Raw genomic sequence first — 93,814 nt, 5'->3', positions numbered from 1 at the left:
GCTGCCGCCGTGGCCGCGCCCGCGACCAACCTCGATGCGACTGGCCGCACGGGGCCTGGCGCGCGACACGGCGGCGCTGACCGCACTGGCCGGAGCTCTGCCGGCCGGGCGCGGCGACGCGTCCTGGCTTGCGCGACTGGCCGACCGGCTGGTGCCTGCGGGCGGCTGGGTCGAGCATCCGGCCACCTGGCTGGTGGCGGCGGATCTGAGCACCGGTGCACGGATCGCCTTCGGATCTCCGGGAGCGCCGCGGATCTCGCTCGGTGATGCTCTGCGGGCGTCCTGGGCCGTCCCCGGCTGGTTCCCGCCGGTGGTCACTGGCGGCCTTCGGCTGGCCGACGGCGGGATCGTCTCGACCGCCTCGGCCGACCTGTTGCTGCCGCGGCCGCCGCGAGAAGTCCTCGTGTTCGCCCCGATGGCATCGGCCCAGCCCGGCCGGCGAACCGGGCTCGGCCGCATCGAGCAGCAGTTGAGACGGGTCATGACCCGTGGCCTCGACGCCGAGGTGGACGCCCTGCGTGCCGCCGGCAGCCGTGTGATCAGGGTCGAGCCCGGTCCGGAAGACCTCGCCGCGATGGGTGCCTACCTGATGGACCGGCGCCGCCGGCGCCGCGTGCTCGACACCTCGCTGAGAACCAGTACCGCAACCCTGCGCCAGATCGTTGCTGCAAGCAACGATGGCACCGACGAAGGAGCCCTTGCATGACCGAGTACGACGTTGTGGTGATCGGGGCCGGCGTGTCCGGTATCGGCGCGGCCATCCGGCTCCGTCAGGCCGGCGTGACGAACTTCGCCGTCTTGGAGAAAGCGACCGAGCTCGGCGGCACGTGGCGCGACAACACCTACCCCGGCTGCGCGTGCGACGTACCGTCGGCGCTGTACTCGTACTCGTTCGCTCCCAACCCGGAGTGGACCCGCGCGTTCGCGGGGCAGGCAGAGATCCGCAGCTACCTGCACGACGTGGCCGAAAGGTTCGGCGTCGTTCCGCACCTGCAGTTAGGTGTCGAGGTCAAACGCGCGCAGTGGGACGGCAGCGTCTGGCGGCTCGACACCAGCGACGGCCCGTACCAGGCGCGGATCGTCGTGGCCGGGACCGGGCCCTGGCACGAGCCGCTGGTGCCCGACATCCCCGGCGGACCGGAGTTCGCGGGCGAGATGTTCCACTCCTCGCGCTGGAACCACGACTACGACCTGCGCGGCAAGCGCGTCGCGGTGATCGGCACCGGGGCATCAGCAGTACAGTTTCTCCCCAAGATCCAGCCACTCGTGTCGGAACTGCATCTGTTCCAGCGGACCGCGCAGTGGGTGCTGCCCAAGCCGGACCACTATGTCCCGCTCGTGGAGCGCTCGCTGATGCGCCGGGTGCCTGCGGCGCAGCGGGCGCTGCGGACGATCGAGTACGGCGCGATGGAGACGCTCGGTCTGGGCTTTCGTCACCCGTGGCTGCTGAAGCAGGTGCAACGCGTCGGCCGGTTGCACCTGCGGCGCGCGATCCAGGACCCGGAACTGCGGGCGGCGCTGACACCGGACTACACGCTGGGATGCAAACGGCTGCTGTTGTCGAACGACTACTACCCAGCACTCGCCCAACCCAACGTCACCGTCCACCCGGGCCTGCGCGCCATCGACGGCAACACCATGATGGGCGCCGACGGATCCACGGCCGAGGTGGATGCAGTCATTCTCGGCACCGGCTTCCACATCCAGGACATGCCGATCGCGCGCCACGTGTACGACCAGGCCGGGCACAACCTGGACGAGCACTGGAAAGGCAGCCCGCAGGCCTACCGCGGCACCACCGTGGCCGGGTTCCCGAACCTGTTCCTGCTGCTCGGACCCAGCCTCGGCACCGGCCACACCTCCGCGTTCATGATCCTCGAGGCCCAACTCGAGCACACGATCGCCGGCGTCCGTGCGGTACTCGACAACGGCTGGCACAGCATCGAGGTACGCCGCGACGTACAAGACGACTTCAACGCCGAAGTCCAACGCGCCCTGGCCGGCACGGTCTACGAGACCGGTGGCTGCGCGAGCTATTACCACGACGCGAACGGCCGGAACAGCTTCAGTTGGCCCTGGTCGTCGAGCCGGCTGCGCCGCGAAGTCGGCTCCTTCGACCCAACGGCGTACGACGTGACACCAGCACCGGCGCAGCTGGACGCATGATGCGCCGCAGGATCGACCTGGAACAGGCCGTCGTCGTGGTGACTGGCGGCGGCCGCGGCATCGGACTCGCGACCGCCCGAGCCTTCGCCGGACACGGCGCCACCGTGTGCATCGGCGACCTGGACAAGGACACCGCCACCGTGGCCGCGACCGAACTCGGTTGCATCGGCTCCAAACTCGACGTGACCGACCGAGCGTCCTACCAAGGCTTCGTCAACGAAGTGTTGCAGCGGTTCGGGCGGATCGACGTCCTCGTCAACAACGCAGGAATCATGCCGCTCGGATCGTTCCTGGACGAGCCGGACTCAATCAGCCGCGCCACCCTGGACGTGAACATCTGGGGCCTCATCCACGGCATGCGGCTGGTACTGCCCGACATGGTCGCCCGCGGCAGCGGACATGTCGTCAACGTTGCCTCGATGGCCGGCCGGATCCCCTTCCCCGGCATGGCCGTCTACAACGCCAGCAAATTCGCCGCCGTCGGACTGACCATGTCAGTCCGGCGCGAGCTACGAAGCACCGGCGTGACAGTCAGCGCCGTGCTGCCCAGCGCCGTACGCACCGAACTCGCCTCCGGCGTCCAACTCGGCGGGACACTACCGACGGTCAACCCAGAAGACGTCGCAGCGGCCGTGATCCGGACCTGCCACACCCAGAAGGCCGCCACCGTGGTGCCAGGATGGCTAGCGGGCTGGGACCTGCTGGCAGCAGTGGTACCCGAACCCCTGCTGGCTCTCGGGTTGCGGCTGGCTGGCGACGACCGCGGCGTTCACACCGATGCGGCCGCCCGTGCCGCCTACGAGCGCCGAGTCGCCCGCCAGGCCCGTTGAAGGGCTCGAAAAAGGTAGCCGAAGCACACCGCGACCTCGAGTCCCGCCACCAACCCGGGAAATACGTCATCGTCCTACCGACAACCTGAGGCCCGTCCATCAGATGCGCCACCACTGCGCGGCGCCTAGAGGCCCGGTGACTGGGCGGGTGGCGCGGCATCAGTCGTGATCGTCTGTGACTGAGACGTGACCGAGTGGCGATCGTCGCCCTGGGCAACTAGTGCCGGCGCCGAGAGCCGCACACACTGGCTGTGTGGGCGAACTGGCGCCCTATCTTCTCGGGCCAGCCGGATTGGAGCTTGCCCATGCGGTGGAGCTTCAGCGATTCCTCCAGCGCGGCCACCTCGCCGAGCCAGGCCCTGTCCTTGGCTTCGGTGAGGCGGGCTTCGGCGTTGCTGGTCATCTCCTCGATCCGTGGCGAGGGCTGGGTGTCCTGGCTGTAGGTGTCCGGCGGCGGTTTCTGGCTGGTTCCTGCTCCGTCTCTGCTCCGTGGGAGGCCGCTGAAGGGTGGCTGATGATGCGAAGCAATGAGCAGGATTGGCGGGTTGGTTGGCGGCTCGGATTGATGGAGCCGAGCCGCCGGGGTGAGCTGAAATGTGTCAGTTGGTGACTGCTTTGACCTTGTCTTTGTGCTCAGAGAGCCAGTCGCTGAAGGACTGGAGCTGGGGGTTGAGTTCGCGGACCAGGTTGAGGTCGCGGTCGCCGGTGAAGCGTTCCGAGTCTTCGGCGTAGTACTGGAACATGTTGGCGAACTCGACGGCCATCGGGAAGCCGAGGGCGCGGAACTCGTCCCAGGTGTAGGGCTGGTAGGTGACCTCTTCGCCGAGGGCGTCGGTCAGGGCGGCCGCGTACTCCTTGCCGGTCAGGTGGTCGCCGGCGATGCTCACGGTCTGGCCGATGAACTCGTCGCCGCGCTTGAAGACGCCGAGGGCGGTGCGGCCGATGTCGGCGGCGGCGATGCCGGACAGCGGCTGGTCGCCCATCGGCAGCGTGAGGATCAGCTTGCCGCTGCCGTCGCGGGCCGGTCCCATGCCCTGCAGCATCGCTTCGAAATAGAACGTGGTCTGCAGGAACGTGGTCGGTACGCCGTACTTCGTGAACAGCTCGTTCGCCTCGCCCTTGGCGTCGAAGTGCGGCACCTTGTAGTTGCCGTCGACGTCCGGCACCCGGTCGGTCTCGCCGAAGTGCTTGCGGGTGTCCTCCAGCGTCGACCAGATCACGTGCGCCACGCCGGCCTCCTTCGCCGCCCGGGCCGCGTTCTCCGCCTGGTCGAACTCCATCTGCCCACGGGTCCGCTCAGCCTCCTCGGCCGGCGTCCGCTCGACCCAGTAGTTCGTCACGACGTACGCGCCGTGCACTCCCTCGAACGCCTTCCGCAGGCCGGCCTCGTCGTCGAGATCGGCCTCGACCACCTCGGCGCCGGCCGCGGCCAGCTTCTGCGCGCCGGCCGACTGCGCGTTCCGGGTCAGCGCCCGTACGCCGAATGTCCCGTCGTCCAGGATCGCCTGGACCAGCCCGCCACCCTGCGAACCGGTGGCTCCGACTACGGCGATGAGCTTCTTGTCAGTCATCCGAATCTCCTGCTCGAAAATGTTGGTTGATGTGTCAACTCACTTCGAGCATAGCGCTCTGAGTTGATGTGTCAACCTCGTCCGCTACGATGGGTGCTGTGGCAGACGAACCGTGGCTCACCGACGAGGAGCAGAAGTCCTGGCGCAGCTATCTGCTGATGCGCCGGACGCTCGAGTCGCACCTGGAGCGGCACCTGCAGCGGGAGTTCGGGCTGTCCGGGTCCGACTTCGAGATCCTGGTCAACCTGTCCGAGTCCGAGACCGGCCGGATGCGCGCGTTCGAGCTGGGCGAGGCGACCCAGTGGGAGAAGAGCCGGATGTCGCACCACCTGAGCCGGATGGAGAAGCGCGGCCTGATCCGCAAGGAGGCGTGCGACGCGCGCTACCCGGAGATCGCGCTGACCGAGCAGGGCCGGGCCGCGATCGAGGCCTGCGCGCCGGCGCATGTCGGGCGGGTCCGCGAGTTGTTCGTCGATGTCTTCGGTCCCGACCGGATGGCGATGCTCGGAGCCGCCTCGGACGACGTGATCGCCGCCATCGGCAAGCACCAGCACACCAACTGCCCACCCGACGTGAGCGGTTGCTAACCCCACGTCCCGCGCCTTTTGCCTTTCCGTCAGCTGTAGCTGAGAGCTTCTTTCGGTAATTCTCAGGACAACTTGATGGTGGCTTGATGTTCTCTTGGCGTGCGGCTGAGGCCATCGCGGCGAGGCTTCAGGCATGGTCACCCAAGATGCCTTCGAACCCCATCTCCAGAGAGCCCGCTGGTTACGCCGGGCCGGTGCTGCGGCCTTCGCAACCGCCGTCGTCGGTATCGGCGGCACCGGCCTAGTCGTCGCTGTAGTAGCGGCCAAGCAACCAGCCGCCGGTACTACGGCCAGCACCGACTCCGGCAGCTCCGGCTCAAGCAGCGACGGCTCGGGCGACACCGGTAGCAGCAGCTCTGGCGGCTCGAGCAGTGACAACAACAGCAGCAGTGGACTCGGCACTACCCAGCAGGACGCTCCCACCCAAGGCGGGAGCCACGGCTCATGAGCACCCGCGAGCGGTTGAGTGTCTCGCGAACCTGGTCTGCCTGGAGTTGCACAGTGCGACTGACGGTCGACGACCCCGCAGTACTAGGCGCAGCGTGTGGGGCGCTCAAGGCGTTGATGGACCGCGTCGACAAGGCCGCCAGTAGGTTCCGCCCCGACTCGGAGCTCGCCGCGGTCAACAGGCGAGCCGGCTCCATGGTGCCGGTCTCGCGCCTGCTGGTCGACCTCGTAGACGTCAGCCTCGTCGCCGCATCCATCAGTGGCGGCGCAGTTGACCCCACTGTCGGCGCAGCAGTAGTTGCCGCCGGCTACGACCAGGACATCGCCGCAGTACGCAACCGCCTTCCACACACTGCGGCCAGTCCAGTCCCTGCCGCTGGCTGGCAGAACGTCCAGCTCAACCGCAAGCTGGCGCTAGTTGGCATCCCCAAAGGCACCATGCTCGACCTAGGAGCCACTGCAAAAGCCTGGACCGCAGACAGAGCCGCTCTTGTCCTCAGCAAGCGCCACGGATGCGCAGTACTAGTAGAGATCGGCGGCGACCTCAGAGCAGCCGGTACTCCGGCAGAGCCGTGGGTGATCGGAGTTGCCGAGCGAGAAGGCGACCCCGTCGCCAAGGTGACCCTGTCACACGGCGGACTCACCACATCAACCCGTACTGCGCGCAGGTGGGCCACGCACCAGGGCGAAGCGCACCACGTCATCGACCCGCGTACTGGTGCGCCGGCCGATGGTCCCTGGCGCACTGCCTCGGTCTGGGCGCCAACCGCAGTACGGGCGAACACCTTCAGTACTGCGCTCGTCGCGACCGGTGAAGCAGCGCTCGGGCGACTGACACTGGCAGGGCACCCTGCGCGGCTGGTCGCGGACGACGGCGAGATCACTGAGCTGGCCGGTTGGCCCGCTGCGAGCAGGGCGGCCTGATGACGCTGTGGTACCTCGCCCGGGCAGCCGGGGTGATGGCAATGGTCCTGTTCACTGTCGCTGCCTCCATCGGCGCACTCGGTGCGGGCAGTCGCAAACCAGAGCGGCGGTTCTGGCTCCAGTACGTTCACCGCTCAGCCGCAGTCACGGGCCTGGTTCTCCTTGCGGCACACGTAGCCGCAGTGATCGCTGACGCCTTTGTGGACATCAGTCTCTCTGTCCTGGTCTGGCCATTCGGTTCCGGCTATCGGCCATTCGCAGTGACCCTGGGCGTGCTCGCCATGTACGGCCTGGCGCTCGCCGCACTCGTCGGAGCTGCCAGGGGACGGCTAGCCAGATCGCAGGCATTCACCAAGCGCTGGCGTTCCATTCACATCGCCGCATCCGTCGGCTGGCTCCTGTCGGTCGGCCACGGCTTGTTGGCGGGCACTGATCGCAGTACGCCGTGGATGCTCGCCATCACCATCAGCTGCCTGGCCGCAGTCGCCGGCTCCGTCGCGGTACGAGCACGCAGCCACGCAGTACAGGCCCGTACGCCGCTCAGCCTCGCCAGAGCAGGGAGATTCCAATGACACTCGTGCAGGAGACCGCACCGCTGCTCCGGTCCATCGGGCAGCCGCGACTGCTCGCCGGACTCAAAGAGGGCCGCGCTGACCTTCAACATCACCTCTGGACCCATGGGGCGCAACCAGAGCTCACCAGGGCGGCGTACGCAGAGCTAGCCGAAGCTGTCGGGCTCAGGGGTCGCGGTGGTGCAGGCTTCCCGGTAGCACTCAAGCTGGCCGATCTCCCGGCCAAGGGCATCGAGGCGGTCGTCGTCAACGGCTCCGAGAGTGAGCCGCTGAGCCGCAAGGACCGCCTGCTCCTCACCCTCGCGCCACACCTGGTACTAGATGGCGCGACAGGGCTAGCTAGAGCACTGGCCGCCAAGGAAGTCCTGATAGCAGTCCACGATGCAGCAGCAGCCGTGTCGATCCGGGCAGCGATCCGGGAGCGTCAGGACCCGGTAGAGATCCAGGTGAGCGACAGTCCCGGGCGGTTCGTTGCCGGTGAGGCGCGGGCCGTGCTGAGCATCCTGGAAGGCGGCCCGGCCGTTCCGCCTGGGCGCAGGGTGCTGCCGACGAGGAAGGGCTACCACCAGCGCCCGACCTTCCTCTCGAACGTGGAGACCTTCGCCCAGCTCGCAGTGCTCGCTCGGCTCGGCTCCCGTGAGTTCAGCAGCACCGGCCTGATCAACGAGCCCGGCACGCAACTCCTCACCGTCGCTGGCGCAGTGCAGCGACCCGGGGTCATCGAGACGCCGACCGGAGTCCCGCTGGAGACCGTGCTCCAGTACGCCGGGGCGCCCGTCGCCGGGCCGGTCCTGATCGGCGGGTACCACGGCCAATGGCTGCCCAGGTCGGACGGGATCCGGATGAGTCGCCCGGAGGTCCCCGTCGGCGCCGGGATCGTGGTGGCACTCGGCTCCGGCACCTGCCCGCTAGGTGAGGTCTACCGGGTCGCACAGTGGCTGGCTAGTCAATCGGCCGGACAGTGCGGGCCGTGCGTGTTCGGGCTGGCTGCACTCGTCGACGACTTCGGCCGGCTGCTCAATGGGGATCCAGCCGGCTGGCACGACGCCCAGCGGCACCTTGGCCTGGTGCCGGGCAGAGGCGCTTGCGCTCACCCCGACGGCTCGGCCCGGTTCCTGGCGTCGGCGCTCGATGTCTTCGGTGAGGACGTCCGCAATCACCTGGCCGGCGGCTGCGACCGCGCCGTACTGGGTGTCCTGCCCGTCCCCGGAGGTACATGGTGAAGAAGCTGGAGATCGACTGGACCCGCTGCGACGGCCACGGCCTCTGCGCAACCCTCCTACCCGATGAGGTGACGCTCGACGAGTGGGGTTTCCCAGTACTGAACGGTAGTCCCGTCACCGCTGGTGAACTGACGAACGCACGCCGCGCAGTACTGGCTTGCCCGGCCCTTGCGCTCCGCTTGAACGAGGTGTGAAAAGTGATCTGTCAGGCATCGGAAAGGAGCGTCCCGGGATCACACCAGTGACAGAAGTGGACTAATCTCTGAGGGGGGCGCACAAGGGCGTGCGACCCGACGCTTGGAAGCGTCGACGCCACGTGGAGACGGTGGGGAATGCAGAGCAAGCTGGACGTCCAGAAGGCGGATGTTCTCGCCAAGGCAGTGTTCGCTGGAACGCACGGCAAGGACCAGTCGGTCGATGCCGGGAAGCTCCGGGGCTTCCTCGAGCGGTACTACCGCTACGTTGCGGCCGAAGACGTCGCCGAGCGGCAGCCGACGGACTGTCTGGGCGCTGCCCGGCACCACTACAAGTCCGCCTCGGTCCGCCCGCAGGGCACGGCCAAGGTGCACGTCTTCACGCCCACGGTGGAGGAGCACGGCTGGTCCGCCGACGGCCGGACGGTGGTCGAGATCGTGGTCGACGACATGCCCTTCCTGGTCGACAGCGCGTCGATGGTGATCACCGAGCACGGCCTGGAGCTGCAGCTGCTGGTGCACCCGCAGTTCGTGGTCCGGCGGGACATCACCGGCACCCTGCAGGAGGTGCTCGGCGACGACGCTTCGCCGGACGAGCACGACCTGGTGCGGGAGAGCTGGATGCACCTGGAGGTCGAGCGGATCGCCGACCCGGCCGAGCACCGCGAGCTGGAGAAGGCCCTGCAACTGGTCCTGAACGACGTTCGCGAGGCCGTCGAGGACTGGCCGAAGATGCACGAGAAGGCGGTCAGCATCGCCGCCGACCTGGACGCCTCGAAGTTGCCGGTGAGCGCAGCGGAGGTCGAGGACGCCCGGGAGCTGCTGGCCTGGCTCGCCGACGAGCACTTCACCTTCCTCGGCTACCGCGAGTACGCCTTCTCGATGCGCGGTGAGCAGGGCGTCCTGCGTGGCGTCCCGGGCACCGGCCTGGGCATCCTGCGCAAGGACCCGAACCAGGACGAGAACGCCGGTCTGCTGCCGCCCGAGGTGAGCGCCAAGGCCCGCGAGAAGAAGCTGCTGATCCTCACCAAGGCGAATTCGCGCTCCACCGTGCACCGTTCGTCGTACCTGGACTACGTCGGCATCAAGCAGTTCGACGAGAACGGTGAGCCGGTCGCGGAGCGGCGGTTCATCGGCCTGCTCTCGTCCACCGCCTACACCGAGAGCGTCATGCAGGTGCCGGTACTACGGCGCAAGGCGATCGAGCTGTTCAAGCAGACCGGCTTCGACCCGAACAGCCACAGCGGCAAGGGCCTGCTGGACGTGCTGGAGACCTACCCGCGCGACGAGCTGCTCCAGGCGCCGGTCGAGGACCTGCTGCCGATCGTGCAGTCCGTGCTGCACCTGCAGGAGCGCCGCGCGGTCAAGCTGTTCGTACGCCGTGACGTGTACAACCGCTATCTGTCCTGCCTCGTCTACCTGCCGCGTGATCGCTACACGACCGCGGTCAGGCTCAAGATGCAGCAGATCCTGGCAGAGGCGATCGGTGCCGAGTCGGTCGACTACGCGGCCTACGTGACCGAGTCGGTGCTCGCCCGCGTGCACTTCGTCGTACGGATGAAGCAGGGCGAGACCGTCGGGGAGTACGACGCCGACCTGCTCGAGCAGAAGGTCATCGAGGCGACCAGGGCCTGGCAGGACGACTTCACCGTCGCGCTGCACGCCGAGGGCGGCGACGGTGCCGTCACCAAGCTGAGCAGCCAGTACGCCGGTGCGTTCCCGGAGGCGTACAAGGAGGACTTCGACGCCAGGGTCGCCGTCAAGGACGCGATGATCCTCGACAAGCTGCCGGCCGAGGACGGCCTGGCGATGTCGCTCTACAGCCCGATCGACGAGGAGTGGGAGGGCGAGCGCCGCTTCAAGGTCTACCGGACCGGTACTGCGCTGTCGCTGTCGCAGGTGCTCCCGCACCTGACCCACATGGGCGTGGAGGTGATCGACGAGCGGCCGTACGAGATCCGGCGACCCGGCGGTACGGCGTACATCTACGACTTCGGTCTGCGCGCACCCCGTGACGTCGCGGAACGCGAGGAGAACCGGACGCTCTTCTCGGACACCTTCCAGGCCGTCTGGTCCGGCCGGGCCGAGTCCGACAAGCTGAACGCCCTGGTACTCCGTGGCAGCCTCAGCTGGCGGCAAGTGTCGATCCTGCGCGCCTACCAGAAGTACATCCGGCAGGGCGGTACGCCGTTCAGCCAGGACTACATCGAGAACACCTTCCTGCACCATGTGGACGTGGCGGGCCTGCTGGTCCGGCTGTTCGAGACCAGCTTCGACCCGGCGCTCGGTGCGGCCGACGACCCGAACCGGGAGAGCGCGGTCGAGCAGCTCCAGAAGGAGATCGTCGCCGCGCTCGACACTGTGCAGAGCCTGGACGAGGACCGGATCCTGCGGTCCTACCTGACCGTGATGAAGGCGACCCTGCGGACCAACTACTTCCAGCCGGGACCGGACGGGAAGCCGCGGGACTACATCTCCTTCAAGCTGGAGCCGAAGGCCATCCCGGAGCTGCCGCAGCCACGTCCGGCGTACGAGATCTTCGTGTACTCACCGCGGGTCGAAGGTGTGCACCTGCGGTTCGGTGCGGTCGCCCGCGGCGGGTTGCGCTGGTCGGACCGGCGGGAGGACTTCCGGACCGAGGTGCTCGGCCTGGTCAAGGCGCAGATGGTGAAGAACTCGGTGATCGTCCCGGTCGGCGCGAAGGGTGGCTTCTACGCCAAGCAGCTGCCCGACCCATCGGTGGACCGCGACGCCTGGCTGGCCGAGGGCATCGCGTCGTACAAGACCTTCATCTCGGGGCTGCTGGACATCACCGACAACATCGTGTCGGGTGCCGTCGTGCCGCCTCGCGAGGTCGTGCGGTACGACAGCGACGACGCGTATCTGGTGGTCGCGGCCGACAAGGGCACGGCGACCTTCTCCGACATCGCGAACGGGGTGGCGAAGGAGTACGGCTTCTGGCTCGGCGACGCGTTCGCCTCGGGCGGGTCGGTCGGCTACGACCACAAGGCGATGGGCATCACCGCCCGCGGCGCGTGGGAATCGGTCAAGCGGCACTTCCGCGAGATGGGCCACGACTGCCAGAACACCGACTTCACCGTGGTCGGCGTCGGCGACATGTCCGGTGACGTGTTCGGCAACGGGATGCTGCTGTCGGAGCACATCCGGCTGGTCGCGGCGTTCGACCACCGGCACATCTTCCTCGACCCGAACCCGGACGCCGCGACCTCGTTCGTGGAGCGCAAGCGACTGTTCGAGCTGCCGCGCTCGTCCTGGGCGGACTACGACAGCGCGCTGATCTCGGCCGGCGGCGGGATCTACCCGCGCACCGACAAGGCGATCCCGATCTCGGCCGAGGTCCGCGAGGTGCTCGGACTGGAGGGTACGCCGGCGACGCTGACGCCGGCCGAGCTGATGCAGGCGATCGTCAAGGCGCCGGTCGACCTGTTCTGGAACGGCGGTATCGGGACGTATGTGAAGGCCAGCACGGAGACGCACGCCGACGTCGGCGACAAGGCCAACGACGCGATCCGGATCAACGGCGCGGACCTGCGGGCCCGGGCGGTCGGCGAGGGCGGGAACCTCGGGTTCACCCAGCTGGGCCGGATCGAGTACGCCGCCAAGGGCGGCCGGATCAACACCGACTTCATCGACAACGTGGCCGGCGTGGACACGTCCGACCACGAGGTGAACATCAAGATCCTGCTCGACAAGGTGGTCGCCGACGGCGATCTGACCGAGAAGCAGCGCAACGACGTGATCGCCTCGATGACCGGCGAGGTCGCCGAGCTGGTGCTCAAGTCGAACTACCGGCAGAACATCGGGCTCGCCAACGCGACTGCGCAGGCTGCGGCCTTGCTGCACGTCCACGCCGACTGGGTCCGGCGGCTGGAGAAGCAGGGTCTGCTGGACCGGGAGCTGGAGTTCCTGCCGAGCGTCGCGGAGTTCAAGCGGCGCAAAGCGGACGGGCGTGGGCTGACCCCACCGGAGCTGTCGGTGCTGATCGCCTACACCAAGATCGTGCTCGAAGCGGAGCTGCTCAAAACGACGCTCCCCGACGACGCGTATCTGGAGTCCAAGCTCGCGTCGTACTTCCCGAAGGCGATCCAGGAACGCTTCGCCGAGCCGATGAAGTCGCACCAGCTGCGTCGCGAGATCATCACCACCCAGGTCGTCAACGAGTTCATCAACTCGTCCGGCATCACGGCGTACCACCGGCTCTCGCTGGAGACCGGCGGGTCGATCGAGGACGTCGTACGGGCCAACCTGGCCGCGTCGCGGATCTTCGGGCAGCCGGACCTGCTGGCCCGCAACGCCGATCTGGACAACGTGGTCCACGCCGACGTGCAGACCGCGATGCGGCTGGAGACCCGGACGCTGGTCGAGCGTGCGACCCGCTGGCTGGTCTCGAACCGGCGACCCCCGGTCGACATCGCCGACCTGGTCGACTTCTTCTCACCGGGTATCGCCAAGCTCAGTGCCGCACTTCCCGACGTACTACGGGGGCGCGAGCTGGCTCTGTTCGAGCACCGGCGCCAGGCGCTGATCGACGACGGGGTCGCGGAGGATTTCGCCACCCGGATCGCGGTGCTGCCGCCGGCGTACGCGGGGCTCGGCATCGTCGAGACGGCCGAGGCGGACGACCTGGACCTGCTCGAGGTCGCCAAGGTGCACTTCGCGCTCGGTGAGCGGCTGCAGCTCGGCCGCTTCCTCGAGCGCATCGTCGGGCTGCCGCGGACCGACCGTTGGCAGACGATGGCGCGCGCGGCGCTGCGCGACGATCTGCACGCCGTGCATGCCCGGCTGACCCGCCAGGTGCTGAGCCTGACCGACGCGGCGGCGGATCCGGAGGACCGGGTCGCGGCGTGGCAGGACATGAACGCGACCGCGCTGTCGCGGGCCGCCACGATGATGGACGAGATCGTCGAGACCGAGGGGCCCGAGCTGGCCCACCTGTCGGTCGGCCTACGGCTGGTCCGCACCCTGCTGGGCAGTCACGCCTGACTGGTTGCTGCCTCGCGTCGATGGTTTGTCGGCGCGAGGCATTAGGCTCGGCGCGTGGCGACCCTCGTGGATGTGGTGGGGAAATGTGAGTATCCGGGTCGTGGACTGGCGATCGGGCGGGACAGCGACGGGCTGCCGTTCGCGGCGTACTGGCTGACCGGGCGCTCACCTGCCTCCCAGCAGCGCGAACTCGTGGTCTCCGCGGAGGAGATCGTCGTCCAGGAGCTCGGTGGCGGCGGCGCTGACGAGTTGCGGCACTACACGGCCGCGATCCGCACCGAGGACTGGTTCATCGTCGGGAACGGCACCCACGTCAGTGAGCTCGCGGGCACCCACGCCGACTGCGTGGACCTGCAGGTGGCGCTGCGCAACATCGACTACGAGCCGGACCCACCGATCCGTACGCCGCGGATCTTCGCCGGCGCCGTCGTCGAAGGTCCCGAGTTGCTGGATGTCGTGGTCGGATCCGCCCGCTCGTACTCCGCGGACCAGGTGCAGCACCCGTCGCTCTTCCTGCGCCGCTCGGAAGAAGCCACCGCCGGCGTCGTCACCACGTACTCCGGAACCGCCGCGCAGGTCACCACCGACGGCTACCCGTCGGTCGTCTCGGTGAAGGTCGAGTGGGAGTCCCTCCCCGACCTCCTCTGGTCCCGCCTCGACCCGTCACTCCGGGTCGCCCTCGTCGTCATCCCGCTGCTCACCGACTCCTTCGAAGGCTCGATCCTCCGCGCCCGGTGAGCTTGAAGGTCGAGCCTCCGCGCCCGCTGAGCTTGAAGGTCGATCCTTCCGCGCCCGCCGACTGTGTGAGACGGCAGTTCAGCGGTCGGAGACGACCACTTCGACGGAGTACTGGTCGGCGCGGTAGCAGTGGTCGCCGAATTCGACCGGGGTCCCGTCCGCGTCGTACGCGCTGCGGGTCATCGTGACCAGGGGTTCGGCCTTGGTGAGGTGCAGGGTGCGGCGTTCCTCGGCGGTGGCGTTGCGGGCGCCGATGCGCTGCCGGGCGACGCTGGGGCGGATGCCGCGCGCCCGGAGCAGGGCGTAGAGCCCCTCCTTCTGGAGCGCCTCGGCAGTCAGGTCGTTCATTGCTGGTGGCAACCAGTTGCGCATGATCGCGAGCGGGACGTCACCGGCGTACCGGAGGCGGACGATCGCGACCACCGGCGTACTGGGGGGCAGTCCGAGCGCTTCGGCGGCGCGGGCGTCCTGGGCGTCGCACTGCAGCGAGAGTACGTCGGTGTGCGGTGTGCGGCCTTCGCGCTCGAGGTCGTCGTACAGGCTGGTCAGTTCGGCCTTGCGATGCACCATCTGGTTGGCGACGGTGGTGCCGATGCCGCGGCGGCGTACCAGCAGGCCTTTGTTCACCAGCTCGGAGATCGCCCGGCGGACCGTCGGCCTGGACAGGCTGAGCCGGTCCGACATCGCCTGCTCGTTCTCGAACGGGTCGCCCGGGCGCAGGGTGCCGTCGCTGATCGCGGCGATCAGCTGCTCGGCGAGCTGGTGATAGAGCGGCACCGGGCTCGCCCGATCGATCTGGATCGGGAGGGCGGCCATGGCCGGGATGTTACCTGAAGCACCTTTGTATGTCTCGACATGAAAATGTGCTTACAAACTATTGACAGTCCTCAGCGGGAGGACAAAGCTGGCGGCGGCCCGTTGGATGAATAGAGCTGACGGGGGCGTGCTGCGGGTTGTGGGCGCTGTCGGGCGAGGTTGTTCGGACTCAGGGAGGGCTCAGGATGCGGATCGGATTGGCCGGCGCGGGGCGGATCGGGGCGTTCCACGCCGCGACCCTGAAGGGGCTGGCGGCGGTGGATCAGGTGGTGGTCACCGATGTCGATGCGAGCCGGGCGGAAGTGGTCGCCAAGGAGCTCGGTCTGGAGTTCGCGCCCGACGTGGACCAGCTGCTGCGCAGCGACCTCGACGGCTTCGTGATCGCGGCGGCGACCTCGGCGCACGCCGACCTGATCGCGAAGGCGGTCGCGGCCGGGATCCCGACCTTCTGCGAGAAGCCGGTCGCGCTCGACCTGGCCGAGACCCAGCAGGTGGTCGCGCTGGTCGAAGCTTCCGGCGTACCGGTACATCTGGGTTTCCAGCGGCGGTTCGATCGCGGGTACCAGTTCGCGGCCGAGCAGGTCCGGTCCGGTGCGCTCGGGTTCGTCCACCACCTGCGGGCGAACACCAACGACGCGTTCCCGCCGCCGCAGGAGTACATCCCGACCAGCGGTGGATTTTTCCGCGATTGCCTGGTGCACGACTTCGACATCATCCGGTTCGTCACCGGGCGCGAGGTGGTCAGCGTTTTCGCGACCGGCGCGAACCGGGGCGAGGCATTCTTCGGCGAGTACGGCGACATTGATGCCGCCGCCGCCCTGCTCACTCTCGACGACGGCACCTTCGCGGCCGTCAGCGGGACCAGGTACAACGCGGCCGGCCACGACGTGCGGATGGAGGTGCTCGGTTCGCTCGGCTCGGTCGCGGTCGGCCTCGACGAGCACACCGCGCTGAAGTCCGCAGAGGCCGGCGTCACCTTTCCCGGTGGCGAACCGCACGCCACGTTCATGGACCGCTTCCGGCCGGCGTACATCGCTGAACTGGCCGCCTTCACCGAGGTCGTCGCCGGCACCCGCGAGGTCCCTTGCACCGTCCGCGACGCCCTACAAGCCTTCCGTACGGCTAACGCCTGCGAACTGTCCCGACGCGAAAACCGCGTCGTTCTCCTGGAGGAAATCGGCGCATGACCGCACTTACTGACCGGATTGCTGGAGCCCCGATCTCGTGGGGTGTCTGCGAAGTACCGGGGTGGGGTTACCAGTACGACTCGGAGACTGTGTTGGCGCAGATGCGGGAGGTGGGGATCGCGGCGACCGAGTTCGGGCCGGACGGGTTCCTGCCGGACGATCCGGCGGAGAAGGCGAAGACGCTGGCCGACTCGGGACTGCGTGCGGTCGGCGGATTCGTTCCCGTCGTACTGCATGATCCTGCGCACGACCCGGCGCCGGAGATCGCGGCCGCGTTGGAGGGATTTGTCGCGTCGGGGGCGAGCACGTTGGTGCTGGCCGCCGCGACCGGGCAGGAGGGGTACGACGACCGCCCGGTGCTGGACGACGATGGCTGGTCCGTTCTGCTCGCCAACCTCGATCGGCTGGCCGGAATCGCTGCAGCAGCAGGGATCCGGGCGACGATTCACCCGCACGTCGGCACCATGGTGGAGAACGCGGACGACGTACGCCGGGTGCTCGGCGGCTCCTCGATCGGTCTGACGCTCGACACCGGGCACCTGCTGATCGGTGGTGTCGACCCGGTCGCGCTCGCGCTGGAGCACACCGGCCGGATCCGGCACACGCATCTGAAGGATGTGGACGCCGCATGGGCCGCGAAGGTGCAGAGCGGCGAGGTCAGCTACACCGACGCCGTCCGGCAGGGGATGTACCGGCCGCTCGGGCAGGGCGACATTGACCTGGCCACGATCGTCGGCGCGCTGGAGAACGCCGGGTACGACGGGTGGTACGTGCTCGAGCAGGACACGATCCTGCCGTCACGGCCTTCGGATGAAGGTCCGGTGGTCGACGTACGGGCGAGTATCGAGCATCTGCGACGTATCGCCGAGGCGGTCTGATGGTTGACGACGTACTCACGATCGGGCGGATCGGGGTCGACCTGTATCCGTTGCAGACCGGCACGCACCTGGAGGACGTCGAGAGCTTCGGCAAGTTCCTCGGTGGCAGTGCCACGAATGTCGCTGTCGCTGCTGCTCGGCACGGGCGTAAGTCGGCGGTGATCTCGCGGACGGGGAACGATCCGTTCGGGAAGTTCATCCATCGCACGCTGCTGGAACTGGGCGTCGACGACCGGTTCGTCACCGGGGTGGACGGGTTGCCGACGCCGATCACGTTCTGCGAGATCTTCCCGCCGGACGACTTTCCCTTGTATTTCTACCGGTTCCCGAAGGCGCCGGATCTGGTGATCAATCCGTCCGAGCTGGACCTGCAGGCGATTCGCGATGCGCGGATCTACTGGTCGACGGTGACCGGATTGTCGGCCGAACCGAGCCGGTCGGCGCACTTCGCCGCTTGGGAGGCGCGCTCGCGGAAGGCGATCACGGTGCTGGACCTCGACTACCGGCCGATGTTCTGGGCGGATCCGTCCGAGGCGCACGAACAGGTCAGCCGGGCGCTGGCGCACTGCACCGTTGCCGTCGGCAACCGTGAGGAGTGCGAGGTGGCGGTCGGCGAGACGGATCCCGACAAGGCCGCGCAGGCGTTGCTGGATCGCGGACTCGACCTGGCGGTCGTGAAGCAGGGTCCGAAAGGCACGCTGGCCCGCACGCGCGACGAGCGGGTGGAGGTGCCGCCCTTCCCGGTCGAGGTGGTCAACGGTCTGGGTGCAGGCGACGGCTTCGGCGGTGCCCTCTGCCACGGCCTACTGGCCGGCTGGTCCCTAGAAAAGGTGATCCGCTTCGCCAACATCGCCGGCGCCATCGTCGCATCGCGGTTGGAGTGCTCTACCGCCATGCCGTCCGAATCCGAGGTCCTCGCCCTGATGGGTGATGGCGCGTGAACGGCGACAGGGCGAATGCCGTGATCCGTGGCCGGTTGCTGACGCAGGTGCCGGGCGGAAGCAGGGGTGTGGGTGCTCGGCAGCGGAATGCTCGCTGTACCACCGGATGGGTTGCAGCGTCGGAGGGTGATGACGCGTGAGTGGGGCTGAGACGACCAGGGTGGATCTGACTGAGTTGCGGGTTCGGTATCCGGAGCGGATTGCGGAGGCTTGGGCGCAGCGCCGTCAGCGGGAAGTGGTTGGTGAGGACGGGCGGCTGCTGATTGTGGCGGCGGATCATCCTGCTCGGGGTGCGCTCGGAGTGCGGGACGACGCGATGGCGATGGCTAGCCGGCCGGGGCTGATCGATCGGTTGGTGACCGCGTTGGAGCGACCGGGAGTCGACGGTGTGCTGGCGACTCCCGACGTACTGGAAGACTTGTTGTTGCTCGGGGCACTCGAAGGCAAGGTCGTCATCGGGTCGATGAACCGGGGCGGTCTGCAGGGCGCGTCGTTCGAGCTGGACGACCGGTTCACGGCCTACGGTACGGCCGATGACATCGCTGCGCGCAGGCTGGACGGCGGCAAGATGCTGACCCGGATCTGCCTCGACGATCCGGGCACGGTGACGACGCTGGAGAGCAGCGCGCGCGCCGTCACCGAACTGGCCGAGCGTAAGTTGCTCGCGATGGTGGAACCGTTCTGGTCGGTCCGTCGCGACGGGCGGGTGACGAACCTGCTCGACCCGGACTCGGTGATCAAGTCGATCCACATCGCCGCCGGGCTCGGCGCGACCAGCGCTTACACCTGGCTCAAACTCCCCGTCGTCGACGACCTGGCCCGCGTGATGGAAGCAACCACCTTGCCGACCCTCCTCCTCGGCGGCGACCCGACCGTCGCCCCGGAAGAGACCTACGCCTCCTGGGGCAAGGCGCTCAGCCTCCCATCGGTACGCGGTCTGGTAGTCGGCCGAGCCCTCCTCTTCCCACCCGATGGCGACGTAGCCGCCGCCGTAGACCAGGCCAGCGCCCTGGTCCACGGAGGCGCCGCGTGATGTTTGTCGGCAAAGACATCCTGTTCCTTTCCTGTCTGTTGACTGAAGGAGAGAGTTCGTGACTGCTTGGTATCGGCCTGCTGGGTCTACTGCGCGGGACGGGTTCGAGTTGTCGGTCAGTCCGGGGGAGCCCGACTGGCATCACACCGGGTTGTCTGTTGCGACGCTCCGGCCTGGGCAATCTGTTGAGTTCTCGACTGGGGACTGCGAATACCTGGTATTGCCGTTGAGCGGATCGGCGGAGGTGATTGTCGACGGTGAGACCGTGCCGCTCGGTGGGCGTGCCGACGTGTTCGCCGGCCCGACCGACCTCGCCTACGTTCCCCGCGGCTCGGAGGTCGCGGTCGTGAGCGCGGGTGGCGCACGGATCGCGTTCCCGCATGCGAAGGCTGCGTCGGACTACCCGTTCCGGCGGATCGGCGTCGAGCAGGGCGAGACCGAACTCCGCGGCGCCGGTGTCGCCTCCCGGCAGGTGCGGAACTTCGGCACTCCCGCGGTGCTCGAGGCGGACTCGATCATCGCGTGCGAAGTACTCACACCGGCCGGCAACTGGTCGTCGTACCCGCCGCACAAGCACGACGAGCACAAGCCTGGCAAGGAAAGTGAGCTCGAGGAGATCTACTACTTCGAGCTGCAGCTGTCCGAGGATGCCCCAGAAGGTGTCAAAGGCAACGACCCGATCGGTTACCAGCGGGTCTACGGCACCGACGACCGCCCGATCGACGTCCTCGCGGAAGTTCGCAGCGGGGATCTGGTGCTGGTACCTCATGGTTGGCATGGTCCTGCGATGGCGCCTCCTGGTTATGACATGTACTACCTGAACGTGATGGCCGGCCCCGGTACCGAGCGCGAATGGCTGATCAGCGACGACCCCCAGCACGGCTGGGTCCGCGAACTCTGGGAGACCCAGCAGATCGACCCCCGCCTCCCCTTCGGAGCAGAAAGATGAAGGCGCTGAGGCCCCCGGCTCCGACCGTGATGGGCTGGCGTGGAGTGGTGGGGTTGGTCGGGGGAGATGGGGTTGTGGTGGAGACGATGACTATGGGGTTCGGAGAGGTGCGATGACTGTTCGGCTGACTGTGGCGCAGGCGTTGGTGCGGTTCCTGAGCGTTCAGTACTCGGAGCGCGACGGCGAGCGGCAGAAGCTGTTCGCCGGCTGCTTCGGCATCTTCGGCCATGGCAACGTGGCCGGCCTCGGCCAGGCGTTGCTGCAGGCCGAGCTCGAGGACCCAGAGGCTCTGCCGTACATCCTGGCCCGCAACGAGCAGGCCATGGTGCACAGCGCCTCCGCCTTCGCCCGTACCCGCGACCGCCTGCAGACCTACGCCTGCACTGCAAGCATCGGTCCCGGCTCGACGAACATGGTCACTGGCGCCGCGCTGGCCACCGTCAACAGACTCCCGGTTCTTCTCCTTCCATCCGATGTCTTCGCAACCCGGGTGGCGACGCCCGCGCTGCAGGAGCTGGAGAGCTACAACGCCGGCGACGTCTCCGTCAACGACGCCTTCCGGCCGGTCTCGAAGTACTTCGACCGGATCTGGCGCCCGGAGCAGTTGCCCTCGGCGCTGCTGAACGCGATGCGGGTGCTGACCGATCCGGTCGAGACCGGCGCGGTGACGCTGGCCCTGCCGCAGGACGTCCAGGCCGAGGCACACGACTGGCCCGAGGAGCTCTTCACCGAGCGCACCTGGTACATCGCGAGGCCGTTGCCCGAGGCATCCATTGTCGACAAAGCGGTAGAGCTGCTACGGGCCTCGGAGCGACCGCTGATCGTGGCCGGCGGCGGCGTGGCGTACTCCCGGGCGCAGGACGCCCTTCGCGAGTTCGCCGAGGCGACCGGGATCCCGGTCGCCGAAAGTCAAGCAGGCAAGGGATCGCTGCGCTACGACCACCCGCGGTCGGTCGGCGCGGTCGGGTCCACGGGCACGACGGCGGCCAACGCCCTGGCGCGCGACGCCGACCTGGTGATCGGCATCGGCACGAGGTACGGCGACTTCACGACGGCCTCCCGGACCGCCTTCCAGAACCCGGACGTGCGGTTCGTGAACATCAACGTGGCGCGCTTCGACGGTGGCAAACATGCCGGCCTCCCTCTCGTCGCGGATGCCCGGGAAGCCCTTGTTTCCCTGCGATCCGCGATCGGTGATTGGTCTGTGCAAGAAAAGTACAAGGATCTGACCGCCGAACTCGCACGAGTTTGGGACCAGACCGTCGCTCAGGCGTACGACCCGCCTGCGGAGGTTGTGGACAACCTCGCCGAAGGACTGTTGACCCAGGGCCAGGTGCTCGGTGCCGTCAACGAATTGTCGGAGCCGCGTGATGTGGTGGTGTGTGCAGCCGGTTCGATGCCGGGCGACCTGCACAAACTGTGGCGGACACGCGATCCGAAGGGATACCACGTCGAATATGGCTACTCCTGCATGGGTTACGAGATCGCCGGCGGGCTGGGCGTCCGGCTCGGTGCACCGGACCGGGACGTCTTCGTCCTGGTCGGCGACGGGTCGTACCTGATGATGTCGTCCGAGCTGGTCACCGCGGTCCAGGAGAACGTCAAGATCATCGTCGTCCTGGTGCAGAACCACGGCTTCGCCTCGATCGGCGCACTCTCGGAATCCCTGGGCTCACAGCGTTTCGGTACGGCGTACCGGCGGCGCAGCGGCGACGGGCGGCTGGACGGGGACTACCTGCCGGTGGATCTCGCGATGAACGTGCGCAGCCTCGGCGTCGAGGTGATCGAGGTGAACAGCCGCGCCGAGCTGGAGAAGGCGATCGGTACGGCGAAGGCCGCGACCGGTCCGATCGCGATCCACGTCAAGACGGATCCGCTCATCGGCGCGCCGGACAGCGACTCCTGGTGGGACGTCCCGGTCAGCCAGGTCTCCGACCTGGAGTCCACGCAGACCGCGGCCACGGCGTACGAGCAGGCTAAGCAGGCCCAGCGGCCATACCTCGCACCAGTCGAGGGGAAGAGCTGATGGGGCAGATCAAGGTCGGTAGTGCGCCGGACTCCTGGGGAGTCTGGTTTGCCGATGACGAGAAGCAGACGCCGTGGGAGCGGTTCCTCGACGAGGTCGCCGGCGCTGGGTACACGCGGATCGAGCTTGGTCCCTACGGCTACCTTCCGACCGATCCGGCGAGGCTGAAGGACGAGCTGGACAAGCGCGGGCTCGAGGTGACTGCGGGCACGATCTTCGAGCACCTGCACCGGCCGGACTCGTGGGATTCGACCTGGCGTGACGTCTCGGCTGCCGCCGGGCTGGCAGCGGCGGTGGGAGCGAAGCACCTGGTCGTCATCCCGTCGATGTGGCGGGACAACGGCGAGATCGTCGAGCCGCGGCTGGATCACGAGGGCCAGGCACGGCACGCCCAGCAGCTGACCGAGCTCGGCCGGCGCATCGCCTCGGAGTACGGATTGAAGACGCAGTTCCATCCGCATGCGGACGGGCATGTCGACAACCAGGAGACCATCGAGCGGTTGCTGGCCGAGAGCGACGGTGAGCACGTCAACCTCTGCCTCGACACGGGACACGTCAGCTACTGCGGTGGCGACAACCTGAAACTGATCAAGGAGTATCCGGACCGGATCGGCTACGTGCACCTGAAGCAGGTCGACCCCAAGGTGCTGGCCGAGGTGGAGGCCGAGGGAGTGAGCCTGGACGACGCCGTCGCGCGGGGAGTGTTCTGCGAGCCGCCACTCGGCGTACCGGAGTTCCCTCCGCTGCTCGACGCGCTCGCGGCGCTGGATGTCGACCTGTTCGCGATCGTGGAGCAGGACATGTACCCCTGCGCGCCGGAAGTGCCGCTGCCGATCGCGGAGCGGACGCTGGCATACCTGAAGACCCACGGGGGTGGTGTTTCCGTTTGACGGCCGGGCAGGGTATGCCTTCCTGGTCACACCCGAACGCCGCGGCGTTACCGCGGGAACGTCTGAAAGGCTGGTTGTAGTGATGGTTCGGTGGCAGAAGAAGGCGGTGGCCACGGGGGCGGCGCTCGTGCTGATCGCGGCACTGGGTGCTTGTAGTTCCTCCGGCGGCAAGAAGGACGAAGAGAAGGCAGGCGGTTCGGGCGGCAACGTGGCGAACACGCCGCGGATGAAGGTTGCCCTGATCACCCACTCCAAGCCGGGTGACACCTTCTGGGACATCGTCCGCCGCGGGGCCGAGGCCGCCGCGCAGAAGGACAACATCGAACTGCAGTACTCCTCCGATCCCGACGGCGCCGGCCAGGCCAACCTGGTCCAGACGGCGATCGACGCGAAGGTCGACGGCATCGCGGTCACCCTGAACAAGCCCGACGCGGTGATCCCGAACGTCAAGAAGGCGGTCGCGGCCGGGATCCCGGTGACCGTGCTGAACGGCGGTCTGGACACCTGGAAGACCTCCGGCGCGATCGGGTACTTCGGCCAGGACGAGCGGATCGCCGGCCAGGCGACCGGTGAGAAGCTCAAGGCGCTCGGTGCCAAGAAGGTCATCTGCGTCATCCACGAGCAGGGCAACGTGAGCCTGGAGGCCCGCTGCCAGGGCATCAAGGACAAGTTCGGCGCGGTCGAGAACCTGAACGTCGACGGCGCCGACCAGCCCGGGACGCAGGCGACGATCACCTCGAAGCTGCAGCAGGACAAGGGCGCCGACTACGTGGTCGCGCTGAACGCCGGTGTCGCCCTGACCGCGGTCCAGGCGGCCAAGGACGCCGGGTCGTCGGCCAAGATCGGCAGCTTCGACATGAGCAAGGAGATGGCCAAGGCGGTCCAGGACGGCACCGTCGACTTCGCCGTCGACCAGCAGCCGTACCTGCAGGGCTACCTGGCCGTGGACGCGATCTGGCTGAACAAGACCAATGGCGACACGATCGGCGGCGGCGAGGCAACCCTCACCGGTCCGGCGTTCATCGACAAGTCGAACATCGAGGCTGTCGCGAAGTACGCCACGGCCGGAACCCGCTGAGGTCACGGCCATGGCATCGACCATCACGACACCCGCAGGTGTCGACGACCGGGTCACCTCCCGGTCCGTAGGGGCCCGGCTGCTGAGCCGGCCGGAGATCGGGTCGCTGGTCGGGGCGGTGGTGATCCTGATCTTCTTCGCGATCGCGGCCGAACCCTTCCGGGACATCAATCACGCCGGCACGATCCTGTACGGCGCCGCCCTGATCGGTGTCATGGCCGTTCCGGTCTCGCTGCTGATGATCGGCGGTGAGTTCGACCTGTCGGCCGGTGTCGCGGTGACGACCTCCGGCCTGACCGCCGGCATCTTCGCCTACCAGTTCAGCGTGAACGTCTGGGTCGCGATCGTCGTCTCGCTGGCGGTGGCGTTGCTGATCGGCGCCTTCAACGGGTGGCTGCTGATGCGGACCGGCCTGCCGAGCTTCCTGGTGACGCTCGGCACCTTCTTCATCCTGCAGGGCCTGAACATCGCGGTCACCCGGCTGACGTCCGGCGCGGTCGCCTCGAACTCGATCAGCGACATGGACGGGTTCTCCTCCGCGCATGCGCTGTTCGCGTCGCAGTTCAAACTCGGCGGCATCACGATCAAGATCATCATCATCTGGTGGATCGCCTTCGTCGCGATCGCCGCCTGGTTCCTGTTGCGGACCAAGGTCGGCAACTGGATCTTCGCCGTCGGTGGCGACGCGGCGGCGGCCCGGGCGGTCGGCGTACCGGTGAAGAAGGTCAAGATCGGCCTGTTCATGGCGGTCGGCTTCTTCGCGTGGTTCACCGGCATGCACCTGCTGTTCGCGCAGAACGGCGTCGTGCAGTCCGGTGAGGGCGTCGGCAAGGAGTTCCTCTACATCATCGCCGCGGTGGTCGGCGGCTGCCTGCTGACCGGTGGCTACGGCTCGGTCGTCGGTGGCGCGATCGGTGCGCTCATCTTCGGCATGGTGCAGCTCGGCGTCGTGTACGCCGGGTGGAACCCGGACTGGTTCAAGGCGTTCCTCGGCGTGATGTTGCTGCTGGCCACGATCGTGAACCTCGTCGTCAAGAAGAAGGCGGATGCGCGATGACCACCACGACCACCTTCGACAACGAAGCGGCCAGCAGCCCGACCATGCCGGTCGTCCAGCTCGACGACGTCGGCAAGAGCTACGGCAACGTCCAGGCACTCCGCGGCGTCTCCCTGTCGGTGCGGCAGGGCGAGATCACCTGTGTGCTCGGCGACAACGGCGCGGGCAAGTCGACGCTGATCAAGGTCATCGCCGGCCTGCACGAACACAGCGACGGCGTGCTGACGGTGAACGGCGAGGAACGCCGGTTCAAGTCACCGCGCGAGTCGCTGGACAGCGGGATCGCCACCGTCTACCAGGACCTGGCACTCGCCCCGCTGATGTCGGTCTGGCGGAACTTCTTCCTCGGCAACGAGATCACCAAGGCGTTCGGCCAGCTGGACATCCGCAAGATGCAGCAGATCGCGCACGAGGAGCTGACCAAGATGGGGATCTCGATCCCTAATCTCGAGCAGCCGGTCGGCATGCTGTCCGGCGGTCAGCGTCAATGTGTCGCGATCGCCCGGGCGATCTACTTCGGCGCCAAGGTACTGATCCTGGACGAGCCGACCGCCGCGCTCGGCGTGAAGCAGTCCGGGGTCGTCCTGAAGTACATCGTGAAGGCACGCGACGCGGGACTCGGCGTCGTCTTCATCACCCACAACCCGCACCACGCCTACCTCGTCGGCAACCACTTCGTCATCCTGAAATTGGGCCGGGTCGCGCTCGACACCCATCGCGCCGACATCACCGTCGAGCAACTGACGAACGAGATGGCCGGCGGGTCGGAACTGGAGGCGCTGAGCCACGAGCTCCGCGACATCGACGCCGGCGCGGTGGCGCGCCCGGCGGACCGGCCGGGCCGGATCCAGTCCCCGCTGGAGAGCACATGACCGCCGACCTCAGGATCGGCATCATCGGCGTCGGGGCGATGGGCGCCGACCACGCCGAGCGGGTCGTCCGCCGGACCTCCGGCGCGCGGCTGGTCGCGGTGTCCGATCCCGACGTGGCCAGGGCGACCGCATTGGCCACGGAGCTGGACGGTGTCCGGGTGATCGACGATCCGCTGGAGCTGGTCGCCGACGCCGAGGTCGACGCGGTGATCATCGCGTCACCCGGCTTCGCGCACGCTGAGCAGTTGATGGCTTGCCTCGAGCACGGCAAGCCGGTGCTCTGCGAGAAGCCGCTGACGATGGACACCGAATCGGCGCTGCGGGTCGTTGAGGCCGAGCACAAGACCGGTCGGCAGCTGATCCAGGTCGGTTTCATGCGGCGCTTCGACCCGGAGTACGCAGCCTTGAAGCAGTTGCTCGATTCCGGTGATCTCGGCCGGACGCTGCTGCTGCACAACGTGCACCGGAACAAGACCGTCGCAGAAACCTTCCGCAGCGAGATGATCGTGCGCGATTCCCTGGTGCACGAGGTCGATGTGGCGCGCTGGCTGTTCGGCGACGAGATCGCCCGGATCACCGTGCACGCCCCGAAGCCGACCGGCCTGGTCGCCGAGGGAGTGCTCGACCCGCAGTTCGCGGTGTTCGAGATGGCGAGTGGGGCGATCGCCGACGTGGAGGTGTTCGTGAACTTCCAGGTCGGGTACGAGGTGCGCTGCGAGGCGGTGGCGGAGAAGGGCAGCGCGACGATCGGCCTGGGGGTCGACGTACTGACCAAACGCGCCCGGACACTGGGGAGGGACGGTGCCGGACGACTTCCGGGTCCGCTTCGCAACGGCGTACGACATCGAGGTCCAGCGCTGGGTGAACGCCGCGGCGCGGGGCGGGATCGACGGGCCGACGGCCTGGGACGGATACGCGGCGGCCGCGGTCTGTACGGCGGGAATCCAGTCGCTGCAGGAAGGGCGGCCGGTGGCGGTCGAGCTGGCGAACCGCAGTGAGGTGCTGGCGTGAAGAACAACGACTTTGAGCAAGGGATGCAGCTGTGAGCATTGAGCGAATCACCCACCTGGTCGGCGGAACTCCCTGGACGGGGGTCGCCGAGCGCACCAGCAAGGTCTACAACCCGGCCACCGGTGAGGTGACCGGCGAGCTCGACCTGGCCTCGGCGGCGACCGTCGACGAGGTGGTCAAGGTCGCCAACGACGCCTCGAAGGGCTGGGGCCGGACGTCGCTCACCAAGCGCGCGCAGGTGCTCTTCGCCTTCCGTGAGCTGCTGAACGAGCGCAAGGAGGACATCGCCGCCCTGATCACCGCCGAGCACGGCAAGGTGCTGTCCGACGCGCTCGGTGAGGTGACCCGCGGGCTGGAGGTGGTCGAGTTCGCCTGCGGCATCCCGCACCTGATGAAGGGCGGCTTCAGCGAGAACGTGTCGACCAACGTCGACGTGTACTCGATCCGCCAGCCGCTCGGCACGGTCGCGGTGATCTCGCCGTTCAACTTCCCCGCGATGGTGCCGCTCTGGTTCGTCCCGATCGCGATCGCCTGCGGCAACAGCGTGGTGATCAAGCCGTCCGAGAAGGACCCGTCCGCGGTCAACGCGGTCGCGGCACTGTGGAAGGAAGCGGGCCTGCCCGACGGCGTGATGAACGTCGTGCACGGCGACAAGGAGGCCGTCGACCGGCTGCTCGAGCACCCGGACATCAAGTCCGTCTCGTTCGTCGGCTCGACCCCGATCGCTAAGTACGTCTACGAGAAGGGCACCGCGAACGGCAAGCGGGTGCAGGCGCTCGGCGGCGCGAAGAACCACATGGTCGTGCTGCCGGACGCGGATCTCGACCTCGCGGCCGACGCCGCGGTGAACGCCGGCTTCGGCTCGGCCGGGGAGCGCTGCATGGCGATCTCCGCGCTGATCGCCGTCGAGCCGGTCGCCGACGACCTGATCGGCAAGATCCGCGAGCGGATGGCGACCCTGAAGACCGGCGACGGGACCCGCGGCTGCGACATGGGCCCGCTGGTGACCGGCGAGCACCGCGACAAGGTCGTCGGGTACGTCGAGGCCGGGGTGAGCGCCGGCGCGGAGCTCGCGGTCGACGGCCGCGAGGGTCCGTTCGACGGAGCCGACGACGGCTTCTGGCTCGGCCCGACGCTGTTCGACAAGGTCACGCCGGACATGTCGATCTACACCGACGAGATCTTCGGCCCCGTGCTCTCGGTCGTCCGCGTCCCGTCGTACGACGAGGCACTGAACCTGGTGAACTCGAACCCGTACGGCAACGGCACGGCGATCTTCACCAACGACGGCGGGGCCGCCCGCCGGTACCAGACCGAGGTCGAGGTCGGCATGGTCGGCGTCAACGTGCCGATCCCGGTGCCGATGGCGTACTACTCCTTCGGCGGCTGGAAGAACTCGCTGTTCGGTGACACCCACGCTCACGGTACCGAAGGCGTGCACTTCTTCACCCGCGGCAAGGTGATCACGTCCCGCTGGCTCGACCCGTCCCACGGCGGCCTCAACCTGGGCTTCCCGACCCACGACTGACCGCGGCTGGGGTCGGCCGCCGACCCCAGCCCGGCTTTACCTCCGCAGTACGGCCGCGAGGGCTTCCGCCGTGGGCTGATCCGTGTAGCCGTGCAGCAGCTCGACCCGGTGCACCAGGCGCGGGCTCTGCAGTTCTACGGCGACGATCGAGTCGACGATGCGCGGGATCGAGGCAGGCAGTACGGCGAGGCCGTGGCCGGCGGCAACCAGGGATAGCAAGCTCAGGACGTCTGCTCCCGAGTAGCCGATCGAGGCACGAAGACCGTCGGACTCAGCCGCAAGACGTAGATCGCTCAAGGTCGCGGCGGTGTCCGGTGCGTCGATCCATCGCGCGTCCACGAGCTCGTCGAGTCCGATCCGTTTCCGGCCGGCCAACGGGTGCTCTCGGGGCAGGGCGACGACCAGCGGTTCGTGGCTGACCGCTGTGGTCGCCAGCGCCCCGAGGCCGAACAGCCGCAGCGGGTCACTCGGTGCGGCGATCCCGTCGATCATTCCGAGATCGAACTCGCCGGCCGCGACCCCCTTCGCGACAGCCTCGCGCCCAGTCACTTCCAACGTCACCTCGAGCCCCGGGTGCGATCGTCGCAACTGGCCCAGCGCATCGGCCAGATGTGCTGAGGCTGCCAGCGGAGATGCGCTGAGGATGAGCGATCCGGGTGGGTCACCGATCGCCCGCTGGACGTCGGCTCGCGCGGCGTCCAGCCGCAGCAGGATCGGACCGGCATGCTCGAGCAATCGCTCGCCCGGCCCGGTGGGAACCACCGGGCGCCGGTGGAGCAACGCCGTACCGAGGTCGTTCTCCAACGTGGCGATGTGCTGGGAGACCGCGGATTGGGTGTAGCCGAGCCGGGTCGCCGCGGCCGAGAACGAGCCGCAGTCGGCGACGGTCACGAAGGTGCGCAGCAGATGCGGATCCACGGCGATCAGTATTGCTTATGCCAGCTGCAGAGATCATCGTTGGCGCTGATCGGGGTCGCGGCGGCACGATGAAGGCATGAACCACGCATACTCCGGACGGATCGCCCTCGTCGCCGATCGATCGCCGCACGTCCGCTCGCACCAGCGAGTGCCGATCCTGCTGGACAGCCTGCGGGAACGTGACCAGCTCGACCTGGACGTGTATTGGATCCCCACCACCGAGGCCGGCGCGCTCGGCGGATTCGACGGGATCTGGCTGCTTCCCGGCAGCCCGTACCAGAGCGAGAGCGGCGCGATCGCCGCGGTCGGGGCGGCGAGGGAGAGCGGTACTCCGTTCCTCGGTACCTGTGGTGGGTTCCAGCACGCGATGCTCGAGTTCGCCCGCAACGTCTGCGGGGCTGCCGGAGTACAGCATGGCGAGAGCAACCCGGAGGCCGAGGATCAGCTCATCGTCGCGCTCGAGTGCTCACTCGACGGGCACGAAGGTCAGGTCCAGGTCAGCCCGGGGACGCTCGCAGCCGAGCTGCTCGGCGTTGAACGGTCCGTCGAGCGCTACCACTGTTCCTACGGTCTGGACTCCAGCCGGCTGGACCTGTTGCGCGAGCACGGCCTGGTCTTCAGCGGCTTCGACGACTCCGGTGATGTCCGGATCGCCGAGCTCCCGTCCCATCCGTTCTTCCTGGCCACGCTCTTCCAGCCCGAGCTGGCCGGGGACGGATCCAGACCGCATCCGGTGATTCGTGGATTCGCCCGCGCAGCAGCCGCGCACGCCGTCGCCGGGGTGTAGCGTCGAAGCAACCCCCGGGGCATCAAGGAGTACCGCGGCGAACACGGTTCGTTGAGCCGATTCAGCCCAATACCAGCCCTGGAGTGCGTGATGGCCAAGAACAAGGGTGGACGCGAAGTCCGCAAGCCGAAACAACCCAAACAGGCGAAGGCCAACCCGAGCGACAGCTCGATCGTGCCGCCGACGAAGCAGAGTCGTAAGTAGCAGAAGGGCTAGCTCGGTAGTAGTCGGCCGGGCAGGCGGGAGCCCGGTCGCCTGCAGCAGCAGAACGACCGGGTCCGCCCGTGCGGCCGTAGTACGGGTTAGATCGTGGTGACCGGGCGGGGCTGGAGGCCGGCGTCGCGGTAGCAGGCGTCGATGAGTTCCATCGTGGCAACCGCGTCATCGGCGTCGATCGGGAGTGGCGTGCCGTTGCGGAGGCGGGCGGTGAAGGCTTCGAGCTGGTAGGTGTACGACGACCTTCGGCCGAGCTGTTCGACCCAGGTGTCCTCCTTCGTCTTGACCATCACCCGGTCGTCCAGGTGCGGCAGGACGAAGCTCGGTGCGAACGCCTCCCCGCGGGCGCCGACGATCCGCAGACTGAAGTCGAGCTCTTCGGCCGCCATGCTGGTCCGCACCGCACCGGTAGCGCCGTTCGGGTAGACCAGATCGGCATTGAGCCATTCGTCGACACCGGGCAGCCGTTTGCGCTCACCGGCGCGCGCGTTCGCCAACGTCGGCGCACCACCAGCCCACGGCGCGAGCATCCGGGCAGCGTGCAGGGCGTAGCAACCGACATCCATCACGGCACCACCCGCGAGCGCCAGCGACCAGCGCGGATCGTCCTCGTCCGGTGGCGGCATCACCATGGTTGCCTCGACATGCTGCAGGTCGCCGAGCTCGCCCTTGGCAAGCAATTCGTGCAGTCGCCGCGTCACCGGGTGGAAGTGGTAGTGGAACCCTTCCATCACCACCACACCGGCATCGCGGGCCGCATCGCGAACCTCGGCGGCCTCGGCAGCGTTGCTCGCGGACGGCTTCTCGGTCAGCACATGCTTGCCTGCGGCAATGGCTCGCAGGTTCCACGGCCCGTGCAGCCCGTTCGCCAGCGGGTTGTAGATCGCCTCGACCTCGGGATCGTCGATCACGTCCTGGTACGACGTATGCACCCGTTCGACCCCGTGTTCCGCGGCGAAGGCAGCCGCCCGCTCGGGTTCCCGGGCAGCGACCGCGACCAGCCGGGCGCCGGTCAACCGGGCCGGTTCGGCGATCGCGCGGCCCGAGATCCGGGCGGCGCCGAGAATTCCGATGCGCAGCGGTTCCATACCTTCTCCTTCAGCTGTCGTACGGCGGCGTACGGCGTACTCGTCGAGGGCGGTCCGCAGACGATCCGGCGAGTCCTCCACGAGAGCCTGCCGGACCAGATCGGCCCACACAGTGTCCAGGTTCGCCGCGGGGAAGGCGCTGTTCTTATCCTGCGAAAAGCCGTCATTCTGCCGGAGATTCCCTACCTGCGGATAGAGGGTGACCGCCATCCGGACCCGGTCGACGCTCTGCACCGCCCCGGCTGACGGTCTTCCTTGCCGAAGGCCCCTTTCAGAAGGTCGAGCCCTTGACGACGCTGTCAACCGTGTGTTCGCTTGCTTGTGACTAGAGCGTTCGCTCGTCACAACGGGGACCAAGGAGATCGACCAGATGCAGACCGACCATGGACTCCACGTCGTTCGGATCGCGTTGATCGGGGCGGGCCGGATCGGGACCATGCACGCGGGCAACATCGCCCGGCGGGTGCCCGGGGCCGAACTCAAGACGGTGGCCGATCCGCGGCTGGACGCGGCGCAGCAGGTCGCCGAGAAGTACTACGCCACCGCCACCGCGAACGTCGATGACGCCTTCAAGGACCCCGACATCGACGCCGTCGTGGTCACCTCGATCGCGGCCGCGCACGCGGAGCTGATCGAGAAGGCGGCCGACGCGGGCAAGGCGGTCTTCTGCGAGAAGCCCGCGAGCCTCACGCTGCCGGAGATCGATCGCGCGATCGAGGTGACCCGGCGGGCCGGCGTACCGTTCCAGGTCGGTTTCAACCGCCGGTTCGCCAAGGACTTCGCCGCGGCGCGCCAGGCGGTCGCCGAGGGCGCGATCGGTACGCCGCAGTTGATGCGCTCCGTCACCCGGGACCCGGGCCTGCCGGGTGGCATGGTCCATGCGCGCAATATCAAGCCCTGGACGATCTTCCGCGAGACCTTGATCCACGACTTCGACACGCTGCTCTGGCTGAACGCGGGAGCCGAGCCGATCGAGGTCTACACCCGGGCGGACACGCTGGTTGCCCCGCAGTACAAGGACGATGGGCTGATCGACACCGCGGTGGTGATGATCGCCTTCGACAACGGCGCGATCGCGACCGCCGAGGCGAACTTCTCCTCGCTCTACGGGTACGACGTACGCGGCGAGGTGTTCGGCTCGAAAGGGATGGTGACGGCCGGGCGGCACGCGAGTTCGCCGATGCTGCACTACAACGAGCACGGGATCCAGCAGCAGACCCTGCGCAGCGACGAGGAGATGTTCGCTGACGCCTACGTGCAGGAGGTATCCGACTTCACCGAGGCTGTCCGGAACAACGGCACACCGCCGGTGACCGGTGAGGATGCCCGGCGCGCGCTACGGGTCGCGCTGGCCGCGATGAAGTCCCACGAGGAGCACCGCCCGGTCGCGCCGAGCGAGATCGGCTGAGGCCGTCTGAGCGTGTTCAGAAACGAAGAGATCTGATCAAATCCATCCCTCGACTCGACGATGCGCCTCTGACGCCCCAAGATGTGCCCATGAGCACCGTCCAGGTCAGCGTCGATCGCAGCAGCCGTACCCCGCTCCACGTCCAGCTTGCCCAGCAGCTGGAAGCAGCGATCCAGGGCGGTGAGCTGCCGGTCGGCTCCCGGCTCAGCAACGAGGTGGACCTCGCCGAGGCCTATGGGTTGAGCCGTCCCACCGTGCGCCAGGCCATCGCCCGCCTGGTCGACCAGGGCCTACTCGTCCGCAAGCGTGGCGTAGGCACCCAGGTAGTAGGCAATTCAGGTCAGGTACGCCGCTCGCTGGAGCTCACCAGCCTGTACGACGACCTCTCGGCCGCACACCGCAAGCCCGAGACCGAAGTGCTGCGCTTCGGTATCGCCCCAGCGAGCGCGGAGGTCGCCACTGCGCTGCAGTGCGAAATGGGAGATCGCGTACTACGCCTTGAGCGTCTCCGGCGAGCCGATGGCGAGCCCCTAGCCCTGATGCGCAACTGGCTGCCGCCGGAGATGCTGGACACCGACCCGGCGACGCTGGCTGAGCGTGGCCTCTACGAGCTCCTCAGGGCCGAAGGTGTACGCCTGAAGGTGGCGCACCAAACCATCTCGGCACTACCCGCTACACCGGACCAAGCCCGGCTCCTCTCCGAGGAACCGGGCTGTCCGCTGCTGGCGACTACGCGGATCACGTACGACGACCACGGGCGGGCCGTCGAGTACGGCTCCCACCTGTTCCGTGCGTCCCGCTACGCCTTCGAACACACCCTCGTCCACCGCTGACCGACCCCTCAGACGGCTCGCGATGGACGAGGGCGAGACCTACTTGGTGCCGCCGGGGAAGACCCAGAGCTTGCTGTCGGCCATCTTCGTCAACTGCTCGACCGTGTACGCCGGAGTTGCCCGCGTGTGCTTGACCTGGGGCTTCTCACCCAACCCGTTGAAGCTCGTCAGGTTGATGTTGCGTCCGTCGGGGAGGTACAGCTGCACGAAGTTCCCGACGATCCCGTACTTCTGCTGACGTGAGTCGCTGTAGGACGGGACATTCTTCTGCCAGGTGAGCACCGAACCGTCAGACCGGACCTTGCAGTGGGATAGACCCTCCTCCGGGCACTTCTTGACCGGATCGCCGGTTGTCAGCATCACGCTCACCGCCGAAGCGCCCTTGCCGTCGTTGGTGACATAGGAAGCCCCGTTGAAACCGTTCTTGCCGCCGCCCCACGTGTAGGGCTTGCTCAGCTGCGGATTGCCGGGGAGGACCTTCTTCAGGGTCGCCAGCGTTGCGGCCACAGGCGCCACCGGTGGCTTCGGTTCGGCAGCGGGAGGTTCGGTGAAGGTGCTCTTGGGCGGGTAGCCCCAGCTCTTGCTGGCGGCGAGTTTCGCCAGTTCCGGCAGCGAGAACAACGGTTGCTTCCGCGTGGCGTGGCTTCCCTCACCTGCGGCGCTCATGCTCGTCAGGTTGACCTGAGTTCCGTCGGGGTGAGTCAGCGTGACCGCATTTGACGACGCCTCCTTGATCTTGCCGTTGCTGACGATCTCGTCCCGGAACACTGCGACCAAGGCGCTTCCGTCTGCCTGCATCGTGCAGGTGTGCGGGAGGCTGTTGGAGCAGTCCCTCGGGTCGTAGCTATACCCCGTGGTGACCATCAGCCACGACGCACCCTGGCCGTCGTTGACGACGACCGAGGCGGAGTTCTGGCCGCCCGGTCCTCCGTCCATCGACGTCGGCTTGGAGACTTGGAGACCGGCGGGGAGAAGCTTCCGCAGGGTGGCCAGAGTGTCCTTTCCAGTCACCACCGGGGTCAACTTGGCCGGCGTGGTGACGGCTCTGGTCGGCGTACCGGCGACCGGTGCTTGCTTCTGGTCCGGGCTGCCGAAGACCTGGGTGCCGCCGACCACGATGCCGGCGGTGGCGAGGATTGCGCCGGCCGCGCTGAGGCTGAGCAACGCGGTGCGCCGACGGCGGAGTACGGCGCCGCGTTGCATGCCGCGTTCGACCAGGTCGGTGGAGGCGGGTTCGAGGTTTTCGGTTGCCCGGCGCATCAGGTCGGGCAGGGAATCGTTCAAGTTGTTCATCGGAGCTCCTGGTACGTCAGGTCAGAGGGCGATCAGGTGGACGGCGTCGTCGCCGAGGACGTCCCGGAGGCGGTCCAGCGCCCGGGAGGTCCTGGTCCTGATCGCGCCGGCGTTCTTGCCGAGATCGAGCGCGACCTGTTCGACACTGCGATCTTCGAAGAACCGCAGCACCAGTACGGCGCGATCGAGGGGAGCCAGTTCGGCCAGTGCTTCCTGCAGCGACAACCGCAGAGCGTGGTCGCCCGGTCGTTCGGCCCGGTCCGGCAGGTCGGCGGTCGGCTGTTCGGTCCAGCTCCGCCGGCGCCGCTGGGAGATGAAGGTCCGGGCGAGCACCGTCTGGGCGTAGGCGGGCGGATTGTCGATCCGTTGCACGCCACGCCAGGCCCGGAACATCTTGGCCAGAGTCTCCTGCACCAGGTCCTCCGCATGGTGCCGGTCACCGGCCAGTAGCCAGGCCGTCCGGTACAAATGCGGCGTACGCGCTCGAGCGAACTCCTCGAAGTCCTCCGCGTTCGGTCTCATCGCAACCTCTCCGTCGTGGTCTCACTCTCTACGACGCCCTGGGCCAACGCGCGCGTTACACCTCTGGGTTGATGCAGGAACTCGCTCGATTCCGAGTGCGCTCCGTGAGTGATCAGACACTTTCTGTGAACCTCTGGCGTGTGAGGGTTATCCACAGGCGCCGGTTGCGGGGTTGGCGCCGGTGGGCTCTGGCTTGAAAGAATGGTTGCGCAGCGTGATCAAGCGATCGCTGGACGAGACGCCACGGGGGACGGATGACAGCCGACAGACTTGCCGCGCGCCGGTCCGGCTGGACCGGCGCGGTCGAGCTGATCGACGCCCAGGTGCGCGACGTGGTCCGGCGCGAGGGCATCGACCCGCTCCGCAACCCGGCCGCGGTGAGCACCATCGTCGCGACCGTCCTCAAGGAGTACGACGAGCGCAGCCTGACCGGGATCGTGCCGCCGATCGGCGACCTGGAGGCGGTCAGCCGCGAGGTGCACGACCGGGTAGCGGGTTTCGGGCCACTCCAGCGATATCTGGACGATCCGGCGGTCGAGGAGATCTGGATCAACGAGCCGTCCCGGGTCTTCATCGCCCGGGAGGGGCGGCACGAGCTGACCACCACGGTGCTCACCGAGGAAGAAGTCGCCGACCTGGTCGAGCGGATGCTGAAGACGACCGGCCGACGGATCGACGTCTCCCAGCCGTTCACCGACGCGCGGTTGCCGGACGGTAGCCGGGTGCACATCGTGCTGGGCGGCATCACGCATCGCTATGCGGCGATCAATATCCGCAAATTCACGGTCCGGGCGACCCGGCTTGCGGATCTCGTTTCACTCGGGTCGCTGACTCCGCACAGCGCCGCCGTACTCGACGCCGCCGTTGCCTCCGGCCTCAACATCCTGGTCTCCGGCGGCACCCAGGCGGGCAAGACGACGATGCTGAACGCGCTGGCCGGATCGATCCCGGGCAGCGAGCGGGTGATCAGCTGCGAAGAGGTCTTCGAGATCAAGCTGCCGATCCCGGACTGGGTCTCGATGCAGACCCGGCAGGCCGGGCTCGAAGGCACCGGTGAGGTTCGGCTCCGCGACCTGGTCAAGGAATCGCTGCGGATGCGACCGTCCCGGATCATCGTCGGCGAGGTCCGTGGCGAGGAGTGCCTCGACCTGCTGCTGGCGTTGAACAGCGGCATCCCTGGAATGTGCACGGTCCATGCGAACTCGGCCCGCGAGGCGCTGACCAAGATGTGCACGCTACCGCTGCTGGCCGGCGAGAACATCGGGTCCCGCTCGTGCTGCCGACTGTGGCCGGCTGCGTCGATCTGGTCGTTCATCTCGGGATCGCGGCCGACGGGCAGCGGCGGGTGCGCGAGATCGTCTCGGTGAGCGGGCGGATCGAGGAGCAGGCAATCGAGACCGAGACACTGTTCGGCACCATCGACGGCGTACTGCGCCGGGCCGAGGGGCAGTTGCCGCATCCGGAGCGCTTCCAGCAAGCCGGGTACTCACCGGCCGGGCTGCTCACCGAGTTGCCGCGCGGGGTGAGCTGATGGGACTTCTGCTCGGACTCTTCTTCGGGATTGGCTTGCTGCTGATCATCTGGTCCTTCGTGGCGCCGCCCGACGCCACCTCCCGCGGTGAGGGACGGCTGATCGGGCGATGTCGCGATCTGCTGGCCGGCGCCGGGGTCGAGGGGGTGACGCCGGCCGCGTTCATCGGTGCCTGCCTGGTGACGGGGATGGTCGCGTTCGTGCTGATGTTCGTGGTGTCGGCCGCGTTGCCGATCGGGCTGGCGTTCGGCGTGATGGCAGGCGGGGTTCCCGTGGCTCTGTTGAAGAGCCGGGCGCGGAAACGGCTGGCGGAGTTCCGGGAGCTCTGGCCGGATGTGGTCGACAACATCGCGTCCGCCGTACGGGCCGGGTTGTCGTTGTCGGAGGCGTTGGCGCAGGTCGGGGAGCGCGGGCCGCTGCCGTTGCGGGATCCGTTCCGCCGGTTTGGGGCGGATTATGCGTCGACCGGGCGGTTCGCGGAGTCGCTGGATCGCTTGAAGGCGCGGCTTGCGGACCCGGTGGGCGATCGCGTGATCGAGGCGCTCCGGATCGCCCGCGAGGTCGGCGGCGGCGACCTCGGCCGGCTGCTGCGTTCCCTGTCGAGCTTCCTGCGCGACGATGGACGGACGCGATCCGAGCTGGAAGCCCGGCAGTCGTGGTCGGTGAACGGCGCCCGCGTCGCCGTCGCCGCCCCTTGGCTGGTGCTAGCCATGCTGTCGTTCCAGGGCGACGTGATCCAGCGCTACAACTCCCCGGTCGGGGCCTTGATCATCGGCGTCGGCGCCGCAATCTGCGTCCTCGCCTACCGCCTAATGCTCCGCATAGGCCGCCTCCCCGAACCAGACCGAGTCCTCCGATGACCCCCGCGAACTTGGGCCAGCCGGACGGAGCCTTTGGAGCCAGTGTGCTGCTTGAGTTCGGGTGGGGGCTGCCATGAGTTCGGTGGTGTTGGGAGCGTTGCTCGGCGGGGTGTTTGGGGCGGGGTTGCTGCTGACCATTCGGCGGTTGCCGTTTTTGCGGCGGCCTTTGGTGGATGATCGGATCGGGCCTTACCTGCGGGACCTCGGTGGCTCGGAGGTCTTCCTCGGGGTGGTCGATTCGAGTTCGCCGTTCTACGCGATCCTCCGGTTGTTCGGGCCGTCGCTGCGGGCGGGTGCCGTGCGCTTGGAGCGGATGCTGGGTGGCGCGACTTCCGTACGGCGTCGCCTGTCGCGCGCCGGGATCGACCGTACGGTTGAGGAATTCCGCATCGAGCAGGTGCTTTGGGGTGCTGCCGGATTCGGTCTTGGGCTGCTCATCGCGCTGGTCTCGCTGTCGCTCGGCTTCGGCAACCCGGTCGGGCTGCTGGTGCTCGCGGCATTCCTTGCCGTGATCGGCGTACTGTCCCGCGACACCTACCTCACCAGCCAGGTCCGTCGCCGCGAGCGTCGACTACTTGCCGAGCTTCCTACGGTCGCGGAGCTGCTGGCCTTGTCGGTGGCAGCCGGCGAGGGGCCGGCCGCCGCACTCGACCGGGTCGCGCGGTCGTGCCGTGGCGAGCTGGCGATCGAGCTGCAACGGGTGCTCGCAGAGACGCGTGCAGGCGAACCCTTGGTCCGTGCGCTCGACGCATTGGCCGACCGGACCGGCCTGGTCGCGTTGTCCCGGTTCGCGGATGGTCTTGCGGTAGCGCTCGAGCGCGGCACCCCGCTGGCCGACGTACTGCGGGCGCAGGCGGGCGATATCCGTGAGGCGAGTAGGCGCGAGTTGATCGAGTCCGGTGCGCGCCGCGAAGTGTCCATGATGATCCCGGTGGTGTTTCTCGTACTCCCGGTGACCATCGCTTTCGCCTTCTACCCAGGCGCTGTCGGCATCCGGCTGATCGCCGGATGAACTGAGGAGAACCCATGTCCCTACTGTTGACCAAGTTGTTCCTGACTCTGGTGCTGAAGCCACGACCGGCCCAGAAGGAGCGCGGCGACGTTCCTGGCTGGGTGCTGATCACGGTGATGACCGCAGGTCTGGTCGTCGCGATCTGGGCGCTGGCAGCAGACCAGCTCAAGTCCATGCTGGAAAAGGCCCTGGACTCCGTCACCAACAAGTGACGTCCCGGAATGAGCGCCAGTGATGTCCTGGAATGAGCGCGAGTGATGTCGAGGAACGAGCGCAACTGATGTCGAGGAACGAGCGGATCTGATGTCCCGGAACGAGCGTGGGTCGGCGGTGGTCGACTTCGTCATGGTGTCGACGCTTGTCGTGCCGTTGTTCCTGGGGATCCTGCAGGTCGGGTTGTTTCTCTATGTACGGAACACGGTGACGGCTGCGGCGTCCGAGGGCGCCCACTACGCGGCCGTGCTGAACCGCGAGCCGGCTGATGGTGAGGCGCGAACCAGGGAGTTGGTGGACGGCGTCGTACGCAACGAGCTGATCGACTCGGTGACCGCGGAAGCCACCGGCGTTGATGGTCAGCCTGGCGTGCAGGTCGTCGTCGAGGCGCACATGCCACCGCTCGGTCTATGGGGACCCGGGATCAAGTTCCACGTCGAGGGCCACGCAATCAAGGAGACCGGCCAATGATCCGGATGGGTGCGATGTTCCGGCTGAGGGCGCGGGATGAGCGGGGGAGTGCGGTGGTCGAGTTCTCCTGGTTGGCTTTGTTGCTGATGGTTCCGCTGGTTTACGTGATGCTCGGCGTCTTCGACGTCCAGCGCGCGTCGTACGGGGCGACTGCTGCGACGCGTGCCGCCGCGCGGGCGTTCATCATCGTGCCGGCGGGATTGACCGAGGACGATGCGCGGTCGAGGGCTTTCGAGGCAGCGCGGCTGGCGATGAAGGACCAGGGCGTTGAGCTGAGCTCGGAACAGTTGAAGATCACCTGCAACCCCGCCTGTCTCGAACCAGGGTCGACCGTCACCGTCGAACTGAACACCGAGATGCCACTCCCGCTGATCCCCGCCGCACTCGGCGGCGAACGGCCGGCGGTCCACATCAGCTCCGTCCACACCGAGCCGTACGGCGACTACCGAGAAGCCAAGGGCAACCGATGAAGGAGCGCAGGCGGGATGAGCGGGGGCAGATGAGTGTGTTGATCATTGGGTTCGTGGCGGTTGTGTTGTTGATGATTGTGGTGGTGACTGACATCTCGAAGGTGTTTCTGGTTCGGCGGGATCTAGATTCGACGGCTGATGGGGCAGTGCTCGCGGCGGCGAACGGGTTGGCGGCGATCTATGCCCAGGGCGGATCGGGTGAGAACGCGCAGATTGATGCGGACGAGGCTCGTCGGCTGACTGCGGAGTACTTGGAATCTGTTGACGCGAGCAACCGTTTCGACGGGCTCGACTGGACCGCCGACGTCGACGGCACTACCGTCACCGTCCACCTTTCCTCAGCAGTCGGCCTCCCCTTCCAACCACCAGGTTGGCAAGGCAGCGCCGACATCACTTCGGATGCAGCAGCCGTCGTGCCGATTCGTTGATCGCGTCAGGCTTCGGGAGTTCTGCGCTGTCGGTAGCGGGAGCGGAACTTCGAGTCGTACTCCAACTGGACGTAGCCCGAGGAGTGCACGCCCACCGCGATGCATCCCATGGCCAGGAACACGATCCCCGCGACGATGGAGATATGCCAGAAGGCAGCGGTCAGGCCGACGAATGCCGAGCCCTGGGCGACTGCTTTGGCGATGCTGACGAGCGCGGACCTGCTCGCGCGATGACGGAACTCCTCCTGCCGGTTCAGCACCAGTAGCGCGGCGAGCAACGGGATCGAGACAGCGAAGGCGATCACGGAGACCATCGCCGACGGATCGAGTGAGGACTCGGTCAGGAACGGCTGCACCACCACCAGCCCCGCGGCCGCCAACCCGCCGAAGACGAGGTTGGACTGACGGATCCATTCCGCCTGGGCGGCCGGGTCCGAGGCCGCGTCCTCGACCTCCTGCCGAATGCGCTCGGCTTCCACGGCCTGATCCTGCGCTGCCAGGAGGTCCTCGTCCTCAGTCATGCGCCCATCCTCACCAAGCCCTTCCACGGCAGCAACCACCGGGTGGGGGACGATGGGGAGATGCGGATCGACTTGATGGGGCGGCGGGCGTTGGTTTCGGGGTCTAGTCAGGGGATCGGGCTGGCGATCGCTACCGAACTGGCGCGGGCCGGAGCGACGGTGGTGGTGAACGGACGTGCGCAGGAGAAGACCGAGGCGGCTGCCGCGGCCGTGCGCGCGGAAGTACCGGAGGCTGAGGTGCAGGCTGTCGCGGCGGATCTTGCGTCGGCCGACGGAGCCGCGTCGCTCAAGGAAGAGGTCGGCGACCTCGACATCCTGGTGAACAACCTCGGCATCTTCGAGTCCCGGCCGGTGCTGGAGATCGACGACGACGAATGGCGCCGCTACTTCGAAGTCAACGTGCTCTCCGCCGTCCGGCTGATCCGGATGTACCTGCCCGGCATGATGGAACGCGGCTTCGGCCGGGTGATGAACATTGCCAGCGACTCCGCCGTCGTGACCCCGCTCGAGATGGTGCACTACGGGGTGACGAAGACGGCGCTGCTCGCGGTGACGCGCGGCTATGCGAAGGCGGCGGCCGGCACCGGGGTCACGGTCAACTCGGTGATGGCCGGTCCGACGCACACCCCCGGCGTGGAGGACTTCGTCGGTGAGCTGGTCGGGGACGACAAGCCGTGGGACGAGGCGCAGAGCCAATTCATGAAGGAGCACCGCCCGTACTCCCTGATCCAGCGACTCATCGAGCCGGCCGAGATCGGCAACCTGGTCGTCTATCTCAGCTCCACCCAGGCCTCCGCCACCACCGGCGGCGCCCTCCGGGTAGACGGCGGCTACATCGACTCGATCCTGCCTTAGAACAAGCCTGGGTGGTCGGTGACCTCAGAACAGGCCCGGGTGGTCGGCGAGCCAGGTGCGGAAGGTGCGGCCTGGGTGGGCGGTGAGGAGTTCTACGGTGGGCTCGATGGGGTGGGGCGAGCCGATGCGGCTGGCCCAGTAGGACATCAGGGACTCGAACTGGGCGGGGTTGCGCATGGTTGAGGCCATCTCGACGCGGGCCTGATCGGGGGTGAGGTCTACCGCCTCGATCGGTACGCCGGTGAGCTCGGTGATGAGTTCGATCTGGTGGCGCCGGGTCATCGATTCGGGCCCGGTCATCGGGTAGTGCTTGCCGTCGTGCTCGGCTCCGGGGCCGTCGAGGAGGACCTGGACGGCGACGTCGGCGATGTCCTGCTCGTGGATCGGGGCCTCTTCGGCGTCCAGGTAGGGCAGCCGGATCTGGCCGGTGGCGCGGACGGCGTACGACCAGTAGATGGCGTTCGTCATGAAGGTGCCGGGCTGCAGGAACGTCGTCGCATACGAGGCGGTGGCGAAGGCGCGCTCGGTTTGGGCGTGCGGGTCGGCGGCGGCCTTGCCGTTGTCGGCGTGCGACGAGAGCGATGAGAGCAGGACGACCTGCTTCACGCCGGCGGCTTCGGCGGCTTCGGCGTACGAGGTCGCGGACGACGGGTCGGCGTACAGGAAGAGCTGGGAGACGTCCTTCAGCGCGGCCGCGAGGGAGACGGGGTCGGTCGGGTCCAGTGCGATGGCGCCGGGGAGATCGGCCGGCTCGCGGCTGGCGACGCAGACGTCGAGGCCGGCGGCGGTGAGGCCTGCGCTGACGGCGCGGGCGATCTTGCCGCGACCGCCGGTGACGAGAATGGTCATGGAGTTGCTCCAAACATGTAGTGACTACAAGATTGGAAGAAGTAAAACATGAGCGGCTAGGATCTGTCGACATGACCCTGGAAGAAGGCAGCCGGCGGGAGCGGAAGAAGCTGCTCACCCGGCAGGCGATCTCGCATGTTGCGACCGACCTCTTCCTGCAGCGCGGGTTCGACGCGGTCACCGTCGTCGAGGTGGCCGCGGCGGCCGACGTCGCGGTCCAGACCGTCTTCAATCACTTTCCGACCAAGGAAGATCTGTTCTTCGACGAGACCGGCTGGTGGACCGGGCCGGCGACGGCGGTCCGGGAAGCGCCGGCCGACCTGTCGGTGATCGAGGCGCTCAAACAGCACTATCTCGCCGTGATCCGGGGCAGGCTCGAGGCCGGCCACCTCGCCACCTGGCGGCAGTTCAGCGCGACGATCGAGGCAAGCCCCGCGTTGCAGGCTCGGCGCCGGCGGGTCGCCGAGCAGATGGAGGAGCTGCTGGTCGAGGCGCTGCAGGAGCGCGATGCCAGCCTGTCAGGGCTGACGGCACGCCTGATCGCAGCCCAGTACGCCGCCGCGCAGAAGGTCCTGGAGGCCGAGCTGGCCCAGCTCCTTCCGGTCGATGCCACCGCTGAGCAGCTCGCCACTGCCAACGCGGAACTCGAGCGAGCGGTCGACGAGGTGTTCGCAGTACTGGCTCGGGGCTTCGGCAAGAAGTACTGATTCCCGGCCGGGGCACGAGAACGGGTACGCTCCTTGGTTGTGGCTGGACCTGATTTCGACGCTGACCTGAAGGCACTCGACGCGACCCTGACGTCCATCGAGAAAGTTCTCGACGTCCCCGCGATGAAGCGCGACATCGCCGACCTCGGCGAGCAGGTCGCCGCGCCGGACCTGTGGAACGACCAGGCCAACGCGCAGAAGGTGACGTCCCGGCTGTCCCGGCTGGAGGCCGACCTCGATCGGCTGACCGGTCTGCGGACCCGCGTCGACGACCTCGGCATCATGATCGAGCTGGCCCGCGACGAGAACGACGGTGACGCGCTGGCCGAGGCCGAGCGCGAGATCGCCTCGCTGACCAAGGCGATCCAGTCGCTCGAGGTCCGCACGCTGCTGTCCGGCGAGTACGACGAGCGCGAGGCCCTCGTCACGATCCGCTCCGGCGCCGGCGGCGTCGATGCCGCGGACTTCGCCGAGATGCTGCAGCGGATGTACCTGCGCTGGGCCGAGCGGCACGGTTACCCGACCGAGGTCTACGACACGTCGTACGCCGAGGAGGCGGGCCTCAAGTCGACCACGTTCGGCGTCAAGGCGCCGTACGCCTACGGGACGCTGAGCATCGAGACCGGCACCCACCGGCTGGTCCGGATCTCGCCGTTCGACAACCAGGGCCGCCGGCAGACCTCGTTCGCCGCGGTCGAGGTGGTCCCGGTGCTGGAGCAGACCGACGAGATCGACGTACCGGAAGAAGAGCTGCGGATCGACGTGTACCGGTCGTCCGGACCGGGTGGGCAGAGCGTCAACACGACCGACTCCGCCGTCCGGATCACGCACATCCCAACCGGCACCGTGGTCTCCTGCCAGAACGAGAAGTCGCAGCTGCAGAACAAGGCCAGCGCGATGGTGATCCTGAAGGCCAAGCTGCTCGCGCTGAAGAAGGCCGAGGAGCGGGCCGAGATCGACGCGCTGCGCGGTGACGTGCAGGGCTCCTGGGGTGACCAGATGCGCTCCTACGTGCTGCACCCGTACCAGATGGTCAAGGACCTGCGGACGTTGTACGAGTCGGGAAACACCAGCGGCGTGTTCGACGGTGAGATCGACGAGTTCATCGAGGCCGGCATCCGCTGGCGCCGTACCGGTCAGCAAGCCGGCCAAGACAGCTAGTGCAGCTCGACCTCCTACGTGCGGACTGTGGCAACTGCCACGGGCTTTGTTGTGTCGCGCTGACGTTTGCGAAGTCGGCTGACTTTGCGATCGACAAGGAGGCGGGCGAGCCGTGCCCGAATCTCCAGGACGACTTTCGCTGCGGGATCCACGCGAAGCTGCGGCCCGAGGGTTTCCCGGGCTGCACGGTCTATGACTGCTTCGGTGCTGGGCAGAAGGTCTCGCGCTTGGCGGGGCCGAGTTGGCGCGAGCAGCCTGGGCAGAAGATGTTCGAGGCGCTGCCGATCATGCGGCAGCTGCATGAGCTGCTCTGGTATCTGACCGAAGCGCTCGAGCTCAAGGAAACTCGCAGTATCCATGCGGAGTTGCAGAAGACACGCCACCAGGTCGAGGAACTCACGCTGCAGGATCTGGCGACAGTGGATCTGGCGGCCGAACGGCAGCAGGTCAACGAGTTGTTGCTGCAGACAAGCAAACTCGTCCGCGGCAAGCAACCGAAGAAGAAGGACCGCCGCGGAGCTGACCTGTTCGGGGCCAAACTCCGCGGTGCGGACCTGCGGGCTGCGAACCTGCGCGGTGCCTACCTGATCGCGGCCGACCTTCGCGAGGCCGACCTCCGCCAGGCCGACCTGATCGGCGCCGACCTGCGCGACGCCGACCTGCGCGGTGCCGATCTCACCGGCGCTCTCTTCCTCACCCAGTCTCAGGTGAACGCAGCCCGCGGCGACAGCAAGACCAAACTCCCTGATGCCGTACTACGACCAACCCACTGGGGCTAGCGCAGTTTGTGGGTGACCGGTGTCATCAGGAGTGAGATCCCTACGATGCCCAGGGCTACTGCGGCGAGTGCTCCGCCGCCATGACCCCATGAGGTTCCTTCCATCGACAAGTACGCCGTACCGACAGTTGCTGCTCCCAGTGCAAGACAGGTCTGCTGACTGGTCAGCAGGATGCCGCTGCCGAGACCTGCTTGCGCCGGCGGCACCTGACCGACGACTACGCCGATCAGCGGAACCATCACCAGTCCGCTGCCGAAGCCTGCGATCAGCATCGGGATCGCCAGGGTCCATGCAGTCACGTCGGGCCACACTGTGAGCGCTACGACCGCCAGTACGGCGTACCCGACTGACTGGATGATCCAGCCGCGGAGGATGGCTCCAGCGCCGTACCGCCGCTGCAAGCGAGGTCCGTAGATCGACGTGATCAGGAAGCCGACTGCCATCGGCAGCAGGCTCAGACCGCCTTCCAGTGGGGACATCCCGGCTTCACCCTGAGTCGCCAATGCGAAGACGAACATGAAGCCGCCGAACGTGGTGAAGAAGCCCACGGCCAGGAGTAGGCCGGTCTGCATCGCGCGCAGCCGCAGTACGGTCGGTGGGATCAGTGGAGCCTGGCCAGCCTTCTCCGACCTGTGCTGGTGGAGGCCGAGCAGTGCTACTGCAGGGATGGTTGCTGCGAGCGATACCCAGGTCCAGAGCGGCCAGCCGAGTGGTCGGCCTTCGGTGAGCGGCAGGAGCAGCAGCACGAGAGTCAGAGCGAGTAGGCCGGCTCCGACGAGGTCAACTCGTTGCGCGTTGGTCGCGCGCGTCTCCGGCAGCACGATGATCGCGGCGATCAGTGCTGCGATACCGACCGGCACGTTGACGAGGAAGACCGAGCGCCAGCCGAGGTCGAAGGGGTTGGCCTCGATCAGTACGCCGCCCAGGATCTGGCCGAGTGCCGCAGCGGCACCACCGGCGACGCCGAACATGGCCATCGCGCGGGCGCGGTGCTGCCCGGTCAGCAGGCTGCTGATCGACGCGAGTACCTGCGGCGTCATGGCGGCTGCGGCGGCGCCCTGGACGACGCGGGCGGCAAGCAGTACGCCGATGGTCGGTGCGATCGCGCAGATCAGCGACAACAGGGTGAAGCCGGTGAGCCCGATCATGAAGAGCCGCTTGCGGCCGAACCCGTCGCCGAGGCGGCCGCCGACGACGAGCAGGGTGGCGTTGGCGATGCCGTAGCTGCCGACGACCAGCTGGAGTTCGCCGGGGTTGGCGTGCAGGTCGGAGCCGATCGCGGGCAGCCCGACGTTGATGATGAAGAAGGAGAGCATCGGCAGGAAGGCGCCGAAGAGAAGAGTGATCAGCGCGACTTCGCTGAGCGGTGACGCCGCGCGAGGTTCGGCCTCGGCGGCCCGGACGGAAAGGACCTGGTCTGTCATGTCCTCCAGCCTGCGGCCAGATCGAGCCTGGTGGTGAGAGCCTGGTTATCCTGGTATTGACACCACCCGGAACCAGGCTGGTAAACACTGCCACCTGCACGCACGATGGGGAAGTGAGTCTGTTGACCAGCATCCCAGCCACCACCGACAAAATGCCGTCGGGCGCCGTTGCCAAGGGGGAGCGGCGGCGGGAGCTGGCGGTGTTCCTGCGGAGCCGGCGGGAGCGGATCCGGCCGGACGAAGTGGGATTCGCGCTAGGTGGCAGGCGCCGTACGCCGGGGCTTCGGCGGGAGGAAGTCGCGCAGCTCGCCGGCGTCGGGGTCACCTGGTACACCTGGCTCGAGCAAGGCCGCGACATCAACGTGTCCGCCCAGGTGCTCGAAGCCATCGCGCGCACGCTCCGGCTCGACCGGTTGGAACGCAACCATCTCTACACGCTGGCGGGGATCTCGCTCGGTCCGGCCAGGAGCGACTGCGCCGCCCTGCCCGACTCGATCCAGCGGATGCTCGACGCGGTCTCCCCGTATCCGGCGATCGTGCTCAACGCCCGGTACGACGTACTCGCCTTCAACGACGCCTATTGCAAGGTGATCGTCGACATCGGTTCGGTCCCGCTGGAGGAGCGCAACATCCTCTGGCTGATCTTCGTCTCCCAGGACTGGCGGTGCTCCTTCGTGGAGACGGAGACGATGCGGATGCACATGGTCGCGGGCTATCGTGCCGCCCTGGCCGATCATCTCGGCGAACCGGAATGGCAGGATCTGACCGATCGGCTGCTGGCCAGTTCGCCGGAGTTCGCGCGACTGTGGGAGCAGTATGAGGTGGCAGCGCCGAGTAACAAGATCAAGCTGCTGGACCACCCGAAGCTCGGCCTGCTGCGGGTCGAGCCGGCCAATCTGTGGCTCACTCAGCTCGGGCAGCATCGAGCGATCGTGTACACCGCGGTCGACGCGGCCACCGAGGAGAAGTTCCGGATCCTGATGGACAGCTAACGGTTGCCGGGGGCGTCCAAGGTGCCCCCGGCAACCGGGTCTTAGCCAACCGGCCTGCTTCAGCTGAACGGTCTCAGCTGATCGGGATGCCTGGGTTGGTCAGCCCGCGGCCGCCGGTGACCGTGTTGGAGCGATCGATCGTCACCTTGCACGAGTTCGCGTCGTAGTTGGTGATGTTGAACGCGTACCGCCCGGCGCCGGTCGCACCGGTCAGATCCGACTTGTTGTTCCGGAACACCGTCCCGCAACCCCAGCCGTCCTGCTGCTCATGCGTCTCGTACCCGTTGTTCGTGGTGTTCTTGCCGGTGTTGTTCTCGATCACGTAGTTGTTGCCTTTGACATCGACCCAGCTGTCGTCGTAGTTCGCGCCGGTCAGCCCACGGCCGTCGAAGCTGTTGCCGGCGACCCGACCGCCCTTGGTGCCTTCCTTCAGGTCGACCGCCTCGCCGCCGACGTCAGGCCCGATCGTGTTGTCGAGGATCTGCACATTGTCGGACTTGTCGTCCAGGCCGCCGGCGCTCCCGACGTACACGCCTTCGCCCATCCCGCGGCCGTCGTTGCCGGTGTCGTAGATCCTCGAGTTCCGGATCGTTCCGTAGGTGCTGCTGTTGCGGAAGTGCACGCCTTCCATGTCGAGGCCGTGCACGGTGACACCGTCGATCACGACCCGGGTCGCGGCGTCGATCATGATGCCTTTCTGGCCGCCGGTGACGGTGATTCCCTGCACCTGCCAGTAGCTCGCGCCGTTCAGGTGCAGACCGTAGCCGCCGCTCGCGGTGAGGACCGCGTTGGCGCTGCCGGTCAGTGTGATCGGCGCCGACGAGCTACCCGAGACGGTGGTCTTGAAGTTGCCGGTATAGGTGCCGTCGGCAAGTTTGATGATGTCGCCGGCACGGGCGTTGGTCAGCGCGGTCTTGAGTTGGGCCGCGGTGCTGACGTTCACCGTCGCCGCGTGGGCGGGCAGTACGGCGAAGGTCAGCAGGATCGGTAGAGCGGCTGCTGCACGGAGCAGTTTCATCAGGGTTGCCTTTCGGTGGACGACGGAAGGGGGCGTTGCGTCGTACCCAGGGGATGCGACCGGGGCCGGCGACGGGGCGGTGCCGCCGGCTCAGGACCTGACTCGCTCGATCACAATTAGGAAAGTTTCCTAATAGTTCACGGAAGGTAGCGGCGAGCGCTTTCCGCTGTCAACAGGTCGCCGTAGGTAAACGAACAAATTCCCGCCCTCTGGAACAAAGTCGAGCCGGTACGCCGTGCCGCGGGATGACCCGCCCGACAAAGGTGAGCGGCTACGCCGCGTCGCGAGGCGCCCAAGCCGCACAGGTTGAGCGGCTATGCGGTGTCGCGGGAAGTCCAGGCGGATTTGAGGGCGGCGAGGGTTGCTGTGATGGCGGGGCGGCGGGTGGTTGCGGTGCGCCAGATGGCGTAGAGGCGTCGGCTCGGGGCGGGAGTCAGCGGTACTACGGTGACGCCCGCCGGCACCGGGCCGCGGCCGAGTCGGGGGAGCAGGCCGATTCCGATGCCCTGGGCAAGCATTGCGAGCTGGGTCTGGTACTCCGCGACCGAGTACACCACTTCCGGCTCGACCCCCGTCTTGCGCATCGTCCGGACCAGCCAGTCGTGACAGATCGACCCTACCGGCTGACAGATCCAGCGCTCGCCGACCAGATCATCAGCGCGCACGAATTCCTTACCTGCCAGGCGATGCGACGTCGGCACCAGGATGTCCGCGGGATCCGACCCGAGCTTCACCCGGGACAGCTCCTCCGGCAGACTCAAGGGCGAGTTGTGCCAGTCATGCACCACCGCCACATGAATCTCGCCACGCGCCACGGCTGCAACAGCGTCGTAGGGATCAGTCTCCGCCACCCGCATGTCAAGCGCCGGGTGATCACGAAGAAGTCGAGGCAGCACCACCGGAAGCAAACCGCGCGCCGCTGTCGGAAATGCAGCGATCACCAGCGAGCCGATCGCCTCGCCGCGCTGCTCCTCCAGCGTCAGTTCCGCATCCTCGACCAGCTGCAGCACCTGTGCCGCGGTGGCGGCCAACTGCTGCGCCGCATCCGTCAGCACAATGCCGCGGCCGCGTCGTTCGAGCAGTGTCGTCCGGGTCTCACGCTCCAGCTTGGCCAACTGCTGCGAGATCGCCGACGGTGTGTAGCCCAGCGCCTCCGCCGCGCTACCGACCGAACCGTAGACCGCGACGGCATGCAGGGCGCGCAACCGGCCCAGATCGATCATGTAGCACTCCTACAGTGTCAGCCATAGCAATCTTCGCTGGTCCTTAACTGTAGTGCACCACAGACTGGTGCCCATGAACCCTCGTCACGTGCTGCTCGCGCTCGCCGTCGTGGTCGTCTGGGGCGTCAACTTCGTCGTCATCGAGGTCGGCCTGGAAGGCTTCCCGCCCCTGCTGTTCTCCGCCCTGCGCTTCTTCTTCGCGGCGGTACCGGCGATCTTCCTGCTCGGCAGACCTCGGGTCGCCTGGCGATACGTGATCGCGGTCGGCCTCGCCCTCGGCGTAGCGAAGTTCGGCTTGCTCTTCATCGCGATGGATCACGGCGTACCGGCCGGGCTGGCTTCGCTGGTCCTGCAGAGCCAGGTGATCTTCACGCTGCTGTTCGCAGTACTGGTTCTCCGGGAGCGGCCGCGCCGGACGCAGGTCGCGGGGATCGCGATCGCCTTCCTGGGTCTCGTTCTGATCATGCTCGACGGAGGACTGTCGGCACCGCTCGGCGCCCTCGCGTTGGTGATCGCGGCCGGCGTCTGCTGGGGTGTCTCGAACACCGTCACCCGGCACGCGAAACCCAAGGACACCTTGCGATTCATGGTCTGGGTCAGCGCGGTCGCCGTATTACCCCTGCTCTCACTCTCCCTGCTGACAGAAGGCGCCGGCCGCGATCTCGAGGCCTTGCGCAACATCAGCCTCACCGGAGTAGGAGCCATCGGCTACCTCTCCTTCGTGGCCACGTTGTTCGGCTTCGGCGTGTGGGGCTTCCTGCTGCGCACGTACGACGCGAGCACGGTCGCCCCGTTCTCCCTCCTGGTCCCGGTCGTCGGGATGGCAGCAGCCTGGGTACTCCGCGGCGAGGCGGTCGGCCTCCAACAGGCACTCGCGGCCGTCCTCATCATCGGCGGCATGGCCTGCACGGTGATCCGCCGGCGCACCCGCAACAAGGCACAATCCCCGGAGCGGATCCTCAGCAAGTCACCCGCCTGACCGCTCAGTGGACCGTGCCAGCGAGTTGCTGGCGAGCTTGCATGAGGGCGAAGCCGAGGAGGTTGAGGCCGCGCCACTGGGCCGGGTGCTCGGCGCGTTCGTCGGTGGCCGCTAGGCCGATGCCCCAGATGCGGTCGACCGGGCTGGCTTCGACCAGGACGCGGGAACCGGTGCCGAGCAGATAGTCCAGCAGCGGTTGGTTCTGGGAGAACTTCTGGATGTTGCCCTCGACAACCAGCTCGAATCGGTGCCGGTTCCAGACCTCGGTGTCGAAGCCGCGCACCTCCCGGCCGATCGCCTTCGCCTGCTGCGGATGCCCGGCCGCGATCGCGGCGGCTTCGGCGGCCGTGTCGCCGAAGAGGCGCGCCTTGCCAGCCATCATCCAGTGCTCGGCGGTGCTGTAGCGGACGCCGTCGACCGTGAACGGCGCAGAGAACCATTGACTGAGGCAACTGTTGTCGATGACCCCGTCGCGGCGTGGCGTGTCGCCCCAGAAGAACACGTACTTGTAGCGCTTCTTGGCGGCCAGCCCTTCGAGCAGGTCGGCCGTGGACAGTGGCGCCGTCACTCGTACTGGTTGGCCGGCGGTGTCACTGGCTGCACCCCGGTGATGGTCAGCGCGGCGACGTCGCCGTCCGCGCGTTTGGTCGGCTCGGCCCACTCGCCCGTCACGGTCACCCACTGGTTCTTCGGCGGCGCTGCCTGCCCGCGCGCCTCGACCATGAACGCGGTCCCGTCCGCCACGCAGCAGGTCAGGCCGATCCGCGACACGTACCACGTGCCGTTCTTCCCGGGCGTGACGAACCCGGTCAGCTGGAAATTCCGGCCCTTCATGCTCTCCTTCTCCCAGACCGCCCAGACGGCGTAATCCCGCACAGCCAACGGTACCGGGGTATCGCTCTGCGCGCTGTCGGCCAACCACGACTGCCCCTTGGGCGCGATCGGTTTCGCCGCCACCGGCGACTGCCGCTGCGCCGCATCGGCCCCGAGCGCGGGCGGATCGACGACCAGCAAAGCGAAGACAGGGATCAACAGCAGCCAAGCAGCCCGAGGCAGACCGTGATGCCCATGACCGTCATCATCAGCCGGTACTGCGTGGTCGTCCTTCTTACGGGTGTCAGCGAGCACGTCCACCACGGCGAGCACGATCAGAACCGCCCCGGCGGCGAGCAGCATCCATCGCATCCCGGGCTTCACATACCGCAGATAGGTCCCCGAGGTCGCGAGCTGCACCACCGCGGCTCCGACGAACACCACGACGAGCCCAGCGACATTTCGCCTCACAGCAACCACCATCCGACGAGAAGACTGGTCAAGATCGCCACCACGAACGTGGCCGGCGCGAACCGCACCGCAAAACGCGGCCCGAACGTCCCGGTCTGCAACGCGATCAGCTTCACGTCCACGATCGGGCCGACCACCATGAACGCGAGCCGCGCGGTCAACGAGAACTGGGTCAGGCTGGCCGCCACGAACGCGTCCGCCTCGGAGCAGATCGCCAGCAGCACCGCGAGCAGCCCGAGCACGACCACCGAGATGAGCAGGTTGCTCGCCACATGATCGAGCCACTGCCGCGGTACGACGACGTTCAGCGTGGCCGCCGCGGCCGCGCCGACCACCAGGAACCCGCCCGCGTGCAGGAAGTCGTGCAGCATCGACGACCGGAACACCTCGAGCTTCCCGGTCCCCTCGGCATGCCGGTTCTTCGGCATCTTCAGCCAGTCGCTGCCCTTCCCGGTCAGCAACCACAGCCAGCCGAGGATCATCGACACCGCCAGCGACGTGACGGCCCGCGCGATGACGACCTTGGGCTGCCCCGGGAACGCGACCGCGGTCGAGGCCAGCACGACCGGATTGATCGCCGGCGCCGACAGCAGGAACGCGATCGCCGCGGCCGGCGTGACGCCCCGGTTCATCAACGCGGCCGAGACCGGCACGGACGCACACTCACACCCCGGCAGGATCACGCCGGAACAACTTGCCACCGGTACGGCGAGGGCCGGGTGCTTGGGCAGCGCCTTCGCAAAGAAGCTGGCCGGGACGAACGCGGTCAGCGCGGCCGACAGCAGTACGCCGAGCACCAGGAACGGCATCGCCTGCACGGTGACGCCGACGAACATCGTCGCCCAGGTCCGGACCCCGTCGTCGGTGAACGCTCCGGCGAAGATCTTCCGCCCGAACAGCGCCAGCCCGACCAGCAGGACCAGCGTCGCGGTGAACGCGATCGAGGACCCCGCCGGCTCGGGATTTTTCGGCTCCTGGGTCACTTCCGCGGTGTCGACAGGCGTCGTCATGGGCCGCATCCTGACACAACACAACGCACCCGAACGAGCACACACCGCACTACTGAAATGAAAATCACCGTCATCACGGCAAATACTCGAACCGCCCGGAACGAGTTGTCTTCGGTCCACCGCGTGGCAGGGTGGGGGTATGGATGCCAAGGTCGTGCAAGCCGTCGGGACGCTGACTGAGCGATGGGTGCGGGAGCTGCCGCCTGGCAACACCGTGGTGTCCGGGTTGGGGCTGTGGCCGTTGCTGGCGTTGCTCGCGACGGCGGCCGATGAGCCTGGCCGGAGTGAGCTTGCCGAAGCGGCGGGGGTGGACGCCAACAGGGCAGCCGACGATGCTGTTCAGCTCATCGAGAGTCTCGACGAGTCGACTGACCTCCACGCTGCCCTGGCCGTCTGGGTGCACGAGCAGCTCAAGCTCAGCGAGTCGTTCGACACCGTAGTTCCGGCTGCGTTGGCTGGGACGCTCACTGGTGACCTCACCGCCGACAAGGCGAAGCTCGATGCGTGGGCCGCAGAGCATACCGACGGGTTGATCCGCGAGATGCCGCTGGAGGTGACGCCGGATCTGGCCGTCGTACTGGCTTCCGCGCTGTGCCTCAAGACGACGTGGAGCAAGCCTTTCAAGGAGCAGATCAAGCGCCCCTACGACGGGCCGTGGGCGGGCTCGTGGCATTGGCTCGAGCGGACCGACCGCGACCTCGATTCCGTACGCCGGTACGCCGACCCCGCTGCCGGTCCGCTGACCGTGATCACGGTGCAGGGTGATGCCGACGTCGACATCCTGCTCGCGATCGGCGAGGCCGGTTCCGAGCGTTCCGACGTACTGGCCGGGCTGGTTGCGGCGTCGGCGAAGCCTTCCGAGGGTGAACCGGGGAGTGCGTTGGTGGAGCTCGGCGAGCCGGGGGAGGAGGTCGCGCCGGGGATCAAGATCGGGCTGACCACCTCGTCGCTGCCGGAGCTGAAGCTGTCGCTGCCGTCGTTCAACATCCAGGTCGAGCATGACCTGCTAGCTCAGCGGGAGCTCTTCGGCCTCACCACTGTCGCAAGTCCACCGGCCGGCGCCGGTCATTTCTCCGGGATCAGCCCCGACCAACTGGTAGTCGGATCAGCAAAACAGACCGTCCTCGCCCGCTTCTTCGCCACCGGCTTCGAAGCAGCCGCCGTCACCGCGATGGGCTTGATGCGCACCTCGATGCCAACCACGCAGGCCCGCCGGCTGGAGGTAGCCCTCGACCGCCCCTTCGCCTTCACCGCCGTACTGCGAACCACCCGCCTCCCCATCGTCACCGGCTGGCTAGCCCAACCCACCGAACCTGGCTAAACCGCGAACAGGCGGTTGAGGAGGTCCGCGGCCTCGTCGACGCCTTGTTTGTCGCCGGTGAGGAGTAGGTCGAACAGGAGGCCGCGAGAGGCGGCGAGGCCCAGCCGCGCGTACGCCGGGGCCTCGGCGGGCGGGATGCCGGCGCGGATACAGAGGTCGGTGAGCGGCGGGAGCCAGACGTTGATCAGGTCCGCCTTCAGCGCCTCGGTATGCGGCTGGTCCTGCATCGCGTGCGCGGAGAGCTCGAAGAACAACGGGCCGTAGATCAGCGCGGCCTCGGTGACGCGGCGCCAGAATTCCGCGGACTGTTCGGTAACCGTGCCCTGGTCCTCGAGCGAGGCGAGCAGGTCGCGCTGCTGCTGCTCGACCGTGCGGACGACCTCGGCGAGCAGACCTTCGCGGGAGCCGAAGTGGTAGATCAGCATCCGGTGGCTGGTGCCGATCGCGGTCGCGATCGCGCGCAGGCTCGCGTCGCCGATGCCGTTGCGGGCGAAGTGCTCGATCGCGTCGGTCAGCAGGGTCGCGCGGCTCACGCCTGCTCGCTGACCTTCTTCAGGCTTTCCGTCTCGAGCGCGAGGTAGCGCTTGGTGAGGTTGGCGTAGAGCCTGCCGAACAACCAGCCGAGCGGGCCCTCTTGGATGATCGTCGCGGTCGCAACGGCGCCTTCCGGCGTACTGACCACCCGATGTCCGCCGGTGGTCTTGATCCCGGGAGCGCGGGAGACCCACTCGAAGTACTCGCCTTCCTGGAGTTCGGTCACCTCCCAGACCGCCACCGGGAGCTTCGGCTGGCGGATCCGGGTTCGGGCGCCGAGGTGGATCGGGCCCTCGTCGAGCCGCTCGACCTGGTCGACCGTCGGGGTCCACTCGGGCCACTTGGCGACGTCGCTGAAGACTGCCCAGACGCGTTCCGCCGGGGCCTGGACGGTGATGGAGTGATCGAAGCGCATGTACCAAATGGTACATCTCTCGGTGTCGTGGTGGCGATGAGCAGAGCGTGACGGAGCGTAAGAGTCAGGTCAGAACGGCGATTGCAGTGGGCTGACGGTCCGGCGCCCCCGGTAGGGTCTGCGGCATGACTGACCAGAACCTCACGGAGAACGAGCAGGACCCGGGTGCGAACACGCAGATGTTCCGCGCCTTCGTGAACGAGGCCAAGACCGAGGCGGCCGAAGAGCCCAAGGTCAACGGCCGCACGCTGGCCATCGTGGGCGGCGTCGTCGTCCTGATCGCCGTCATCGCCGCGATCCTCGTTTTCTGACCCGCCCCCTCTCCCACCTTCGACCGCGGAGCACCGGCTGTGACCACCGTCGACGTGCACGTCGTACGGGTCTTCGTCGACCCCTCCGGTGCCTTCGGGAACCCGCTCGGCATCGTCGACGGCACCCTGGTCCCTGTTGATGCAAGGCTCGGGGTGGCGGCAGCGCTCGGCTACAGCGAGACCGTCTTCATCGACGATCCCGCCGACGGCGTCCTGCAGATCTTCACCCCGACCGTCGAGATGCCCTTCGCCGGCCACCCCACGGTCGGCGTCGCCTGGTGGCTGCATTCCCAGGGCTACGACACGCCCGTACTACGAGTGCCCGCCGGCCCGGTCCCCGTGACCCGATCGGGCGACATCACCTCGGTCCAAGCAGACCCTTCCTGGGGCAGCACCTTCACCTGGCGCCAGCTGGAATCTCCCGACGAGGTCCTAGCCGCGGACCCTGCATCCTTCTCCGACGACCACACCTACCTCTGGTCCTGGATCTCAGAAGAAACCGGCACGATCCGCTCCCGCATGTTCGCCCCCGCCATGGGCATCCCCGAAGACGAAGCAACAGGCTCCGCCGCCACCCAACTAACCGCCCGCCTAGCCCGCCCCCTCCACATCACCCAAGGCACCGGCTCCCAACTCCTCACCACTCTCATCAGCCCCACCGCAGTAACCGTCGGAGGCCGAGTAGCCGCAGCCCCCTCCCACACCTTCAACCTCTGACGCGTCACGCTTCCTGAGGTTCGACGCTCCCTCCGCTTTCCTTGCTTCACCTCTGACTCGTCACGGTTCCTGGGGTTCTTTCGAGAATCGTTGACTGGGGGCTGTTGCGGATAGAGCATGGGGGCTCGGCTAGGTGGGAGGTTGTTGTGGCGGAAGTGGTGCGGGCGGCGCTGGTGCAGACGAAGTGGACCGGCGATCAGGAGTCCATGACGAAGGCGCATGAGGATTATGCGCGGCAGGCCGCGGCGGCGGGGGCGAAGGTGATCTGCTTCCAGGAGCTGTTCTACGGGCCGTACTTCTGCCAGCTGCAGGATCCCAAGTTCTACGAGTACGCCGAGTCAGTGCCGGGCCCGACCACCGAGCGGTTCCAGGCGCTCGCCGCCGAGCTCGGCATGGTGATGGTGCTGCCGATGTACGAGCAGGAGCAGCCGGGGGTGCTCTACAACACCGCTGCCGTGATCGATGCCGACGGCAAGTACCTCGGGAAGTACCGGAAGAACCACATCCCGCAGGTGAACGGGTTCTGGGAGAAGTTCTACTTCCGTCCCGGCAACCTCGGCTACCCGGTCTTCGACACCGCGGTCGGCCGGATCGGCGTCTACATCTGCTACGACCGGCACTTCCCCGAAGGCTGGCGCGCCCTCGGCCTCGCCGGCGCCAAGATCGTCTTCAACCCGTCCGCCACCAGCCGCGGCCTCAGCTCCTACCTGTGGAAACTGGAGCAGCCCGCCTCGGCGGTCGCCAACGAGTACTTCATCGGCGCGATCAACCGGGTCGGCGTGGAGGACGAGTTCGGCGACAACGACTTCTACGGCACGTCGTACTTCGTCGACCCCGAAGGCAAATTCGTCGGCGACGTCGGCCATGACTACGACCCCGAGCTGATCGTCCGCGACCTGGATCTGAGCCTGCTCGACACGGTCCGCGATCGCTGGCAGTTCTACCGCGACCGCCGCCCCGACGCCTACGGCGACCTCACCAAGCCGTAACCACGATCGCTTACGTCCGAAGAAGTGGTCGACACGTCCCTCCGCTTCTTCGGACGCAAGGCGACAACCGAATCAACCGAGGAGCGTCGAGGATGTCGTTGCTGGTCAAGGGTGGAACTGTCGTCGGGCCGACCGGCACGCAACCGGCCGACGTGCTGGTCGAGGGCGAGAAGATCGTCGCCGTGCTGGATCCGGCGTACAGCCAGACCGTGCAGGCCGACGAGGTGATCGATGCCGCCGGCAAGTATGTGATCCCGGGCGGGATCGACGCGCACACGCACATGGAGCTGCCGTTCGGTGGCACGGCGGCCAGCGACACGTTCGAGACCGGCACCCGGGCGGCCGCCTGGGGCGGGACGACGACGATCATCGACTTCGCCGTGCAGCGCACCGGCGAGGTGGTCCAGGACGGGTTGGCCGCCTGGCACGCGAAGGCCGATGGCAACTGCCACATCGACTACGCGTTCCACATGATCCTCGGCGGCGTGGACGACGACGCGCTGAAGGCGATGGACCAGCTCGTCACCGACGAGGGCATCACCAGTTTCAAGCTCTTCATGGCCTACCCCGGGGTGTTCTACTCCGACGACGGCCAGATCCTGCGCGCGATGCAGAACGCGCGGGCGAACGGCGCGATGATCATGATGCACGCGGAGAACGGCATCGCGATCGACGTCCTGGTCCAGCAGGCGCTGGCCCGCGGTGAGACGGACCCGATCTATCACGGCATCACCCGGCCGGCCGCGCTCGAGGCCGAGGCGACCAACCGGGCCATCTCGCTCGCCGAGGTCGCGCAGGACTGCCCGCTGTACATCGTCCACCTGTCCGCGAGCCAGGCGCTCGAGCACGTCGCCGCAGCCCGGGACAACGGGCGCAACGTCTTCGCGGAAACCTGCCCGCAGTACCTCTACCTGACCCTGGAGGACCAACTCGGAGCGCCTGGTTTCGAAGGCGCGAAGTGGGTCTGCTCGACACCGTTGCGGAGCAAGCACGAGCCGCACGCGAAGGACCTGTGGAAGGGCCTGCGGAGCAACGATCTGGCGATCGTGTCGACCGACCATTGCCCGTTCTGCATGAAGGACCAGAAGGAGCTCGGCCGCGGCGATTTCTCCAAGATCCCGAACGGTATCGGCGGTGTCGAGCATCGCGTCGACCTGATCTACCAAGGCGTCGTCGACGGGCAGCTCTCGCTGGAGCGCTGGGTCGAGACGATCGCTACCACGCCGGCCCGGATGTTCGGGTTGTATCCGCAGAAGGGCGTGATCCAGCCGGGATCGGACGCGGACCTGGTGATCTACGACCCGAACGGGACGACCCGGATCAGTGCGGAGACGCATCACATGAACATGGACCATTCGGCGTACGAAGGGGTAGAGATCCAGGGCCGGGTGGGCACGGTGATCTCGCGGGGCGCCGTGATCGTGGCTGATGGCAACTACCATGGCCGGAAGGGGCACGGACGCTTCCTGCGCCGTGGGTTGTCGTCGTACCTGGTCTGACTCGAGGGGGCAATACCGGTGGACTTCGGAGTGGTGTTCCAGTGTGATCCGCCCGCCTCGGCGGTGGTGGATCTCGCGGTCAAGGCCGAGCAGGCCGGGTTCAGCCACGTCTGGACGTTCGACTCGCACCTGCTCTGGCAGGAGCCGTTCGTCATCTACAGCCAGATCCTGGCGTCCACCGAACGGGTGATCGTCGGTCCGATGGTAACGAACCCGGGCACCCGCGACTGGACCGTGATCGCGTCCCAGTTCGCGACCCTGAACGAGATGTACGGCAACCGCACGGTCTGCGGGATCGGTCGCGGCGACTCGGCGTTGCGCACGCTCGGCAAGCAGCCGGGAACCATCGCCGAGATGAAGCAGTGCGTCGAGGTCGTGCGTTCACTCGCGCGGGGCGAGACGGTGGCGTACCGCGGGCAGCAGTTGAAGTTCGCCTGGGTCGAGAACGGCGAACTCGAGCTCTGGGTGGCGGCGTACGGGCCGAAGGCGCTGGCGGCGACCGGTGAGGTCGGCGACGGCTACATCCTGCAGCTCGCCGACCCGGACATCGCTGCGTGGATGATCGCCGCCGTACGACGCTCTGCCGAGCAGGCCGGCCGCGATCCCGACGCGATCACCTTCTGCGTGGCGGCCCCGGCGTACGTCGGTGACGATCTCGCCCACCAGCGCGACCAGACCCGCTGGTTCGGCGGGATGGTCGGCAACCACGTGGCCGACATCGTCGAGCGGTACGGCGCGTCCGGCCAGGTGCCGGCGGCCCTGACCGGCTACATCGCCGGCCGCAAGGGCTACGACTACGCCGAACACGGTCGCGCCGGGAACACCCACACCGACTTCGTCCCCGACGAGGTGGTCGACCGATTCTGCATCCTCGGCCCGGTCGAGAACCACCTGGCCCGGTTGGAAGAACTCAAGTCCATCGGCGTCGACCAGTTCGCCCTCTATCTTCAACACGACGCCAAGGAAGACACCCTCGCTGCCTATGGCAAGGACATCATCCCGGCATTCTGAGCTGTGGCTAGGACTGCCTAGCCACAGCTCAGGTTGTCAGCGGGCGACCGGCCCTGGGCGGTAGTAGAGGTCGGTGCCGGCCCACGGGATCGTGTCCTGGGTCGGGCGCAACGGTTTGGCTGCAACGAAGTTGGTGGCGTCGTCGATGCTGCCGGTGCCGTCGTAGGCGGCTCGCAGCGGGTAGGCGAAAACCGGGCGGGACCGGGTGACCGCGTGGGTGGCCGGGTCGACCGCGGTGGCGATGATCCGGTCGGGAGCATCGCTGTGTTCGACCCAGTCGACCAGCGCGGGGATCGGATCGAGGTCGGTCAGCTTGTAGCCGCCGAGCTGGCAGTGGTACTTCGTCGGAACCATGAACAGCCGCGCCCATTTCTGCGTGGCAGCACGGCCGCCGTTGGCTCGCGTCAGCCGGTCGTAGTAGTCGACCGTGCTGACCGACGGGACAGTCTGGTCGTCCCAACCGTGCCAGATGATCAGCTTGCCGCCGGCCCGGTGGAAGGCGGACAGATCAAGGCTCATCGCATTGCCCTTCACGCCCTCAGGAGTCAGTCGCCGCAGCTCGGCCACGGTGAACTCGAGGTCCTTGATCGACGAGTGCGGCGTACCGATCGAGTAGCCGAGGTACTTGAGGTAGTTGTCCGGCAGCGGTGCCAGGAACGAGCCGTAGACCGGGTCCGGGATGATCGCGCCGTTCCACGCCAGTTCGGATCCCCGCGATTCCCAGCCCGGGTAGAGGCGAACGCCGCGCGCGTCCGTCAGCCCGCGATAGAGCTGCCGCACGATTGCCACCTGCGCGGGCGTCAAGCACTGATCGTTGTCGGAACCGGCCGGGCACTGCAGCGCCACCGGGTCGTAGCGGCAGGCCCGGGGGTCGTCGATCTGCCCATCCGTCAACCCATCCAGCCGATCACAAGCAGCCAGTACTGCGTTGTGCAGCGCGGGCAGCTTGCCGGCGGTCAGCACCGGGCTGCCGTCGGGGCGGACGTTCATCGTCGCCAGCCAGGTGTGGTACATCCCGATCAGCGGACCCATCATGTTGACCGGTGCACCGGCGACGATCCCGTCGAAGTCGTGCGGATAGCGCTGCGCGAGCAGGAGTCCCTCGCGGCCGCCGGTCGAGCAGCCGGCGAAGTACGATCGTTGCGGCGCAGAGCCGTAGTACGCCTCGATGATCTGCTTGGAAGCGACCGAGACCACGTGGGGAGCGCGGAAGAAGTAGTCGTCACGAGCCGCCTGGTTGTTGGCCGCCCAGGTCCCGTCGGTGATGTTGAACGGGAATCCGCCCTGCCCGACGTGGCCGTCGTTGGTCGACGCCACAGCGAAGTCAGCACCCGCGGGCGCACATCCCCGGATGATCGGGTCCTGGACCACGCCACAGAGCCCGTCGCAGCCGTACTGCAGATAGCGACCGGCGTAGGTGTCACGTGGCAGCCGGAGTTTGAACCCGACGGCAGGTTCGACGAAGCCCTCGACCTCGCAGTACGCCGGGCTGCCTGCGATCTCTGTTGCCTTCTCGACGTGCGTGCGCGCGCCGGGGATCTCGAAGACCCGCTGCAGCTCCGAACAGCTACGGATCGTGCTGGTGGTCGGTGGTGGACTGGCTGCGTTGCTGGGCGTCGGCGCCAGGATGGCGGCTGCCAGGGCGCCGACGACCAGCAGGATTGCTCTGTTGCGCATGGTGGACTCCTCACTCGGTGGAGCGGCGTTGAGGGGTGCCGCTGCCAACGCGTCGTACGAGGAGATCCAGAATCGACAAAAGTGTTTACGGGAAGCGGAAGAGGCCGTTCGGGTCGTAGGTGGTGCGGATCTCGGCCAGCCGGCTGAAGGTTTCGGCCGGCCAGCTGGCCTCGTAGCTTCCCGGAAGCTCGAGTCCGCCGGCGAAGTTGATGTTGGTCTCGGCGGAGATCCAGGGCGCGAGCTGCTTGAGGATGCCGTCGACCAGGGGCGGCAGCGCCGTGTCGAAGAGGCTCGGGTCCGGCACGCCGATGATCGACAGGCTGTACTCCGCGGTGCGCCCGCCGACCGCGCTGCCCTCGGGCACGTCGCGGTGGGTGGCGCCGCCGAGGTGGCGCAGCTCGACCAGGATGAGCGGCAGCTGCTGTTCCGGGCCGACCACCTCGAGCAACGTCTTGGCGAAGCCGTCGTCGAGGCCACCCAGCATCACGCCGCGCACCCAGCCGGGGCCGGGATCCGTCGGGTCGTTGTGGATCTGCGCGATGTCGGCGGCCTGCATCTCCCCGACGGCATCGATCAGCCGCGGCGCGAGATCACGCAGCGGCTGGAGCAGCCGCTCGCCCTCGGCGGAGTCGCCGACGAAGGCGTAGCGCAGGTTCAGCGTCGTCTTGCCCCGCAGCGGTTCGGGGATGAAGTCCATCGGTGGCAGCCGGAGGATCGCGACCGACGTGGAGACGGACTCAGGTGCCGTTGTCGTCCAGTCGAGCCAGGCGGTCAGCACCGGCGCGAGGTGCTCGGTGTCGAAGAACATCGAACCGCCGTACAGGGTGGTCAGCGGCACCAGTTCGAAGTCCATCGAGGTGACGACGCCGAAGCCACCCTTGCCGCCGCGCAACGCCCAGAACAGGTCCGGGTTCTCGTCCGCGTTGGCCGAGACGACAGTGCCGTCGGCAGTGACCAGGCGGAAGCCGCGGGCCCAGTCCGAGGAGAACCCGTACGTCCGGGCGAGTGGGCCAAGGCCGCCGCCGAGCGTGTAGCCGATGGTGCCGACGCTGGCGGCCGCTCCGGTGATCGGGTGCAGGCCATGCTCGGCCGCGGCCGCGACGACCTTCGCCCAGTCGCACCCGGCGCCGATGTGGGCGATCCGGGTCTCGGCGTCGATGGAGAGGTCGTTGAGACGGGACGTGGTGATCAGGATGCCGTCGGTGACCGCCATGCTCGGCGTGGTGCCGTGGCCGGTCGCCAGAACACGCACCGGTACGGCGTGCTTCGCCGCGACCCGGACGGCCGCGGCGACATCGTCTTCGGAGGTGGCGCCGACGGCGACCTCGGGAGTGTGAACGGCAATCGTGTTGTGGGCGGCGACCTCGTCGGTGAAGCCTTCGTCACTGCGGGTCAGAACCGGGCCGGCAATGGTGGAACGGAGCTCGTCGATCATGGGCCCAGTCTGTATCGCCGGTGGGTCACAGGTCTCGCGGTTTACTCGCTGATGCCGGAGCGCTCCACACCCTCGACGATCCAGCGCTGCAGGAAGATGAACATGATGACGAGCGGCAGGATCGCGATGGCGGCCGCGATGAACAGCTCGGACAGGTTGATGGTCTGCGCGGTGAGAAACGTGGAGAGCGCGATCTGCACGGTCCAGGAGTTCTGGTCCGGCGCGATCACCAGCGGCCAGAGGAACGCGTTCCACGAACCGATGAAGGTGATCGTGCCGATCGCGGCGATGAACCCCTTCGAGTTCGGCACCACGATCCGCCAGAACGTTCCCCAGTACGCCGTACCGTCGAGCTCCGCTGCTTCCTCCAGCTCCCTGGGGAAGTTCAGGAAGTACTGCCGGAAGAGGAAGGTCGCGAACGCCTGGAACAGCCCGGGCACGATCAGGCCGCGCAAGGTGCTCACCCAGCCGAGCGACGAGACCAGCACGAAGCTCGGTACGAACGTCACCGCGGCCGGGATCAGCAACGTCGCGACGATGAAGTAGAAGACCGCATTCGCATACCGGAAAGGGATCCTGGCCAGGCCGTAGCCGGCGAGACCGGAGATCACCAGTACGCCGATCGTCTGCACCACCGCGATGACGAGGGAGTTGACCAGACTCCGCAGCATCGGGACGGCCGGATCGTTGAACAGGTCGGTGATGTTGCTCCACTGCAGCGACGACGGGAACAGCTTCCAGGTCGGCGAGGTGATGTCGGCCTCGGTGGACAACCCGTTGCGCAGCAGGAGATAGAAGGGCAGCAGGAAGAAGAGGGCGCCGACGCCGAGTACGACGTACCGGATGACTGAGCCGGCCTTGTCGGCGCCGGAGCGCTGGATGTTCGCCATCTCAGTCCTCCCTCCGGCCGAGGCCGAGGATCCGGTTCTGGCCGAGCGCGACGACGGCGATCAGCAGGGTGAGAATCACGGCGCCCGCGCTGCCGTGCCCGAAGTCCTGGCCCTGCCCGAGCGCCGCGTAGTACAGATAGACGAGCGGCGGACGCGCGTACGGCGGGTACTGGCCGGAGCTCGACAGGAGGTTGTAGAACTCGTCGAATGCCTGGAACGCGTTGATCAACAGCAGAAGCAGCACTGCGGTCGACGTCGTGCGGAGTCGCGGGAGGGTGATGTAGCGCAGGACCTTCCAGCCGGTGGCGCCGTCGATCGCGGCGGCCTCGTAGAGCGACGGCGAGATCCGCTGCAGGCCGGCCAGGAACAGGATCATGTAGAACCCGGCCTGCAGCCACATCCGCGCGGTCACGATCACCAGCCAGTACCAGGGGGGCTGGGTGACCGAGAGCCAGGCGATCGGGTCGATCCCGAACCAGCCGAGCACGGTGTTCATCAGGCCGAACCGGACGCCGGAGAAGATCGAAAGTTTCCAGATCAGCGACGCCACGACGTACGAGCAGGCCGTCGGCAGGAAGTAGACCGAGCGGAAGAAGGTCTTCGCGAAGCGCGCCCGGTTCACCAGCAGGGCCAGGCCGAGCGACACCACGAAGGTGGTCGGCACGATGAACAGCGCGAACAGGATGAAGGTGCCGAGACTGGACCGGAACGACGCGTCCCGGATCATGTCCAGGTAGTTGCCGATGCCAACGAACTTGCTCGGCGTGACCGTGTTGTGCGCGTCGAAGAAGCTCAGCACCACCGACCAGATGATCGGGATGTAGACGAACACGACCAGGCCGAGCACGAACGGCCCGACGAAGATGCCGAACCACAGGTTGCGGTCGTAGCGGCCCCGCAACCTGGTGGTCAGTGATGCGGACATCAGCCGTTGATGCGCTTGAGTTCGGCTTCGACGACGGCCTTGACGGCCTTGAGTTCGGTGGCCGGATCGGAGCCGTTCTTGATGATCCGGTTGAGTGCGTCCGAGTACGCCGTACCGGACTTCGGGGTCCACAGCAGTGGGGTCTGGGCGTGGCCGTTCTCGTTGACGAACCTTGCCGCGTCGGCCGCCGGGCCGGTCTTCAGCTTGTCGGCCTTGTCGATCAGGCTCTTGCGGGCCGGGATGTGGAAGCCGTACGACTGGGCCCAGTCGAGTTGCTTGTCGGTCTGGTCGACCCACAGCCACTTGACGAACTTCTTCGCCGCGTCGACATTCTTCGACTTCGCGCTGACCGCGGAGGCGTAGGCACCGACCGGGACACTGGGTGCGCCGGTGGTCGCGTTCAGCTTCGGCCAGGGCAGCACGCCGAAGTCGTCGGGGAACGCCTTCTGGATCTGCGGGAAGGTCCACAGGCCGGTGAACTGCATCGCGGTCAGGCCCTGGGTGAACGCCGACGGGTCGGACCAGTCGGTCGGTGCCCCGAGCAACAAAGACTTGCTGGTGAACAGTTCGCGGAGCTTGCGCAGCGACTCGACCGCGGCCGGGTCGTCGAAGCCGAACTGGTTGTCCTCGGTGAGGTAGTCGAGCCCGGCCGACCACAACGCCGGGCCGCCGAGGATGCCGACGCCGCCGTCGTTGCCGACGAACAGGCCCTTCACCTTGTCGGTGGTGAGCTTCTTGGCCGCGGCCAGCAACTCGTCGACGGTCTGCGGTGGCTGGATGCCGGCCGCCGAGAGCAGGCTCTTGCGGTAGACGAGCAACTGCATGTCGGTGACCTGCGGGATGCCGTAGAGCTTGCCCTGGTAGGTCAGCCGGGAGATGAGCGATGGCGTGAAATCGCTCTTGGCGTCACCGAGCAGATCGCTCAGGTCGACCACCTGACCGCCCTTGATCATGTCGATGGTCGGGCCGTTGCCGTACTCGAACACGTCCGGGCCGCCGTCGGTGAGCAGAGCCGATGCGGTCTTCTTGTCGTAGTCGCCAGGTGACCACTGCACGGTCACGGTGGCGTCGCTGTACTCCTTGGCGTACTTCTCGACCGCCTGCTGCGTGCCCGCTTCGCCGTACTGGTGGTACCACTGCGCCAACGCAGGCTTCCCGCCACTGGAACCACCCGACGAGGAGCGCCCGGTATTGGACCCGCACCCGGCCACCGCCAGCGCCGCCAGCCCACCCCCTACCGCCAGAAACTTCCTGCGCCCGATCCCGTTGCCCTCAGCACCCGACATCTCGCACCCTCCACACTCCGGCGCAGCCCGACCACCGCGCGTCACCCACCCGACCTTACGACCGACCAGGGCCCTCCGGTCTCCATTTCCACACCCCGGAAACCGCAGCCGCCTCGCGAACGGATCGAGGCGCTCCTCGACGATCCGTATGCACTCGGCGTCGGACCCGACATCTCCGACCCCGAGATCATGCGCGGGGCCTACCGTTGAGCACTCTGTCAGGCGGAAGGTTGTACTTGGTTGACACAACGGCGCATTCTCGCGGCGAGTACCCGTCGGTGCGATCTATCCTCGCGGGTCTGATTGTCGATCAGAGTGCTGCCACGTGTGTCACGATCGATCTGAGTGTTGGGTATTCCGGTCGGGATCTGGCTGATGTCCAGGCGATTGCTGACCGAAGAAATTCGCTGTATATCAGGCTTCCGATGAATGAGTCGATAGCGGACCGGGCCCGCGAGACTCAGGTTCGGATGGCGGCCCGAGGTCAGCACCGCAGTGCTCAAGCGGTAAACGTTCTGACGGCGGCGGTGGCTGCGTACCACAATGCGGTGATCCTGCATTTTGACGCCGACTTCGAGCACATTGCTGCGGTGACTGGGCAGCCCCATCTGTGGGTGGCGCCGCGGGGAAGCCTGGACTGACAATCGGCCGCCGGACGTGCCGACGCCCGGCGTTGTGGTCCGGGGGACCTGGCGCCGGGCGTCGGGTGGGTCAGGCTGTGCAGCGGTTGGAGGCTGCGGTGCTGCCGCCGTCGTTCAGGTTGCCGTTGTACATCCAGCCTTCGATGGTGGTGTTGGCGATGCGGACGTGGGTCCATCTGTTGCCTTCTCGGTTCAGGACCCAGCAGTGGTAGAAGAGGTCCTTCGAGGTGTCGACCTGCTTCACCACGTCGCAGGACTGGTACGGGCCGGTCCGGATCGGCGACGAGTTGGTGACCCGGCCGGCTCCGGCGCTCAGGTTCTGCCAGGCGGGGTGGCTGCCGCAGTCGGCACTGGCCGACTGGGCGTTCAGGGCGAAGAACCCACCGGCCAGGAGCGGCAAGGTGACTGCTGCGGTCGTGATGCGGCGCATGCTACTCGGAGTACTCATCTGTATCTCTCCCGTAGTCGAGGGGCGGTCGCCGAGACATTAGCCGGGAAAAACGGGTGCTGAACAGACCTTCTCCGAAGTTTTTTGCCCTATTTCTGCGGTCAAACGATTGTTTTTCACAATGGATACAACGGGTATCTCTCAGGCGTCGGAAAGGCGGGCGATCGTGGCACCTGCCCGGCGGACGATCGGCACCGGACCGGCCGGGAGAACGTCGCCGATGAAGGTGTAGTGCTTCAGGATCTCGGGGTCGACATCGCCCGGGCGGGAGCGGGTGTGGTCCCGGACCCAGTCGATGATGTCGCCCCAGCCGGGAGCGGCCAGCGAGCCGCCGAAGTGCTGGACCGAGAGGCCGGCGCAGAGGTTTCCGAAGGCGAGCCGGTGGGCCAGCGGCCAGTCGCGCAGGGTGCCGAGGACCAGGGACGCCAGGAAGACATCACCCGCGCCGGTCGGGTCGTACGAGCGGACCGGCAGCGCAGGGATGTGCTCCTCCTCGCCGGTCGTGGAGTCGATCGCCAGTACGCCGTCCGCGCCGTTCGTCACCACCGCGAGCGGGACCCGCTCGGCCAGCTTGTGCAGCGCGGCCTTCGGGGTGTCGGTCCGGGTGTACGCCATCGCCTCGCCCGCGTTCGGCGTGAAGGCGTGGAAGCCCTCCAGTACGTCGAGCACCGCAGGCGACCAGACGTCGGTCGGATCCCAGCCCACGTCGCCGAACAGCAAGGCGCCCGACTGACGCGCCTCGGCCGTCCAGCTGGGCAGTTCCTCGGCGACCGGCACGATCGCGGACCTGGTCCGCAAACCAGGCCCGACCAGCTTGCTCGGGTCACCCGGCGCTTCGTGCGCATGGGTGACCATCGCGCGGTCCCGGTCGATCGACATCGAGACCGTGACGGGGGAGTGCCAGTGGCCGATCCGGCGCGAGTGCGACAGATCCACCTTCTCCTGGTCGGCCAGCGTCCGCCAGCAGAAGTCGGCGTACACGTCGTCGCCGAAGACGGCGGCCAGCCCGCTGCGCAGGCCGAGCCGGCTGGCGGCGATGGCGAAGTTGGCGACGCCGCCGGGGCAGGAGCCCATTCCTTCGGCGAAGATCTCGGTTCCGGTGGTCGGGGCGGACTCCAGACCGGTCAGCACGATGTCCAGGAACACCGTGCCCTGCACGAACACGTCGTAGCAGTCCGGTTCGTCCATCATCTCGGTCCTGCTCCCATTTGTCGGTGGCGGGTGATGTGCTGTCCTTCGTAGCATCATCGTCCGGTCATCACCACGGATTTGGGAGAACAAGAATGCTTTGTGAGGTGTGTCGGTGATCCCGACCTGGATCTCGGTGGTCGGGGTGGTGATGACCGTGCTCAGTCCGGTGCTCGCGCTCGGTGGGGTAGCGCTGGGTGGCTACCTGACCCGCAAGTCCGATCGCGAGCTGGACACCTGGCGGCATCGCGAGGAGACGATGCGGATGGTCCGCTGGGCCGTCGAGCAGATCCTCGAGGGCGACGAGGCGGGCACCGACGCCGGGGTGGTGACGCTGCGCTCACTGATGCGCTCGGAACTGTTACAACCGGAGGACTACGACCTGGTCGCCGCGCTGACAGCGGCCGTAGCGATCGACCGGGTCGGCCCGGCCGCGTACGCTGAACTCGCGGATGCTGATACCGAAATTGTCGAGGGAGGCGCCGATGAGTGAGAAGAAGACCGTCCGGGTCTCCCGGCAGGCCGTCGAGCTGGCCCGGTTGCACGTCGAGGCCGCCCGCAAAGCCGGCCGCAAACCGGAACCCGGCCTCGCCCGGATCGCCACCGCGCGCCCCGAGCCCACTCCGAGCTGACCCGCGTACGCAGTACAGGCGATTTGTCCGTACTACGTACGCCACTCGCTGCCTGGCGCGGCTAGGTCTCGCGGCACGCCGTGGAGCACCTACACTGATCGACGGCCGCTCCGGTGGCGTACGGTGCCCTCGTGGTGACCTCTACGTTGCTCCCTGTTCCCGACCACGGCCGGACTGAACCGTGATCCGCTTCGAGAATGTTTCCAAGACGTACGAAGGCCAGTCGAAGGCTGCCCTGCTGAACGTCGACGTCGAGATCGAAAAAGGCGAGTTCGTCTTCCTGGTCGGCACCTCCGGGTCCGGCAAGTCGACGTTCCTGCGCCTGGTGCTGCGCGAGCACCGGACCTCCAAGGGCCACATCATGGTGGCCGGCAAGGACCTGAACCGGCTGGCCAGCTGGCGGATCCCGCAGATGCGCCGGCAGATCGGCACCGTCTTCCAGGACTTCCGGCTGCTGCCGAACAAGACCGTCGCGGAGAACGTCGCGTTCGCGCTGCAGGTGATCGGCAAGCCGCGCCAGCACATCCGCAAGACCGTGCCCGAGGTGCTCGAGCTGGTCGGTCTGGACGGCAAGGAGGACCGGATGCCGGACGAGCTGTCCGGCGGTGAGCAGCAGCGGGTCGCGATCGCCCGCGCGTTCGTGAACCGGCCGATGATCCTGATCGCCGACGAGCCGACCGGAAACCTCGACCCGGGTACCTCGATCGGCATCATGAAGCTGCTGGACCGGATCAACCGGACCGGCACCACCGTCGTGATGGCCACCCACGACGTGTCGATCGTGGACCAGATGCGCAAACGCGTGATCGAGCTGGAGAACGGTCATGTCGTCCGCGACGAGTCGCGCGGCGTCTACGGCTACCAGCACTGAGGCCGCCCTAGTGGTCCACCTGACCTACGACGTTACGGACTGACCTGTTATGCGCTTGAACTACATCCTCTCCGACCTCGGCATCGGGCTGCGCCGGAACCTGTCGATGACGATCGCGGTCGTCGTCACCATCTGGGTCTCGCTGTCGCTGTTCGGCAGTGCGCTGCTCGCCCGCGACCAGGTCGAGCTGATGAAGGGGAACTGGTACGACAAGATCCAGATCTCGGTCTTCCTCTGCACCAAGGACTCCGGCGGCCGCGGCTGCTCGGGGTCGGAGGTGACCACTGAGCAGAAGAACCGGATCAAGCAGGTGATCGAGTCGAGCCCGGACACCGCGCCCGAGGGCGTCTTCGGGGAGTCGAAGCAGGAGGCGTTCGACCAGTTCAAGAAGCTGTACAAGGACTCGCCGATCGTCTCCACGGTCACCGTGGACCAGATGCAGGAATCCTTTCGGGTCAAGCTGAGGGATCCACAGAGGTACCAGAACCTGGTCAGTGCGGTGGCCGGGTTACCCGGCGTCGATACGGTGCAGGACCTCAGACAGTATCTGGATCCACTCTTCAACGCGCTGAGCAAATTGAAATGGGCCACGCTCGCCGCCTCCGTGTTGCTGCTGATCGCGGCACTGATGCAGATCTCCAACACGATCCGCCTGGCGGCGTACGCGCGACGGCGAGAGATCGGCATCATGCGCCTGGTGGGCGCCTCGAACTTCTATATCCAGCTACCGTTCCTGCTGGAGGCCATGCTGGCCGCCTTGGTGGGCGCGGTCCTTGCCTGCGGCACCTTGTGGCTGGGCGTCTTCCTGTTCGTCAAGAAACAGGCCGAGGAGACCTTCCGGGTCTGGCAGTGGGTAGGAGTGGCCGAAACCTTCCGCGCCACCTTGATCATGGTCGTGGCCGGTCTGGTGCTGGCGATCATCCCGACATTCCTCACAACGCGGAAATACCTCAAAGTCTGACCCGGCGGGCTTATGGTCGGTGACTAGTACGTCACCAATACCCATAGCAAGGGGTCGACTGTGGTCCCGCACTTCCCCGGTGCGAACCCGCGCAAGCGGGAGAGCATCAAGCGAGACGACAGCATCGGCGCCACCGCCGTACCGGACGGACGGTTCCTCAGGCGACGCCTGGGTGGCCCGCCCGGCCGGCAGACGGTCATCGCCGCTTGCTGCGTTGTCCTGTCCCTGTCCGCCGGAGTTCTGGCGGCGGTCCCCTCTGCCCAGGCAGATCCACCGGACCCCGCCGCGAAGAAGAAGCAGCTCGACTCGCAGATCCAGAACCAGCGCGGCGAGCTGAACGAGGCGTCCGACGAGCTGGCCAAGTCCGTCACGGCGTACACCCAGGCCGAGGCCGCCTATCAGGCCGTCCAGGCGAAGTACGCCGTTGCCCAGGGCAAGCTCGCCGCCGCGAAGGCGGCCGATCTGGTTGCCGCGAGCAAGCTCAAGGCCGCCGAGGCAGCTTTGCAGACAGCGCTGGACCAGGTCGCCGCCGGTGAGAAGCTCATCGAGGCGAAGAAGGCCGTCGCGGGTCGCGCCGTCAGATCGGCGTACCAGCAGCAGAACAGCCTGGTGGGATTGAGCATCGTACTGCGGGGTGCGTCGCCGGCCGACCTGGCGACCGGGATGCAGGTGCAGCGCAATGTGTTCGGCATCCAGGGCAACGCGATCACCAACCTGAACAACGCCCAGGCGCAGCTCGCGAACAAGCGGGTCAAGGTGCAGGCGGCGGAGCGGGCAGTCGAGGCGCAGCGCGCCGAGGCGGCCCGGACGGTCAAGGAGGTCACCGCGCTCACGCTGCAGGTGGCCGCCGACAAGGCCGAGGCGGCCAAGGTCGCCGCTACCCGGCTGGTCGCGCAGCAGGCTGCCGAGAAGGAGAAGAACAGCGAGCAGGCGCAGTACAACGCGCTGCTGGCCGAGCGGAGCCGGGTCGAGCAGATCCTGATCGCCCGGGCCCGGGCGGAGAAGGCCGCGGCCGCGCGGCGGAAGGCTGCCCGCGAGGCGGCCGAGCGGGCGAAGGCGAAGAAGGAGCACCGGCCGCCGCGGGACGTCCCGGACGATCCGGGCAACTCGTCGGGCCTGAGCTTCCCGATCGACACCTACATCACTTCGCCGTACGGGATGCGTTTCCACCCGATCCTGCACGTGTGGAAACTGCACGACGGCACGGACTTCGGCGCGGGCTGCGGTACGCCGATCCACGCCGCCGCGAGCGGGGTGATCACCGACCGTTACTACAACGGTGGCTACGGCAACCGGTTGTTCCTGTCGAACGGCGTGATCGACGGGTCGTCGATCACCACCGTGTACAACCACCTGTCGCGGTACAAGGTGCGTGTCGGCCAGCACGTGTCGAAGGGCCAGGTGATCGGGTACGTCGGAACCACGGGCTACTCGACCGGCTGCCACCTGCACTTCATGGTCTACCAGGACGGGCGCGTGGTTAACCCGATGAAATGGTTGTAGGCGACCTGAGATACTGGTCGGATGGTGAAACAGACCGGCCACAAACCGATCGCGCAGAATCGTAAGGCGCGACACGACTACCACATCGACGACGTGGTGGAGGCCGGACTCGTGCTGACCGGGACCGAGGTGAAGTCCCTGCGGCTGGGCCGGGCCTCCCTCGTCGACGCGTTCGCCGCCGTCAAGGGTCGCGAGCTGTGGCTGCAGGGGATGCACATCCCGGAGTACACGCACGGCACCTGGACGAACCACGAGCCGCGCCGGACCAGGAAGCTCCTCCTGCACAAGGACGAGCTGGAGAAGCTGATCAAGGCCGTCGAGCAGCAGGGCGTCTCGCTGATCCCGCTGTCGCTGTACTTCAAGGACGGCTACGCGAAGGTCGAACTCGCGACCGGCCGCGGCAAGAAGGACTACGACAAACGGCATGCCCTGGCCGAACGGCAGTCCAACCGCGAAGCACAGCGAGCCCTGGCCGACCGCAGCCGCCGGTAGCGGTGCGGGTCGGCTCAGGGGCTGGTCCGGGCTGAACCCGATGGGGTGAGGGGAGTCGCGGCGGGAGAGTGGGTGCATGTCCACTTCTGACCTGCTGGTGACGCCGGCCCAACGGGACCGTGCGGTCGAGATTCTGCAAGAGATGTATGCCGACGGCCGGCTGGATCATGGCGAGTTCGACACCAGGATCGAACTGGCGTTGAAGGCGCGGACCCGGGCCGAGCTCAACGGCACCTTCAACGGACTGGTCTCGCGGCCGGTCCCGACGTACGCGCCGGCGGCCTTCACCCGGCCCACCCAGCTGCAGCGGCGGCCCAGCTCCGGCCGGGGGATGGGCACGATCGCGCACTGGCTCGGCTATCCGACCTTCTTCGTCGGGCCGGCGTTGGTCGTCGCGACCGCCGGCAAGGAGAACCCGGTGGTCCGCAAGCACGCGGTCGAGGCGCTGAACTTCCAGCTCACCACGGTGATGGTGTTCGCGCTGTTGGGGATCGTGACCGGGGTGACCGAGGGGTTCACCGGGTTCCTGTTCCCGATCGTCGGGCTGTTCTGGTTCGTGCTGACCGGGCTCGGCGGCCTGGCCACCGCGCTCGGCTCCGACTTCCGCTATCCGTTCACCCTCCGGCTGATGCGCTGACCCTGTCGCGGGGGGAATCCCAGGTGCGGGTGGGTTGTTGGAGTTGGTAGTGTTGGTGGTCTGCGGTCAGGCCGTGGACTGTTTGACAACTCAACATGGGGGTGAACGGTTTCGACTTTGGACGGACGAGTGAAGAGAAGCGGGCCGAGGATCCAGGGTTATCTCGTAAACGATCTCTGGAAACCAATAACTGCCGATGCAAATCAGCAGCACTTCGCTCTCGCCGCCTGACGGCCTGAGCCATTGAAGTGGGTCAGCCCGGGTTTGCTTCCGACCCGGATCCTGGCCTCAGCTAGGAAGCTTGCTTCGTCAACCCGGTCACGGGGTTGACGCGGGACATTCACAGTGACTGAGCCTGTCAGCAACCCTGTCTGTGGGAGTGCTGGGGCCGAGAAAATCGCTTAACAGACTGCGCCCGGAGAAGTCTTCACTCGACGCTGAAGGACGCGGGTTCGATTCCCGCCACCTCCACCCCTTGTGAGTTACCGAGAAGTGCCTGGTCAGAGCAACACCGACCAGGCACTTCGTCGTTCCACGCCCGCTTCCTGCCGCCTATTGGCCGGCTAGGTTGGCGACGGCTGGGGCGAGGGTGTCGGCGAAGTCGGCGCCGATGACGAAGTAGGAGAAGCCGATCTCTTCGCGGCGCCGGTGGATCTCTTCGGCGGCTGCGATCGGGTCGCCCGGGAGGATGAGGAGTGAGTCGGCCGCGCGAAGGGCTGCGGTGTCGAGGTTGGGCGCCGCCATGAACGGAGCAACACCGTCACCGACGGCGGACACATGCAGGCCGAGTTCGATGTCCCGGCCGGCTGGAAGGTCACGGACCCGGTTCGTGGTTGCGGCCCGATCTTCTTCCGATGAGACGACGAACGTGATTGCGTCAGCGACTTCGAGCGCCAGCGCCTGCGATTTCGGTCCGCTCACCGCCATGACGACCGGCGTGTGCAGCTCAGGGCCGTCAAACCTCCGCAGCGCGGCCACGGTCTCGCGCATCCTGGCACGACGCTCAGCCGGAGAGACGGCCGGCAGCCCCAACTCGACCTCGATGCCCGGTCGGCCGGCACCGATGCCCATCTCGAAGCGGCCTTCGGTGAGTACTGACAGCGAGTGCGCCTCCCACGCCGTACTCCATGGTTCGCGCAGCGCGGCGGCATAGACCCATGAGCCGATCCGCAGGTCGGTGAGCGCGGCCGCGGTTGCCAGCGTGGGGCCAAGGGCTGGTTGCCAGGTAGGAACGTCGGGCATCAGCAAGGTGGAGTAGCCGCTGTCGGCGATGCGGCGCACACGGTCTCGCCACGCCGGCAGGTCGGAACCGATCGGCGCAACGACACCGAATCGGAAGGGCCTGGTTCCTCGGTCGTTCATCGTGGATCTCCTCGAGTCTGGGACCTCACCGGTCCGGTTGCTCTGTCCACGAACCAGCCACCCGGAATCCGACAATCCCCTTCGTGTCACATCTGGCGGTGCGGAACACTCTTGGGTCTCGGAGCTGAGGAGGCTGTGGATGGATGAGGCGACCAGTGTGTTCCTGCAGCATCGCGAGCTGTTGTTCTCGATCGTGTACAACATGCTCGCGAGCGTCGCCGACACCGAGGACGTGTTGCAGGAGACCTGGCTGAACTGGTCGTCGCGCGCCGGCATCGAGAATCCGCGCGCCTATCTGGTCCGCATCGCGGTCAACGCAGCGCTTGCCCGCCGTACCAGCCTCCAGCGGCGGCGTGAGCAGTACGTCGGGCCGTGGCTCCCCGAGCCGCTGATGACCGCCGAGCTGGATCCGGCCGACCGGACCGAGCAGGTGGAGACCGTTTCGATGGCGATGCTTGTCGTCCTCGAGACACTCAGCCCACTGGAACGCGCGGTCTTCGTCCTGTACGAGGTGTTCGGCTACTCACACCGCGAGATCGCGGAGATCGTCGATCGGACACCGGCTGCGATCCGGCAGCTGGCCCATCGCGCCAGGGAACACGTGCAGGCCAGACGGCCCCGGTACAAGGCCGCGCCTGCCGTCCAGTACGCCGTGACGGAACGGTTCGTCGCAGCTATTGCCGGCGGTGACCTGAACGCTCTGCTGGCCTTGCTCGCGCCGGAGGTGACGATGTGGGGCGACGGTGGAGGCAAGGCACGAGCGGCCGGATTGCACGCCGTACAGGGGCGCGACAAGATCGCCAACATTCTCATCGGGGAGTCGCTGCGTCGGCCGATCCCTTCGCTCGGTGTCCAGTACCGGACCGTCAACGGCGACCCCTCAGCGCTGCTGTTGTCCGGCGACAGCCTCTTCGCGGTGATCGTCCTCGACCTCGACGAAGACCTGATCGCCGGCATCTACGCCGTCACCAACCCTGACAAGCTTCCGTCGCTGTGACCATCAATCACCTTCGCCCCAAGGAGAATTCCATGCGTCGCTTCCTCTCCCTGCTCATCGCCCTCGCCGTTGCTGTCACTGCGGCACCGGCGGCAACCGCTCAGCCCGCCGTCACCGGTACGTACACGGTCTGGAGCTGGAATGTCGCCGGCTGGGCGATGAACAACGCATCGACCACCAACGGCATGGTGGCCGGCGCGGTCTCCTCCATCCAGAATCGCGGCGCCGACTTCGCAGTACTGAATGAGCTGTGCTGGCAGCAGTACAAGGAGATCCAGAGCAGGCTCGCAACGGCCGGCTGGCCGCAGGACAGCACCAACTTCTCCCGCTTCGAGAAGCAACGCGGGGACAAATGCAACAATCAGCCCTTCGGCGAGGCGATCTTCAGCAAGTTCCCGCTGGGACCGGTCGAATCGGTACTGCTCCCTCAGGACAAGTCCGACGAACAGCGCAAACTGCTCTGCGCTCCAATGCTCACCCAACCGCATCTGCGGTTCTGCGGCACGCATGTCAGCCCTTCGCAGGAGCCGACCAAGGACGGGCTGCACGACAACGCGAACGTGGCACAGCTCCAGACGATCCTCAGCAGGCTCGAAGCCCAGAACGCCAACGGTGACACGTCTTTGATCGCGGGCGACTTCAACGCCCAGCCGAACTGGGGCCGCCTGGACGACTGGTACGACGGCGATCTCGTGACGGACAACAACCAGCAGAACCGCGGTCAGTACCGCGAACTCGACGACACCGACCCGAGCTGCCCCGGCTACGGCGAAGCCACCACCGAGAACAACAACGACGGACCCTGCGACCAACCGACGAAGATCGATCTCGTCTTCGTCCGGAAGAACCATCTGGCCGGGCCCTACACCGCGGACTCCTTGGCCATCTCGCACAACTGCACCGGTGGCAAGGCGTGCTCGGACCACCGCATCATCACCGGCACAGTCGTCCTCAACATCCAAAGCTGAGGCGGATCATCGAGGCGGCCGCAGTACGGCGAACGGGTCGGTTACCGTCAGCTCGCGGGCGACGAACTTGTAGACGGTGGCGGGGCGGCCGCCGGACTGGCCGGGTGGGGCGGTCCGCTCGGTGGGGCCGATGACCTGTCGCCGGGTCAGCACCCGGGTCAGATTGGTCGCGCTGAGCTCATAGCCCAAGGCCGCGCTGAACAGGTCGCGGAGCTCGGCGATGGTGAACTCCGCAGGAGCCAGCGCGAAGCCGATGTTCGTGTACGAGAGCTTCGCGCGTAGCCGCGCCACGGCCGCCTCGATGAAGTAGTGGTGGTCGAACGCCGTACGCGGCAACTCGTCCACCCGGTGCCAGGAGGTGTCCGCCGGCAGATTCGGCTGTACGTCGGACGGAACGAGCCCGAGGTACGCCGTTGCGAGGACCCGCGCTCGCGGATCTCGATCGATCGCACTGTGGGTGGCCAACTGCTCCAGATGGGCGACGTCACGCACATCGACCTTGGCCGCGAGATGACCGGTGATCGCCTCCCTGAGCCGTTCGGTGGGTTGCACACCACCCCCGGGTAGCGCCCAGCGATACCTGAACGGGCTCTGGCCGCGCCGCCACAGCAGGACGCACAGATCGCCGTCACGGACGGAAAGCACCACCGCCAGCACCTCGTGCGGATAGCTGGGGATGTTCACCGGATCACTTTCCTTGGCGACGGGCATGTCGGTGATGGTACCGTCACCTTAGTTATCGCCTGACAGGCGAAAACTACCCGAGGGAAGGGAACAGGCAATGTCCATTGCCGAGAGCACTGCGACGACCTGGTCGGAAGAGGTCCGGCGGCTGGCCCGCGAGCGGGACGCGGTCGTCCTCGCGCACAACTATCAGGACCCCGCGATCCAGGATGTGGCCGATCATGTCGGCGATTCGCTCGAACTGTCGCGGCTCGCCGCCAGTACCGACGCATCCACCATCGTCTTCTGCGGCGTGCATTTCATGGCCGAGACCGCCAAGCTCCTCAGTCCGGACAAGACGGTGCTGATCCCCACCGCCCAGGCCGGGTGTTCGCTGGCCGACACGATCGACGCCGATCAGCTGCGGAGCTGGAAGGCCGAGCATCCCGGGGCCGCGGTGGTTGCCTATGTCAACACCAGTGCCGCGGTCAAGGCGGAGGCCGACGTGTGCTGCACGTCGTCGAATGCTGTGGCCGTGGTGGAGTCGATCCCGGCGGACCAGCCGATCCTGTTCCTGCCCGACCAGTTCCTCGGCAACCACGTACGACGGCAGACGGGGCGCGACAACATCCACGTGTGGATGGGTGAATGCCACGTCCACGCCGGGATCAGTGCGGCCGATCTGCGCGCTCAGGTGGCGGCCGATCCGGCGGCAGAGGTGCTGGTACATCCGGAGTGCGGCTGCGCGTCCTCGGCGATCTGGCTCGCCGGTGTCGGCGATCTGCCCGCGGACCGGACCCGGATCCTGTCCACCTCCGGGATGCTCCGCGCCGCTCGGGACATGACCGCGAAGACGGCGCTGGTCGCGACGGAGATCGGCATGCTCCATCAGTTGCGCAAGGTCAACCAGCGGACGACGTTCCGGCCGGTGAACCCGAAGGCGTCCTGCCGCTTCATGAAGATGATCACGCCCGAACTGCTGCTGCGCTGCCTCCGCGAGGGCCGCGACGAGGTGGAGGTGCCGTTCGACATCGCCGAGCGCGCCCGGCAGTCGGTGGAGCGGATGGTTGCCATCGGCAACTCCGGCGGTGCTCGGTGAACCGATCCGCCAACGTCGTCGTCATCGGCAGCGGTGCGGCCGGCCTGTCGGCCGCGCTGGGCCTCGCGGCGACCCGGAACGTGCTCCTGGTCAGTGCCGGGTCCGGGAGTACGCCGTGGGCACAGGGCGGGATCGCCGCCGCGTACGGCGACGACGACCCGCTCGACCACGCCCACGACACCGAGATCGCCGGCGCCGGATTCTGCGACCCGCGCAGTGTCCGCGCCCTGGTCGAGGAAGGTCCACAGCGGCTTGCCGAACTGATCGCCCTGGGCGCTCGTTTCGACCGCGACGGCGACGGTGCACTGTCGAGAACCCTCGAAGGTGGCCACGACCGCCGCCGGGTTGTCCATGCCGGCGGCGATGCCAGCGGTGCCGAAGTTCATCGCGCGCTCCAGCAGGCAGTGCAGCTCGCCGGTGTCCGGACGGTGACCGGACGGGCAGTCGGCCTGATCAAGTCGGGCTCCGGACACATCGCCGGCGTACTCGTCGAGGAGGGCGCGGAGATCAGCCAGATCGACGCTCGCGCCGTCGTACTGGCCACCGGTGGGATCGGCAACGCCTACCTGGCAAGCACGAATCCGTCGACCGTCCGCGGTGACGGCATCGCCTTGGCGCTGCAGGCCGGGGCCTCGCTGGTCGACATGGAGTTCGTCCAGTTCCATCCGACCGCGCTCTTCACCGGCGACAGCACGGGTCAGCTCCCCTTGGTCACCGAGGCCGTCCGCGGTGAAGGCGCCGTACTCCGGGACGTAGCCGGCCGCAGGATCATGGCCGGCGTACACCCGCGGGCCGACCTCGCTCCGCGGGACATCGTTGCCCGGGCCATCGAGTCGACGATGCGGCGCGACGGGAGCGAGCACGTGTGGCTGGACGCCCGGTCGATCCCGGCGGAAACCATCCGCCGGCGGTTCCCGACCGTCCTGGCGTCCTGCCGGCGAATCGGCATCGACATGCTGACCGAGCCGATCCCGGTAGCCCCGGCCGAACACTTCCTGTGCGGTGGAATCCGGACGAACCGCGACGGCGCAACCGATGTGCCGGGTCTCTACGCCGTCGGCGAGGCCGCGGGCGGTGGCGTCCACGGAGCCAACAGACTGGCGTCCAACAGCCTGCTCGAAGGGCTGGTCTTCGGGCGGCGTGTCGCGACGGCGCTGACCCTAGACCTGCCCGCGGAGTCGTCCGGGCAGACCAGTCGGCTGACTTTGGCCGAGGACCGCGAACCGGAGAGGATCCGGGCGATCCTGACTGAACACGCCGGTATCCGCCGCGACGGCACCGGATTGCAGACCGCGTCAGATGAGCTCGAGTCGGCGGGAGACGGTCCGCTGGCGACGGTGGCGCGAACGGTCGTCGCTGCAGCGATCACCCGGGAGGACAGCCGCGGGTGTCACTGGCGCTCCGACCATCCAGCTACCGACGAACGGTGGAACCGGCATCTTGTCATCCGTCTCGACGAGGACGGTCGCCCAGCTGTGCGTCAGCTTCTCCACTCAGCCGCATCCTGAACACTCATCCCACCACTGGAGGTTTCCATGCCCAAGGGTTACTGGGTCAGCGTCTACCGCACCATTTCAGACCCTGAGAAGCTTGCTGCTTACAACGAGTTGGCCCGTACGGCGGTGCAGGCCTTCGGCGGGCGGACCCTCATCCGCGGCGGCCGGGTCGTCGCCCACGACGCCGGCATCGCCGAACGCACCATCCTGGTCGAATTCGACAGCTTCGACCAAGCCGTCGCGGCACGCGAGAGCCCGGCGTACCAGGAAGCGCTCGTGGCCCTCTCCGACGCCGTCGAGCGCGACTTCCGCATCGTCGAAGGCACCGACTGACCGAGCTCCAGCCTGGCCGGCTTCAGGGCTCAGCTGTTCGGGTAGAGGCCATTGAGGAGGTGGGCGATGGCTTCCTCGTGGGTGCGGAGGGTGAGGTTGGTGCTACTTGATGGTGGTTTCCTGGGTGTTGCCGTACTCCGGTAGGTCGCTGCGATCGCTGTGGAAGGTCCGTTGCTCGGTGAGCCTTCCGTTCTCACGATGTTGTCTCGCCGTCTACCAGCTCGTCTTCGCGGTAGCGATGGCCGCGGAGGCGGCCGGCTGGGGTTTCGTCGCCGGCCGGTTCGGCCTGACCACCACCTTGATCGCGGCCTCGGGCGGGATGATGATCAACATCGTGCTGGCGCGCGTACTACGGCTCACCGCCTTCCGTACGGCGATGCGCGGCGTCCGCGAGATCCGGGAACGCGACGGAGCCATCCACTGGGGGATCTTCCAGAGCCTCAGCGAACCTACTCTTCAGATCGAGAACTACCTGCTGTCGTCCTGGGCCGAGTACGAACGCCTCGTCGGCCGCGGAGTCGTGTCGGACGGTCCCGTCCTCGCCGCCGCCGAGCAATTCCACGCCGGCGAGGCCGCACCGCGAAGCAACCGCTTCCTCGGCCATCACTTCCGGTTGTTCCACACCACCTGACAAGGGGAGAGAAAATGAGCGAAGGACCAGCTGAGCTCGAAGAGCTGATGTGGAAGGCGAATCGCGAAGGAGACGCTGCCTTCTACGAGGACAGGCTCCGAGACGATGCGCTCGTGGTCAGCAAATACGGTGTGATGGACAAGGCGACCGTCGTACCGGGTATCGAGGCGAACCAGAATCCTTACCTGGCGACCGATCGCAGCGACCAGCGGGTGATTGCGATCGACGACGACACGGTGGTCGTGAGCTACCGCGTCGACGTCGTCGCCGTTGTCCAAGGCAACAATCTCCAGTTGCCGTCCTACGCCAGCACGATCTGGAACCGGGACGAGACCGGTCGTTGGTGGGCAGTCTTCCACCAGCAGACTGCCCTCTGATCTCGCGGTGTCAGCCGATGCCGTTCCTGATGGCGTCGATGATGCCCTGCTGGGTGACAGTGCGGGACGATCGGTTGAACAGACCGAACCCGTACCGCCCGTTGACGCCGTTGTCCCAGTAGACGGTGGCTGCGCCGTACTTCTTGGCCGTGGCCGCGATGGCCCGCGCGAAGTCGGCACGGTACCTGTTGCTGGACGAGTCGAACGAGGACTTGTCGATCGACCCGTACTCGCCGACAACCACTGGATACCCTCGTACGACGAAGGCGTCGTGCATCAGCTTCAGCTGCGCATCCAGATAATCTTCCTGTCCCCAGGTCGACCGTTTCGCCGGATTGGTCGCTCCGCGCCCCCACTGGGTGATCGTGCCGCTCTCTTCCCCAGCGAAATCCCAGGGCGAGTAGTAATGCACGGAGATCATGATCCGTTGTTCGCCGGCCGGAATACTGGACGAGCGGAACTGGTCGGTCGGAATCTTGAATCCGTAGTTCCCGGCGGTGTAGTCGATGTTCGTGTTCCAGCCGGGGACGAGCAGCCAGCGCGAAGAGTTGTTCCCGCCGGCCTTCCGGACGGTGTCCACGAAGATCTGGTTGTAGGCATTGATGTTCGAGTAGCACGGCTGCGTCGGCGTACCGTACTGCCCGTCGAATTCCTCGTTCATCGATTCGAGGATCAGCCGGGAATCGTAGTTCTGGAACCTGGACGCGATCTGCTGCCAGACCTTCTGGTACTTCGCCTTGATCGTCGTCTGGTCGGCTGCGTCACAGATCAGCCAGGAGCCGGGGACCGACTTGTAACCGTCGCCATGCAGATTGATCATGACGTTCATGCCCCGGTTGTAGGCGTAGTTCACGACCTCCTGGACTCTGTTCAGCCAGGCCGAGTTGATGGTGTAGTTCGGCCCGGACCCGATGAAATTCAGATAGGAGACCGGGATCCGGATCGACTTGAATCCGGCCGCCTTGACCTTGTCGATCAGCGCTTGCGTCACGGCCGGATTGCCCCACGCCGTCTCACTGGGGGTTCCATTGGAGCTGGCCTCCAGCTGGTTGCCTAAATTCCAGCCGGCGCCCAGGTCGGCAACTACCTGTGCGGCGCCTGACTGTGCGCTGGTTCCGGCCGAGGCTTCATTCATCAAGGCAGGTGTGGAGGCGGAGACGGCCAGCACCGCGGCCAGCACCGCGAGCCTGATTTTCGCTGTTCTCGAACCCATGCGAATCGCTCACTTCCTGTTCGGTCGAACGAAGCATCGAAGCGCTTCGACGACAGGGGGCGGGTATTCCTGGAAGAGCTGCTCGGAGTGGGCCGGATCTTAAGCACGCCCGGATCCCGGTGACAAGAGCTCGACAACCCCCGGCCGATCAGCAGGCTGTTAGCAGACCATTGCGCTCCGTTCGGGCCGGGGTTATGTTAGCGCTCACATTCGCCTCCCTGGTGGTTGCGAATCACCGCCCCGGTTACGCGTTGGCGTGCCGGTGAGTCATGCCCGGCCGAGGATCCGGCCCGGGCGTCCGGACGCAACGGAAGGATTGAACAATGGCACGAAGGTCGAGATTCTCGCCCCTGCGGGCGGCCGTCGCGGTCGCCCTCAGCGCCGGCACCCTCGTCGCGAGCCTGCTGGTCGCCGGCAGCGCGTCACAGGCCGCGACGCAGGGGCCGTGCGACATCTACGCAGCCGGCGGTACGCCGTGCGTGGCCGCGCACAGCACCACCAGAGCCTTGTACGGCTCCTATAACGGCGCCCTCTACCAAGTGAGGCGCGCGTCGGACAACGCCACCCGGGACGTCGGTCCGCTGACCGCAGGTGGGGTCGCGAATGCCGGGACGCAGGACTCGTTCTGTGCGGGAACCACCTGCCTGATCACGATCATCTACGACCAGTCCGGCCGGAACAATCGCCTCACGCAAGCGCCTCCGGGCGGCTTCAGCGGACCGGCCGCCGGCGGCTACGACAACCTCGCCAACGCCACCGCGGCACCGATCACCGTCGGCGGCCACAAGGCGTACGGCGTCTATGTTGCCCCCGGCACCGGTTACCGCAACAACAACACCAACGGCGTAGCGACCGGTGACCAGTCGGAGGGCATGTACGCCGTCTTCGACGGCACCCATTACAACGGCGGCTGCTGTTTCGACTACGGCAACGCCGAGACCAACAGCCGCGACAACGGCAACGGCACGATGGAGGCCATCTACTTCGGCAACAGCAGGTCGTGGGGATCCGGCGCCGGCAACGGCCCGTGGATCATGGCCGACCTCGAGAACGGGCTCTTCTCCGGGGTGAACACGGGCAACAACAGCAACGACCCGAGCATCAGCCACCGCTTCCTGACCGCCATCGTCAAGGGTGGCCAGAACCGCTGGGCGATTCGCGGCGGCAACGCGCAGTCCGGTGGTGTGTCGACCTTCTACAACGGGGTTCGCCCGAACGCCCCGGGCTACAACCCGATGAAGAAGGAAGGGGCCATCATCCTGGGCATCGGCGGCGACAACAGCGTCGGTGCCCGCGGCACCTTCTACGAGGGCGTGATGACATCGGGCTACCCGTCGGACTCGACCGAGAACGCAGTACAGGCCAACATCACTGCGGCCGGCTATGCCACCTCCGGTGGGACCGGCTTGACGCCCGGCTCGGCCGTTTCCCTGCGCGCCACCACCGCCTGCTGCACCACCCGCTACATCCACCACACCGGGGCGACGGTCGACACCGCCGTCGTGGATAGCGGCAGCTCCGCCACCGAGAAGGGCAACGCTTCCTGGACCGTGCGGGCCGGACTCGGCAACAGCTCCTGCGTGTCCTTCGAGTCCAGGAACACGTCCGGGCAGTACCTGCGGCACTACAACTACCAACTCCAGTTGCAGACCAATGACGGTACGTCGCAGTTCGCTCAGGATGCGACGTTCTGTCCGGAGGCCGGCCGCAACGGGCAGGGTGTCTCGCTGAGATCGCTCAACTTCTCCGACCGGTACGTCCGTCACTACAACAACCTCGTCTACATCGCCGCCAACGGCGGCTCGAACACCTTCGACAACACCAACGCCTACACCGACGACGTGAGCTGGCTCGTCAGCGCCCCCTGGGCTTCCTGACCCGGGCGCCGAAGAGCTGCCATGGTCGCCACCTGCCCGGCGCCGGACGCCGGCGGGTGGCGACCATGACCAGACGGAGTCCGCCTCTTCGCTCTTGACGAGCCCGGATCTTCCCTTGATAGTCGAAGCGCTTCGATTCATCGGCCGGAGGTAACCGTCATGACCTATCGCCACCGAGTCGGGGGCGCCCTCGCTGCGCTGCTGCTCGTCCCTGTGTTCCTGGCCGCGCCACCTGCGCGGTCCGAGACACTTCCGGCGTACCGGAATCCCGGCCTGCCGCTGAAAGTGCGGGTGGACGACCTGACCGGCCGCCTGACGCTGGACGAGAAGATCTCGCTGCTGCACCAGTACCAGCCCGCGATCCCGAGACTGGGCATTGCTTCCTTCAAAACCGGTACGGAAGCGCTGCACGGAGTCGCGTGGCTGGGCGAGGCGACTGTCTTCCCGCAAGCGGTCGGGCTGGGCAGCACGTGGGACCCGAACCTGATCAAGCGGGTCGGCTCGGCCGTCGGGGACGAGGCGAGAGCCTTCAACAAGCTCGATCCGGCGAAGAACGGTCTGAACCTGTGGGCCCCGGTGGTGAACCAGTTGCGTGACCCGAGGTGGGGTCGCAACGAGGAGGGCTACGCCGAGGACCCTGTGCTGACCAGCGAGATCGCCACGGCGTACGGACGTGGCCTGCAAGGCGACGATCCGCGCTATCTCAAGACAGCTCCGACCCTCAAGCATTTCGCCTCGTACAACGTCGAGACGAACCGTGCCATCGTGTCCGCGAGTGTGCGGCCCAGAGTGCTGCATGAGTACGAATACAAGGCGTTCCAGCCGACCCTGACTGCGGGGGCCGCCACCGGTGTGATGGCGTCGTACAACCTGCTGAACGGCAGGCCGGCCCACGTGTCACCAGAGCTCGGAGAGACGGTGCGCTCCTGGTCTGCCAATGATCTGATGATCGTCGGTGACGCCGGGGGCGCGGGCAACGTCAGTGGTCTGCAGCAGTACTACCCGACCGCCGCCGAGGGCGCGGCGGCCGCGATCAAGGCAGGCCTGGACAGCTTCACCGAGAACGATTCGAACGGCGGCCCGACGGTGGCGGCGGTGAAGGAAGCCCTGGCCGAAGGCCTGCTCACCGAGGCAGACATCGACAAGCCGGTCGGGCACCTGCTCTCGATCCGCTTCCGGCTGGGCGAATTCGACCCAGCGGGGCGGAACCCGTACGAGAAGATCGGGCCGGACAGCATCAACAGCCCGGCGCACCAGGAACTCGCCCGGGAAGCCGCGCGCGAGCAACTCGTCCTGCTCGAGAACAAGCGTCAGGCGCTACCGCTCGCTCCGGCCAAGACCAAGAATGTCGCAGTCATCGGTCCGCTCGCCGACACCGTCTACGAGGACTGGTACTCCGGCACGATGCCGTACCGGATCACCCCACGGGCAGGTATCGCCGAGCGACTCGGCGCCGGCAGCACGGTCACCGCGACCGAGGGTGTCGACCGGATCGCTCTTCGTTCCGTTGCCACCGGCAAATATGTCACCGCGCCGGCCGGTGCCGCCGGTGGTGCCTTGACGGCCGACGCGACCACAGCAGGTCCTGGTCAGTCACTGGACGTCTACGACTGGGGTGGCGGCAAGCTCGCTCTGCGGTCGGCCGCGAACGGAAAGTACGTCTCGCGGAGCGGCAACGGGCTGGTGAATGACCAGGACAAGCCCAACGGCTGGTTCGTGCAGCAACAGTTCGGCCTGGAGCAGCTTGCCAACGGCAACTATGTACTGCGGTATCGCGGCAACGAGGTCAAGGAGCCCTGGAACGGCCCCAACGAGTACATCGTGCTGGGGACCGACGGCAAGCTGTCCATCGGTGCGGCCACCCAGGACCAGGCGGCCCAGTTCACCAAGGAGGTCATCACCAGCGGCACGGCGGCGGCGGTGGCTGCTGCGAAGAAGGCGGACACAGCGGTCGTGGTGGTCGGCAGCATGCCGTTCATCAACGGGCGTGAGGACAGCGATCGGCCGGACACCGCGCTGGCCGCCGGTCAGCAGGCGATCGTGAATGCGGTCACCGCGGCCAATCCGCGGACCATCGTCGTACTGGAGAGCAGCTATCCGTTGACAGGAAACTGGTCGCAGGCGAACGGGGTGCTGTGGACCTCACACGCGGGCCAGGAGACCGGCCGAGCTCTTGCCGATGTGCTGTTCGGGGACTACTCGCCGTCGGGCCGGCTTCCGCAGACGTGGTACCGGACGGACAAGGAATTGCCGGATCCGCTCGACTTCGACGTGATCAAGGCCGGCTGGACGTATCAGTACCACAAAGCCAGCGCGCTCTACCCGTTCGGACATGGCCTGACCTACGGCAACTTCCGGTACTCCGGGCTACGGGTCGACTCGCCCGTCGTCACGGCGAACGGACGACTGAAGGTCAGCGTGGACGTGACCAACACCAGCCGGATCGCGAGCGACGAGGTCGTTCAGCTCTACACCGCTCAGCGCACCTCGCGGGTGGCCCAGCCGATCAAGACGCTCCGAGGCTTCCAGCGGCTGGCCTTCGCACCCGGGCAACGGCGTACCGTCTCCTTCGAAGTGAAGGCGAGCGATCTGGCGTTCTGGGATGTGACCCGGAACAAGTGGGTCGTCGAGTCCGCCGTCCAGGACCTGCAGGTAGGCAGTTCGTCGGCCGACATCAGAGCCCGTACAACGGTGCTGGTCCGGGGCGAGGTGATCCCACCCCGCGACCTGAGCCGGCGTACGTCGGCCACGGACTTCGACGACTACTCCGGAATCAAGCTCATCGATGCCGCCAAGGTGCGCGGCGATGCGGTCGGCGCGACGGCGGCTGGCGACTGGGTGTCCTTCCAGCACGTGCAGCTGAACCGTGGCGCCACCCGGCTGGAAGCCGCCGTTTCACGAGCCTCTGAAGGGACCGCCGCGTTGGAGATCCGTCTCGGCAGCCCCACCGGACCGCTCGCAGGCACGCTCACCGTTCCTGCCACGGGCGACCGCTACACGTGGGCTACAACGACGGCCCAGCTCGACCCAAGGTTGGCCCGGGGCCTCCGAGACGTCTACCTGGTCTTCACCGGCGCCGGCACGAACATCCGCGACCTGACCATCAGCTAGTTGTTGATTTCATCGTGATGATGATCCTGTCGCGGGTGCGTTCTGTGAAGGCGGCGGGAGCGGCGGCGAGGTCGCGAACGGCTGTGACGAGGGGAGTGAGCCTCCCGTCGCGCAGCCGTGCGGCCAGTTGGGCCGACTGCTCGCGATGGGGCTCGACCACGAAGAAGATAGCCCTGCCGTTGGCAGGCTGAACGGTCGGCGGTTCGGCGACGGTGACCAGGGTGCCGCCGGGGCGTAGCAGCGCGGTGGAGCGGTCGCGGATCTCGCCGCCGATCACGTCGAACACGACATCGACCTCGCCCACGTCCTCGAGGCGGTCGCTGGCCAGGTCGAGGAAGTCGTGGGCGCCGAGTGTGCCGGCCATATCCCGGTCGGCTGCACGGCCGGTGCCGATGATGTGAGCTCCGGTCTCGCGGGCCAACTGGACAGCGACCGAGCCGACAGAGCCGCCGACACCGTGGATGAGGACGGTTTGGCCTGCTTGGAGATGAGCGTGGTCGAAGAGAGCTTGCCAAGCCGTCAGTCCTGGCATCACCACGGCAGCCGCGGAGGTGTGGTCGACGTCGGCGGGGAGCGGGGCCAGGTTGCGCGCCTCGACGGCGGTGTACTCGGCGAGCGAGCCGTTGCGTGCCCAGTCGGTCAGTCCGAAGACTCGCTGGCCGATGGTGAGGCCGGTGGTGCCGTAGCCGAGCTCGACGACTACACCGGAGACCTCGTGGCCCAGAACGCTCGGCGTGCGGTCGCGGCCGGCGCGGTCGGTCCAGGTGCTGGGCCATTCCGGCTCACCGCGGAGGAACCCGGCGGCATGGACCTCGACGACGACGTCGTTCTCGGCAGCGCTGGGCGAGGCCAGCTCGATCAGGGACAGCCCGTAGTCCTCGGCCTCGCGGTCATGGACAGCGATCGCTCGCATGAAGCTCCTTATGCGGTGGTCGTGGTATCGACGATAACCAGCCACGGCCGGCGATCCCTGGGCCATTCGGAGGCAGTTTCGATGGTCCACTCAGCTCATCAGGTTGCCGGTAGCTCGTCGAGTGCCCGCCGCGCCTCGTCCAGCTCAGGAACGCCGAGCTCCGCAAAGATCTTGACCGCACTCAGCCGGTCGACCGCCTCGGTCCGGCCCAGCCCGGCCAGCGCGGCGGCGAGCCGTTGCCGTGAGGTTCCTCGATCGATGCCGCTCTGCTGCCGATTCGCTCGGCTGTCTGCAGCGCCTCGAGGTAGCGGCCGGCTGCCTCGTCGAGCCGTCCGAGGTCGAAGTGCACATCGCCCAGGCCGACCCCGGCGTTGACCGCGACCAGATGGTCACCGATCTCGGGATTTTTCCCGCCGTGGCGGGGTGAGGTGGGGTTCAAACCACGACATTTGTCATGGGCGCTGTGGGTTGGGAAGCGATTACCCGACGTGACAACGCAGTCAATTGTCTTGCTCGTGCCAGCGGCAGTCATGTGTCTTGCCCAGGATATGAGACAGGCATAGTGTCCCCCCGCGATCCACCGGCAGTGAAATGCAGGGGGAAGGGGAGAAGAAGTACCAGTGAGGCCCGGTGGTGCCCGGTGCGTTCCAGGCGGAAGAGGTGCAGCCGCCTGCCAGCCCGGCGAATCGCAACCCGCCCAGCACCATTTCCTGAAGGGGCCACGCCCATGGTCTTGTTTCAGCGTTCCCGGAAAGCCGCGACATTCTTCGCGGTCACCGGTCTGACGGTAGCCACCGTCGCCGGTCTCGGAGCGACCTCGTCCACCGCCGCGCCATCTGCGGCCCCACCGAAGCCCAGCCCGGCGCAGTCGAAGGCCCTCGCGGCCAAGTCGGCATCGGCCCTGGTGGCCACGCCGCCTGCCGGTCTGCATGCCGGCAAGAGCGACAAGTTCGTCGCCAAGGCGATCATCTCCGACCCGTCCGGCCTGCAGTACGCCCCGTACGAGCGGACCTTCAAGGGTCTTCCGGTCATCGGTGGTGACTTCGTCGTCATGACGGATGCCAACGGTGCGGTGAAGGCCACCTCGGTGGCTCAGACCGTTGCGATCCCGGACCTCTCCACGACCGCCGGCATCACGGCCGCGGCCGCGAAGGCGACCGCGACCAAGATGCTCAAGCAGGTCACCTCGAGCACCCAGCCGACGTTGGCTGTGTACGCACTCGGCAGCAAGCCGACCCTGGCGTGGGAGTCCCGCGTCACCGGTCGCAACGCCACCGAGCCGTCGAGTCTGTCCGTGTACGTCGACGCGAAGACCGGCAAGGTGCTCAGCACCAAGGAACACGTGATGGCAGGTGACGGTACGGCGGCCTACAGCGGCCCGAACCCGCTGCACCTGGACACCACGCTGTCCGGTAGCACGTACTCGATGAAGGACCCGAACTCCCTGAACACCTCCTGCCAGGACGCGGCGAACAACACCACGTTCTCCGGGCCGGACGACCTCTGGGGCAACGGCACGGCCACGAACAAGGAGACCGGCTGCGTCGACGCGCTGTACTCGTACCAGACCGAGCGGAAGATGCTGTCCTCCTGGCTCGGACGTAACGGCGCGGACGGCAACGGCGGCGCCTGGCCGATCCGTGTCGGCCTGAACGACCTGAACGCCTACTACGACGGCAGCCAGGTCCAGATCGGCCACAACCAGTCGAACCAGTGGATCGGTTCGATGGACGTCGTGGGCCACGAGATGGGTCACGGCATCGACGACCACACTCCGGGTGGCATCTCGGGTTCGGGCACGCAGGAGTTCGTGGCCGACACCTTCGGTGCGGCCACTGAGTGGTACGCCAACCAGCCCGCGGCGTACGACCCGCCGGACTTCCTCGTCGGCGAGGAGATCAACCTGGTCGGTCAGGGCCCGATCCGCAACATGTACGACCCGGCGTCGGTCGGCGACCCGAACTGCTACTCGAGCTCGATCCCGGGCTCCGAGGTGCACGCGGCAGCCGGTCCTGGCGACCACTGGTTCGTCCTGCTGTCCCAGGGCAGCGGCGGCTCGCCGAACGTCTCGACCTGTAACAGCTCCACGGTGACCGGTCTGGGCATCCAGAAGGCCATCAAGATCATGTACAACGCGATGCTTCTCAAGACGAGCAGCAGCTCGTACCTGAAGTACCGCACCTGGACGCTGACCGCGGCCAAGAACCTGTACTCGCCGAGCTGCACCGAGTTCAACACCGTCAAGGCGGCGTGGGACGCGGTCAGCGTGCCCGCACAGGCCGGCGACCCGACCTGCTCCACCAGCGGCGGCGTCACCGTCACCAACCCTGGCAACAAGAGCGCCACGGTCGGTACCGCGATCTCGTCGTTCACCCTGTCGGCCAGCGGCGGCACCGCGCCGTACACCTGGTCCGCCACGGGTCTTCCGGCCGGCATCACCATCGGTTCCTCCACGGGCACCGTCTCCGGTACGCCGACCACCGCCGGCACCTACAACGTGACCGCTACGGCCACCGCGAGTGCGGGCGGATCCGGCAGCACCTCCTTCACCATCACGGTCAGCCCTGTTGGTGGCGGATGTTCCTCGCCGGGCCAGAAGTTCGGTAACCCGGGCTTCGAGACCGGTACTGCGACGCCATGGTCGGCGTCGGCAGGTGTGATCGACAACTCGGCGAGCGAGGCTGCGCACGCCGGCTCCTGGAAGGCGTGGCTGAACGGCTACGGCACCACCCACACCGACACGCTGAGCCAGTCGGTGGCCATCCCGGCAGGGTGCCACGCAACGCTGACCTTCTACCTGCACATCGACTCGGCTGAGACCACCACCACGGTCCAGTACGACAAGCTGACAGTGAAGGGCGGCTCGACCACCCTGGCGACGTACTCGAACCTGAACAAGGCCTCGGGTTACTCGCTGAAGACGATCGACGTGTCGTCCCTCGCGGGCTCCACGGTTTCGTTCAACTTCACCGGCACCGAGGACTCCTCCCTCCAGACCTCGTTCGTCATCGACGACACAGGCCTGACCCTGAGCTAGTCCAGTAACAGAGACCGGCCCCCTCACCAATCCGGTGAGGGGGCCGGCTTCCCTTGTGCGGTGGGTGCTAGGTGAACATCCCGCTGAGCAGGTCGGCGGTGCCATCGATCAGTTCTGGCGACGCGCCTTGGTTGCCTAGCGTTCTGATCAGGCGTCGAGTATTGCTCATCTCGTTGACGAACTTCTGCTCCGCGTGGAGAGCTACGTCCTGGCGAAGTTGTTTATCTGCGGTTTCGAAGTCGGTCATGACACGTTCTGCTGTTCCCGGATCGGTCATCAAGCGGACGATGTCATTGAGATCGGTAGCCTCCTTGGCCGCCAAGCGATCGATGGATGCCTTCAGTTTCATCGCCACCAACGGCCCAGGTCGTGCGACCAAGACCACTGCGTGAGTTTCATCGACACTTCCTTCTTTTGATTGAGGTGTCGCGGGTCCGGTGACGTCACGCGCGTAGATAGCCATTGTTGTGGCGGTATCCAAGGTCCAGTGGTGAGCCATTGCTTCGAGCCTGTCGGTGGGATCAGTGAAGGTCCGGTCCAGGTCGCTGTCGCGGGCTTCGAGGACATCTACTCTGACCATGCCGCGTGCAGTAGGCAGTGATACGCCGATTTCATTGAGATCTGACGCTCCGGCATCTCGCAAGACTTCGAGGCCACTAGCGCTGCCATCAATTCGTCGGCGGAGTGTGTCGAGGTCCTGGGTCGTTCGGTACGCGTTGTCCAACCGGCTCATGACCGCGAGACCTCCGACTATGACCGGCTGGTTGAGGATTTCCTGAACCTTAGGAATCGCACCGACCAAGCTGACCATGGTCGGTCCAACCAGATGAGCCGCCTCAAGTGTTGAATCACCAGACACGTCGACCCCAATCGCCGGGGTTCCAGCCCTGCAGGATCTCCGCGCCTCTGCCAGGATCCTGTGCCAGGTCCAATGCGATGAATAGCGGCCGAGTGAGTAACCAATGCTGGTCTGACGACGACAGGTCAATTCTGGACTTGCAGACTGCATTGACGGGTGCAACCGCTAGCCGTGCCTTAGGCGTCGAAGCCTCCTGTGTTGATCCTAGTATTGAGGTGGCCAACCGGTGTGCTGTCCGGGTTGGAACATAAAGGTCGAGCGGTCCGCCGGACGCCAGGCCAATAGGCGCGCCGAGGTATGCCGCGGCATAATCTCCGCCTAGCGCCCAGCCGGCACTCGCTCGGTCGTCGAGGCGCAACTGCAGAGCGGGATTACGCATCGCACCAAATGGATCGGGATAGCGGTCGACTGGGATCCAGTTCGGCGACCACTCGGCGGCGGCAAGCCAAAACAGCGCCTTGAAGTCGGCCGCACCATCCTGATCGATGACGCCTTCTCGGCGGAGCGAACTCATCACCTCAGAGACTGTGCTTGCCGCTGCGCCGACCCTTCGCGCTGTCTCTCGTACGGAGACGGTGTGTGGCTGGCATAGAAGAACGTCGACAGCCGTTGCGAGACCAACTTGTCCTCTGAGCGGCTTCCTCTTGGTGGGTTTACCCGCTGAGGCATCGGTGGTGGTGTCGATCCGTAAGCCGGGAGCGCTCAGATAGAGGTGCCCTCGCAGATCGAACCAACTGACATTGGCCTCGCGTAGCAGATCGCGTGCGCCCTGCACTATGCGGTCGCCTATGACCAGGCGCAAACCCTCCCTGTGAGGGGAGAGCTCCTGCATCTGAGTATTGGGTATCAGTTGTGCTGCCCTGGCTTGGTCCACGAGAGCGTAGTACTTGATCTCAAGCTCTATTCGACGCCCGTCCATCATCAGCACTCGGTCGACAGTCGAGTTTCGTTGCGGTGCTGGGACGAGTTGCATGTGGAGATTCTTGACAGCGCGATCCAGCGCGCCGAGTGCGTCGTCAATGCTCATGGTTTGTACTGCGTCGGGCGGTGCCGGGCTGGGGCCGGCCTGCGCGGTGGCGGCCAGGACCAGGGCCGAGATCACCGATCCGGCGAGTACGGCG

Annotated in this window: 95 protein-coding genes, 1 other RNA gene and 1 pseudogene; 66 read left to right on the top strand and 31 right to left on the bottom strand. The window is 67.0% G+C overall.

What is annotated here, in order from left to right:
- From ABZ004_RS32280 to ABZ004_RS32270, 3 genes are all read left to right on the top strand, one after another.
- Positions 1–706, top strand: a 706-nt coding sequence (locus ABZ004_RS32280) for a patatin-like phospholipase family protein (RefSeq protein ID WP_355684914.1), incomplete at its 5' end; no start/stop codon positions are given.
- Entirely contained in the window at positions 703–2,166 is a 1,464-nt protein-coding gene (locus tag ABZ004_RS32275) for an NAD(P)/FAD-dependent oxidoreductase (protein ID WP_355684913.1), read from the top strand. The genes ABZ004_RS32280 and ABZ004_RS32275, both read left to right, overlap by 4 nt.
- Positions 2,163–2,996: an SDR family oxidoreductase gene (locus ABZ004_RS32270; RefSeq protein WP_355684911.1), complete on the top strand. Its 834-nt coding sequence runs from the start codon at positions 2,163–2,165 to the stop codon at positions 2,994–2,996. Before ABZ004_RS32275 ends, ABZ004_RS32270 begins: the two co-directional genes overlap by 4 nt.
- Before the next feature lie 217 nt (positions 2,997–3,213).
- Here the strand turns inward: ABZ004_RS32270 and ABZ004_RS32265 are convergent, their stop codons facing one another.
- Complete coding sequence (locus ABZ004_RS32265; protein WP_355684909.1) at positions 3,214–3,399, bottom strand: hypothetical protein; 186 nt, start codon at positions 3,397–3,399, stop codon at positions 3,214–3,216.
- Positions 3,400–3,595: 196 nt separating this feature from the next.
- Positions 3,596–4,567, bottom strand: coding sequence for an NmrA/HSCARG family protein (locus tag ABZ004_RS32260; RefSeq protein WP_355684907.1), 972 nt, complete (start codon positions 4,565–4,567; stop codon positions 3,596–3,598).
- 89 nt (positions 4,568–4,656) lie between these two features.
- On the opposite strand from ABZ004_RS32260, the gene ABZ004_RS32255 reads away from it, so the two are divergent.
- The 8 genes from ABZ004_RS32255 (at position 4,657) to ABZ004_RS32220 (ending at position 14,256) form a co-directional block, all read left to right on the top strand.
- The gene (locus ABZ004_RS32255; RefSeq protein WP_355684905.1) at positions 4,657–5,154 is read left to right on the top strand and encodes a MarR family winged helix-turn-helix transcriptional regulator; all 498 of its coding nucleotides are present in this window, start codon (positions 4,657–4,659) and stop codon (positions 5,152–5,154) included.
- A 133-nt stretch (positions 5,155–5,287) separates the two neighbouring features.
- Positions 5,288–5,602, top strand: coding sequence for a hypothetical protein (locus ABZ004_RS32250; RefSeq protein WP_355684904.1), 315 nt, complete (start codon positions 5,288–5,290; stop codon positions 5,600–5,602).
- Entirely contained in the window at positions 5,599–6,525 is a 927-nt protein-coding gene (locus ABZ004_RS32245; protein WP_355684902.1) for an FAD:protein FMN transferase, read from the top strand. Before ABZ004_RS32250 ends, ABZ004_RS32245 begins: the two co-directional genes overlap by 4 nt.
- Positions 6,525–7,097 (top strand): hypothetical protein, encoded by a 573-nt coding sequence (locus tag ABZ004_RS32240; protein ID WP_355684901.1) that lies wholly within the window; start codon positions 6,525–6,527, stop codon positions 7,095–7,097. Before ABZ004_RS32245 ends, ABZ004_RS32240 begins: the two co-directional genes overlap by 1 nt.
- A complete protein-coding gene (locus tag ABZ004_RS32235; RefSeq protein WP_355684899.1) occupies positions 7,094–8,320 on the top strand; it encodes an NADH-ubiquinone oxidoreductase-F iron-sulfur binding region domain-containing protein in 1,227 nt (408 codons plus the stop codon). The genes ABZ004_RS32240 and ABZ004_RS32235 overlap by 4 nt, the downstream gene beginning before the upstream one ends.
- Positions 8,314–8,514, top strand: coding sequence for a ferredoxin (locus ABZ004_RS32230; RefSeq protein ID WP_355684898.1), 201 nt, complete (start codon positions 8,314–8,316; stop codon positions 8,512–8,514). The genes ABZ004_RS32235 and ABZ004_RS32230 overlap by 7 nt, the downstream gene beginning before the upstream one ends.
- A 138-nt stretch (positions 8,515–8,652) precedes the next feature.
- Positions 8,653–13,518: an NAD-glutamate dehydrogenase gene (locus ABZ004_RS32225; protein ID WP_355684896.1), complete on the top strand. Its 4,866-nt coding sequence runs from the start codon at positions 8,653–8,655 to the stop codon at positions 13,516–13,518.
- 54 nt (positions 13,519–13,572) lie between these two features.
- Entirely contained in the window at positions 13,573–14,256 is a 684-nt protein-coding gene (locus tag ABZ004_RS32220; RefSeq protein WP_355684894.1) for an IMP cyclohydrolase, read from the top strand.
- Positions 14,257–14,334: 78 nt separating this feature from the next.
- Here the strand turns inward: ABZ004_RS32220 and ABZ004_RS32215 are convergent, their stop codons facing one another.
- On the bottom strand, positions 14,335–15,072 hold the full coding sequence (locus ABZ004_RS32215; protein WP_355684893.1) for a GntR family transcriptional regulator: 738 nt from the start codon (positions 15,070–15,072) through the stop codon (positions 14,335–14,337).
- Positions 15,073–15,257: 185 nt separating this feature from the next.
- Here ABZ004_RS32215 and ABZ004_RS32210 point away from each other — a divergent pair, with 185 nt between their 5' ends.
- The 13 genes and pseudogenes from ABZ004_RS32210 to ABZ004_RS32150 all read left to right on the top strand — a co-directional run bounded on the left by ABZ004_RS32210 (position 15,258) and on the right by ABZ004_RS32150 (position 28,522).
- Positions 15,258–16,259 carry a Gfo/Idh/MocA family oxidoreductase gene (locus ABZ004_RS32210; RefSeq protein WP_355684891.1) on the top strand — a complete coding sequence of 334 codons (1,002 nt, stop codon included), beginning with the start codon at positions 15,258–15,260 and terminating at the stop codon, positions 16,257–16,259.
- The gene (locus tag ABZ004_RS32205) at positions 16,256–17,137 is read left to right on the top strand and encodes a sugar phosphate isomerase/epimerase (RefSeq protein ID WP_355684890.1); all 882 of its coding nucleotides are present in this window, start codon (positions 16,256–16,258) and stop codon (positions 17,135–17,137) included. Before ABZ004_RS32210 ends, ABZ004_RS32205 begins: the two co-directional genes overlap by 4 nt.
- A complete protein-coding gene (gene iolC, locus ABZ004_RS32200; protein ID WP_355684888.1) occupies positions 17,137–18,078 on the top strand; it encodes a 5-dehydro-2-deoxygluconokinase in 942 nt (313 codons plus the stop codon). The genes ABZ004_RS32205 and iolC overlap by 1 nt, the downstream gene beginning before the upstream one ends.
- A 160-nt stretch (positions 18,079–18,238) precedes the next feature.
- A complete protein-coding gene (locus ABZ004_RS32195) occupies positions 18,239–19,111 on the top strand; it encodes a deoxyribose-phosphate aldolase (RefSeq protein WP_355684916.1) in 873 nt (290 codons plus the stop codon).
- 58 nt (positions 19,112–19,169) lie between these two features.
- Complete coding sequence (gene iolB / locus ABZ004_RS32190; RefSeq protein WP_355684887.1) at positions 19,170–20,060, top strand: 5-deoxy-glucuronate isomerase; 891 nt, start codon at positions 19,170–19,172, stop codon at positions 20,058–20,060.
- A gap of 112 nt (positions 20,061–20,172) precedes the next feature.
- Entirely contained in the window at positions 20,173–22,086 is a 1,914-nt protein-coding gene (iolD, locus tag ABZ004_RS32185) for a 3D-(3,5/4)-trihydroxycyclohexane-1,2-dione acylhydrolase (decyclizing) (RefSeq protein WP_355684885.1), read from the top strand.
- Positions 22,086–22,976 carry a TIM barrel protein gene (locus ABZ004_RS32180; protein ID WP_355684883.1) on the top strand — a complete coding sequence of 297 codons (891 nt, stop codon included), beginning with the start codon at positions 22,086–22,088 and terminating at the stop codon, positions 22,974–22,976. Before iolD ends, ABZ004_RS32180 begins: the two co-directional genes overlap by 1 nt.
- 82 nt (positions 22,977–23,058) lie before the next feature.
- Entirely contained in the window at positions 23,059–24,054 is a 996-nt protein-coding gene (locus ABZ004_RS32175) for a substrate-binding domain-containing protein (protein ID WP_355684881.1), read from the top strand.
- A 10-nt stretch (positions 24,055–24,064) separates the two neighbouring features.
- The gene (locus ABZ004_RS32170) at positions 24,065–25,111 is read left to right on the top strand and encodes an ABC transporter permease (protein WP_355684880.1); all 1,047 of its coding nucleotides are present in this window, start codon (positions 24,065–24,067) and stop codon (positions 25,109–25,111) included.
- The gene (locus tag ABZ004_RS32165) at positions 25,108–25,983 is read left to right on the top strand and encodes an ATP-binding cassette domain-containing protein (RefSeq protein WP_355684878.1); all 876 of its coding nucleotides are present in this window, start codon (positions 25,108–25,110) and stop codon (positions 25,981–25,983) included. Before ABZ004_RS32170 ends, ABZ004_RS32165 begins: the two co-directional genes overlap by 4 nt.
- Positions 25,980–26,684 (top strand): annotated as a pseudogene (locus tag ABZ004_RS32160) (Gfo/Idh/MocA family oxidoreductase); the annotation flags it as partial. The gene ABZ004_RS32165 and the pseudogene ABZ004_RS32160, both read left to right, overlap by 4 nt.
- A gap of 100 nt (positions 26,685–26,784) precedes the next feature.
- Positions 26,785–26,994, top strand: coding sequence for a Gfo/Idh/MocA family oxidoreductase (locus ABZ004_RS32155; RefSeq protein ID WP_355684877.1), 210 nt, complete (start codon positions 26,785–26,787; stop codon positions 26,992–26,994).
- Positions 26,995–27,025: 31 nt separating this feature from the next.
- Positions 27,026–28,522, top strand: a complete 1,497-nt coding sequence (locus ABZ004_RS32150; protein ID WP_355684875.1) for a CoA-acylating methylmalonate-semialdehyde dehydrogenase — start codon at positions 27,026–27,028, stop codon at positions 28,520–28,522.
- A gap of 36 nt (positions 28,523–28,558) precedes the next feature.
- On the opposite strand, the gene ABZ004_RS32145 is transcribed toward ABZ004_RS32150, so the two are convergent.
- Complete coding sequence (locus ABZ004_RS32145; RefSeq protein ID WP_355684873.1) at positions 28,559–29,440, bottom strand: LysR family transcriptional regulator; 882 nt, start codon at positions 29,438–29,440, stop codon at positions 28,559–28,561.
- Between the two features lie 76 nt (positions 29,441–29,516).
- Here ABZ004_RS32145 and ABZ004_RS32140 point away from each other — a divergent pair, with 76 nt between their 5' ends.
- The gene (locus tag ABZ004_RS32140) at positions 29,517–30,227 is read left to right on the top strand and encodes a hypothetical protein (RefSeq protein ID WP_355684872.1); all 711 of its coding nucleotides are present in this window, start codon (positions 29,517–29,519) and stop codon (positions 30,225–30,227) included.
- Positions 30,228–30,529: 302 nt separating this feature from the next.
- Here the strand turns inward: ABZ004_RS32140 and ABZ004_RS32135 are convergent, their stop codons facing one another.
- Positions 30,530–31,765, bottom strand: coding sequence for a Gfo/Idh/MocA family oxidoreductase (locus tag ABZ004_RS32135; protein WP_355684871.1), 1,236 nt, complete (start codon positions 31,763–31,765; stop codon positions 30,530–30,532).
- Between the two features lie 136 nt (positions 31,766–31,901).
- On the opposite strand from ABZ004_RS32135, the gene ABZ004_RS32130 reads away from it, so the two are divergent.
- Positions 31,902–32,939 (top strand): Gfo/Idh/MocA family oxidoreductase, encoded by a 1,038-nt coding sequence (locus ABZ004_RS32130; RefSeq protein ID WP_355684870.1) that lies wholly within the window; start codon positions 31,902–31,904, stop codon positions 32,937–32,939.
- 89 nt (positions 32,940–33,028) lie between these two features.
- Entirely contained in the window at positions 33,029–33,772 is a 744-nt protein-coding gene (locus tag ABZ004_RS32125; protein ID WP_355684868.1) for a GntR family transcriptional regulator, read from the top strand.
- Between the two features lie 39 nt (positions 33,773–33,811).
- Here ABZ004_RS32125 and ABZ004_RS32120 read toward each other — a convergent pair whose 3' ends face one another.
- Positions 33,812–35,065, bottom strand: a complete 1,254-nt coding sequence (locus ABZ004_RS32120; protein ID WP_355684867.1) for a hypothetical protein — start codon at positions 35,063–35,065, stop codon at positions 33,812–33,814.
- Between the two features lie 21 nt (positions 35,066–35,086).
- Positions 35,087–35,587, bottom strand: a complete 501-nt coding sequence (locus ABZ004_RS32115; RefSeq protein WP_355684865.1) for a SigE family RNA polymerase sigma factor — start codon at positions 35,585–35,587, stop codon at positions 35,087–35,089.
- Between the two features lie 254 nt (positions 35,588–35,841).
- Between ABZ004_RS32115 and ABZ004_RS32110 the strand changes: the two genes are divergently transcribed.
- The 8 genes from ABZ004_RS32110 to ABZ004_RS32075 all read left to right on the top strand — a co-directional run bounded on the left by ABZ004_RS32110 (position 35,842) and on the right by ABZ004_RS32075 (position 40,572).
- Positions 35,842–36,954, top strand: coding sequence for an ATPase, T2SS/T4P/T4SS family (locus ABZ004_RS32110; protein ID WP_355684863.1), 1,113 nt, complete (start codon positions 35,842–35,844; stop codon positions 36,952–36,954).
- Positions 36,933–37,118, top strand: coding sequence for a hypothetical protein (locus ABZ004_RS32105; protein WP_355684861.1), 186 nt, complete (start codon positions 36,933–36,935; stop codon positions 37,116–37,118). The genes ABZ004_RS32110 and ABZ004_RS32105 overlap by 22 nt, the downstream gene beginning before the upstream one ends.
- Positions 37,118–37,978 (top strand): type II secretion system F family protein, encoded by an 861-nt coding sequence (locus tag ABZ004_RS32100; RefSeq protein WP_355684859.1) that lies wholly within the window; start codon positions 37,118–37,120, stop codon positions 37,976–37,978. The genes ABZ004_RS32105 and ABZ004_RS32100 overlap by 1 nt, the downstream gene beginning before the upstream one ends.
- A gap of 73 nt (positions 37,979–38,051) precedes the next feature.
- Positions 38,052–38,990, top strand: coding sequence for a type II secretion system F family protein (locus tag ABZ004_RS32095; protein ID WP_355684858.1), 939 nt, complete (start codon positions 38,052–38,054; stop codon positions 38,988–38,990).
- A 14-nt stretch (positions 38,991–39,004) separates the two neighbouring features.
- On the top strand, positions 39,005–39,202 hold the full coding sequence (locus ABZ004_RS32090) for a hypothetical protein (protein WP_355684856.1): 198 nt from the start codon (positions 39,005–39,007) through the stop codon (positions 39,200–39,202).
- 91 nt (positions 39,203–39,293) lie between these two features.
- Positions 39,294–39,674: a TadE family protein gene (locus ABZ004_RS32085; protein WP_355684855.1), complete on the top strand. Its 381-nt coding sequence runs from the start codon at positions 39,294–39,296 to the stop codon at positions 39,672–39,674.
- Positions 39,671–40,144, top strand: a complete 474-nt coding sequence (locus ABZ004_RS32080; RefSeq protein WP_355684853.1) for a hypothetical protein — start codon at positions 39,671–39,673, stop codon at positions 40,142–40,144. Before ABZ004_RS32085 ends, ABZ004_RS32080 begins: the two co-directional genes overlap by 4 nt.
- Before the next feature lie 29 nt (positions 40,145–40,173).
- Positions 40,174–40,572 (top strand): Tad domain-containing protein, encoded by a 399-nt coding sequence (locus ABZ004_RS32075; RefSeq protein WP_355684851.1) that lies wholly within the window; start codon positions 40,174–40,176, stop codon positions 40,570–40,572.
- Between the two features lie 5 nt (positions 40,573–40,577).
- On the opposite strand, the gene ABZ004_RS32070 is transcribed toward ABZ004_RS32075, so the two are convergent.
- Positions 40,578–41,093 carry a hypothetical protein gene (locus ABZ004_RS32070; RefSeq protein ID WP_355684849.1) on the bottom strand — a complete coding sequence of 172 codons (516 nt, stop codon included), beginning with the start codon at positions 41,091–41,093 and terminating at the stop codon, positions 40,578–40,580.
- Positions 41,094–41,153: 60 nt separating this feature from the next.
- On the opposite strand from ABZ004_RS32070, the gene ABZ004_RS32065 reads away from it, so the two are divergent.
- Positions 41,154–41,948, top strand: a complete 795-nt coding sequence (locus ABZ004_RS32065; protein WP_355684848.1) for an SDR family oxidoreductase — start codon at positions 41,154–41,156, stop codon at positions 41,946–41,948.
- Positions 41,949–41,972: 24 nt separating this feature from the next.
- Here ABZ004_RS32065 and ABZ004_RS32060 read toward each other — a convergent pair whose 3' ends face one another.
- Positions 41,973–42,797 (bottom strand): NAD(P)H-binding protein, encoded by an 825-nt coding sequence (locus ABZ004_RS32060; protein ID WP_355684847.1) that lies wholly within the window; start codon positions 42,795–42,797, stop codon positions 41,973–41,975.
- Between the two features lie 71 nt (positions 42,798–42,868).
- Between ABZ004_RS32060 and ABZ004_RS32055 the strand changes: the two genes are divergently transcribed.
- Genes ABZ004_RS32055 through ABZ004_RS32045 form a run of 3 tightly spaced genes read left to right on the top strand, consistent with a single transcriptional unit; the run spans position 42,869 to position 45,444 of the window.
- Positions 42,869–43,504 (top strand): TetR family transcriptional regulator, encoded by a 636-nt coding sequence (locus ABZ004_RS32055; RefSeq protein ID WP_355684846.1) that lies wholly within the window; start codon positions 42,869–42,871, stop codon positions 43,502–43,504.
- A gap of 39 nt (positions 43,505–43,543) precedes the next feature.
- Positions 43,544–44,665: a peptide chain release factor 2 gene (prfB, locus tag ABZ004_RS32050; protein ID WP_355684844.1), complete on the top strand. Its 1,122-nt coding sequence runs from the start codon at positions 43,544–43,546 to the stop codon at positions 44,663–44,665.
- The gene (locus tag ABZ004_RS32045) at positions 44,665–45,444 is read left to right on the top strand and encodes a pentapeptide repeat-containing protein (RefSeq protein WP_355684843.1); all 780 of its coding nucleotides are present in this window, start codon (positions 44,665–44,667) and stop codon (positions 45,442–45,444) included. The genes prfB and ABZ004_RS32045 overlap by 1 nt, the downstream gene beginning before the upstream one ends.
- On the opposite strand, the gene ABZ004_RS32040 is transcribed toward ABZ004_RS32045, so the two are convergent.
- Positions 45,441–46,868 (bottom strand): MFS transporter, encoded by a 1,428-nt coding sequence (locus tag ABZ004_RS32040; protein ID WP_355684841.1) that lies wholly within the window; start codon positions 46,866–46,868, stop codon positions 45,441–45,443. The genes ABZ004_RS32045 and ABZ004_RS32040 overlap by 4 nt on opposite strands.
- Before the next feature lie 113 nt (positions 46,869–46,981).
- On the opposite strand from ABZ004_RS32040, the gene ABZ004_RS32035 reads away from it, so the two are divergent.
- On the top strand, positions 46,982–47,860 hold the full coding sequence (locus ABZ004_RS32035; protein ID WP_355684839.1) for a helix-turn-helix transcriptional regulator: 879 nt from the start codon (positions 46,982–46,984) through the stop codon (positions 47,858–47,860).
- A 73-nt stretch (positions 47,861–47,933) separates the two neighbouring features.
- Here ABZ004_RS32035 and ABZ004_RS32030 read toward each other — a convergent pair whose 3' ends face one another.
- Entirely contained in the window at positions 47,934–48,878 is a 945-nt protein-coding gene (locus ABZ004_RS32030) for a right-handed parallel beta-helix repeat-containing protein (protein WP_355684838.1), read from the bottom strand.
- Between the two features lie 314 nt (positions 48,879–49,192).
- Positions 49,193–50,101: a LysR family transcriptional regulator gene (locus tag ABZ004_RS32025; RefSeq protein ID WP_355684837.1), complete on the bottom strand. Its 909-nt coding sequence runs from the start codon at positions 50,099–50,101 to the stop codon at positions 49,193–49,195.
- A gap of 73 nt (positions 50,102–50,174) precedes the next feature.
- On the opposite strand from ABZ004_RS32025, the gene ABZ004_RS32020 reads away from it, so the two are divergent.
- Positions 50,175–51,080, top strand: coding sequence for an EamA family transporter (locus ABZ004_RS32020; RefSeq protein WP_355684836.1), 906 nt, complete (start codon positions 50,175–50,177; stop codon positions 51,078–51,080).
- Positions 51,081–51,084: 4 nt separating this feature from the next.
- Here ABZ004_RS32020 and ABZ004_RS32015 read toward each other — a convergent pair whose 3' ends face one another.
- Genes ABZ004_RS32015 through ABZ004_RS32005 form a run of 3 tightly spaced genes read right to left on the bottom strand, consistent with a single transcriptional unit; the run spans position 51,085 to position 53,374 of the window.
- Positions 51,085–51,648: an NADAR family protein gene (locus ABZ004_RS32015; protein WP_355684834.1), complete on the bottom strand. Its 564-nt coding sequence runs from the start codon at positions 51,646–51,648 to the stop codon at positions 51,085–51,087.
- Positions 51,645–52,364 (bottom strand): TIGR03943 family protein, encoded by a 720-nt coding sequence (locus ABZ004_RS32010; protein WP_355684831.1) that lies wholly within the window; start codon positions 52,362–52,364, stop codon positions 51,645–51,647. The genes ABZ004_RS32015 and ABZ004_RS32010 overlap by 4 nt, the downstream gene beginning before the upstream one ends.
- Entirely contained in the window at positions 52,361–53,374 is a 1,014-nt protein-coding gene (locus ABZ004_RS32005) for a permease (protein WP_355684829.1), read from the bottom strand. Before ABZ004_RS32005 ends, ABZ004_RS32010 begins: the two co-directional genes overlap by 4 nt.
- Before the next feature lie 139 nt (positions 53,375–53,513).
- Here ABZ004_RS32005 and ABZ004_RS32000 point away from each other — a divergent pair, with 139 nt between their 5' ends.
- Positions 53,514–54,695: a serpin family protein gene (locus ABZ004_RS32000; protein ID WP_355684827.1), complete on the top strand. Its 1,182-nt coding sequence runs from the start codon at positions 53,514–53,516 to the stop codon at positions 54,693–54,695.
- On the opposite strand, the gene ABZ004_RS31995 is transcribed toward ABZ004_RS32000, so the two are convergent.
- Positions 54,692–55,228 carry a helix-turn-helix domain-containing protein gene (locus tag ABZ004_RS31995; RefSeq protein ID WP_355684826.1) on the bottom strand — a complete coding sequence of 179 codons (537 nt, stop codon included), beginning with the start codon at positions 55,226–55,228 and terminating at the stop codon, positions 54,692–54,694. The genes ABZ004_RS32000 and ABZ004_RS31995 overlap by 4 nt on opposite strands.
- Positions 55,225–55,644 carry an SRPBCC family protein gene (locus tag ABZ004_RS31990; RefSeq protein WP_355684825.1) on the bottom strand — a complete coding sequence of 140 codons (420 nt, stop codon included), beginning with the start codon at positions 55,642–55,644 and terminating at the stop codon, positions 55,225–55,227. The genes ABZ004_RS31995 and ABZ004_RS31990 overlap by 4 nt, the downstream gene beginning before the upstream one ends.
- A gap of 125 nt (positions 55,645–55,769) precedes the next feature.
- Between ABZ004_RS31990 and ABZ004_RS31985 the strand changes: the two genes are divergently transcribed.
- The 5 genes from ABZ004_RS31985 (at position 55,770) to ABZ004_RS31965 (ending at position 60,171) form a co-directional block, all read left to right on the top strand.
- Positions 55,770–55,955, top strand: a complete 186-nt coding sequence (locus tag ABZ004_RS31985; protein WP_355684824.1) for a hypothetical protein — start codon at positions 55,770–55,772, stop codon at positions 55,953–55,955.
- 39 nt (positions 55,956–55,994) lie between these two features.
- Complete coding sequence (locus ABZ004_RS31980; RefSeq protein WP_355684822.1) at positions 55,995–56,672, top strand: PhzF family phenazine biosynthesis protein; 678 nt, start codon at positions 55,995–55,997, stop codon at positions 56,670–56,672.
- A gap of 146 nt (positions 56,673–56,818) precedes the next feature.
- Entirely contained in the window at positions 56,819–57,661 is an 843-nt protein-coding gene (locus tag ABZ004_RS31975; protein WP_355684820.1) for a nitrilase-related carbon-nitrogen hydrolase, read from the top strand.
- Between the two features lie 92 nt (positions 57,662–57,753).
- Positions 57,754–59,160: a dihydropyrimidinase gene (hydA, locus tag ABZ004_RS31970; protein WP_355684818.1), complete on the top strand. Its 1,407-nt coding sequence runs from the start codon at positions 57,754–57,756 to the stop codon at positions 59,158–59,160.
- An 18-nt stretch (positions 59,161–59,178) separates the two neighbouring features.
- Positions 59,179–60,171, top strand: a complete 993-nt coding sequence (locus ABZ004_RS31965) for a TIGR03842 family LLM class F420-dependent oxidoreductase (protein ID WP_355684816.1) — start codon at positions 59,179–59,181, stop codon at positions 60,169–60,171.
- A gap of 36 nt (positions 60,172–60,207) precedes the next feature.
- On the opposite strand, the gene ABZ004_RS31960 is transcribed toward ABZ004_RS31965, so the two are convergent.
- The 5 genes from ABZ004_RS31960 to ABZ004_RS31940 form a co-directional block, all read right to left on the bottom strand.
- The gene (locus tag ABZ004_RS31960) at positions 60,208–61,848 is read right to left on the bottom strand and encodes a tannase/feruloyl esterase family alpha/beta hydrolase (protein WP_355684815.1); all 1,641 of its coding nucleotides are present in this window, start codon (positions 61,846–61,848) and stop codon (positions 60,208–60,210) included.
- A gap of 85 nt (positions 61,849–61,933) precedes the next feature.
- Positions 61,934–63,283 (bottom strand): FAD-binding oxidoreductase, encoded by a 1,350-nt coding sequence (locus ABZ004_RS31955; protein WP_355684813.1) that lies wholly within the window; start codon positions 63,281–63,283, stop codon positions 61,934–61,936.
- Between the two features lie 41 nt (positions 63,284–63,324).
- Positions 63,325–64,173, bottom strand: a complete 849-nt coding sequence (locus ABZ004_RS31950) for a carbohydrate ABC transporter permease (RefSeq protein ID WP_355684812.1) — start codon at positions 64,171–64,173, stop codon at positions 63,325–63,327.
- A gap of 1 nt (position 64,174) precedes the next feature.
- Positions 64,175–65,098, bottom strand: coding sequence for a sugar ABC transporter permease (locus ABZ004_RS31945; RefSeq protein ID WP_355684810.1), 924 nt, complete (start codon positions 65,096–65,098; stop codon positions 64,175–64,177).
- Positions 65,098–66,384: a sugar ABC transporter substrate-binding protein gene (locus ABZ004_RS31940; protein WP_355684809.1), complete on the bottom strand. Its 1,287-nt coding sequence runs from the start codon at positions 66,382–66,384 to the stop codon at positions 65,098–65,100. Before ABZ004_RS31940 ends, ABZ004_RS31945 begins: the two co-directional genes overlap by 1 nt.
- 236 nt (positions 66,385–66,620) lie before the next feature.
- Here ABZ004_RS31940 and ABZ004_RS31935 point away from each other — a divergent pair, with 236 nt between their 5' ends.
- On the top strand, positions 66,621–67,025 hold the full coding sequence (locus ABZ004_RS31935) for a VapC toxin family PIN domain ribonuclease (protein WP_355684807.1): 405 nt from the start codon (positions 66,621–66,623) through the stop codon (positions 67,023–67,025).
- A 70-nt stretch (positions 67,026–67,095) separates the two neighbouring features.
- On the opposite strand, the gene ABZ004_RS31930 is transcribed toward ABZ004_RS31935, so the two are convergent.
- Together ABZ004_RS31930 and ABZ004_RS31925 are read right to left on the bottom strand one after the other, a co-directional pair.
- A complete protein-coding gene (locus tag ABZ004_RS31930) occupies positions 67,096–67,473 on the bottom strand; it encodes a hypothetical protein (protein WP_355684806.1) in 378 nt (125 codons plus the stop codon).
- 141 nt (positions 67,474–67,614) lie between these two features.
- Positions 67,615–68,664 (bottom strand): PfkB family carbohydrate kinase, encoded by a 1,050-nt coding sequence (locus ABZ004_RS31925; protein ID WP_355684805.1) that lies wholly within the window; start codon positions 68,662–68,664, stop codon positions 67,615–67,617.
- Positions 68,665–68,776: 112 nt separating this feature from the next.
- On the opposite strand from ABZ004_RS31925, the gene ABZ004_RS31920 reads away from it, so the two are divergent.
- The 8 genes from ABZ004_RS31920 (at position 68,777) to ssrA (ending at position 74,231) form a co-directional block, all read left to right on the top strand.
- Complete coding sequence (locus ABZ004_RS31920; RefSeq protein WP_355684804.1) at positions 68,777–69,154, top strand: hypothetical protein; 378 nt, start codon at positions 68,777–68,779, stop codon at positions 69,152–69,154.
- Entirely contained in the window at positions 69,147–69,293 is a 147-nt protein-coding gene (locus ABZ004_RS31915) for a hypothetical protein (RefSeq protein ID WP_355684803.1), read from the top strand. Before ABZ004_RS31920 ends, ABZ004_RS31915 begins: the two co-directional genes overlap by 8 nt.
- Before the next feature lie 181 nt (positions 69,294–69,474).
- Positions 69,475–70,164 (top strand): cell division ATP-binding protein FtsE, encoded by a 690-nt coding sequence (ftsE, locus tag ABZ004_RS31910; RefSeq protein ID WP_112246967.1) that lies wholly within the window; start codon positions 69,475–69,477, stop codon positions 70,162–70,164.
- Between the two features lie 49 nt (positions 70,165–70,213).
- Positions 70,214–71,125: a permease-like cell division protein FtsX gene (gene ftsX, locus ABZ004_RS31905; RefSeq protein WP_355684802.1), complete on the top strand. Its 912-nt coding sequence runs from the start codon at positions 70,214–70,216 to the stop codon at positions 71,123–71,125.
- Between the two features lie 60 nt (positions 71,126–71,185).
- The gene (locus ABZ004_RS31900; protein ID WP_355684801.1) at positions 71,186–72,628 is read left to right on the top strand and encodes a peptidoglycan DD-metalloendopeptidase family protein; all 1,443 of its coding nucleotides are present in this window, start codon (positions 71,186–71,188) and stop codon (positions 72,626–72,628) included.
- A gap of 21 nt (positions 72,629–72,649) precedes the next feature.
- Entirely contained in the window at positions 72,650–73,120 is a 471-nt protein-coding gene (gene smpB, locus ABZ004_RS31895; protein ID WP_355684800.1) for an SsrA-binding protein SmpB, read from the top strand.
- A 76-nt stretch (positions 73,121–73,196) separates the two neighbouring features.
- Positions 73,197–73,757, top strand: coding sequence for a DUF1707 and DUF4870 domain-containing protein (locus ABZ004_RS31890; protein WP_355684799.1), 561 nt, complete (start codon positions 73,197–73,199; stop codon positions 73,755–73,757).
- 97 nt (positions 73,758–73,854) lie between these two features.
- Positions 73,855–74,231: a transfer-messenger RNA gene (gene ssrA / locus ABZ004_RS31885) on the top strand.
- Positions 74,232–74,309: 78 nt separating this feature from the next.
- On the opposite strand, the gene ABZ004_RS31880 is transcribed toward ssrA, so the two are convergent.
- On the bottom strand, positions 74,310–75,119 hold the full coding sequence (locus ABZ004_RS31880; RefSeq protein WP_355684798.1) for an LLM class flavin-dependent oxidoreductase: 810 nt from the start codon (positions 75,117–75,119) through the stop codon (positions 74,310–74,312).
- 139 nt (positions 75,120–75,258) lie between these two features.
- Between ABZ004_RS31880 and sigJ the strand changes: the two genes are divergently transcribed.
- Together sigJ and ABZ004_RS31870 are read left to right on the top strand one after the other, a co-directional pair.
- Positions 75,259–76,116 (top strand): RNA polymerase sigma factor SigJ, encoded by an 858-nt coding sequence (gene sigJ / locus ABZ004_RS31875; RefSeq protein ID WP_355684797.1) that lies wholly within the window; start codon positions 75,259–75,261, stop codon positions 76,114–76,116.
- 32 nt (positions 76,117–76,148) lie between these two features.
- Entirely contained in the window at positions 76,149–77,084 is a 936-nt protein-coding gene (locus ABZ004_RS31870) for an endonuclease/exonuclease/phosphatase family protein (protein WP_355684796.1), read from the top strand.
- A gap of 6 nt (positions 77,085–77,090) precedes the next feature.
- On the opposite strand, the gene ABZ004_RS31865 is transcribed toward ABZ004_RS31870, so the two are convergent.
- A complete protein-coding gene (locus ABZ004_RS31865) occupies positions 77,091–77,795 on the bottom strand; it encodes an NUDIX domain-containing protein (protein ID WP_355684795.1) in 705 nt (234 codons plus the stop codon).
- 70 nt (positions 77,796–77,865) lie between these two features.
- Here ABZ004_RS31865 and nadA point away from each other — a divergent pair, with 70 nt between their 5' ends.
- The 5 genes from nadA to ABZ004_RS31840 all read left to right on the top strand — a co-directional run bounded on the left by nadA (position 77,866) and on the right by ABZ004_RS31840 (position 81,683).
- Positions 77,866–78,846 (top strand): quinolinate synthase NadA, encoded by a 981-nt coding sequence (gene nadA / locus ABZ004_RS31860; protein ID WP_355684794.1) that lies wholly within the window; start codon positions 77,866–77,868, stop codon positions 78,844–78,846.
- Complete coding sequence (gene nadB / locus ABZ004_RS31855; RefSeq protein ID WP_355684793.1) at positions 78,843–80,354, top strand: L-aspartate oxidase; 1,512 nt, start codon at positions 78,843–78,845, stop codon at positions 80,352–80,354. Before nadA ends, nadB begins: the two co-directional genes overlap by 4 nt.
- A gap of 27 nt (positions 80,355–80,381) precedes the next feature.
- Positions 80,382–80,675, top strand: a complete 294-nt coding sequence (locus ABZ004_RS31850; RefSeq protein WP_355684792.1) for a DUF1330 domain-containing protein — start codon at positions 80,382–80,384, stop codon at positions 80,673–80,675.
- A 109-nt stretch (positions 80,676–80,784) separates the two neighbouring features.
- The gene (locus ABZ004_RS31845; RefSeq protein ID WP_355684791.1) at positions 80,785–81,306 is read left to right on the top strand and encodes an MFS transporter; all 522 of its coding nucleotides are present in this window, start codon (positions 80,785–80,787) and stop codon (positions 81,304–81,306) included.
- A 14-nt stretch (positions 81,307–81,320) separates the two neighbouring features.
- Complete coding sequence (locus ABZ004_RS31840; protein WP_355684790.1) at positions 81,321–81,683, top strand: nuclear transport factor 2 family protein; 363 nt, start codon at positions 81,321–81,323, stop codon at positions 81,681–81,683.
- Between the two features lie 10 nt (positions 81,684–81,693).
- Here the strand turns inward: ABZ004_RS31840 and ABZ004_RS31835 are convergent, their stop codons facing one another.
- Positions 81,694–82,896 carry a glycoside hydrolase family 5 protein gene (locus ABZ004_RS31835; RefSeq protein ID WP_355684789.1) on the bottom strand — a complete coding sequence of 401 codons (1,203 nt, stop codon included), beginning with the start codon at positions 82,894–82,896 and terminating at the stop codon, positions 81,694–81,696.
- Between the two features lie 323 nt (positions 82,897–83,219).
- Between ABZ004_RS31835 and ABZ004_RS31830 the strand changes: the two genes are divergently transcribed.
- Both ABZ004_RS31830 and ABZ004_RS31825 read left to right on the top strand, forming a co-directional pair.
- Positions 83,220–84,773: an alpha-L-arabinofuranosidase B gene (locus ABZ004_RS31830; RefSeq protein WP_355684788.1), complete on the top strand. Its 1,554-nt coding sequence runs from the start codon at positions 83,220–83,222 to the stop codon at positions 84,771–84,773.
- A gap of 159 nt (positions 84,774–84,932) precedes the next feature.
- The gene (locus ABZ004_RS31825; protein ID WP_355684787.1) at positions 84,933–87,884 is read left to right on the top strand and encodes a glycoside hydrolase family 3 C-terminal domain-containing protein; all 2,952 of its coding nucleotides are present in this window, start codon (positions 84,933–84,935) and stop codon (positions 87,882–87,884) included.
- On the opposite strand, the gene ABZ004_RS31820 is transcribed toward ABZ004_RS31825, so the two are convergent.
- Both ABZ004_RS31820 and ABZ004_RS31815 read right to left on the bottom strand, forming a co-directional pair.
- Positions 87,877–88,797 (bottom strand): NADP-dependent oxidoreductase, encoded by a 921-nt coding sequence (locus ABZ004_RS31820; protein WP_355684786.1) that lies wholly within the window; start codon positions 88,795–88,797, stop codon positions 87,877–87,879. The two genes, ABZ004_RS31825 and ABZ004_RS31820, sit on opposite strands and share 8 nt — an antisense overlap.
- 181 nt (positions 88,798–88,978) lie before the next feature.
- Positions 88,979–89,236 (bottom strand): tetratricopeptide repeat protein, encoded by a 258-nt coding sequence (locus tag ABZ004_RS31815; RefSeq protein WP_355684785.1) that lies wholly within the window; start codon positions 89,234–89,236, stop codon positions 88,979–88,981.
- 288 nt (positions 89,237–89,524) lie between these two features.
- On the opposite strand from ABZ004_RS31815, the gene ABZ004_RS31810 reads away from it, so the two are divergent.
- Positions 89,525–91,834 (top strand): M4 family metallopeptidase, encoded by a 2,310-nt coding sequence (locus ABZ004_RS31810; protein ID WP_355684784.1) that lies wholly within the window; start codon positions 89,525–89,527, stop codon positions 91,832–91,834.
- Positions 91,835–91,901: 67 nt separating this feature from the next.
- Here ABZ004_RS31810 and ABZ004_RS31805 read toward each other — a convergent pair whose 3' ends face one another.
- Both ABZ004_RS31805 and ABZ004_RS31800 read right to left on the bottom strand, forming a co-directional pair.
- The gene (locus tag ABZ004_RS31805; protein WP_355684783.1) at positions 91,902–92,645 is read right to left on the bottom strand and encodes a nucleotidyl transferase AbiEii/AbiGii toxin family protein; all 744 of its coding nucleotides are present in this window, start codon (positions 92,643–92,645) and stop codon (positions 91,902–91,904) included.
- 37 nt (positions 92,646–92,682) lie between these two features.
- Positions 92,683–93,814, bottom strand: a 1,132-nt coding sequence (locus ABZ004_RS31800) for a hypothetical protein (RefSeq protein ID WP_355684782.1), incomplete at its 5' end; no start/stop codon positions are given.

Source organism: Kribbella sp. NPDC006257 (assembly GCF_040613535.1).
GTDB lineage: Bacteria > Actinomycetota > Actinomycetes > Propionibacteriales > Kribbellaceae > Kribbella.
The sequence above is the reverse complement of the archived record's forward strand: the minus strand, read 5'-3'. Positions and strand labels throughout refer to the sequence as shown.

Excerpts from the sequence above, each read along its gene's own strand:
- ABZ004_RS32225 (WP_355684896.1), top strand. The coding sequence starts at position 8,653 with ATGCAGAGCAAGCTGGACGTCCAGAAGGCGGATGTTCTCGCCAAGGCA.
- ABZ004_RS32120 (WP_355684867.1), bottom strand. The coding sequence starts at position 35,065 with ATGAACAACTTGAACGATTCCCTGCCCGACCTGATGCGCCGGGCAACC.
- ABZ004_RS32125 (WP_355684868.1), top strand. The coding sequence starts at position 33,029 with ATGAGCACCGTCCAGGTCAGCGTCGATCGCAGCAGCCGTACCCCGCTC.
- ABZ004_RS32075 (WP_355684851.1), top strand. The coding sequence starts at position 40,174 with ATGAGTGTGTTGATCATTGGGTTCGTGGCGGTTGTGTTGTTGATGATT.
- ABZ004_RS31845 (WP_355684791.1), top strand. The coding sequence starts at position 80,785 with ATGGTGGTTTCCTGGGTGTTGCCGTACTCCGGTAGGTCGCTGCGATCG.
- ABZ004_RS32240 (WP_355684901.1), top strand. The coding sequence starts at position 6,525 with ATGACGCTGTGGTACCTCGCCCGGGCAGCCGGGGTGATGGCAATGGTC.
- ABZ004_RS32270 (WP_355684911.1), top strand. The coding sequence starts at position 2,163 with ATGATGCGCCGCAGGATCGACCTGGAACAGGCCGTCGTCGTGGTGACT.
- nadA (WP_355684794.1), top strand. The coding sequence starts at position 77,866 with ATGTCCATTGCCGAGAGCACTGCGACGACCTGGTCGGAAGAGGTCCGG.
- ABZ004_RS32020 (WP_355684836.1), top strand. The coding sequence starts at position 50,175 with ATGAACCCTCGTCACGTGCTGCTCGCGCTCGCCGTCGTGGTCGTCTGG.
- ABZ004_RS31835 (WP_355684789.1), bottom strand. The coding sequence starts at position 82,896 with ATGGGTTCGAGAACAGCGAAAATCAGGCTCGCGGTGCTGGCCGCGGTG.
- ABZ004_RS32100 (WP_355684859.1), top strand. The coding sequence starts at position 37,118 with ATGGGACTTCTGCTCGGACTCTTCTTCGGGATTGGCTTGCTGCTGATC.
- ABZ004_RS32040 (WP_355684841.1), bottom strand. The coding sequence starts at position 46,868 with ATGACAGACCAGGTCCTTTCCGTCCGGGCCGCCGAGGCCGAACCTCGC.
- ABZ004_RS32255 (WP_355684905.1), top strand. The coding sequence starts at position 4,657 with ATGGGTGCTGTGGCAGACGAACCGTGGCTCACCGACGAGGAGCAGAAG.
- iolD (WP_355684885.1), top strand. The coding sequence starts at position 20,173 with ATGACTGTTCGGCTGACTGTGGCGCAGGCGTTGGTGCGGTTCCTGAGC.
- ABZ004_RS32205 (WP_355684890.1), top strand. The coding sequence starts at position 16,256 with ATGACCGCACTTACTGACCGGATTGCTGGAGCCCCGATCTCGTGGGGT.
- ABZ004_RS32140 (WP_355684872.1), top strand. The coding sequence starts at position 29,517 with ATGAACCACGCATACTCCGGACGGATCGCCCTCGTCGCCGATCGATCG.
- ABZ004_RS32130 (WP_355684870.1), top strand. The coding sequence starts at position 31,902 with ATGCAGACCGACCATGGACTCCACGTCGTTCGGATCGCGTTGATCGGG.
- ABZ004_RS32115 (WP_355684865.1), bottom strand. The coding sequence starts at position 35,587 with ATGAGACCGAACGCGGAGGACTTCGAGGAGTTCGCTCGAGCGCGTACG.
- ABZ004_RS32260 (WP_355684907.1), bottom strand. The coding sequence starts at position 4,567 with ATGACTGACAAGAAGCTCATCGCCGTAGTCGGAGCCACCGGTTCGCAG.
- ABZ004_RS31820 (WP_355684786.1), bottom strand. The coding sequence starts at position 88,797 with ATGCGAGCGATCGCTGTCCATGACCGCGAGGCCGAGGACTACGGGCTG.
- ABZ004_RS31985 (WP_355684824.1), top strand. The coding sequence starts at position 55,770 with ATGACTGACCAGAACCTCACGGAGAACGAGCAGGACCCGGGTGCGAAC.
- ABZ004_RS31840 (WP_355684790.1), top strand. The coding sequence starts at position 81,321 with ATGAGCGAAGGACCAGCTGAGCTCGAAGAGCTGATGTGGAAGGCGAAT.
- ABZ004_RS31850 (WP_355684792.1), top strand. The coding sequence starts at position 80,382 with ATGCCCAAGGGTTACTGGGTCAGCGTCTACCGCACCATTTCAGACCCT.
- ABZ004_RS31990 (WP_355684825.1), bottom strand. The coding sequence starts at position 55,644 with ATGCGCTTCGATCACTCCATCACCGTCCAGGCCCCGGCGGAACGCGTC.
- ABZ004_RS32025 (WP_355684837.1), bottom strand. The coding sequence starts at position 50,101 with ATGATCGATCTGGGCCGGTTGCGCGCCCTGCATGCCGTCGCGGTCTAC.
- ABZ004_RS32210 (WP_355684891.1), top strand. The coding sequence starts at position 15,258 with ATGCGGATCGGATTGGCCGGCGCGGGGCGGATCGGGGCGTTCCACGCC.
- hydA (WP_355684818.1), top strand. The coding sequence starts at position 57,754 with ATGTCGTTGCTGGTCAAGGGTGGAACTGTCGTCGGGCCGACCGGCACG.
- ABZ004_RS31945 (WP_355684810.1), bottom strand. The coding sequence starts at position 65,098 with ATGTCCGCATCACTGACCACCAGGTTGCGGGGCCGCTACGACCGCAAC.
- ABZ004_RS31950 (WP_355684812.1), bottom strand. The coding sequence starts at position 64,173 with ATGGCGAACATCCAGCGCTCCGGCGCCGACAAGGCCGGCTCAGTCATC.
- ABZ004_RS32170 (WP_355684880.1), top strand. The coding sequence starts at position 24,065 with ATGGCATCGACCATCACGACACCCGCAGGTGTCGACGACCGGGTCACC.
- ABZ004_RS31890 (WP_355684799.1), top strand. The coding sequence starts at position 73,197 with ATGTCCACTTCTGACCTGCTGGTGACGCCGGCCCAACGGGACCGTGCG.
- ftsX (WP_355684802.1), top strand. The coding sequence starts at position 70,214 with ATGCGCTTGAACTACATCCTCTCCGACCTCGGCATCGGGCTGCGCCGG.
- ABZ004_RS32060 (WP_355684847.1), bottom strand. The coding sequence starts at position 42,797 with ATGACCATTCTCGTCACCGGCGGTCGCGGCAAGATCGCCCGCGCCGTC.
- ABZ004_RS31810 (WP_355684784.1), top strand. The coding sequence starts at position 89,525 with ATGGTCTTGTTTCAGCGTTCCCGGAAAGCCGCGACATTCTTCGCGGTC.
- ABZ004_RS32215 (WP_355684893.1), bottom strand. The coding sequence starts at position 15,072 with ATGGCCGCCCTCCCGATCCAGATCGATCGGGCGAGCCCGGTGCCGCTC.
- ABZ004_RS32165 (WP_355684878.1), top strand. The coding sequence starts at position 25,108 with ATGACCACCACGACCACCTTCGACAACGAAGCGGCCAGCAGCCCGACC.
- ABZ004_RS32095 (WP_355684858.1), top strand. The coding sequence starts at position 38,052 with ATGAGTTCGGTGGTGTTGGGAGCGTTGCTCGGCGGGGTGTTTGGGGCG.
- ABZ004_RS31930 (WP_355684806.1), bottom strand. The coding sequence starts at position 67,473 with ATGAGTACTCCGAGTAGCATGCGCCGCATCACGACCGCAGCAGTCACC.
- ABZ004_RS32175 (WP_355684881.1), top strand. The coding sequence starts at position 23,059 with ATGGTTCGGTGGCAGAAGAAGGCGGTGGCCACGGGGGCGGCGCTCGTG.
- ABZ004_RS32085 (WP_355684855.1), top strand. The coding sequence starts at position 39,294 with ATGTCCCGGAACGAGCGTGGGTCGGCGGTGGTCGACTTCGTCATGGTG.
- ABZ004_RS32180 (WP_355684883.1), top strand. The coding sequence starts at position 22,086 with ATGGGGCAGATCAAGGTCGGTAGTGCGCCGGACTCCTGGGGAGTCTGG.
- ABZ004_RS32235 (WP_355684899.1), top strand. The coding sequence starts at position 7,094 with ATGACACTCGTGCAGGAGACCGCACCGCTGCTCCGGTCCATCGGGCAG.
- ABZ004_RS31865 (WP_355684795.1), bottom strand. The coding sequence starts at position 77,795 with ATGCCCGTCGCCAAGGAAAGTGATCCGGTGAACATCCCCAGCTATCCG.
- ABZ004_RS31830 (WP_355684788.1), top strand. The coding sequence starts at position 83,220 with ATGGCACGAAGGTCGAGATTCTCGCCCCTGCGGGCGGCCGTCGCGGTC.
- smpB (WP_355684800.1), top strand. The coding sequence starts at position 72,650 with ATGGTGAAACAGACCGGCCACAAACCGATCGCGCAGAATCGTAAGGCG.
- ABZ004_RS32070 (WP_355684849.1), bottom strand. The coding sequence starts at position 41,093 with ATGACTGAGGACGAGGACCTCCTGGCAGCGCAGGATCAGGCCGTGGAA.
- ABZ004_RS32265 (WP_355684909.1), bottom strand. The coding sequence starts at position 3,399 with ATGACCAGCAACGCCGAAGCCCGCCTCACCGAAGCCAAGGACAGGGCC.
- ABZ004_RS32250 (WP_355684904.1), top strand. The coding sequence starts at position 5,288 with ATGGTCACCCAAGATGCCTTCGAACCCCATCTCCAGAGAGCCCGCTGG.
- ABZ004_RS32090 (WP_355684856.1), top strand. The coding sequence starts at position 39,005 with ATGTCCCTACTGTTGACCAAGTTGTTCCTGACTCTGGTGCTGAAGCCA.
- ABZ004_RS31915 (WP_355684803.1), top strand. The coding sequence starts at position 69,147 with ATGAGTGAGAAGAAGACCGTCCGGGTCTCCCGGCAGGCCGTCGAGCTG.
- ABZ004_RS32230 (WP_355684898.1), top strand. The coding sequence starts at position 8,314 with ATGGTGAAGAAGCTGGAGATCGACTGGACCCGCTGCGACGGCCACGGC.
- ABZ004_RS32055 (WP_355684846.1), top strand. The coding sequence starts at position 42,869 with ATGACCCTGGAAGAAGGCAGCCGGCGGGAGCGGAAGAAGCTGCTCACC.
- ABZ004_RS32275 (WP_355684913.1), top strand. The coding sequence starts at position 703 with ATGACCGAGTACGACGTTGTGGTGATCGGGGCCGGCGTGTCCGGTATC.
- ABZ004_RS31925 (WP_355684805.1), bottom strand. The coding sequence starts at position 68,664 with ATGATGGACGAACCGGACTGCTACGACGTGTTCGTGCAGGGCACGGTG.
- sigJ (WP_355684797.1), top strand. The coding sequence starts at position 75,259 with ATGGATGAGGCGACCAGTGTGTTCCTGCAGCATCGCGAGCTGTTGTTC.
- ABZ004_RS31805 (WP_355684783.1), bottom strand. The coding sequence starts at position 92,645 with ATGGTCAGCTTGGTCGGTGCGATTCCTAAGGTTCAGGAAATCCTCAAC.
- ABZ004_RS32065 (WP_355684848.1), top strand. The coding sequence starts at position 41,154 with ATGCGGATCGACTTGATGGGGCGGCGGGCGTTGGTTTCGGGGTCTAGT.
- ABZ004_RS32000 (WP_355684827.1), top strand. The coding sequence starts at position 53,514 with ATGGATGCCAAGGTCGTGCAAGCCGTCGGGACGCTGACTGAGCGATGG.
- ABZ004_RS31825 (WP_355684787.1), top strand. The coding sequence starts at position 84,933 with ATGACCTATCGCCACCGAGTCGGGGGCGCCCTCGCTGCGCTGCTGCTC.
- ABZ004_RS32030 (WP_355684838.1), bottom strand. The coding sequence starts at position 48,878 with ATGAAACTGCTCCGTGCAGCAGCCGCTCTACCGATCCTGCTGACCTTC.
- ABZ004_RS32005 (WP_355684829.1), bottom strand. The coding sequence starts at position 53,374 with ATGACGACGCCTGTCGACACCGCGGAAGTGACCCAGGAGCCGAAAAAT.
- ABZ004_RS32110 (WP_355684863.1), top strand. The coding sequence starts at position 35,842 with ATGACAGCCGACAGACTTGCCGCGCGCCGGTCCGGCTGGACCGGCGCG.
- ABZ004_RS31880 (WP_355684798.1), bottom strand. The coding sequence starts at position 75,119 with ATGAACGACCGAGGAACCAGGCCCTTCCGATTCGGTGTCGTTGCGCCG.
- iolC (WP_355684888.1), top strand. The coding sequence starts at position 17,137 with ATGGTTGACGACGTACTCACGATCGGGCGGATCGGGGTCGACCTGTAT.
- ABZ004_RS31955 (WP_355684813.1), bottom strand. The coding sequence starts at position 63,283 with ATGATCGACGAGCTCCGTTCCACCATTGCCGGCCCGGTTCTGACCCGC.
- ABZ004_RS31870 (WP_355684796.1), top strand. The coding sequence starts at position 76,149 with ATGCGTCGCTTCCTCTCCCTGCTCATCGCCCTCGCCGTTGCTGTCACT.
- ABZ004_RS32080 (WP_355684853.1), top strand. The coding sequence starts at position 39,671 with ATGATCCGGATGGGTGCGATGTTCCGGCTGAGGGCGCGGGATGAGCGG.
- ABZ004_RS31960 (WP_355684815.1), bottom strand. The coding sequence starts at position 61,848 with ATGCGCAACAGAGCAATCCTGCTGGTCGTCGGCGCCCTGGCAGCCGCC.
- ABZ004_RS31940 (WP_355684809.1), bottom strand. The coding sequence starts at position 66,384 with ATGTCGGGTGCTGAGGGCAACGGGATCGGGCGCAGGAAGTTTCTGGCG.
- ABZ004_RS32245 (WP_355684902.1), top strand. The coding sequence starts at position 5,599 with ATGAGCACCCGCGAGCGGTTGAGTGTCTCGCGAACCTGGTCTGCCTGG.